The organism is Paraclostridium dentum (genome assembly GCF_048568265.1).
Classification (GTDB): domain Bacteria; phylum Bacillota; class Clostridia; order Peptostreptococcales; family Peptostreptococcaceae; genus Paraclostridium; species Paraclostridium dentum.
The window spans coordinates 1,384,113-1,499,455 of record NZ_CP183813.1; the positions used below are offsets into that span (position 1 = coordinate 1,384,113).

The window sequence follows — 115,343 nt, forward strand, 5'->3', positions numbered from 1 at the left end:
TAAATAAAAAAGAAGTTATTTCTAATAACTTCTTTTTTATTTAAATTGAATAGAAGGTGTTTAAAATTACATCTTTTGTGGTAAATATTACAAGGAACAATAATTATTCTTAAATTTCAATTCTAAAATATAAAAACAATCAAAATACAACTAGAATAATGAGGTGATGTGTATGAAGGAAACTTTTCATATAGGAATTGATGTTGGATCAACTACTGTAAAATTAGTAGTATTAGATAAGCACAACAATATTGTATTTAAAAAATACAAAAGACATTTATCTGATATAAAAAACGCTGTAATAAAAATTCTAGAAGACACTTATAGAAGTATAGGAGATAGTTGCGTTTCTGTAGTTATAACTGGTTCGGGAGGAATGAATTTAGCAAATAACTTAGGTGTAGACTTTGTACAAGAGGTAATAGCAAGCACTAAAGCCGTGGAAGTTTATAATGCAGATACTGACGTAGTTATAGAATTAGGTGGAGAAGATGCAAAGATAGTCTATTTAACTAATGGAATAGAACAAAGAATGAATGGAATTTGCGCAGGAGGAACTGGTTCTTTTATAGATCAAATGGCATCTTTATTAAAGACTGATGCTAGCGGGTTAAATGAACTAGCAAAAGATTATAAAAATATATATAGTATAGCCGCCAGATGTGGAGTATTTGCCAAAACAGATATTCAGCCATTGATAAATGAGGGTGCAAGAAAAGAAGATATAGCAATGAGTATTTTTCATGCAGTAGCAGTACAAACTATAAGTGTTTTAGCCTGTGGAAGAAAAATACAGGGAAAAGTTGCTTTTCTAGGAGGACCGCTATACTTTTTATCCCAACTAAGACAAGCATTTATAGATATGCTAAACTTAGACGAACACGATATTATATTTCCTAAAGATGCTCAACTGTACATAGCTATAGGAGCAGCTCTTTCATATACAAATAATAAAACATTTATGATAAGTGACTTATTATTAAACTTAAAGAACTCAAAAGAAGCTCAAAATACCAATCAAAGTAAATTAAAGCCTTTATTTAAAAACGAAGAAGAATATGAAAAATTCAAAGAAAGACATAGTATGAATATAGTCACTACAAAAGAGTTATCAAATTACTCTGGAGATTGCTTCCTAGGTATTGATGCAGGGTCTACAACAACTAAGGTAGCTCTAATTGATGATGATGGTAATTTATTATATTCCGCATATAAAAGCAATGAAGGAAGCCCTTTAAATTCTACAATAGATATTTTAAATGATATATATATAAACTTACCAAATACAGCTAAAATAGTGAATTCAGCAGTTACAGGATATGGAGAAGCTTTACTAAAACAAGCGTTAAAGATAGATATAGGAGAAATAGAAACGGTAGCGCATTATAAGGGAGCTAAGTTTTTCTCTCCAAATGTAGATTTTATACTTGATATAGGCGGGCAAGATATGAAATGTCTAAAGATAAATAATGGAGTTATCGAAACTATAATATTAAATGAAGCTTGTTCTTCGGGGTGTGGGTCGTTTTTAGAAACTTTTGCGAAATCATTAGAACTTGATATAAAAGAATTTTCTAAAAAAGCTCTATACTCTGAAAATCCAGTTGATTTAGGATCTAGATGTACTGTATTTATGAACTCAAGAGTAAAACAAGCTCAAAAGGAAGGCAATTCGGTAAGTGATATAAGTGCTGGATTATCATATTCAGTTATAAAAAATGCATTATATAAAGTTATAAAAGTAAAATCTAAAGAAGATATTGGACAACACCCTGTTGTTCAAGGAGGAACTTTTTATAACGATGCTGTATTAAGAGTATTTGAAATATTAACGGAACGAGAAGTTGTAAGACCTAATATTGCAGGAATAATGGGTGCATTTGGAGCTAGTATAATTGCAAAAGAAAAATATAAAAAAGGGTACACTACACTATTGTTAGATAGAGACAATATAAATAATATAAAGCTAAGAACTATTACTGCAAGATGTGGAAAATGTTCTAATAATTGTTTACTTACTATAAATAATTTTGGAAATGGAGAAAAGTTTATTTCAGGAAATAGATGTGAAAAAGGATCAGGATTAGAGGTTAATGAAAACAAACATATAAATCTATTTGAATATAAATATAAAAAAATATTTGACTATAAAAGCTTAGAATCTAAAGATGCAAAGCGAAAAACTATTGGTATACCTAGGGTTTTAAATATGTATGAGAATTATCCTTTCTGGCACACTATATTTACAAACTTAGGATTTAGTGTTGTTTTATCAGAAAAATCGTCTAAACAAATTTATGAAAAAGGCATGGATTCAATTGTTTCTGAATCAGTTTGTTATCCAGCAAAACTAGTTCATGGTCATATAAATGATTTAATTGAAAAAGGAGTTAAAACAATTTTTTATCCATGTATAAGACATGAACATAAAGAGTTTGAAAATATAGATAATCATTTTAATTGCCCTGTTGTAATGTCATACTCAGAAGTTATAAAAAATAATATTAGTGAAATACGAGATAAAAATATTATTTTTATTAATCCATTTTTACCAATGAATAATAAAAAAGCATTAAAGAAAAGTCTTTTTGAAGAGTTAAATAAAATTAAACTATATGATAAAGATTTTATAGAAATAAGTAAAGATGAAATAAGTAAAAGTGTAGATCTAGGTTTTAAAGAATATGAAAAATTTAAAAAAGACATACAGAATATGGGTGAAAAAGCATTACGATTAATAGAAAAAAACAATATGAAGGGTATTGTTTTAGCAGGAAGACCGTATCATATTGACCCAGAAATAAATCATGGGATACCAGAACTTATAAATTCTTTAGATATGGCAGTCCTAACAGAGGATAGTATATGCCATTTAGGCAAAATAGATAAATCTTTAAGAGTTGTAGATCAATGGGCATATCATTCAAGATTATATAGAGCTGCAAAATATGTTAGTCATTCAAAAAATTTAGAACTTGTTCAGTTAAATTCTTTTGGTTGTGGTCTTGATTCAGTTACAACTGATCAAGTTCAAGAACTTTTAAATAGTGAGGGTAGAATATACACTTGTATAAAAATTGATGAAGGAAATAATTTAGGAGCTGCTAAAATAAGATTAAGATCATTAAAAGCAGCTATAGAAGAAAGAGATAAAAATAATATAGAAATTATAAAAGTTGAAAAAAAATATAAAAAAGGAAGCTTAGTTAAAGCTATAAAAGAAGATTATAATATTTTAGTTCCTCAAATGTCACCTATACACTTTGATTTAGTAGAACATGGAGTAAGATCATGTGGATATAATATGGTATTATTAAAAGATTATGAAGGTGCTGTAGAAGAAGGAGTGAAATACGTTAATAATGATGCTTGCTATCCAGCGATTATTGTAGTAGGGCAAATTATTAAAGCATTAAAAAGTGGAAAGTATGATTTAAGTAAGACTGCGGTGGCAATAACTCAAACTGGAGGGGTTTGTAGAGCTACTAACTACATTGGTTTCTTAAGAAAAGCTTTAAGTGATGCAGGATATGAAGATGTACCTGTATTATCTTTATCTATAAATGGAGAAGAAAAGAGTAATTTATATAGTGCTTTCTCATTAAGCTTAGTAAATAAAGTTTTAATGGGCGCCATATATGGAGACTTACTTATGAAAGTTTTATATAGAGTTAGACCATATGAAAAAGTAAAGGGAAGTGCTAATAAACTACATGAAAAATACATAAGGATTTGTAAAAAGAGTTTAGAAAGCGGAAGCTTTATTGAATTTAAAGAAAACATATATAATATAGTAAGAGATTTTGATAATTTACCGATAGTACAAGTAGAAAAACCTAAAGTTGGATTAGTTGGAGAGATCTTAGTTAAATTCCATCCATTGGCAAATAATAACATTGTAGATGTATTAGAAACTGAAGGAGCTGAGGTAGTTGTTCCAGAACTTATGAATTTCTTTTTAAGTTGTTGCTTTAACACATATTATAAGGCTGATAACCATTTAGATAAAAAATATAAAAAACTAGGTGGTAAATTTGGTATAGGTGCAATTGAAAAATACCAAAAGCATTATATGAATGCTTTGGAAAGTAGTAAGAGATTTAGTAAGACAAAAGATATTAAAACTCTAGGAAGTATAGCATCTAATGTAATTTCTCTTGGAAATCAAGCTGGGGAAGGCTGGCTTTTAACAGCTGAAATGATGGAACTTATCGAAAGTGGTGTGAAAAATATTATCTGCATGCAACCTTTTGCTTGCTTACCTAATCACATAACTGGAAAAGGAGTAATTAAGGAGTTAAAAAGAATTTACGATGATTCCAATATTGTTCCAATAGACTATGATCCAGGGGCTAGCGAAGTCAATCAGTTAAATAGAATAAAACTGATGCTTTCAACATCATTTAAAAATTTAGAATGTAATAATATCAAAATTGAAACTTTAAAACCTGAAAGTATAGAGTCTGAAAATACAGAAAAAGAAGTATTAGCTTAATAAAAATAAGTAGTTACGGAGTGAAACTAATTTACACCGTTAACTACTTATTTTTATATCATAAAATTTATTTAAATAATTTGTATCTATAAATAATTGATGAGGTTAAATATCCTAAAAACAACCCATTTATAAAAGTTACTACAAATCTACCTATTCCAAAGTTTTTAAATATAAGATAGCTTAAAATAATAATTAAAATTTGTATCGAAATAGCTGTTAAATGATATTGAAATTTATTTGATCTTATATATTTATTACTATACCTTCTTATAGTATAGAAGTAATATAAAATAACAAAAAAACCTAATAATGTGCTACCATGTTGAAGCAATTTGAAAAATGGAACTTGATAACCAAGTATATGTATAGATTCTTTTAATAGACTTATGTTAACAACAAAATAACCTGTTTTATGGGTAAATGCATCCCAGATTATATGTGTTAGCATTCCGACTATACATGAGTATGCAAATACAAAAATATCTTTAGTACTTTTAAAATTAAAATCATAACTTATAAGATATGTATAATAGTTACAGATCTTAGAAGGGAGATTAATTATAAATGGATTTTTTATGAACTTTAATATTAGGTAGTTTAACAAAAAGCATATTGGAAGATTAAGAATTACAAATCCTAATAGTGTATGTCCTAAATTACTGCTTGGATTAAATAATAAAAAATATATAAAATCTGGGGCCATAGAGCCTAGAATCAACCCTAATAAATTAAAATTTTTGTTCTTTGAAAAAATTACTACAGCTGGATGTGCTAATGTAAATGGCATAAAAAATTCTCCTTAAACTTTTATTTCATTTTAATATAATAATATAAATAAATAAAATATGCTATAAATTTTGAATTGTAATATATATTAAAAAGATTAATATAATTTAATTGTGACTATATTTTAAATTTAGAGAGGTATTTTATGAAAGTTTGTAAGGTTTGTAAAAAAGAACTTCCTGAAAACGCTATATTTTGTGATGGATGTGGAAATAAGATAATAGAAACATCTATAAAAAAACAAAACAAAAGACACTCAATGAAAGTTATAGTGTCTATAGCAATTGTAGTTACAGTATGCATATTGGCTATTATAGTAGTATTAATATCAAAAGATAAAATATTATATAACCATTATAAGATAAAAGGAGATAAGGAAGAGTCTATATCAAAGTCAATAGATTACTATGTAGACGCTCTAGAAATAAAATATACAGATGAAATTGTAAGAGATATTAGTGATAAAATAAAAGAAAATGAAAACTTTGAAGAAGAAATTACAAAATTAGAAGGGATACTAAATGAAAAAGATTTAAATAACTTATATGCAAAAATGTACGTGAAAAAAGCAGGAAAAAATTTTAGTGATGGAAATTATGAAACTTCATTTAAATATTTAAAAAAGGCAGAAATATATAATTATGATATATCAAAATTTGAATATTATGAAGATTTAATTGGATTTATAAATAATAATTATAGTGAAAATGACTATCCTGTGTACATGGGATATGGAGAAAGTTATTATATAATACCAGATAGTAGTAGTAGATATTTGACTAAAGAAGAATTATATCAATATGATAAGTCAAGTTTAGGGTTTATTAAAAATGAAATTTTTGCAAGACATGGGTATGTATTTAAAAATGAAGATTATAGAAATTACTTTACAAGTATGCCTTGGTATTTACCAGATTCAAGATTTAAAGGAACTTTAAAAGAGTTGAACCCTGTTGAGAAGCACAATGTAGAACTAATTCAAAGTATAGAATAATATTGAATAAAAAATAGTAGCAACTATAAATAGGTGGCTACTATTTTTTTAACCAAAATTTACCAAATGAAAAAATATATGATTTAAAGTAATATATAATTGATATGATATGTAAAAAGGAAGTAGGAAAAAATATGAAAGAAAATTTAATGGATTTAATATTTAATACGCTGCCTATACCTATATGGATAAAATCAAAAGAAGGAGCATTTCTAGACCTAAACCAAAAATTTAAAGACACATACATAAGTAAAGAAATAAATAAAGAAGATATCATAGGTAAATTCAATAAAGATATATACCCTGTAGAAATAGCTAAAAAGTATGATATGAACTATAAAAAAGTACTAGAAAGCAAACAACCTATGACATTTGAAAATAAGCACAAAAATAAAATAACCAAAGCTTATTTAACCCCTGTACTTGACAAAGATAAAGAAATAATTGCAGTAACTGGTATAATACACGATATATCAGAGTTTAAGCAATATGAAGAAGATAATATATATCAGAAGAAATTAGTTGAAACTATAATAAATAGCATACCAGATATAGTATTTTATAAGGATAAAGAAGGTAAATATGTAGGAGGAAATAATGCTTTTTTTGAAGGGTTTTATGAAAAAGATAAGAGTGATGTTATAGGAAAAACAGATGTAGAACTAAGTGAAGATAAAAACTTAGCAGAATATCTTATAAAAAAAGATAAAGAAGTAATAGAAAGTAAAAAAAATATATATTCCAAATTAAAAATAAGAAATAGTAAAAATGAAGTTACATATTTTGAAAGTATAAAAACACCTGTAATAAATGAAAAAAATGAAGTAGTAGGCGTAGTAGGCGTATCAAGAGACATAACAAAAAGAAAAAAATTAGAAAATATGTTAAGACAAATGAGTTATACAGATAAATTAACGGGACTTTTTAATCGAGCATATTTTGAAGAACAAATAAAGATTTTAAATAATGAAAAATTTTATCCTCTAAGTATGATAATTGGAGATGCAAATGGATTAAAGAAATTAAATGATACAAGAGGCCATTTAGAAGGGGATAAATTGATTATAAAAATTTCAGAAATTTTAAAAAATAGTTGTAATAAAAGTGACCTTATTTTTAGGTGGGGTGGAGATGAATTTGTAATTCTTATGCCAAATACAAATTCTATTTGTGCTCAAAGTACATATAACACTATTTTAGAAAATTGTAAAAAGGCTAGTAACTATTCCATGAAAATAAGTATAGCACTAGGATTTTCAACAAAAGTCGATAATACATTAAGTATAGAAGATTTGATAAAAGAAGCAGAAGATACAATGTATCAAGAAAAGTTGCTATCAAAAGAGAGTAGAAAAAATTATATAATGAAATCTCTACAAAAAACATTAGAAGAAAAGAGCTTAGAAACAAGAGATCATACTAGTAGGACTGTAGAATATGCATACAAAATAGGGAAAAAATTAAACTTAAATAATAAACAAATTAGAGAATTAAAACTATTAGCATATTTACATGATATAGGAAAGATTGGGGTATGTGAAAGCATAATAGAAAAACCTGGACCTCTTACTCAAGAGGAATATGGTTTAATCCAAAATCATAGTGAAAAAGGATTTAGAATAGCTAATTGCACACCTGATTTATCTCATGTAGCTTATGGAATTTTAACTCACCACGAACGATACGATGGAAATGGATATCCACTAGGGTTAAAAGGCGAAGAAATTCCTTTATTATCAAGGATAATATCTGTTGTAGATGCATTTGATGCAATGACAAGTGATAGAGCATATAGAAAAGCAATGTCAAAATCACAAGCAATAGAAGAATTAAGAACAAATTCAGGAACTCAATTTGATTCAAAGATTGTAGATGTTTTTATAGAAGAAATAGAAAGTGATATATAATAAAGAAGCCTTCATTTAAATGAAGGCTTTTTATGATATAATCAATTATATAAAATCTTAAGGAGGAAATTTATGAAAATTATTCATACAAGTGATTGGCATATTGGGAAAATAGTAAATGAATTTTCGATGATTGAAGATCAAAAATACATTTTAAATAGATTAATAGATTTAATAGAAAAAGAAAATCCAGAAGTACTTATAATAGCAGGGGATGTATATGATAGGTCAATTCCACCTGTGGAAGCTGTAGAATTATTAAATGAAACTTTAAGTAATTTAATAATTGATAAAAAAGTAAAAGTATTGGCTATATCAGGAAATCATGATGGTGGAGAAAGACTAAGCTTTGGAAGTCAAATTTTAGAAAAGCATGGATTATATATAGCTGGAAGAGATGATGAACTATACAAGCATGTAGTTGTAAAAGATGGAGAAAAAAATGTGAACTTTTATTTAATTCCATATAAGGACCCTGCATTAACAAGAAAAATTTTAGATGAAAAAGAAATTAGAAGCCATAATGATGCAATGAAATTTGTAGTAGAAAAAATTAAGGAAGATATGAATCAAGAAGAAGTAAATATCCTAGTAGGACATGGATACGTTACTATAAAAAGAGAAGATGCAATAGAATGTATTGAAAATAAATATGAAGTAGTAAACCTTGAAACATCAGAATCTGAAAGACCTCTATCAATAGGAGGAACAGATTTAATAGATGGTAAAATATTTGATGACTTTGATTATGTAGCTTTAGGGCATCTTCATGGAAGACAAAAAATTGGAAGAGAAGAAATGAAGTATTCAGGATCAATTTTAAAGTATTCTTTTTCAGAAGTTAAACAAAAAAAAGGAGTTTACATACTCGATATAAACAAGAAGGATGAAATAGATATAGAGTTTAAATGTTTAAAACCAGTAAGAGATTTAAGAGTTATAAAAGGGAATATAGAAGAGTTAATAGAGGAAGCTAGAGAGGTAGAAGAAGGAAAAGAAGATTATATACAAGCTATATTAACAGATGATGGAGAACTTATAAATCCAATGGAAAAGTTAAGAGCAGTTTATCCAAATACTATGTTAATAACAAGAGAGAGAAAAAGGGAAATTAGCGAAGATAAAACTTCAGCAAAAGGTGAATATAAGAGAAAAAGTAAGCTAGAGCTATTTAAAGAGTTTTATGAAGACTTAGGTAGTGGAGATTATACAGAAGAAAAAGAAGTGGTTTTAATGAATACTATAAATGAAGTTTTAAAAAGTGAGGTGAAATAATGAGACCTATAAAGTTAACCATAAGTGCCTTTGGACCATATGCAGATAAGCAAGTTATAGACTTTGAAGAATTAAATGGTAGAAACATATTTGTGATATCAGGAAAAACAGGAGCAGGTAAAACTACTATATTTGACGCTATAAGCTATGCCCTATACGGAGAGGCTAGCGGAGAGTCAAGAGAGACAGACTCTTTGAGAAGTCATTTTGCAGATGATGATGTAGAAACTTTTGTAGAATTAGAATTTGAATTAAAAGGTGAACGATATATAGTAAATAGAGTTCCAAAGCAAAAAAAGAAAAAATCAAGAGGTGAAGGATTTACAGAAAAGAGCGCAGACGCAACACTTACATTACCAGATGGAAAAGTTATAACTAAAGTTACCAATGTAACAAATAAATTAATTGAGATATTGGGTATAACTAGAGATCAGTTTAAACAAATTGTGATGCTTCCACAAGGTGAATTTAAAAAGTTATTATTAGCAGATTCATTAGAAAGAGAAGGTATTTTTAGAAAAATATTTAACACTTATGATTTTGAAAAAATCCAGATAGATCTTAAAGAAAAAGCTATAAGTTTAAGCAAAAACAGAAATAAAAGTAAGGATGAAATGCAAACTAACTTAAAAAATATAAAAGGTGAGCATGATATATCCATTGGAGAATATGTAGATTTTCCTTTTGTTATAGAAAAATTAAAAGATTTTATATCAAAGGATAGTGAAGCTTATAAATATTTAAATGAAGATGATAAAGATTTATATAATGAACTAGAACTTATAAATAAGGAAAAAGTAAAAATAGAAAACAATAACAATTTATTGAAAGAAAAAGAAAAAATAGATAATAGTTTATTAGATCTTATAAACAAAGAAAAAGAGTTTGAACTAAAAAAGGAAACTATAAATAAATGTAAAAGTGCCAAAGAAGTTAAATACATAGAAGATAAATTAATAGAAAATGAAAATATATTAGAACAAAGAAAAAAATCATATGAAGAAACTCTATTAAATATTGAAAGACTAAATAAAGAAGCTGATATAGCGAAATCAAATTTGAAAATAGAAGAAGCTAAAGAACCTGAAAGGGATGCTCTTAAATTAGAGATAAATAAGTTAGAGAGTATAAAACCTAAAATAGCAGAATTTGATGAATTAAAAAATAGCTTAATCATTAAAAATAAAAGCTTTGATGAAGTCAAATTTAAAATAGAAAATAATAAAAAAAATAACGAAAAATTAAAAAAAGAAAAATTAGAAAATGAAAATAAATTAAAAGAAATAGCTACAGCAGAGACCAAAAAAGTAGAAATAGCAAATGAAATCTCTAATAAGGAAAAAATAATACAAGAGACTAGAGAGTTGTTTAAAATAATAGCAAGTTATGAAAAATCAAAACTTAGTCATTATAACTTAAAAATAGAATATGATTCATTTGAAAAAGTATATAAAAGTATAAAGAAAAATTATAATGATATGGATGAACTTTATAAAAAAGAACAAGCTGGTATACTTGCATGTTCTTTAAAAGAAAACACACCCTGCCCTGTATGTGGATCTAAAAATCATCCAAATCCAGCAGTTATAAGTAAAAACTTAATAGTTCCGACTAAAGAGGAATTGAAAATAGCTAAAGAAAAATTAGAAGAAGCTGAAAAGGAAAATAATTTAAAGATAAATGAATTAACTAAATTAAATACTGACTGTAAAAATTATTTTGAGATTGTAAGTAATAGTTTATTAAAGTTTTCAAAAACTTTAAATATAGATGAAAAATATTCAGTTAACACAGCCGATGTAGTTAAGTTAAAAGGAATTGAATTAAAGGGTAATATTGATGATTTAAATAAAGAACTCATAAAAATAAATGAAAAATTATCATTGAAAAAGAATATAGATGAACAAAATATAACTATAGAAAAGAGTTTAGTAGAAGTTGAAAAAGAACTAAGTACATTAGAAAAAACTGAAAAGATACTATTACCTGAAATAGCTCAAATAAATACAAAAATAGAAGAGTATAAAAAAGAAATTCCTAATGATATTTTAGATATAAAAACTCTAGAGACTTTAATAAATAGAAAAGTAAAAGAGTTAGAAATAAGCTTAAATAACTTAAATAAGTTAAGAGAGTATAATGAAAATATATCAAAACAATTAGAAAGTGAAAGTTCTAAATCTAATGAAATTAAGAGTTCTATGGAAGAATTAAAGACTAATGTAGAAAAGATAAAGTTAGAATTTAATACTTTATTAAAAAACTTAGGATTTAAGGATTTTAACAATTATGAGGAATTTAAAACAAAGATTTATTTAATTGAAGACTTAGAAAAAGAAGTTGAAGATTATTATTTAAATTTAAATTTACTTAAATCTAAAAAAGAAGACATAGTTATTAAAACTAAAGATTTATCTTTTATTGATATAGATAGTATTGATGAAAAGCTAAAGAAACTTCAAGAAGAAAAGAAAGGTTTAGAGCTTAGACTTAGAGAACTTTACTCAGTATTAGAAAACAATAAATCTATACTTAAAAATGTAGAAAGTTTAAATGCTAAGTTTAAAGCTATAGAAGAAGAGTATAAGGTTGTAGGAGAATTAGCTGATTTGGCAAATGGTAAAAAATCTCCATATATATCTTTTGAAAGATACATATTAGCTTCATACTTTGAAGATATAATAGAAGCGGCAAATATAAGACTTGAAAAAATGACAGGTGATAGATTCTCCTTAATAAGAAAGAAAAGTAAGAGCAAAGGAGCGGGGCAAAAAGGTTTAGAACTAGAAATTTACGATAACTATACAGACAGCTCTAGAGATGTTAGCTCATTATCAGGAGGAGAAAGTTTCAAAGCATCTTTATCTTTGGCACTAGGACTTTCAGATGTAGTTCAATCAAATGCAGGAGGAGTATCCCTTGATACTATGTTTGTTGATGAAGGATTTGGAACATTAGATCCGCAATCACTAGATAACGCAATTGATAGTTTACTTGAACTTCAAAGAGGTGGAAGGTTAGTAGGTATAATATCACATGTTGAAGAATTAAAAGAAAGAATAGATGCTAAGTTAGAAGTAGTATCTACAGCAAAAGGAAGTAAAGCTGAATTTAATATATTGTAAAAGATTAAATAATTAAAAATCCAACTCTATTTTAGAGTTGGATTTTTTTACTTTTAAGAAGTTTATATTTTTAACTGTAACATAAATGTCACTTAACGATGATAAATTAACGCTAAGGTCAAAGGATTTAAGATTATAAAAACTAATGGAGGTGGGTTATGGTATTTTCAAATACGTTATTTCTTTACTTATTTCTTCCTATTAATCTTATTCTGTATTATGCAGTTAAGAGCAGAAAATGGAAAAATTTTATTTTGATTATTTTTTCTTTAGCATTTTATGCTTGGGGAGAACCGGTGTGGATATTTCTTTTAATATTTAGTTCTTTAGTAGATTACGGACATGGACTATTTATTGAAAAGTATAGAGGAACTAAGTTAGCTAAAATAGGTTTATTATCATCTATATGTATTAATTTAGGATTATTAATTACTTTTAAATATAGTGCATTTTTATATGAAAATTTAAATACTATATTTAATTTATCGTTAGAAATACCTAAATTTTCATTGCCTATAGGAATTTCTTTTTATACATTTCAAACTTTATCATACACAGTAGATGTATATAAGGGAGAGGTTAAAGCACAGAAAAATTTCTCGAAGTTCTTGATGTATGTATCTCTGTACCATCAATTAGTTGCAGGACCAATAGTTAGATATTCAGATGTAGAAGAAGAAATTGAAAGTAGAGTTACTACTGTAGAAAATTTTAGTAGTGGAATAAGTAGGTTTACTATAGGTCTTGCAAAGAAAGTATTAATTGCAAATGTAGCAGGACAGTTTGTAACTCAATATATGAATTCAGATTTATCTAGTATAACTGTTCTTGAAGCTTGGTTTGGAATTGCAATGTTTACTATACAAATATATTTTGACTTCTCTGGATATTCAGATATGGCTATAGGGCTTGGGAAGATGTTTGGATTTACATACATGGAGAATTTCAACTATCCGTATATATCAAAATCTGCAACTGAATTTTGGAGAAGATGGCATATATCATTAGGGAGTTTCTTTAGAGACTATGTATATATACCATTAGGTGGAAATAGAAAAAACATGATATTTAATTTATTCGTTGTATGGTTTTTAACTGGTATATGGCATGGAGCTAGTTGGAACTTTATACTTTGGGGTCTTTATTTTGGTATATTAGTATATTTAGAAAAAAAGATTTTATTTAGAGTTTTAAACAAAATACCAAAAATATTTTCACATATATATCTGATTGTTGCACTTTTAGTTGGATGGACTTTATTTTACTTTACAGATGTAAATAGAGCTTTTGAATATATAAAGATATTATTTGGATTTACAAATAATGAGCTTACAAATAATGAGCTAAAGTTAGTTTTTACAAACAATATATATTGGATTTTAATAGCTATAGTTGCTAGTACCCCTATATATCCATATCTGAAACAATATATAGGACAAAGTAGAATAAAACCATTTGGACAAGTTGTAGAAGTTCTATTAAATGTAGTTATAATGATTTGTTGTACTTCAATGTTAATAGCAAGCAGCTACAATCCATTTTTATATTTTAGGTTTTAGGAGGTCTTATGAGTCGTAAATTAAAAAGACAAGAGAAACGAAAAAATGAATTAAGTAAAATATTAAGCAAAATAAATATATTTATATTTTTGGCAACCTTGATAATGTTTTCTGTTTTATCAGTAATTATGCCAAAAAAGACAGTATCAGAGATAGAAAAAAGAGAATTAGCAAAATTTCCTAAGTATACAAAAGAATCACTATTCTCTGGAGATTACTTTAAAGGAATTGAAAATTTTTATAATGACACATTTCCATTTAGAGATAAATTTTTACAGATATCTTCGCACATAAATGAATCAAAGGGAATAAGACAAGGTGAAGATGAAATAAAATTATACAAATAGAGAGGTAATAAAATGAATAAAAAAATAAAACCATCAACAAGAAAAATATTAGCAATGTGTTTAGTGCTTATCATTGGTAGTCAAGTTGTAGCGTGCTCAAATAAAGACGCTGAAAATTCTAATGTAGCAGATACTAATTCTGAACAAAAAGTAGATACATCACAAAATAATAAAACTGATAGTAATGCAACTGCTGAAAAATCAGGATCAGTTATTACTATAGGAAATAAGGCCTTTGAGATTTTTAATGAAAATAAAGCTGGAGAAAAAGAATATTCTCAAATTATATCTGAACATAAAAAAGCATTGGGAAAAGATGTACAAGTTTATAATATGGTGGTTCCAACTCATGTTGAATTTGGACTACCTGAAAAATATAAAGATATGTCAAAATCAGAAAAAGATTCTATAGACAGTATATATAAAAATATGGACAAAGATGTAAAGACTGTAGATGCTTATGATAACTTGAAAAAACATAAAGATGAGTATATATACTTTAATACTGATCATCACTGGACTTCATTAGGTGCATACTATGCATATCAATCATTTGCAAAAGAAGCAGGATTTAAACCTGCAGAACTATCTGAGTATGACAAATATACTAAAGAAGGTTTTTTAGGAACATTATATGCACAAACACAAGATAGCAAGATTAAAAGCAATCCAGATAAAGTGGATTATTATAAAATTCCTTGTGATTATAGTGTTTATAGATATGAAAAAGAAAACCCTAATAAACCTCTTAAAACGACTTTATATGCAGATTATGCTAAAGGGTCTAATGCTTACTCAGTTTTCCTACATGGAGATTTCCCAAGAATAGATATAAAAAATAAAGATGCTAAAAATAATAAAAAATTGGTTGTAGTAAAAGAATCTTATGGGAATGCATTTGTTCCATTTTTAATACCTCACTATAAAGAGGTAATAGTTATAGACTCAAGACATTATAAGGATAGCTTAGAAAAATTAGTAAAAGAAAATAATGCAAATGAAGTTTTATTTATAAATAATGCGTTTGCTGCAAACACACAAAAAATAGTTAATACTATAAAAGATTTAAATAAATAATAAAAAAAGGAATGTATTAATACATTCCTTTTTTATTATTTATTATATACTAACGCATATAAATTATTAGTATAGTATTTATTGAAAAATTAGGAGGGATGTTGTGATAAATAAAAATGTAGAAGAATGTGCGAAAATAAGAAAGTCTATTATGATACCTATGACGCTAATATTTATTTTTGTTATTACAATAGGGGTTATTAAACCAAATATGCTGTATAACATTGAAAATAATATAGTAACATGGGCTACTAAAAGCTTTGGATGGTTATTTCAATTATCTGCTGTATTTTTTTTATTTATATGTTTATGGATTATGTTTTCAAAATATGGATCTATAAAATTAGGGGGAAAGGATGCACAACCAACTATGAGCTATTGGAATTGGTTCTGTATATCATTAACGGCGGGTATAGGGACGGGGATATTATTTTGGGGAATAGCAGAGCCCATAACCCATTTTATGAATCCTCCAGAATCTATGGGTATAATTCCAGGAAGTGAGTCTGCAGCTATGTTTGCAATGAATACATCTTTTACACACTGGACGTTTTATCCGTATTCAATGTATGCAATATCAGGAGTATGTATAGCTTTTGCAATATATAATATGAAATTACCATGTAGAGTAAGTTCTGTACTATATCCACTATTCAATAAAAAGGTAAATTATAAACTAGAGTCTTTAATTGATAATATATGTTTGTTTGCTATGGCAGGTGGAGTAGCTGCTATATTGGGAGTTGGAACTATGCAAATTAGCAAAGGATTAAATATAATACTTGGAGTCCCTAATAATAAATTTACGTGGATTATTATTGTGACGATAATAGTTATAACATATATAATATCTAGCATAACTGGAATAGATAAAGGAATCAAATGGATATCAGATAAAAATACAAAGTTATTTATAGGACTTATGGTTTTTATATTTGTATTAGGACCGACTTCATTTATATTATCTCTAGGGACACAATCTTTAGGCAATTTTGCAAGTAATTTCTTGCAAATATCAACTTACTTAAGTCCTATTGATGGATCTGATTGGCCTAGATGGTGGCCTATATATTACTGGGCTATATGGCTAGCATACGCGCCTTTAAATGGAATGTTTTTTGCAATGATAAGTAAAGGAAGAACTATACGAGAATTTATGGTAATGAATTTAATAATACCAGCATTATTTGGTATGATATGGTTTATTATATTTGGAGGAGCGGCTATACACCAAGAGCTTTCATATGGAGATTTATGGTCATCCATACAAAGTTCAGGAATGGAAGTATCACTATTCGCTTTCTTAACAAAATATCCTTTTGTAAAAATACTATCTATATTTTTTATATTGGCTATATTTATTTCAATAGTTACAATGTGCGATTCTGTTACAACAACTATAACAAGACTATCAATAAAATCAGATAAGAATGAAAAAACTAAGACTTCCTATAAAATAAATATATTTTGGGGAGTATTAATGGCTTCTATGGCTATTGTAAACCTAATTTGTGCAGGAGGTAAAATTAGTGGTATAGATGCAACTAAACAAATCGCAACTGTTGCAGGTTTTCCAATATTATTCTTTATGATAGTATTAGCATTTTGCCTAGTAAAAATGTTAGTTAATCACAAGTTATATGATAGGACTGATGAATATAAGGATGAAGCTTATATTGTAAAAACTACAAAGCATGAAGTTGAAGACATAACTACAACAGAAGTAGATGCAATGTCGTGTGGACTTACACGTAATAATTCGATTACAGATAATAATAAAAGTGAGGAGTGTAAATAGTAAAAATGCGGTATATAAAATTATACCGCATTTTTAACTATGATTATTTACTTTCTTTACGTAGTTTTGAAAATTCAGCTACAGCTGTAAATAAAACATCAGTAGATGAATTTATAGCTGTTTCACAAGAATCTTGAATTACACCAACTATAAATCCTACTCCTACAACTTGCATTGCTATGTCATTTGGGATACCAAACAAGCTACATGCAAGAGGTACTAATAAAAGCGAACCTCCAGCTACTCCTGAAGCTCCACAAGCGCTTATAGCAGATAATAAACTAAGTAACAAAGCCATAATAATATTTACTTCTATTCCAAGGGTATGAACTGCTGCAAGTGTTAATATAGAAATTGTAATTGCAGCTCCCCCCATATTAATAGTAGCTCCAAGTGGTATAGAGACTGAATAAGTATCTTTATCTAAATTTAAATCTTTACATAATTGCATATTAACAGGTATATTTGCAGCTGAGCTACGAGTAAAAAATGCTGTAAGTCCACTGTTTTTTAAACATTTAAAAACAAGTGGATAAGGATTCTTACGAATTCCAACAAAGGCTATAAGTGGATTTACTACAAGTGCTATAAAAAGCATACAACCGACTAATAACATAATTAATTGTCCATAGCTAAGTAAGGATTCTATTCCTTGAGTAGATATACTATCAAACACTAGCCCCATAATTCCAAGAGGAGCAAAATTAATTATCCATTTTACTACTTGAGATAGTGCATCAGAGACATTTGAAATCATTGTTTTAGTAGATGAAGAAGCGTTTTTAAGTGCAAGACCTATAATTAAAGCCCAAGATAAAATACCTATATAATTAGCATTATAAAGTGCCATTACAGGATTATCAACAACGTTCATAAGGAGTGCTTTTAAAACATCTATAACTCCACCGGGAGGAGCCATCTTACTAACGCCAGAACCAAGAGTTAGTGTTATAGGGAATAAAAAACTTGCTATAACAGCAACTAACCCTGCTAAAAATGTGCCTAAAAGATAAAGAAATATTATTGATTTCATATTAGTTTGTTGACCTTGCTTGTGTTGACAAATAGCGGATATGACTAAGAAAAACACAAGAATAGGAGCGACTGATTTTAGAGCTCCAACGAATAATGATCCGAAAATAACTATTGGCTTAGCTATATTAGGTATAGTTAATGCTAGCAATATTCCTATAACTAAACCAACTAAAATTCTTTTAACCAAACTAATTTTGTTCCACTTATTAAGTAAATTTCTCATCGTACCTCCTATTTAAAAAATATTTTGATGCTTAAATAATTAATCTAGTTCTAATTAATATTATTAAATAAAAATAAAGTATATGTTTGAATTTTGAGAAAATTAAAAAAATAATAAAAAATTATAAATAAATATATCTATATGATAAACTTATACATACAAAATCAAATATTAATTTATAGGGGAGAGGGATGGAGTTATGGTAGAAACTGCAATAGAGAATAAGGTGGAGTTATTAATACATAATAATGAAAAAATAAAAGAAGTAAAAGGTTCTTGGCAAATGGGAATGATGCAACAAAGTTGTATATTATCATCTACAATAAAAAATGAGAATATAATACCAGATAAAGTTGAAGAAAGTATAGATGTCATTAAAAACAATACAGGAATATTTTCAAACTTTAGAGGACATAGTTTGTTTTATTTATCAAATTTATTATCAAATAAAGAAAACAAAGATGAGTCATTTAACTCAATATTAAATACTTATAATAAGTTAAAAGAAAATAAATTCTTCAATGATACGTATTTACCATTTACAGCTATTATAATAGATGAAAATAAAAACAAGGTGGATATAGATACAGCTATTTATAGAACTAAATATGTATATGACTTTATGAAAAATAATCATCCATTCTTGACATCAAGTGACGATTATTGTAGATCAGCACTTATAGCTATAAACTCAAAAAACTTAGATAGTGACTTAGAATATATGGAAAATTGCTATAAAGTTCTTAACTCAAAAGGATTCTACAAATCCAATAATCTTCAATCACTTTCACATGTAATGGTTTTTGATAAAAATAAAAACGAAGAAAGTTTAAACAAAGTATTAAGAATAAAAAAACTTTTAGAAACTAATAATTGCAAAATAGATGGATACGGATATCCATTAATAGGAGCTATATCATTATTAGAATGTGACGAAGAAGTTTTAGTTAAACAGATAAAAGATGTATCAGATAAGTTAAAAGATGTAAAAGGTTTTGGGAATTGGTCACTAGGTAAGAACAATAGGAATATAATAAGCGCTGCTATTGTTGCTTCTGCATATGCTGATTGTTTCAAAGAAGAAGGTAATTTAGACACAATAACTAATAATATATTTTTAGAAATAATTATAGCTATTGAAATTGCTATTATGGTAGCTATGATAGCGGCAGTAAGTGCAGCTTCATCTGCAAACTAAAATTAATTTAGGGGGAAATATGAAGTTAAATTTATTGGGAATAGATGATCAAATGCAAAAAGAAGTTTTTCAAATTAAACGAGTTTTAGATATAGATTTTGATATAAGTGGAGAAACAGTATATGTATATAAGCTCAATGAAGAAGATGAATTAGATATCGAATTAGAAAAAGGTATTATAAAATATAAAAATAAACATCATTTATTTAGGGCAATAAGTTTGTATGCACAACATGAAGGAGATAAAAAATTAAACATAAAAGAAAAACAAAAAATTAAAGATATAGGCCCCATGATAGATGTATCAAGAAACTGCGTTTATAAAGTTGAAAAATTAAAAGATATAATAGTATACTTATCAATACTAGGTTTTAACCAAATGATGTTATATACAGAAGATACCTATGAAATAGAAAATTTGCCGTATTTTGGATATTTGAGAGGTAAGTATTCTTCTTATGAATTAAAGGAAATAGATGATTTTGCTGACAGTTTAGGGATCGAAGTTATACCATGCATACAGACATTAGCTCATTTAAAACAAACTCTAAAATGGGAATATGCAAAAGATATAAAGGATACAGAGGATGTATTACTTGTAGGAAATAAAAAGACATATGATTTTATAGAAGCCATGATAAAGAGTCTAAGAATGTGCTTTAAAAGCAATAAAATACATATAGGGATGGATGAAGCATTTGATTTAGGTAGAGGTAGATACTTAGATAAAAATGGATACATCCATCACTATAAGATTATGGTAGAACATTTGAAAGAAGTTTGTAGAATATGTAACCTGCATGAATTTAAACCTATGATGTGGGATGATATGTTTTTTAGAACTGGATCACCAAATGGATTTTATTATGATCAAGATGCTGTTATAAGTGAAGAAGTAGTTAATTCTATACCTGAAAACTTGTCATTGGTATACTGGGACTACTATCACAAAGAATCTGATATATACAGAAAGTTTTTTGAAATAAGAAAAGTATTTGATAAAAGGGTAATTTTTGCAGGTGGTATATGGAAATGGTCAGGAATAGTACCATGCTATGATCAAACTTTTAAATCTATGAATGAAGCGATGATAGTTTGTAAAGAAAAAGGAATAGATGAAGTAATTATAACCGCATGGGGAGATGATGGAGACGAAACTCCTATTGATACGATTTTACCGGGATTAATATTATTTTCTCAACATACGTATTCAGACAAAGTAAATATGAAGTGTATAAGTGAAAAATGTAAGTTTATTACTAAATTAAATCTAGAAAATTTCTTTGAGTTTCAGAATCTTGATAAGATAGAAGACGGAGATAGTGAAAATTTAAGATTTGTTAATCCTTCGAAATATTTATTATACCAGGATATTTTATTGGGGGCATTTGATAAACATATAGAGAAACTAGTAAAGGATAAAGGTACAAAATTTTTAGAACTCCATTATAGCAATTTGTCCGAAAAGTTATTAGAAATAGCTGATAAAAATGAAGTATATTATGATATGTACAAATTGTATTCAGACTTAGCTAAAGTTTTATCTATAAAGTCTACGATTGGATTAAAAATAAGAACTTTTTATAAAAACAAAGATAGATATAAGTTAAAACAAATTTGTGAACCAGAGTTGAAAAATTTACTAATTAAAATTGATAATCTTCAAAATTCTTTTAGAAAACTTTGGTATAAAGAGTGCAAAGGGCAAGGATTTGAAGTAATAGATATAAGACTTGGAGGAGTAAAATCTAGGGTTGTATCAACATTATATAGATTAGAAAGTTACATAATAGAAGATATAGATATAATTGAAGAATTAGAAGAGGATCTACTTATGTATAATTGCGTTAACGCTGAAAAATCAAATCAGATAAATTTAAATAGATATAAAGATATAGCAACACAAAATGTTATTAGCTGGTAGAATGTAAAAGGTGATACTTTTCTAGTAAAATAAGTATCACCTTTAATTAAGTTTAATTAAAACCATATTTTGAGATATAAGTTTCTAAGTATCTATTAACTACGAATACTTGAGAGGACTTATATCCAGACTTATAGAGTTCTTCCATAGTCTCTTTTGGAAGATTAAAATTTGTTGCAGAAACACTTAATGTAGGAATATTTATGATTCTCAATGAGTCTTTTTCTTTAAAATAGACATCTTCATTTGTATATAGTGAAGTTTTTACAATGTCTAGTAAGTAATGAATTGGATTTTTAGACTCATGAATTTCTTGATTTGTATCTTCAGATAAGTTAAGACCAATTGTTGGATACTTAGAATTACAGTTTGTATCGAATATCCATATAGGGAAGTTACTAAGCAGTCCTCCATCTACTACAAAGCATGATTTATTATTATACTTTAATTCAATTGGATAAAAATAAAGGGGTATGCTTACGCTCATTCTAACGGCTTTAGATATTTCAAACTCCATAGGATCTAAACCGTAGTCAACTAAATCATCAGGTAAAACTAGTAACTTTTTTCTAGTTACATCTGAAGCTATCATTTTAAGTCTACTTTCTCCGTTAACAGAAACATCTTTAAATTTGGTTTTTCCTTTTTGTTTAAATTTTTCATGTAAAAAATCTTCCAAGTATTTTCCAGAATAAATCCCTTTATGAAATGTAACACTTAATAAATCTCCTGCAAAGGGAATAAATTGAAAAATATTTTTGTCTTTAAACTTGGGATAATCTATATCATATAAAATTTCTTCGATTTCAGATGATGTATATCCAACAGACAATAATGAAGCAACTAAAGCTCCAGCTGAAGTACCAGCTAATCTATCCCACTCATAACCGCTATCTTCTAGACATGCTATAGCACCAACTAATGCTATACCTTTCATTCCTCCACCTTTACATACTAAATTTGCTTTCATATATAAAAACACCACCGCAATTAAAATTTAATACTTTATATAATATGAAAAGTAATAAAAAAAGTTAAAAGCAGATAAAATAGTTCTTATGTTGTTGCAGTATTGTATTTAATGTGATATTATTATATTAGATAAATTAAATATCGCGGGATGGAGCAGTTGGCAGCTCGTTGGGCTCATAACCCAAAGGTCGCAGGTTCGAGTCCTGCTCCCGCAACCAATTATAAGTAATTTCAAACTCTTATATCACTAGGTATAAGAGTTTTTTTAATATACAAAAAAGAATGCGGAGGACAAGATGGTAAGAAAACAGAATATGGAGCAAGGTTTAAAATATAATAAGATACAAAAATTGAATAAAAATTTTATGTATCAAGATTTAAAGAGAAGTAATTGTTACAATAGTGATTTTTCAGGGTCTAATTTTGACTTTACAAGTTTAAGAGGAGCTCATTTCAAATCTTGTAATTTTTATGGATGCACATTTAAAAATGCAGAGTTAATTGGAAGTAACCTAAAAAAGAGTAAGTTAAAAAAAGCTAAATTTGAAAACACTGTGTTTGATTCAGTAAATTTAGAAGGTGTAGACTTTTCAGGAGCTCAATTTAAAAATACTATATTTTTATCTACAGATTTAAGTAAAGCTGTAAATATTAAATTTAACTCATCAGATGTTAAGATATTTGATGAAATGCCTAAATTAGATGTAAGTGAGAAACTTGAAGACTCAATAAAATTAGCTATGCAAAATGAGTTCGTAAAAAAATCTAGAACATTAGATACAAAAGATGGTGAAATAAATAGTATAAGCATAATGATTCTTTTAGAAAACTTTAAAGAAAAACAATTAATTGATGGGCTATTACTAATATCAGAAAAAATGGACAAGGAATTTTGGACATTAAGCTATATAATAAAAACTTTGCAAACATATAAAGATCAAGGTCTTTTATAATAAATAAAATTGTATTAAATTACACTAAGGAGAATACATGATAAAAAGAGAATTTGAAATAAATGATATTGCTTGTATAGCAAAAAATAGAAGACTTAAAGCACATATTGATGGAAGTGAAACAAACACTAAAACTATATCTTTAAAGTCAGGGGATAAAGTTAAGATACTGGACTATTATGAGGTTGAAAAATATGGATATTCATATGAAGCGGAATTTAAGAAAGATGGAACAGTGTATATTATAAGAAAGCATTTAAGCCAATCTGACTTAAAACCTAAAAGTCAATTATAAAAAACATAAGTTTTTATTAAGTAGTTAAATGAAAAAGAGATTACCTTATACAGGGAATCTCTTTTTTGCTTTTATTAAAAATTTAACATTTACTCTAAGTTTTTAATATAGATAGCCGTATATATATAATATAGGAGGGCGGTATATTATGATAAGGCACAAGAATATAAAAAACATAGTTACATGTTTTACTATCGTTATAGGTATTGGTTTTAATACACTCACAAGTTTTGCACAAAGTTCAAACAGTGAAGAAATAGATAACGGTATATCAAATTTAAGTTATAATAAAAATGAAGTATTAGCTAGTAATGGGGACAGTATTGAAAATGTAACTCCAAAAGAAGGATTTAAGACCAATAATAAATTTATTGTAGTTGAAAGAAATAAAAAAACATTAACAACATCTCCAGTAGATATATCTATTATAGATTCTGTAACAGATCGTACATATCCAGGAGCTCTGCAACTTGCAGATGATTCTTTTGTAGAAAATAGACCTAATATTTTAATGTGTAAGAGAAAGCCTATTGATATAAGTATTGATTTACCTGGAATGAAAAAAGAAAATACTACTACTGTTCAAAATCCAACATATTCAAATGTATCAGGGGCCGTTGATGAATTAGTATCTAATTGGAGTGATAAAAACTCTCAGACACATACATTACCTGCTAGAACACAATATACAGAATCTATGGTATACAGCAAATCTCAAATTTCTAATGCACTTAATATTAACGCAAAGTTGCTTGACAATTCACTTGGAATAGATTTCAATGCAATATCAAATGGAGAAAAGAAGGTTATGATTGCAGCATATAAACAAATATTTTACACTGTAAGTGCACAGCTTCCAAATAATCCTTCAGAATTATTTGATGATAATGTAACTTTTAAAGAATTAGTTAGAAAAGGTGTAAGCAATGAAACCCCACCACTTATGGTATCTAACGTATCTTATGGCAGAACTATATATGTAAAACTAGAAACTACATCTAAAAGTAAAGATGTTCAATCTGCTTTTAAAGCATTGATAAAAAATAATAATGTGAGCAACAGTTCTCAATATCAAGATATATATGATAATAGTTCATTTACAGCTGTTGTTTTAGGTGGAGATGCACAAGAACATAATAAAATAATAAGTAAAGACTTTGATGAAATAAGAAATGTTATAAAAAATAATGCTACTTTTAGCTTGAAAAATCCTGCATATCCAATTTCATATACAAGTACTTTCTTAAAAGATAACTCAATTGCTGCAGTACACAATAAGACGGATTATATAGAGACGACAAGCACGGAGTACTCTAAAGGGAAAATTAATTTAGATCACAGTGGAGCATATGTTGCTCAATTTGATGTATCTTGGGATGAAGTATCTTACGATGAAAATGGGAATGAAGTTTTAACTCATAAAATATGGAATGGAAGCAACAATGATAGAACTGCTCATTTTTCAACAGTAATACCATTAGAAGCTAACTCTAAAAATATAAACATTTTAGCTAGAGAATGTACTGGACTAGCTTGGGAATGGTGGAGAACTGTTATAGATGAACATAATGTTCCTTTATCTAAAAATATAAATGTATCTATTTGGGGAACTACGCTTAGCCCAAGAACTAGTATTGAATTTAATTAAAATATAAACAAAAGCCATGATAGTTGATAAAACTAAATGGCTTTTTATATTTCATGGTTTTATAAGGATTTATATAAAATTATATAATTATAAAAGTGAAAAAATTAACGAAAATAATTTGGAAATTTCAATTTCATTAAATATAAATTAATATAATTACCGGTTTAATTCTAAAGGAAATCAAAGATATAATTAAAAATAATATAAATAACATTTTTATAATGGGTAATTATTTTTGAGTTTTTGAAATTATAAATAACGATGTATAAAAATTTAAAGTATTTAGAATTCAAAGGGTTTAAAGTGTTTTAATAATGATTGACGTAAATCTAACAATCTGATACGGTTAAATTGTAGATGGTGAGAAATTTTTTCAGAATCAAAATTTATGTTATTACAGTTCATCATTTTAGACATTTTATATAATTATTAAGCTTAAGTATTAATGTTAAATTAAAAATTATATGAGAGGTGTTAAAATGGAAACATTAAAAACAAGATATATTGATTTGCCTACTATGGCAAAATATTTAAAAAAAGTTGGCCCAGAAAATGTTATGAAACGTCTTGTTCCATATCTAGAAAGTGATTATAGACGTTGGAATGAGTTTCAAAAAATGCCAAGAACTGCACACCATAGCGATATAGGAGTTCTTGAATTAATGCCTATAGGTGACTCAGAAACTTATTCGTTTAAATATGTAAATGGACATCCGGAAAATCCTAAACATAATTATTTAACAGTAATGGGGATAGGACTTTTAGCAGAAGTATCAACTGGATTTCCATTGTTTTTAAGTGAGCTAACATTAACAACTGCTATTCGTACGGCAGCTACCTCAGTAATGGCTGCTAAGTATTTAGCTAAGCCTAATCCAAAAAAAATGGCACTAATAGGAAATGGTTGCCAAAGTGAATTCCAATCGCTTGCATTTCATCACATATTAGGCATAGAAGAAATTTATTGCTATGATGTAGATCCAGAGGCTACTAAAAAATTGATGGAAAATTTAAAAGATGTAAAAAATCTTAAATTAATAAAATGCAATAGTACAAAAGAGGCATGTAAAGGTGTAGACATTATAACAACTGTTACTGCAGATAAGAGGAATGCTATAATTATTACACCAGATATGGTTGAGCCAGGTGTTCATATAAATGGAGTTGGAGGAGATTGCCCAGGTAAAACTGAACTAGATTCAGATGTTCTTAAGATGGGAGCTGTATATGTTGAGTTTGAGCCTCAAAGTCGTATAGAGGGAGAAATTCAGCATATGGATAAAGATTTCAAAGTGACTGAAATTTGGAATATAATTAAAACTGGAAAGCCTATAGATAGAAAGTTTGATGAGATTACTATTTTTGACTCCGTAGGTTTTGCATTAGAAGATTTTTCAATTTTACGATTAATGTATGATATTGATAAAGAAGAAAACATAGGTATTCCACAAATTCTTGTACCAAAACTGGAAAACCCTAAAAACTTATATAGTATGTTAAAATAATGTGATTATTAAAATTTAAAAACTCTAGAGGAACATTCCTTTAGAGTTTTTATTTATTGAATATTTTTGAATTGATATTAACATTAAATAAAATAAAACTTATGTAGCGATTGAGCTACATACTTTTAAATAATAAATATTGCAACTATAGTGGTTACAACTAAACCTGTCGCAACTGGAATCAAATTCCTTTTTGCAAGTTCTAGAGGATTTACGCCACAGATAGCAGCAGCAGAAACTACAGACCAAGGAACCAAACAGCCTCCACCAGTCCATATAGCTCCGATTTGACCAAGTGCAGCTAAAGTACTTACATTAGCATTTATGGCTGTTCCAAATACAGAAGCTGTTGATCCAGCTAAAGCCATTCCTGAAAAACCAGAGCCATCAAGTCCTGTTATAAAGCCTACAATAGTTTCCATAGAACAGACAATATATTTATTTAAAGGAACTATTTGAGATAAATATATACCTGTATCAGAAAGTAATCCTTGAGAACCTGTTGGTAAAACATTACCTAATAATTGGGTTAATGGAGATACTTCTCCCATGTAAAAAAATGCTCCTATAGGAATAATAACTGCAAAGATTTTTATACCGAATAAAAATCCATCGGTAATATTATCACATATTTGTTCAAGGCTTTTTTTGCCATGGTTAATTACGTTAATTATAATTAATAAAAATATAGCAGTCCCTCCGAGTAGTGCAGTTGCATCGCCTCCTTTTAAATCAAAAACGAACATAGCTATAACATCTAATAAAAATAAAATTAAAACTAGAAATGTTGCAATTTTAGCTCTTATATTAAATTGTTTTATTGAAACTTCTTTAACATTGCTTAACTCATCTTCAAACAATCCATTTTTTATATCTCTTTTTAACATATAAAATGATACACCGATAGTAACTATAGCCATAACCCAAAATAAAATCATACCATTATTAATAACATCAGAAACTTCTACACCGGCAGCTCCTGAGGTTATACTAGGTGCACCTTGAATTATAAAATCTGTTGAAAGGGCTAAACCGTGTCCAAATAAATTTAACGATACAGCTACACCAACAGCTGGAAGCCCCGACCTTATAGCTATTGGAAGAAATATTGCTCCAACTAAAGCTACTGCAGGACTAGGCCAAAAAAACCAAGATAAAATTAACATTGTAAATCCTATAATAAAAAAAGCGGTAGTTTCATTTTTAATTACTTTTGAAAAAGGTTTAATCATATATTCTATAGCATAATTATTTTCTAATGATTTAGATAGTGCTACCATAATGGAAATAATCATTATTACAGGTCCTAATTCTACTAGTGATATAATTAATCCATTAAATACAGCACCTATAGATGATGCTATATTGTTTGTATAAAATAATGCTAAGAAAAAAACTCCTAGGATACAAGGTACTATTGTATCCTTTTTCATCATCATAGCAATTAGTATTATTACGATGAAAAAAATATAAATATAGTGTGCACCAGTTAATACCACAGGACGATCTCCTTTCTATGTGATAGTCCATTATATGAAAAAATTTTTATCTTAGTTACTATATATAATGTGAAAAAATAAGTTTGTTTAGTTTGATTTTCTATATAGGCTAGAGTTTGACTTCTTGAGATTTTATAATAAAAATCACTTCAAATATATATAAAAAAATAGGTAAAATATTGAAATTTAATTGAAGATTCTATAAAATTAAACTATAGAAATTAAATCGGGGGGAAATATGTCAAATTATATATATAGAAAGATGATAGAAGATAGCCCTATAGCATATTTACATATAGAAATTATTAAAGATGAAAATAACAAATATATAGGGATGAAAATAAAAGATACGAACAAAGCTTATGAGCGATTTTTTGGTGATGCAAGTGAACAAAAAAGTAATGATTATATAAAAAATACTATGTCAAAAAAAGAAACTGAAGAATGGGAATATATTTTTGAAAAATCAAAAGTAAATGAAAAATATATAAAAGAAATTTATGTAAAAAGTATTAATTCATATTTTAATGTTGAAGTATATAGTACGGAAAATAATGAATATCATATTAGGTTTACTAAAATTAGCAAGCAGCACATGAATTTATCATCAACTTTAAAAAATTCGCCTTTTATAGCATGGATAAAAAATAGAAATGGAGTATATGTAGATGTAAATAAGAAATTTCTAGAGTTTTTTAACAAAACTTATGATGAAGTTATAGGTCATACTGACTATGAATTATTTCCAAAAGATAGTGCAGATGAATTTGCAAGAAAAGATAATATGATTATTAAATACAATAAATTAGAGGTTTTTGAAGAATTTATAGATACAGGTAATAATAAAAATATGTATCTTCAAACTGCTAAATGGCCATACACTGAAGAAAATAATAGTTTACTATTAGGGACAATAGGTATATCAATTGAGATAACAAATAAAATCGAATTATTAAAGAACATAGAAAAAAATGAGAAAACGTTTTTGGAAATAGCAAACAATATTGAAGAAGTAATTGTCATAGCTGATGAAAAAAAGGCTTATTATATAAGTCCGTCTTTTGAAAGAGTATTTGGAACTAAATCTGAAAAGCTATATGATGATATAAATGTTTGGAAAGAAAACTGGGAGAGTTTTGAATCACAAGGAGATGAAAAGTATGATTATAACTATAAAAATCCAATGTTAATAACTTTTAGAGGAATTAACAAAAACAAAGAAGAGAAATGGTTTTGGGTTAGAATTGTATCTTTATTAGATGAGAATGGAAATGTAATGAAAAAAATATGTGTAATAAGTGACATAACTCAAGCTAAAAAAGGGGAGTTAGAAGTTGAAAAATTGAGAATGGACTTCTTAGCTAACATATCACATGAACTTAGGACACCTATAAACTTAATTTTGAGTTCTTTACAAGTTTTAAATTTAAAGATGAACTTACTAGATGAAGATTTATTTAAGTATTTTAGAAGATATCTGAATATAGTAGACCAAAATGGTAAGAGATTACTAAAATTGGTAAACAATTTAATTGATACTACTAGGTTAGAGTCGGGATGCTTTAGCTATAATCCTAAAAATAAAGATATCATTAGTTATGTGGAAAACATATGTTTATCTGTATCTGAATTTGTGAAAAGTAATAATTTATCTATAATATTTGACACAGATACAGAGGAAAAACTTATTGCATTTGACCCAGATAATATGGAAAGGATAATTTTAAATCTAATTTCTAATGCCATAAAATTCAATAGACCTGGTGGAAAAATTGATGTTTTTATAAGTTGTAAAGATGATATAGAAATTAATATAAAAGATTCAGGAATAGGTATTCCTGAAGATAAGATAGATAAAATATTTGAAAGATTTGAACAAGTTAAAAATAATTCGAAAAAAGAAGGTAGTGGTATAGGGCTTAATTTAGTAAAATCTTTAGTTGAAATGAATAATGGTACCATAAAGGTAAAAAGTGACTTAGGAAAAGGCAGTAAATTTACTATAGTATTGCCAAATACTTTAGTAGAAGATTCTTCAAAATATAGTTGTGAAAATAGCGATTATATTAACGATTATATCAACGATTATATTAACAATGAAAATCAAATATCTGTAGAGTTTTCAGATATATGTATATAGTGAAATGATGAAATAGTCTGTATATTTAATATATAGACTATTTTTTTATTTGTTATAATAAAACGTTAATTTACTTGTTAAATAATGGTATAATATACTCGTTGATGTTAAGATTTCTAACAAAGCTAAAATGAATGGAGGAGAATATGAGAGATTCAATAAAGATTTTTAAAAGAGATATGAAAAATCTAATTAAAAATCCAATAGCACTTATAATAGTTATAGGATTGTGCATCATACCATCTTTATATGCTTGGATAAATATTAAAGCATGTTGGAATCCTTATGAAAATACTAGCAATGTACCAATTGCTATAGTTAATAATGATAAGGGAGCAACTTTAGATGGTAAACATCTAAATGTGGGAAATGATGTAATAACTGAGTTAAGAAAAAATAAAAGTATAGGATGGAAATTTGTAAATGAAAAAAAAGCTAATGCAGGAGTGCTTGATGGAACTTATTATGCAATGATAGAGCTACCAAGTGACTTTACAAAAGATTTAACTAGTGTTACAAGTGGAAATCCAACTAAGCCAACTATAATATATAAAGTAGATACAAAATCTAACCCAGTTGCTGGTAAAATTACAGAAGTAGCTGAAGAAACACTTGTTAATCAAATTAATTCAAATTTCATTGCTACAGTAAATAAAACAGTATTTTCAGCTTTAAATATATATGGTAAAGATATTAATGAAAACAAGGACAAGATATTAAAATTAAAAAAAGCTATAATAGAGCTTGATGAGCATATGGATGCTGTTAATTTTGCACTTGAGAGTGTAAATGGAAATTCAGAAAATTTAGCTACATATTTAAAAGATATTCAAAGCACTTTACCACAAGTTACAACAAGTATTGATGCAGTTTATGATTCTAATATGAATGCGAGTAAAAACTTAAGTAATATAAAAAATAATTTAAATGATTCATTAAATGGGGTTAAATCTACTTTAAATCAAGTTAATAATCAAAATAATCAAATAAAAGACATAGTAAATAGATTGAACAATTCAAGTTCTGATTCTAAAGAAATAGTAAGTTCATCTATATCACAATTAGAGAGTCAGCTAAATAATAGTAAATCTCAAATTGATTCTGTTATTAATCTTTTAAATAAATTTAATGATGTAAGAGAAAATGATAAGATAACAGCATTAATTGGGGATTTAAATAAAATAAAAGACTTACTTAATAAACAACAATCAAAATTAGATAATCTTAAAGGTCAATTAAATGGATCAGCGGATTCTATGAAAGATGCAATTGATTCAATAAATGAAACAGCTGGTGAATTATCAAATAGAACTAACAACTCTATAAATTCGTATGATTCACAAGTTAGACCTATCCTAAATAAAACTGCAGATAGCTTAATAACATCAACAAAGGATGCAGCCAATTTAGTTGATAGTTCTAAAGGGTTAGTTAAAGCAACTAATGAAATACTAGGATATGCATCAAAAGGAAGCGATTTAACAGCAGAGATGACAAAAGATTTACAGACGAAGTTAAATCAATTTAAAGATACTATACACTTATTAAGTACTGAACTTAAAAAAGTAAATGATAATGATTTAGATTCAATAATAGCTATACTACAAAGTAAGCCACAGGTTATGGGAGATTATCTGTCAAATCCATTCAACTTAAAATCAGAGCCAATATATCCAATTGAAAATTATGGTTCAGGTATGGCGCCTATATATACAACATTAGCTTTATGGGTTGGAGGATTAGTACTAGCATCATTACTTACAACAGAAGCTGATGAGTTTGTTGGGTTAAGTATAAAGAAAAGATATATTGGTAAGATGATTACTTTTGTATTTTTTGCAATGATACAAGGATTTATAGTAGGGCTTGGAGACAAACTTGTATTAGGAGTTCAAACTGATAGTTTAGGATTGCTTATATTTACCACAGTTTTATCTTCAGCTGTATTTACAATAATACTATATACATTAGTATCATTATTTGGAAATATAGGAAAAGCGATAGGTATAATATTAATGGTTATTCAAATAGCAGGTTCTGGGGGAACATATCCTATCCAGGTAGACCCTTTAATATTTAGAATTCTTCAACCATTTTTCCCATTTACATATACATTAAGCAATTTAAGAGAGGCTATAGCTGGTCCGCTTTTAAGTACTATTATGTTTAATACGTTTGTACTTATATTTATGGCAGGCATTACTATAATGATAGGATATTTCTTAAAAGAAAGACTTAATGAATCTGTTAGAAAATTTGAAAAAGGATTCAAGGAATCTGGATTATCAGAGTAATTTTATAGAGGTGAGGAAATGAAAAAAGTTTTTAAAATATATTTAAGAGATTTAAAGCACATAACAAGTATTCCAGCAGCCTTTATAATAATAGCCGGGCTTTGTTTAATACCTTCACTATATGCATGGGTAAATATACAAGCATGTTGGAATCCATACATAAATACAGGAAATATACCTGTAGCTGTAGTAAATAAAGATGAAGGGGCGTCAGTTAATGGAAAGGTTATAAATGTTGGTGATGAAATTGTTGAGAATCTTAAGAAAGACCACAATATAGGTTGGGAATTTACAGAAGAATGGCAAGGAAATTACCAGTTGAATGAGGGTAAGTATTACGCTTTAATTGAAATACCTAGCGACTTTTCAAAAGATTTAGCGTCGCTTTCAACTAAAGATCCTCAAAAACCAAATATCATTTATAAGGCTAATGAAAAAGTAAATGCAATAGCTACAAAAATTACAGATGTTGCTAAAGATAAATTAGTGGAAGAGGTTAAATCTAACTTTGTAGATACTGTAAATAAAGAAGCATTCAGTTTCCTTACATCACTTGGAGTTAAGTTAGAAGATAACAAACCTCAAATAATTGAGTTAAAAGAAACATTAGATAGTACAGCAAGTAATTTGAAAAAAATTGATAGTTATGTAAAAGAAGCAAGTACACATGCTAATAATTTGAAAAAATATTTAAGAGATACTAAAGGAAATCTTCCTTTAATTACAAAAGAAGTAAATGATTTAAAATCAGTTATAAATAATGGTAAAGATTTAGTTTTAGTTACTCAAAATAATACTAATAATGCTTCTCAAAATTTAAGTAGTAGTATGAGTTCGATAAATAGCATGAACAGCAACTTACAAAATCAAATTAATAATTTGAAAGAATTAAATAATGATGGATCTACTGAAGATTTGGAAAAAGCTATAGAATCAATATTAAACACAATATCATCTATGCAAGGTAATCTTGATAGCCTTATATCAAGCCTTGAAAAAATAGGCAGCGATAAAGTAGATAATGTGATAAGTTCTCTTAAAAAATTAAGTGGAATACTTGATTCAGAAAGTGAAAAACTTGAAAGCATAAAATCACTAATTAAGAATAATGAAGGAAAAGAAAAAATAAATGAGCAATTAGATTCTTTATTAGATTTATCTAATGCATTTAATAGTAAATTAAATTTGATAAGTGGAACATTTAATTCAGATATATCAGGTGTTTTAAATAGTGTAGGAAATTCTATGATTTCTAGTTCAAGTGATATGAACAATGTATTAGACAGTATAAATGTTTTAGTACCTCAGTTAAATGCACTGTCTAATTTTGGAATATCAAGTAGTAATTTAGCTATAAAACAATCTGAAAATATAGCTAAGCAATTAGAAAAATTTGAAAAAGATTTAGATGTACTAATTGAAAAAACTAATATATTAACAGATGAAAATTTAGATAAATTAATTTCTACTCTTGATAAGAATTCAAAAGAAATTGCTTCATTTATAGCATCTCCAGTTAATGTTAAAACAGAAGAACTATATAAAGCTGGAATATTTGGAGTTGCATTAATGCCTTTTTACTCAGTTCTTGCAATATGGGTAGGAGCACTTTTAGCTACATCATTGCTTACTACAGAATGTGAAGAATTAGAAGGGGAACGTACAAATTTAGTTCAAAAACATTTTGGAAAAATGCTTACATTTATTACTGTATCGTTGATACAATCACTAATAATCGCAATAGGGGATATATTTATATTCCAAGCGCCTGTAAGTGTACCTTTATTATTTTTATTTACAATAGTATCATCAATTTTATTTACAACAATGATATTTACTCTAGTATCATTATTTGGTAATATTGGTAAGGCTATTGCAATAGTAATAATGGTATTTCAAATTGCAGGGTCTGGTGGTATATATCCAATACAAACAAATCCTAAAATATTTGAAGTATTACAGCCGTTTTGGCCATTTACTTATGCTATAGATGGATTTAGAGAGGCTATAGCAGGTCCTAGCATGGATGCGGTTTATCATGACTTAATAATGTTAGCTTTATTCTTTATAATATTCTTAGCACTAGTTGTATTTAAGAAGACATTCCACAATGCTACAGAATTTGTAAATGAGAAATTTAAAGAATCAGGATTATAAAACAAAAGGTACCTATCTTAGGTGCCTTTTTTAATTAAAAGAGTTATGGTTACTTTAAAGTTACTTATTACAAACTAATTATTAAATTGATATAATTATTAAAGATATAAATTATGGGAAATTAAAAAAAACAGGAGGTACAATGGATAAATTTAATTTAATAGTAGTTTTCATAGAAGGTATGATATCGTTTTTTTCGCCGTGTATATTGCCAATACTACCTATTTATTTAAGTATGTTATCAAATAGTAGTATAGATAGTTTAAGAAATGATAAAAAAACATTTATACATAGTTTACTTTTTAAAAATACTATATTTTTTACACTTGGAATATCTGTAACATTCTTTATATTAGGATCATCGGTAAATGTACTTAAATCATTTTTAAATACAAATAAAGATTTCATAATGATTTTCGGAGGCATTATAATAATTGTTATGGGTCTATTCTATATGGGAATTATTAAGTCATCTATATTAAATCGAGAAAAAAGATTTAGTATGAAGCCTAAAGAGATGAACCCAATTTCAGCTTTTTTATTAGGATTTACATTTAGTTTTGGATGGACTCCTTGTATAGGCCCAATATTAGCATCTGTACTTGTTATGGCATCAAATTCAAAAGACATATCTACATCAAACTTATTGATTCTAATTTATACAATAGGTTTTATATTACCATTTATAATAGTTTCTATGTTTTATAATAAATTGTTTAAATCAATTGATAATATGAAAAAACATATGGGATTAATAAAAAAAATAGGTGGCCTAATACTTATAATATCTGGACTAATAATGGCTATAAATGGAAGCTTAGAACTGTATAATTCTAGTAGCAATAAAAGTGAAATAAGCCAAAATAATTCAAATATTGAAAATGAAAACAAAGATGATAATAAAATAATGTCAATAGACTTTAATTTATATGATCAATATGGAAAAGAACATAAACTAAGTGAGTACAGAGGAAAAACTGTATTTTTAAATTTTTGGGCAACATGGTGTCCACCTTGTAAGGGTGAAATGCCTCATATAGAAGATTTATATAAAGAATACAATAAAAACCAGGATGAAGTGGTAATTTTAGGAGTTGCATCTCCTAATTTAGGAAATGAAGGATCAGAAGAAGATATTAATGAGTTTTTAAATCAAAATAAATACAATTTCCCTGTGGTAATGGATAAAGATGGGGCTTTAGCTTATCAATATGGAATTAGTGCATTTCCTACAACGTTTATAATAGATAAAGATGGATATGTAACACAATATGTACCAGGGGCGATGGATAAAGAGACTATGGAATCTCTTATAGAAGGAGCAAAGTAAATAAATTTATAAAAAATGACTCGACCAAATTTAGGTTGAGTCATTTTTTATCTTACAGAATTGTAATTTTCATGTAATGTAAATGAATACTAAAAATATTAAAAGTAAGATACCATATTCACATGATTAAAATGAAAGGTTGTGTATATATGGAAATTTTAAAAATTAATAATCTATCTAAAACTTATGAGGGAAAGGTATCTTATCAAGCCTTAAAAAATATAAACTTGTCTATTGAAGAAGGCGAATTTGTTGCTGTAATGGGTCCAAGCGGTAGTGGAAAGTCGACTTTATTAAATGTTATATCTACAATAGATAGACCTACTAAAGGTGAAGTAATATTAAACTCTAAAAAACCGCATGACTTAAAAGGCCAGGATTTAGCAAATTTCAGAAGGAATGAACTTGGGTTTGTATTTCAAAACTTTAACTTATTAGATACTCTAACAATTGGGGAAAACATAGTACTTCCTTTAACACTAGATGGAGTTTCTGTAAACGAGATGAATATTAGATTAAAGGAAATATCGAAAAAATTAGGGATAGAACAGATAATAAACAAAAGAACGTTTGAAGTATCAGGAGGACAAACTCAAAGGGCTGCAATAGCTAGAGGAATAATAAATAAACCATCAATTTTATTAGCCGATGAGCCAACGGGAAACCTAGATTCAAAATCTACAGATGATGTTATGGATTTATTTACAAAGATAAACACAGAAAATAAAATGACTACACTTATGGTAACGCATGAACCTTATACTGCAAGTTTTTGCAACAGAATAATTTTTATAAAAGACGGAGAAATTTACAGAGAACTTAATAAAAAGGGTAATAGAGAAGACTTCTATGAAGAAATATTATCAGTGTTATCTCAAATAGGAGGTGCTAGATAGTGGATTTTAAGAAGTTTGCATATAATAGTGTAATTAGAAATTTTAAATCATATTTAGGGTATTATTTAAGCTCAACTATATCTATAATGATATTTTTTGCATTTGCTGTAAGTTTATTTCACCCAAACGTTGCAAACATTCAAATAGGAAAAGGATCAACTTTATATTTATCGCTTTTAACAACTGAAATTGTTATTAGTATAGTTTCGTTATTATTTATACTTTATTCTTTAGGTACTTTTATAAAAGGAAGATTTAAAGAATTTGGGACATTAAAAATAATAGGAATATCGGATAAACAGTTTAGAAATTTAATATTTTTAGAGGGTACAATAATAGGATTGTTATCTATAGTATCAGGAATAGTATTAGGTCTAGTATTTTCTAAGCCATTTTTATCATTGACAAGTAGTATTTTTGATATCAAAGTAACACAAATGTATGTTCCAGTAAAGGCAATGTTAATAACTATAGTTTTATTTACTATATTATTTAGTATATCAAGTCCTATAACTATGTTTTTAGTAAAAAATAAAACTATTATAGAACTCTTAAATGGAAGCAAAAAACCAAAAATAGAACCTAAAAATTCTAAGTTTTTAGCTGTGTTAAGCATAATTATATTATCGATGGGATACATAGGAACTAGATTTGAAGGTATGGAATATATTATTATTGCATGTGTAATAGTAGGAACATATTTATTCTTTTCACAATTTACTGTATTTGTATTAAATATATTTAAAAAAAATAAAAAGTACTATATGAATAAGACTAATTTATTATGGATAAGTAATTTAGTTTACAAAGTTAAAGATAACTCTAGACTATTATTTTTAAATACTATGTTGTTATCAGGAGCATTGGTTGCAATAAGTGCATTATCCACAGTAGTATCAACTCAATTAGATGAAGCAAAATCTATGTATCCATATATATTAAATCTTACATCATCTGAGAATAATAAGGCTGAAAGTGAACAAATTAAAATTATAGAAGATACCTTACATGAAGATGGATATAAATTTAATAAAACATATTTTAAAATATTAAATATAGGAAACAGTAGACAATATGTAGTAAGCAATTCAGAGTTTAATAGAGTAGGTAAAAAATTAGGAATAGATAATGTGGAATTAAAAGAAAATGAAACATCAATAATACCAAGGTTTGATACAACTAAATATAGAGATGGATTAAAAGAAATAACTAGTCTTAAAGTAGGATCTGAAAATTTAAAAGTAAAAGGAATTGCATCAAATAGAATAACTGATGTGGGAATGATGGATTCTCTTTTAGTAATAAATGATAATATGTATTCTAAATTAGAAAAAGATAAGAATAATGTTACTTTTAATATAATTGGTTATGACTATAATAATTGGGAAAATAGTCATGTGACATCTGATAAAATAGAAGATGGAATTAAAAAGATTTCTAAAAATAATTATAATACAGGGGAGTACTATAATTACTTTACTAATTTGCCAGGTCATTACAATCAAGAGGTTCAATTAAACAAAGCGTTGTTATTTATAGGAACATTTATAGGAATTATATTTTTTATATGTTCTTGTAGTTTCCTATATTTTAGATTCTATACAGATTTAATAACTGATAAAGAAAAATATAAAAATTTATCCAAAATAGGATTATCATATAATGAAATGAAAAAAACACTGAATATAGAAATAGGATCAATGTTCTTTATTCCTTATTTTGTAGGTTTTTTAAATGCAATATTTAGTGTAATAATGTTAAGTTCAGCAAAAGGAATGAATGTTGGAGTTAAAGGATTAGTTGTATCATTTATATTCTTTGCTATATACTTAGTTTATTTTATAGCTTTAAAATCAAAATATATAAAAGAAATAGCAAAGGAAATACCAGGATATTTAGATTAAATATAATGAATATAAAGCCGATTAATATAAAGTGAAATTTATATTAATCGGCTTTTTTATGCTGTATAAAATTAAATATTAAATGAACATGGATTTTTATTGATATAATCATATAGGAAAAATTTTACAAAATATAAAACTTTTTATAAATTAAATTCGTTATATAAGTGGAAGGGGGATGAAAATGGCTCAATCAGATGAAAAATTAATAAAAGAAATCTTAAAAGGAAATGAAAGTGCAATGGAAGTCTTAGTAAAGAGATACTATGATATGGTACATAGTTTTGTATATAGAAATGTAAATGATTACAACATTGCTTATGATATAACCCAAGAATCATTTATAAAAATGATGAAAAACATAGATAAGTATAAGTTAAAAGACGGAAATTTTAAAAGTTGGTTATTAAAAATTGCACTTAATACAACCAAAGATTATTTTAAAAGTAAAATTTACAATCAAAGAAAGAGAAGTGATGATATTAGCAATTATGAAATAGAAGATAAGGCTAATGTAATAGATATATTATCTAAAAAAGAAGAGGCTATTAAAATAAAAGAGGCTTTAAGTAGTTTACCTAAAATTCAAAAAGAAGCTTTAATACTTAAATATTACAATGATTTAAAAATTAAAGAGATAAGTGATATAACTGGAGAAAATGAAAATACAATAAAATCTAGATTGTTTAATGGAGTTAAAAATCTAAAAAAATTACTTGGAGGTGATAATTATGAGCAAAACACCAATGATAAAAGAAAATCTAAGATATGATGATATAGAAAATGAGGATTTTGAAATTTTATTAGATGAAGAATTTTTAGATATAGAAAATTTCTTAAATAGCTATATTGTAAAAGAGGTTAATGAAGAAAACATAGATTTAATTATAGATAAATTAAGAAATTATATGCCACAAAATAAAAATGAAGAAATAATTAAAAATGAAAATATGGATTTATATAGTAAAGTTAGAACTAGTATAGGATTATTAAAAATGCAATTTAAGATATTTAATAAGTTGTACTTAATTGCATCGATAATGCTTGTTTTATGTGGAGTAATTGGAACTATAAAACTTAATTTAAATCCATACTTATGTGCTTACACTGTATCTCCTATACCAATACTTATTGGGCTAGCTGAAATATTGCGAGGAAAAGAAGAAAATATGTGGGAGTTAGAATTAAGCTATAAATATTCATTTAGAGAAATACTGTTTGCAAAGTTAGTAATAATATCTACAACGGCTATAGCTTTAACTTTAGTAACCAGTTTAATATTAACAGGAACTTATTCTGAAATTAGCTTGTTAAAAATAATAAATATATGTTTAATTCCAACTTGCTTTATATCATTAATATCCTTGATATTAGCATCTATTTATAGGGGAATGAACAGTATAGTATTATCTACAAGTATATGGATAGTTGTAAGTAATATGGTAGATAAAAACACTATTAACTACATAGTAAACGTAAAGAATTATAAGTTGTTTTTAGTCCTTATATTGCTATTTGGACTTACAATGGTTGCATCGAAATTATTTTATAAAAAAAGTATAAACTTTATAGATTATAAAAACTTGGATTTTTAGGGGGAAATTAAATGGAATTAGTATTAAAAAATATAAACAAATCATTTAAAGATAAAATAGCAGTAAATGATTTTAATGTGACTTTAAACAATGGTATATACGGTTTATTAGGACCTAATGGAGCAGGAAAAACATCTCTTATGAGAATAATAGCTGATGTTTCAAATGCAACTAGTGGAGAAGTATACTTAAATGGAAAAAGTAAATCTGAGTTAGGGGCAGATTATAGAAGTTTGCTTGGATACTTACCACAAGATGTAGGATTTTACAAAACATTTACAGCACAAAAATTTCTAGAATATGTATCTACTTTAAAAGGTTTGGAAAAAGAATATTCAAAAGTGAAAATAGATGAACTTTTAAGATTTATGAATCTAGAAAAAGATAGAAATAGGAAAATAGGTAAGTTTTCAGGGGGGATGAAGCAAAGATTAGGAATTGCCCAAGCACTTTTAAATGATCCCAAAGTTTTAATATTAGATGAACCAACTGCAGGTCTAGATCCTAATGAAAGAATAAGATTTAAAAATTTAATATCTGAGATATCAAAAGATAAAATAGTAATATTATCTACTCATATAGTTTCAGATGTAGAGTTTATATCAAATGAAATAATTATTATGAAAGATGGTAAATTAGTTGAAAAAGACACTCCAAATGAACTTTTAAAGAGTATTAAAGGGAAAGTACATAGCTTAAGAATAAAGGAAAATATGCTACATAAAATTCAAAATGAATTTAAAGTTTCTAATATAGTAAGGGAGAAAGACCATATTCTAGTTAGAGTTGTAGGCCATGAAAATATACATATAAAAGATGTTGATATAATAGATGAAAATCCTAGTTTGGAAGATTTATTTTTATATTATTTTGATGAAAAGATTAGCTTTTAGGGGGGAATAGTTATGAAGGATTTAATAAAATTTGAATTATATAAGATATTTTCTAAAAAATCAGTTTTAGCATTGATAGTAATATGCATAATATCATCTGTATTACCATCTATAAGTGATTACTTAGACATGAAGGAAAAAGGATTAAAAAGTTATGAAAATATAAAAAAAGTAGGACAAGAATATGAAGGACAAGCTATAACTGAGGAAAAAATGAAATATTTAGAAAAAAATGGTTTACAGATAATGGAAAAAGATAGTAGTGGAGAATATATTACAGATAAAGAGCGAGTATCAGCGTATGGTATATATGATTTTTTTATGGCTGCAAACCCTGAATATATGATAAACGGAAGATTTTATAAATTTGATGATATAAAAAAAGAGATTGCTAAATTAGAAAAAGATGGAGATAAAAATAGTTATGAATATAAAGAATTTAAATATATACATGATTTAATTGAAAAAAAACCAATACCTAAATTTTACTTTAAGTTTGGGTGGAGAAATGCAACAGAATTTAATATAAATCCACTGTGGATGGCTATTTTGATAATTGTATCCATATGTACTATATTTAGTAATGAATATCAAAGTAACACTGCATCAATAATATTTAGTTCAAAAAATGGACAAGGAAGATTAACGCTAGCAAAAGTTATATCGGGTTTATTATTCTCTACAATAATATTTCTGGTTATAAATGGGATACAAGTTGCTATCATGGCTATGCATGGCTTTGATGGATGGAATTTACCATTAGGATTTTTACCTAGTTATGCAAGGACCCCATATATTATGAATATAGGAACATTTTATATGATGGGGTTATTGGTTAGCTATATAGGAGTTGTATTATTTACATTATTGGTTATGTTAGTATCATTAATTAGCAAAAATGATATGATATCCTTTGCAATCAATGTAGTTATATTATTAGGACCTGGATTTTTAGCTAAAATTATGCCTACATATATGTTGACTAAGATTTTTATGGAATTAAACATAGAAAACTTAATAGGACCAATAAGTATGTTTGGAAATATAAGTACATACAACATATTAGGAAATCCTACTCTATATTTAAATGTAATAGTTTCAATTGCGATTGTAAGTATACCTATAGTATTATATCTAATACATAAACTAGGTAAAAGACAAGTTGTGTAAACTTTAATTATAATTAATAATTCCAATTTAAAATATTACATAAGGTAATTATATTTGATATACTTTATGTAATATTTTTTTACGCTTAAGGAGGAAATACAATGGGCATAAATATTAGAAAAGAAAATATAGAAGATAGAGAAGAGATATATAATATAATAAAGGAATCATTTAAAAGTGCAGAACACTCTGATGGAAGTGAACAAGATTTGGTAAATAGACTTAGAAACTCAGATAGTTATATACACGACTTATCACTTGTAGCAACTTGTGATAAAACTATAGTTGGTCATATTATGTTTACTAAAATATCAATAGAAAACAAGGACTTAAATACAGAATCACTTACATTAGCTCCACTTTCGGTATTACCTAAATATCAAAGACAAGGAATAGGTAGTAAGTTAATAAGTGAAGGTTTAAAGATTGCTAAAAACTTAGGATATAAGTCGGTTGTAGTTCTTGGAAGTGAAAAGTACTATCCGAGATTTGGATTTAAAGAAGCTAAAGAATTTGGAGTAAATCCACCATTTGATGTACCAAGCGAAAACTTTATGGTTATAGAGCTTGAACCAAGTTCATTAAAAAATGTAAATGGAGTAGTTAAGTATGCAAAAGAGTTTTTTGAAGCTTAGCAATTAAATAATTTGTAACCAAAATTCTATCTTACAAAAGTGTAACTTAAATGTAATTTATATAGATACTAAAAACTTTATAATTAGTATATTATTATTACATAAAGATAAAGAAAGGTTGCAGATAGTCATGAAAATATTAAAATTTCAAGAATTTAAATATTTTTACAAGCAAAAAGAGAATTTAAGACTAGTATATATAACTATGGCTATACTTTTAGCAGCCATAGCATGTACAAGTACTATACTTTTAGTTGTTAGTAATAAAATAGAAACAAAGAAATCAGATTATCCATTTATATTAAACTATATGTCTTCAAGCTACAATTATATGAATGATGAGCAATTATCATCTATTGAAGATATATTAAATGAATCAGGCTATAAATATCAAAAAACAGATTATAAGTTATTAAATATAAATAACGAAGGTAAGTATGCAATAAAGAACTCAGAATTTAATAAATTAGCAAAACAACTTAATTTAGATACGGTTAACTTAGGAGTAAATGAAACTTTAATTGTACCAAGGTTTGATAATGAAAAATATAAAAATAAAATAAGTAAATTTAAAGATTTTGATATAGGTCTTTATAATTTAAATGTAAAAGGGATTGCTACAGGAAAAATACTTCCAAAAGGTGTTGGAATATGGGTTGTAGTAGTAAATGATAAAATATATTCACAATTAGAAAAAGACTTTGGAAATACTACAGTTAATGTAACTGGATATGATTATAATAACTGGGAAAAAAGTTCTAAAGTAGATGAAACAATACAAAATAAACTAAAAAATGCTTCAATAAACAATTATGAAAAAAGACAAAATTATGATTCATTTTTTAGCTTACCAAAACTTTTTGAAAATAACTCAAGTATTGATAATAAAGCATTTTGCATAGACGTTTTTGTATCTATAGTATTTATGTTAATAAGTATTAGCTTTTTATATTATAATTTCTATAAAAATATGAAAGTAGAAGAAATAAAAGAAGATAAAAATATTGAAATTCCTAAATTATCATTCAATGTATAATAAAAAAAGGTTTAAGTATTAATTTAATACTTAAACCTTTTTTACATAGAATACACTTAGTGCAATTAGAGCTTGAGCACTATAGTAAACTAATAAATTTAAAACTCCAAGAATTTTAGGTGGATTTTTATAAAAATAATCAAAAGCTAATATTAAATCAGATAGTACAAATAACAATGCACCTATTGTAACTATTAAAATATCAAAGCTAAAGCTATTTGATAAATACAAATTTAATGATTGAGCAAACATAAAACTAATAACTATAGCGTAAAAAGCCACATAATTAAACATTCCTTTAAAATCTAATCCTTTTATGGACTTTAAAAATAATAGAGAAATAGATGATAAAATTATTGTGAAAATTATAGTGTATATGCTAAAATCACTAATTGATATAAAACCTACAGAAAAAAATATATGTGCCAAGCTAAAACTTAAAAGACCATATATAAAGTTTTTACTCATAGTAGATTCACTTTCTTTTGCATATATAAGAAAGACATCTCCAAATAATGAAAATATAAGACCTAATAATATAAATATGAAATATGCAAAGTTAGTATTGTTTTCAATGTATCCACTTATAGCAATAAATACAAATAATATACTAGTTATTGTTTTAGATATTCCACGGTAATTTTTATAAGGTTTATATGTAAAATATAATAAGAATGTTAAAGCAATAAACATAAAAAGTAACAATAAGTAAGTCATAAAATCCCTCCCTGGTTAAATTTACCTTTATATAAAACTATAGTATCATACTATGCATTAAACATTAAATAAAAAACAATATAATTAAAATATATAATTTATAATATAAAAATTATATATGTGGTTAAATATGCTTCTTGAAAATAACTTGTTTTTAATGTAATGTATTACTATGTGAAATTTTAACAATAAAATTTAAGGAGATTTAAAAGTGACTTATATAAATGCAAAAAGTAAATATTTAATAAATGTAAAAAATATCAAGGTAAAGCATAAATTTGATACATTAGTAACAAAATCGGTTAATATAACAGAAGATCAAATTGAAGAATGTAAAAAATATGCTGAAAAATATATAGAAGAATCTAATGATTATAAAGTATTAGTACCAGCATCTGTTAAAGATGAAAAAATACAAAAAGAAATTGCAAAACAAATGGTATTTGCAGATAAGATAGGAGAATGTGCAGTTTTAAATTATTTTAAATATAGGGGTCTTAAGCCAGATATCTTAAAAAGTAATAAAATAGGTATAAAAACTTATATAGATAAAGATATTCATAATAGACTTATAATAGATAAAAAAGAAATCGAATCAAAAAATAAAAACCAATATTATATTGGAGCACATCTAAATCTAGAAGTTGAAGATAAAAAACATCCAATTAAAAAATATTTAGTTAAAAATATTTATGATATAAAAAGAGTTCAATTATATGGATATTTAGAAACTAAATTTATAGAGAGTTTAAGGTATGAAGTTGTAAATAAAAAGGATGGGAAGAAAGAATATAAGTTCTATACTAAAAAAGCTTCTAATTATGAAAAGAAAGATAAGTATGCTAATTTTGGGTTTGATTGTAAATGGTATTACTTAGATAGAGTTATGGATATAGAAGGATTAGTAATGAAAATAAAGAAATAGTTTATAAATTTTGACTATAAAAGATTAACTTTAATTAATAAAAGTTAATCTTTTTTTGTAAGTTGAATTATTATTTGATATATGATATTTTAGGAAAAGATTAACAAATTTTCATGGGGGTTAGATATGGATAAAAAACTTAGTAATAAAGCTATTAAATCTTGGATTATAGGAAGAACAATTGGATTAATAATCTTTATATCTATTTACTTAGTGTTAAGATTAGTTCTACCTATACTTGAGATAAATACAGTTAACTATATTCTTGACAACTATATATTATGGATAAACATGATTATATTGATTATTGTTGTTTTAATTGCAATATCCGCATACATAGAACCATTCTTTGAATATAAGCAATGGAGTTATAGGATAAATGAAGAAGAAATATTTTTTACTGAAGGAATATTTTTAAAGAGAAGTGTCACAATTCCAATTGTACGAATTCAAAATATAAACTTATCAGAAGGACCTATAAATAGAAAATTTAATTTAGCTGATGTTAAGATTGGAACTGCAGGTGGAAGCTATAAAATTCCTAATCTTGATAAAGAAGAAGTCGAGAAAATTAGAGAGTTTTTAAAGATTAAAATCAATGAAAATGTTAGAGAGGAGCTTGATGCATAATTATGAATGAAGAACTTAATGACAATAAAACTAATTATGAAAATAAAAGCTTCACAAATGGAAACATAAAAATAAGAAATAATTGGAAGAGTTTAATTTATAAGCTTATAAAAGGGACGATTAGCAATTTTGGACTAGGTGTACTTTTTATAGTATTTCTAAAACAATGGTTTTGGATAGCTGTAGTGTTGTTTGTAGTTTTAGACATTATATTTTCAATAATAGGATGGAAGTATGAGTATATAAGTATAAAAGATAATGAAATACATTATTATAAGGGAATATTTTCAAAGGAAACATTAATAATACCAAAGAAAAGTTTTAAGTCTATGGATATATCACAGAATTTGATAGAAAGATTATTAGCGTATAAAATTGTGAAAATAGAAAGTCCTTCAAAAGATTTTGGTATAGACGATATAAAAATGAGTTTGAATAATAAACAAATTGATATACTAAAATCTTTTTCTCTTAATGATTTGAATAAGGAATGTTTAGGTGATGTAAATGAAGAGTATGTAGTTAATAATATAAAAGACAATGAAGAGTCTAAAGAAATAAAAGAAAAAAAGATAGAAACTAAAAAGTTAGTTATATATGGATTTACAAGTTTTAACTTATTTGTTGCATTGATTTTTATTTTTAATATCTTAGGAAAGCTAGATGATTTTATAAGTTCAGACTACTTATCAAATATTATAGATGGGGCTTTTAAAAATAATTCGAGAGGTATGTCTATTTTATTGATTGTTGCGGGACTTTTAATTTTCTTAATCATACTAAAACTTATTGCAACTGTATATTATGTTGTTAAGTACTATAACTTTACTTTATTAAAAGAGAACAACAACATAAAAATAACTTATGGTTTATTTAGTACAAAAGAGTTTTCATTTAAAGATAATAATATAAAACTTATCAAAATTAAATCAAATCCAATAAGACAATTTTTAAATATATATGAATTAAATTTAATTATTAAAGGTTATACAGGAGAAGGAAATGAGAAAATTATAATGTATCCAATAGGATCTTTAAATGAAATTAATGATATTATAAAAGAATTTATTCCAGAATGGAGCTTTAAAGGAACTGGATATGGGATAGAAAAGGGTAAATTCTCTATTTTAATAAAGCCAGCTTTATTAATTTTTATTACTTCTGTAGTATGTTATTTAATATTAAAAACACAGTGGGTTTGGCTCATTAATTTAACTATTATATTAACTTTGATAAACTCTGCACTGAAAATAAGAAATTTAAACATTAGTGTGGATAATAAAAAAGTGAGAGCTGTAAATGGGGGATTATTTAGAACTATACATATATTAAGAGGAAGAGATATACAAGCTGTTGAATTTAAAACGAATCCTATTCAATCTAAAAACAATGTAGGTAAGATTACTATTGATTATTACAGTGAATCATCAGAAGAAATCAAATTAATGTATATGAATAAAAACTATGTTGAGAAACTAATTGAAGCTTCTAAATGATAATAAAAAAAGGTTGTGAGAAAATCTCACAACCTTTTTTATGGGCTAGCGTATACTTATGTCTGAGCATAAGTTCCCACTGATATTTATTATAATATAAACTATTATTAATGTAAAGATAAAATTTTATTTTAAAAAAATTTTAAAACTGAAAACCTTGGAAAATCTATAGGATATTAATATAAAAAAATTAAAGTAAATAATATCAGATTAAGATAAATAAAAATGGTGTATATACAATATGTAGTACAATGAAAATAGTTTTATTACTATATATTGTATTTAAAATATTTATCTATTTTGCAAAGGTGGGAAAAAATGAAGTATATTAAACTCAACAATGAAGTAATAATCAAAGATAAAAATGGAAAATATCAACTAGAAAAAGATATAGAGGCATTAAATAGTTATTTAGATGAACACATTTATCCAAGAATGAAAAAGTTTAATACATTTGAAGAGCGATTAACTTTTTTATTAGAAAATAGCTATTATTCAAAAGACATAATAGATAAATACTCTATAAAATTTATAAAAGAGACTTATAAGGCGATAGAAAATGAAAATTTCTCGTTTAAATCATATATGAGTGCGAATAAATTTTATCAAAATTATGCACTTAAAAGTAATGATGGAAAAGAAATATTAGAAAACTACAATGATAAAGTTTTAATAGTTGCATTAGCATTAGGAGATGGAAATGAAGACTTAGCTTTAAATTTAGCTATAAAGCTTATAAGACAAGAATTCCAACCAGCTACACCAACATTTTTAAATGCAGGTAGACAAAGAGCTGGAGAAATGGTTTCTTGTTTTTTAATATCAGTAGAAGATAGTACAGAAGGAATATCTTATGCAGTATCTTCATCTAATCACTTATCAAAAATAGGTGGTGGAGTTGCACTAAATTTATCTAGACTTAGAGCTAGCAAGGAACCTATAAAAGATATAGATGGAGCTGCTGGAGGTGTGGTTGGAGTTGCAAAAATGTTAGAACAATCTTTTACATACTTTAATCAAATGGGGGCAAGGCAAGGAGCAGGAGCAGCTTATTTAACAGTTTTTCACCCAGATTTTGAGATGCTAATGGATACTAAAAAAATAAATGCTGATGAAAAAATAAGATTAGCATCATTATCTTTAGGTGCAATTATATCTGATAAATTTATGGAGTTAGCGGAAAAAAATGAAATTGCATATGCTTTTTATCCCCATTCTGTTTACAAAAAATATGGAGTACACTTAGATGAAATATACATGGATGAATGGTATGAAAAGCTGGTTGAAGATAATGACATAATAAAAAAAGAAATAAATCCAAGACAAATGCTAACTAAAATAGCACAGATGCAACAAGAAAGTGGATATCCATATGTAGTATTTATAGATACTGCAAATAAAGAACATGTACTAAAAGATGTAGGCATGATAAAAATGTCAAATTTATGTTGCGAAATATTCCAATATCAGACACCTTCAGATATAAAAGGATATGGAGGTAATAATGTATGGGGTCAAGATATAAGCTGCAATTTAGGGTCTTTAAATATAGCAAATGTCATGGATAATAAAGAGATTGAATCAACAGTGAATACAGCTATAAGAGCGTTATCTTTTGTATCAGACAATACAAGTATAAGTGAAGTCCCAACTATAAAAAATGGAAATAAAGCATCACATGCAATAGGACTTGGGGCGATGAATTTACATGGGTATTTAGTTAGAGAAAATATACTATATACTTCTAAAGAAGCTATAGATTTTTCAAATGTATTTTTTGCTATGATACGATATTATGCTATAAAAGCTTCTATGGAATTTTCTATAGAAAAGAAGACTACATTTGATGGATTTGAAAATTCGGAGTATGCTAAAGGTATTAAAAGTAAAGTTCTTTCAAAGTACTATACAGAATCTTATTTACCTAAAACAGACAAAGTAAAGTCATTATTTGAAGGTATATATATACCAACGACTAAAGACTGGGCTAATCTTTTAGATAAAGTAAAGGAAAATGGAATATATAATGCATATTTAACAGCGATAGCTCCAACACAAAGTATAAGTTATGTACAAAATGCAACTTCAAGTATAATGCCAATTATGGAGCCTGTTGAAGTTAGAACCTATGGAGATTCTACAACTATTTATCCTATGCCATTTTTAACTAATGAAAATATGCTTTATTATCAATCAGCATATAGAATGGATATGAAACATGTAATAGATATTGTATCTACAGTTCAACAGCATGTTGATCAAGGAATATCTACTACACTATTTGTAACAGATGATAAAACAACTAGAGATATAGCTAGATATTATATATATGCATATAAAAAAGGATTGAAAAGTTTATATTACACAAGAACAAAGATGACAAGAGACACAAATGAGTGTTTAATGTGTTCAGTATAGGGGGATTTTATATGACATTTAAGGCAAATGCAATACACAAAGCTGTAAATTGGAATGTTGAAGATGATGGTTTTACACAAGCATTTTGGGATCAAAACGTAAAACAGTTTTGGTTACCAGAAGAAATATCTGTTTCTAAAGATTTAAAAACTTGGGCAGATTTAAGTGAAAGTGAAAAAGAATTATACAAGAAAGTTTTAGCTGGACTTACGTTATTAGATACAAAACAAGGAAATAATGGAGTTCCATCTATGATGAGCTTAACTGATAACCTTCAAAGAAAAGCTGTTTTATCTTTTATGGGAACAATGGAAGAAATTCATGCCAAAAGTTACTCATCTATATTTATGACACTTTTAACCACTCCTCAAATAGAGGAATTGTTTAATTGGATAGAAACAGAACCAACATTACAAAAAAAAGCTGAATTAATATTAGATCAATACGAAAACACTAATGATCAAAGAAGTCTATATTTATCTATGGTAACGAGTGTATTTTTAGAAAGCTTCTTATTCTATTCAGGATTCTTTTACCCGTTATACTTAGCTGGTCAAGGTAAGATGGTTGCAAGTGGAGAAATAATCTCCTTAATACTTAGAGATGAATCTTTACATGGTAAATACATAGGGCTTTTAGCTCAAGAAATATATGATAGTTTTAACGATGAAGATAAACTAGAGTTAAAGAACAATGTGTACACAATATTTAAAAATTTAATGGATAATGAAATAGAGTATACAAAAAAGATTTATAACGAAAGTGGCCTTGTTGAAGAAGTTATAGTCTTCTTACAGTATAATGCTAATAGAGCATTAGAAAATTTAGGGTTTGATAAGTATTATGAGGTAGAAAAAATAAATCCTATAGTTTTAAATGGATTAAGCACTGAAACTAAATCACATGATTTCTTTTCAACTAAAGGTAATGGATATCAAAAAGGAATTTATGAAGAACTAGAGGATGAGGATTTTATTATATAGCAAATAAAAAGATAGGTCTAATAAGATCTATCTTTTTACTTTATATTGCGGAACAATTTTCTATCTGTTATAGTATATATATAACAAATAGAACTTATAAAGGAGGTTGAATTTATGAAAAAAGTAAAGACTTTTTTAGCTATAACATTTATATTAACTTGGGTTATAGCGTTTGGACTTATGATACAAGATGGATATAAAAATCCATATGCTATTGTAATTATAATGGGATGCATGTTTATGCCAGCTATAGGAGTTATATTAACAACGATAATAACAAAAGGTAGTATTAAAGATGTGTGGATTAAACCAAATTTAAAGGGAAATATAAAATATTACTTAATTGCATGGCTTTTACCATTTTTACTTATAATTTTGGGAATTGTAGTATATTACTTAGTATTCCCTGGAAACTTTGATGGAAGTATGAGTACAATGATAAATGCAACAAAAGAACAATTATCTTCAGCAGGGCAGTCAATACCAAGTGACAATCAATTAAGAGCAATGCTATTGACTCAAATTGCTACATCTATTTTTGTAGCACCTATAATAAACTTTATACCATGTTTAGGAGAAGAGCTTGGGTGGAGGGGATATTTACTTCCAAACTTATTAGAAAAATTCACACCACTAAAAGCAACTATCATAAGTGGAGTAATATGGGGAATATGGCATGCTCCTATGATTGCTATGGGACATAACTATGGGCTTGGATATCCTACTGCACCTTGGGGTGGAATATTTGCAATGACAATATTTTGCATATTTGCAGGTTCAATTCTTTCTTATGTAACATTAAAAACTAAAAGCTGTATACCAGCAGTTATATCACATGCTATGATAAATGGATTTGCAGGAACTGGAGTGTTGTTTATGAAAGGGAATATATCTAATCCATTTATAGGTCCTATGCCAATGGGAATTTTAGGAGGAATAGGAATTATATTAGGTGGTTTAGTATGTTATAAAATAATATCAAAAATGAATTCTAAAGATAAATTATATAATTATTAGATAAAGTGTTTTGAAAGTAGTATATCAAATGTTTGATATACTACTTTTTATTTTACAAATAAATATCTATATTCAAGCGGTGTTAAACTAAGATTTCTTTTAAAAGTCTTTGAAAAGTGTGACTGAGAAGAAAAACCAACTAAGTTGCTAATTTCATACACGGAGTAGCTACTTTTTCTTAGTAAATCGCATGCCTTTTTTAATTTATACTCAATTAGATATTGTTGAGGGGTAGTCATCATATGCAATTTAAATATTTTATAAAAGTGGCTTCTATCAATATTTAAAAAATCAGATATATCTGAAACAGAAATATTTTTATTAAAATTATTATCAATAAACTCCAGTGATTTAGATATATAACACTGAGATATGGATTTTTTTTGTAAAGACAAATTTGAATGTTCACTCATAAGTAATGATAGTATTTGGTATAAGTATCCTAGTGCATTAAACAAACTATTTGAATTGCAATTTAAATACACATTTTCAAATAATTTATCGACACTATTATCTTTATTATATTTAAAAATATAATTTTCATCTGAAAAACCACATAAACTAAAAAGCTCCTTTGCTTTAGAACCATTTACACCAATCCAACGATAAACCCAAGGATTTTCATTAGTAGGATAGTAATTGTTATCTGTGTTAGGTGGTATAAAAAAACCATCCCCAGCCTTTAAATGATGTACTTGATCTTTTATAAAAAATAAACCTTCACCTTCAATTATATAATGTATTAAATAGTAATCTATATGTTCGTACTGATAAGGATCTCTAGGCTCACAATATTCAAATCCACATTCAAATATATATAATTCTGAGCTTGGTTTTAAATCTGTTGAAAAAATTCCTATTTTGTTCATAAACAGTCCTTTCCTAAAAATGTTTTCCTAATATGAATTTAAATTAAAATTAGAAGAGTGTCAATTCAAAATGCAACAATAATACAAATTATAGCAACATTAGAACATTGAGACAAAATTCAAAAGTGTGTATTATAAAATTAAATAGGAAAATGATTTCTTAAAGAGAAAACTAGGGGGATAACTAAATGAGTGAAAAAAGAGAGGTAAAGGGTACATGAAACTTTGGGAAAATATAAATATAGATGGCATAAATAGGCTAAATTCAAGAGCACATTTTTTAAGCTTTTCATCTGAAAAATTAGCGCTAATAGGAGAAAAAAAGTATACTCATAACTACAAATGCTTAAACGGAAGTTGGAAATTTTTATTTTTAGATGCTCCTGAGTATTCTCCAGAAGGATTTTATAAAGAAGAATTTAATACAGATAACTGGAATGATATAATAGTTCCTGGAAATTGGCAATTACAAGGATATGGTAAAATGCATTATTCTGATTTATGGTATAACTTCCCTATAAATCCTCCATATGTTCCTACAGAAAATCCAACTGGGATATACAAGAGAAATTTCTTTATAGATGAATCTTGGATAAGTGAAAAAGTAATATTAAAGTTTAATGGAGTTGACTCGGCATATAATGTATGGATAAATGGACAAGAGGTAGGATATAGTAAAGGGGCTAGAATTCAATCAGAATTTGATATAACAGAGTATATAAGATGTGGAAATAATGAATGTTGTGTAAGAGTATACCAATGGAGTGATGGAACTTACTTAGAGGATCAAGATATGTGGTGGCTAAGTGGAATTTTTAGGGATGTAGAACTATACACTGAACCTTTGTTAGGTGTAGAAGATATAACTGTAGTTACAGATTTAGATGAAGATTATAATGATGGGACTTTAAATATTGATTTGAAATTTAGAAAATATGAAAACCAAAAGATTAAATTTGAGTTATTAGATATAAATAAGAAAGTTGTTTTTGAAGAATTAGTAGATATTGATTCAAACTTTAAGTTTTCAAAAAATGTAAAAAGCCCTTTAAAATGGAGTGCAGAAGAACCTAACCTATATACATTGTTAATTAGTGTGTATAAAGACGAAGATATTGTTCAAGTTATACCTCAGAAGGTTGGATTTAGAAAAATTGAAATAAAAGGCGAGACATTTACAGTAAATGGAGTTGCTATAAAGTTTAAAGGTGTAAACAGACATGATTATAATCCTAAAAATGGAAGAGTAGTTGCTAAAGAAGAAATAGAAAAAGATATAATCTTGATGAAGCAACATAATATAAATGCAGTTAGAACAGCTCATTATCCTAATTCACATTATTTATATGACTTATGTGATGAATACGGATTATATGTAATAGATGAAACGGATTTAGAATGTCATGGTTTTGAGCTAACAGGAGACTATGCATGGATAAGTGATGATTCTAATTGGGAGTTAGCTCATGTAAGTAGATTAGAACGCATGATGAATAGAGATAAAAATCATCCATCTATATTAATGTGGTCTTTAGGAAATGAATCTTCATTTGGGTGTAACTTTAAAGCTATGGCTAAAAAATGCAAGGACTTAGATCCAACAAGAATTTTACATTATGAAGGAGATTTTAATGTAAAAGAAGAAGATGGACCTGTATCAGAAGTGTATAGTACAATGTACACTTGGTTAGAAAGAGATAGTAACTTCACAATGGACACTATAATAAACGATATAAAGAAACCTCATATATTATGTGAATATTGCCATGCTATGGGAAATGGGCCAGGAAATTTAAAAGATTACCAAGATTTGTTTTACAAATATGATAAGTTACAAGGTGGATTTATATGGGAGTGGTTCGACCATGGAATACATACAGTAAGTGAAAACGGAGAGGTTTACTATAGATATGGTGGAGATTTTGGAGATGATCCAAGTAATATTAACTTCTGTATAGATGGACTTATAATGCCAGATAGAACAGTTTCACCAGGACTTTTAGAATATAAGAAAGTTATAGAGCCTGCACAGACACTTCCTGTTGATTTAGAAAAAGGATTAATAAAAGTTATAAATAGATATGATTTTAAGAATTTAAATTCATTAGATCTTATTTACAACATAAAGGAAGATGATAAAGTAATCCAAAGTGGAAGAGTATCTATGCCATCTATAGAAGGAAGAAATGATTGTGAAATAAAACTTCCTTATAATTTAGATTTCAAAAAAGTTGATGGAGCCAGTTACTATTTAAATATATCGTATGTATTGAATAAAGATTGTACTTGGGCAAAGTCAGGATATGAGTTAGCTACAGCACAATTTGAACTACCAATAAAAACTGAGAAAGTTAAAATTGATCCAAAAGGCAATCTTGAAGTTATTAAAGAACATTGCAAATTAATAGTTAAAGGAGAAAGTTTCCAAGTAGATTTTGACTTAGTAAAAGGTAATATACTAAATATAACCAAAGATGGATATAAAATACTGGAAGATGGACCTAAATTAAATTTCTGGAGAGCTCCGATAGACAATGATATGTATATTGTAGAAGACTACAAGAAAAAATATTTCATGCACCTAATGCATGAAGTTGTTAGAAATATTGAGTATAGTTTAGATAATAATGTACTTACATTTAAAGTTGAAACTATTAATGGTACTACAAATTCTGCTTGGCACTATAAGTCAAATTATGAATACAAGGTATTTGGAAGTGGAGATATTTTAATTAATGTAAGTGGGGTACCATCTGGAAAAATTGAAATGGCTCCAGATATGTTACCTAGAATAGGTCTTCAGATGAAACTAAATAAGGACTTAGAAAATGTTAAGTATAAAGGGAGAGGACCTGGGGAGTCATATTCAGATACTAAAGAAGCTAATTTATTTGGTATATATGAAAATACAGTTGAAGGGTTATTCACAAATTATGTAAAACCACAAGAAAATGGAAATAGAAGTGACTGTTCTTGGGTTAGTTTAAAAAATGATAGAGGTATGAGTTTGATGGCTATAGCAAAAGATAAGTTTGATTTCAGTGCTTCTTATTATGAAGATACAGATTTAGAGTATGCTAAACATACTGTAGATTTACAAAAAAGAGATTATATAGTATTTAATATAGATTATAAACAAAATGCTGTGGGAACTAACTCATGTGGACAATGGCAGTTAGATAAATATAGATGTAAATTTGAAGAGTTTAATTTAGATTTTAGACTAACTATATTTAATAATAAAGAGATTAGTGAGGTTAATTTAGGAAGAGAAGTTATAATATAAGGTTAATATAAAATATAGTTAATCACTAAGTCTATAGAATATATATAATAAGAACTTAGTGAGTTAACTATATTTTTTTACCATTAACTACAAGTTAATAGATACTACATTTAAATAGGGGGATTTAAAATGAAGGAAAAAGTAACAGCTTTATTTAAAGACATTTTTGGAGAAAGAGAAAACATAAGAGTGTTTTTTTCCCCAGGAAGAGTAAACTTAATAGGAGAACATACCGATTATAATGGAGGTAATGTTTTTCCTTGTGCATTGAGCTTTGGAACTTATGGAGCAATATCTATAAGGAATGATAAAGTTATAAATATGTATTCTAAGAACTTCGATAAATTAGGTATAATAAGTTTTAATATAGATGAATTAAAAAATGAAGACAAAGATGACTGGGCAAATTACCCTAAAGGGGTTTTATATACATTAAAAAAACATGGGTATGAAATAGAGTGTGGATTTGATATGGTAGTATACGGAAATATTCCAAATGGAGCAGGATTATCATCGTCAGCATCTATAGAGTTATTGATGGGGGTTATGGTTAATGATGTACTAGATTTAGGAATAGATAGAATTGACTTAGTTAAATTTTGTCAGGAAGCTGAAAATAAGTTTATAGGAGTAAACTGTGGAATCATGGATCAGTTTGCTATAGGTATGGGAAAATCAGATAGTGCAATTTTACTAGATTGTAATAGTTTAGATTATAAATATTCAAAGTTAGAATTAAATGATAATGTAATAGTAATAGGAAATACAAATAAAAGAAGAGGGCTTGCGGATTCAAAATATAATGAAAGAAGAAATGGATGTGAAAAAGCTTTAAAAGAATTAAAAACAAAGCTCAATATAAATCATTTAGGAGATCTTAGCGAAGAAGAATTTGAAGAGAATAAACACCTAATAAGTAACCCTATAAACAAAAAGAGAGCAAAGCATGCAGTTTATGAAAATCAAAGGACATTAAAGGCTGTAGAAGCACTAAAAAACGATGATATACATACATTTGGAAAGCTTATGGTAGAATCACATGATTCACTTAAAAATGATTATGAAGTAACGGGAAAGGAATTAGACACTTTGGTTGAACTTGCATTAGAACATAAAGCAACTATAGGCTCAAGAATGACAGGGGCAGGTTTTGGAGGATGCACTGTATCTATTGTAAAAAAAGAATTGAAGGATTGTTTTATAAGCGAAGTTTCAAGACGTTACAAAGAAATAATAGGATATGAAGCTGATTTTTATGAAGCTGAAATAGGAAATGGAACTAAAGAACTGTTATAGGGGGGCATTATGAGTATATATATGGAATTTGAAAGGCTTATAAAATATGGATTAAAACACAATCTTTTTAAATATGAAGATATTTGCTATATAAGAAATTCTCTTATTGAATTATTTGAATTAGATGAATATATTTTAGAAAATGATGTAAGTTATACTTCTAATCTAGAAGATATAATTAATAATTTATTAAATTATGCTTATGACATGGGTATATTAGAATCTAATATATCAGTATATAGAGATTTATTAGATACAAAAATAATGAGTTTACTTATACCAAGACCATCTGAAGTTATACGAGAATTTAATATTAGGTATAAGGAAGATAGGGTAAGTGCTACAAATTATTTATACAATTTAAGCAAAGCGTGTGATTATGTTAGAACTAATAGGATTAAAGAAAATATAACTTGGAAAACAAACACTGAGTATGGAGATATAGATATAACTATAAATTTGTCTAAGCCCGAAAAAGATCCTAAAGCAATAGCTAAAGCTAAGTTTTTGAAAGAATCATCTTATCCAATGTGTCTGTTATGCAAAGAAAATGTAGGTTATAAAGGTAGATTAAATCATCCTGCAAGACAAAATTTAAGGACCGTACCTATAAATTTATGTAATAAAAAATATCACTTACAGTATTCTCCTTATTCATATTATAATGAACACTGTATAATTTTTTCAGATAAACATGAAGCTATGCAAATAAATAAGAGTACCTTTGATAAAAACTTAGATTTTGTAGACCAATTTCCTCATTATTTTATAGGATCTAATGCAGACTTGCCTATTGTAGGAGGCTCGATATTAAGTCATGATCATTATCAAGGAGGGCGATACAACTTTGCTATGGAAAATGCTAAAGTTATTAGTGAGTTTTGTATAGATGGATATGAGGATGTTAAAGTATCGATTGTAAAGTGGCCGCTATCTGTACTTAGACTTTGCTCTGATGATAAATATAAAATAAGTGAACTGGCAAACTACATACTAAATCATTGGAAAACTTATTCTGATGAATATGTTGATATATATTCTCATACGGGAATAACTTGTCACAATACAATAACGCCTATTATTAGAAAAAAAGATGATTCATACGAAATAGATTTAGTTTTAAGAAATAATAAAACAAGTGAGCTTCATCCAGACGGTATATTTCATCCGCATAAAGAATTACATAACATAAAGAAAGAAAACATAGGTCTTATAGAAGTTTTAGGATTAGCTGTATTACCATCTAGATTAAAAGATGAACTAAAAATAATAAAAGACTACCTATTAAATGAAAAGGATGAAAAATTTATAATTCAAAAAGTGCCTATCCATATAAATTGGATTAAGTATTTAAAATCTAAATACTCAATATTTGAAGAAAGTACTATAGATAAAATTTTAAAATATGAAGTAGGAATAGTATTCAAACGTGTATTAGAAGATTGTGGGGTATTTAAACATAATAAAACTGGAGAAGAAGCTAGAGGTAGATATATAGAGAGTTTAAAAAGATATGTGGGAGTAAAAAATGAAATATAGTAAAAAAATCGTAGGTAAAATAGGTAATGAAGACATAATAGCTCATAACATTTTATATGAAAATGGATTTGAATTTGAAATACTAAATTTAGGTGGGATAATAACTAAGATAATAACTCCAGATAAAGACAATAATTTAGAAAATATTGTAGTTGGGTATAACAGTATAGATAGTTATAAGGCAAATCCTTCTTATATGGGAGCTATAATAGGAAGAACTTCAGGAAGAATAAATGAAGGAATAATTAAAATTGAAAATAAAGAATATAAATTATTTAAAAATTACGGCGAAAACCAAGGTCATGGAGGAAAATTTGGATTTGATAAAAAAATTTATGAAGTAGAAAGTATAGAAGCGGGGAATAGTATAACTTTAAAGTTAAAAGCTTTTAGCAAAGATATGGAGGAAAACTATCCTGGAAATTTAGATGTTGAAGTCAGTTTTAAACTAAGTGAAAATTTTCATATAAAACAAATATATAAAGCATATACAGATAAAACTACTTTAGTTAATATGACAAATCACACTTATTTTAATCTAAGTGGCAACTTAAAAGAATCTATTACTAAGCAGTGTATGAAAGTAGACAGCAACTACATACTAGAATTGGATAAAAATTGTATTCCTACAGGTAAATATATAAATGTAGAGAAAACTCCTTTTGATTTTAGATATTTAAAGTGTATAGGCCAAGATATCGATGATAAAAAAGATAAGCAGATACTAGTTGGTTTCGGTTATGACCATGTATTTATGCTTAATAAAGGTTATATACACTTAGAAGATAATATGTCTAAACGAGCTATGGATATAACTACAAATCAAGACTGTGTAGTTATATATAGCATGAACTTTACTGATGAATTAACTTTATATAATAATAAAACAAAACAAAGAAGATATGGAATCTGTTTTGAAACACAGGCTCCTCCAATAGGACATAATATGTGTTTTTTAGAAAATTCAATTATTAATAAAGGAAGTATATACAATCAGGTTACAGAGTATAAATTCTATAATATTAATGATTAAACAGTGTATCATAAAGAAAAATAAAAAATAAAAAATGATTAAGTGTCTATTATAAGTGGTGAAAATGCTACAGTAATAGACGTTTTTTTTGCTTATTTAATTTGTGAAAACATTTTCAAAATGATATACAAATAAAAATATGTTGCATTAATTGGATATAGTGTGATATATTAATAAAAAAGGATAACCGGTAACCCTAAAAGCAGTACACTATACTAAAATTTTGGGAGGGGATTTATGTGGTAACAATTAAGGATATAGCAGAGTTAGCAGGGGTATCAAAAACTACAGTATCAAAAGTGTTAAACAATAAAGATGAAAAAATAAGCGATACTACACGAAAAAAAATTTTAGATATAGTAAAAGAAAAGAACTATAGACCTAATAAAATGGCTCAAAGTTTAGTAACAAAGAAAACTAAAACTATAGGAATTATTATTCCAGATATAAGAAACCCATTTTTTACAGATATAGTTAGGGGCGCAGAAGACAAGGCTGTTAAAGAAGGATATAATATTATCCTTTGCAACACAGATGAAAATGTAGAAAAAGAAATAAAAGCATTCAATACATTAGCAGATAAAATGGTAGATGGAATTATATTTGCTCCATCTTCTAAAATAGATTTAAATTCAAAAGAGTATAACTTATCTACTAAACCAATCGTTTTAGTAGATAAAAAACTAGATATTAAAAACTTAAAAGGTATCGTAAGTTTAGATAATGAAGAAGGAACTTATTTAGAAATAAATCACCTAGTAGGAAATAATCATAAAAAAATACTTTATTTAAGTGGACCTTTAAAAAATGAAATTGCGAGAGATAGATTAAAAGGTTATAAAAAAGCTTTAAAAGAAGCAAATATTGAATATGATGAAAAATTAGTATTACAAGGTGAATATTCTTTAGATTGGGGATATGAAATAATCCAAAGTTTAAAAGATATAAACTTTACTGCTATATGTGCAGCTAATGATTTAATAGCAATAGGAGCTATCAAAGCTTTAAAAGAAAGAAATATACATATACCAAAAGACATAAGCGTGGTTGGATTTGATGATATTCAAACTTCAAGTATAATTGAACCGCAACTTACAACTATAAATCAGAATTCATATGATATGGGATATGAATCAGCTAATATATTAATAAAAAATTTAGAAAAAAAAGAAGTTAATGATATAGAAAAAATGATTTTTAAGCCAGAACTTATAATAAGAAGTTCTACATCTCAAAAACTTTAGAGGAGGACGATTATGAAAAAAATATGTGTAATAGGTAGTTTAAACATGGACTTAGTAGTGAATGTTGATAACATGCCTAAAAAAGGACAAACATTAATAGGAAGCGACTTTAAGGAAGTACCAGGTGGAAAAGGTGCAAATCAAGCTGTAGCAATGGCAAGACTTGGTGGAGATGTAACTATGATTGGTAAAGTTGGGACAGATAGCTTTGGACAAACTTTAATAGATGCATTAAAAAATGATAATGTAAATACAACTTACGTACATAAAGAAGATGGTCCGACTGGAGTTGCGATGATAACTGTTGATAAAAATGCAGAAAATTCAATAGTAGTAGCACCAGGAGCAAACTTTAAAGTAAAAGAAAATGATATCGATAAGAATATTGATGCTATAAAAAATAGTGATATAGTAGTAGTTCAACTTGAAACACCACTTGAAACTATAAAATATGCACTAAAATCAGCTAAAGATTTAGGTAAATATACAATTTTAAATCCAGCACCTGCTGTTAAATTAGAAGACTCAATAATCAAGAATGTAGATTTACTTACACCTAATGAAACAGAGTTAGAGATTTTAAGTGGAGTAAGCATAAATTGTGAAGATGATATATTAAAAGCTGCTCAAACTATGATTGAAAAAGGTGTTGAAGAATTAATTGTAACATTAGGATCTAAAGGAAGTTTATATATAAATAAAGAAACATCTATGTTCAAAAAGTCATATAAAGTAGACGCGGTAGATACTACAGCCGCAGGCGATAGTTATACTGGAGCTTTATCGGTAGCTTTCTCAAAAGGAGAAAATATAGAGGTTGCTATGGATTTTGCATCAAGAGTGGGAGCTTTATGTGTTACTAAAGAAGGTGCACAAAGTTCACTACCAACTCTAGAAGAAGTTGAAAGATTTAGGGGGTAAGTATATGAAAAAAGGTAAATTATTAAATAGTGAGATTTCATCTGTGATATCTCAAATGGGACATACAGACAGTTTAACTATAGGAGATTGCGGATTACCTATCCCTAAAGATATAAAAAGAATAGACTTAGCTCTTAAATATGGAGTTCCAAGTTTTTTAGATACATTAGATACAGTACTTGAAGAATTATGTGTAGAAGAAATAATAATAGCTGAAGAAATAAAAGAAGCAGCAGAACAAATGTATAAAGAGATATTAAATAGATTTGAAAATGTAAAAGTTACAATGGTAAAACATGAAGAGTTTAAAGTTATGACAAAGGATTCTCATGCTGTAATAAGAACTGGAGAATGTACTCCATACTCAAATATAATTTTAAAATCTGGCGTTGTATTTTAGTAAAACTTTGTAAATTGAAAGGAGCACCTATATGAAAAGTCCAATTTTGCAGATGAAAAATATAGTTAAAGAGTTCCCAGGAGTTAAAGCATTAGATGGAGTTAACTTAGAACTTTATCCAGGTAAGGTAATGGCTTTAATGGGGGAAAATGGTGCAGGTAAATCAACACTTATGAAGGTATTAAGTGGTGTTTATAAAAAAGATGGTGGACAAATATTCTACAATGGAAATTTAGAGGATATAAAAGGACCAAAAGATGCACAAGAAAAAGGTATAGCAATAATACATCAAGAGTTAAACTTAATACAAGATTTAACTATAGGTGAAAATATATTCTTAGGAAGAGAACCTAAAAAAGGATTTAAAATAGACTTTAAAAAGCTTTATGAAGAATCTGATAAATATTTAAATAAACTAAATATAAAAACTAGTTCAAAAGAATTAGTTGGTAATTTAAGTTTAGGACAACAACAAATGGTAGAAATAGCTAAAGCTTTGTCTTTAGATGCAAAAATAATTATAATGGATGAACCAACAGATGCTCTTACAGATAAAGAAACTGAAAGTCTGTTTAAAGTAATAGAAGATTTAAAAAACGAAGGAAAAGCAATAGTATATATATCTCATAGATTGAAAGAAATATTTGAAATATGTGATTACATAACAGTTCTAAGAGACGGTAAATATGTAGGTAGTGAAGAAATCTGCAATTTAGACGAAGACAAAATGATAGAAATGATGGTTGGAAGAAAACTTACAGATCAATTTCCAAGATATGAAGTTGAAAAAGGAAATATTGTATTAGATGTAAAAAATCTTTCAAATAGATATATAGATAATGTATCTTTTAATGTTAGAAGTGGAGAAATTATAGGGATTGCAGGTCTTATGGGAGCGGGAAGAACAGAACTTGCAAAAACTATATATGGACACATAAGAAAAGAAAGCGGACAAGTTATTGTAAATGGTAAAGATGTAACTAATAAGTCGGCAAAAGATGGATTAAAAAATAAAATAGCATATGTATCTGAGGATAGAAAAGGAGATGGTTTAATTCTTTCACTATCTGTTAGAGAAAATATGACAATATCATCTTTAAATAGTTTATCTAGCATGTTTAGATTAAATAAAACTAAAGAAAATGAACAAGTAAAAGACTATATTAAAAAAATGAATATAAAAACTCCAACTGAAGAACAAATAATTAAAAACTTAAGTGGAGGAAATCAACAAAAGGTTGCAATAGCTAAGGCTCTAATGACAGACCCTGATGTACTTATACTTGATGAACCAACTCGTGGAGTTGACGTTGGTGCAAAAAAAGAAATATATGATCTTATAAATAAATTTAAAAGTCAAGGGAAAGCAGTAATAATGATATCTTCTGAAATGCCAGAAATACTTGGGCTAAGCGATAGAATATTAGTTTTAAGTCAAGGTAGATTAACTGGAGAGCTAGATATTAAAGATGCAACTCAAGAAAGTATATTAAAATATGCAGTTACAGTGAAGGAGGCTTAATTATGCAAGCTAAAGTGAGTCAAGAAAATAAACAAATGGATTTAAAAAGTATATTAATAAAGTACAAATCATTAGTTGGATTATTATTATTAATAGTTGTAGTTTCAATACTAAGTCCATCATTTCTAAGTAGTAGAAATATATTGAATATACTTAGACAAACATCTGTAAATGCTATAATTGCAGCAGGTATGACGTTTGTAATTTTAACAGGAGGAATTGATCTTTCTGTAGGATCTGTGCTTGCTTTAAGTGGGGCTTTTGCAGCATCTCTTTTAGCATCAGGTCAAAGTATAGTAGTTGCAGTTATAGCAGCTATAGTATGTGGAGCAGCAGTAGGATTTTTAAATGGATTTGTAATATCTAAAGGAAAATTACAACCATTTATAGCAACACTTGCAACAATGACAATACTTAGAGGTGTAACATTAGTATTTACAGATGGAAAACCTATTACTCTAGGAAGTAATGGTTTAGCAATGGCATTTGGAAAAATCGGTGGAGGAACAGTATTTGGAATACCATCACCAGTTATCATAACTATATTAGTATTTGTAGCATGTTATTATATATTAAACCACACTAAAATGGGTAGATATACATATGCATTAGGTGGAAATGAAGAAGCAACTAAGTTATCAGGACTTAACACAGATAAAATAAAAATATGGGTATACACTATAAGTGGTATATTATCAGCAATAGCAGGTATTATAATAACTTCGAGATTATACTCAGCTCAACCTACAGCAGGTACAGGGTATGAACTAGATGCAATAGCAGCAGTTGTACTTGGAGGAACAAAGCTTACTGGAGGAAAGGGTAAAATAAGTGGAACGATAATAGGTGCACTTATAATAGGTGTTTTAAGTAATGCTCTTAACATATTAGATGTATCATCTTATTATCAAATGATGGTTAAAGGTATAGTTATATTAATAGCTGTACTATTAGATAGAAAAAGTAACTAAGAAAGGAAGATAGGAATGAAAAAATTTCTTTCAATAATGATGACTATAGTTTTATCAAGTTTTATGTTGGTAGGATGTAGCCAAAAAGAAGACGGAACTAAAAAAATAGGACTTATAGTATCAACACTAAATAATCCTTTCTTTGTAGATTTAAAAAAAGGTGTTGAAAAAGAAGCAAAAAAACTTGGGTATGAAGTTGTAGTATTAGATTCTCAAAATGACCCGGCAAAAGAAGTATCTAATATGGAAGATATAACTGTTAAAAATGTAGATTTAGTATTACTAAATCCTGTTGATTCAGATTCAGCAGTAGCGTCAGTTATGATTGCCAATAATGCAGATTTACCAGTTATGACTGTAGATAGAATTGCAAATGGTGGTAAAGTGGCATCTCATATTGCATCAGATAACATAGCTGGTGGAGATATGGCTGCTAAGTTTTTAATTGATAAATTAGGTAATAAAGGAAACATTGTTGAACTTGAAGGTATAGCTGGATCATCAGCAACAAGAGATAGAGGTAAAGGATTTGAAGATGGAATAAAAGGAAGTAACTTAAAAATTGTATCAAAACAATCGGCAGATTTTGATAGAACAAAGGGACTTACTGTTATGGAAAACATCATTCAATCTCAAGGAAAAATAGATGCAGTATTTGCACAAAATGATGAAATGGCTTTAGGAGCATCAAAAGCACTTGCAGATGCAAATATGAAAGATGTTTTAGTTGTAGGTTTTGATGCAACAGATGATGCTGTAGATGCAGTTAAAAAAGGCGATATGGCAGCAACAGTAGCTCAACAACCAATACTTATAGGTGAAACAGCAGTAAAAGAGGCTAATAAATATTTACAAGGCGAAAAGGTAAAAGATTTCGTACCTGTTAAATTACAGTTAGTAACAAAATAAAAAAATACTAAGATGATTTTATCATCTTAGTATTTTTTTTATTCCTTCTTACATTGAGGTTTTTGTTATGCTATAATACTAAATGAATTAGTAACTTATAAAATTGGAGGTAAGACTATGAAGCATAAAATTATAAAAAAACAAAATATAAGTAGTAATTGCGTAGTTTGTGGAGTTGATAATGATTTAAGTCTTAAAGCTAATTTTTATGAGCTAGATAATAATGAATTATTAGCAATATGTGATACTAAAGAGTGGCACCAAAGTTATCCTGGAAGAATGCATGGTGGTATGTCTGCTGCAATATTAGATGAAACTATAGGTAGAGCTATAACTATGTTAGATGGAGAAGTTTGGGGAGTTACTGTTTCTCTAGAATTAAAGTATAAAAAGCCTGTCCCAACAGATTGCACTATAAAAGTAGTTGGAAGAATAACTAGAGACACTAGAAAGTTATTTGAAGGAACTGGAGAAATAATATTACCGAATGGTGAAGTGGCTGTAACTGCAAAAGGAAAATATATGAAGTTACCGGTAAGTAGAATTATAGAAGATGAAGATGATTTAGTCAGAGAATGGTTAGAGGCAGAAAATGAGGAAGACATGGAATACATAGAATTATAAAAATTATACTTAAATTTATTTATGAAATGGAGTATTAAAAAATAAGTAGCTAAGGATTAGATTATAAGTTTTATTGATTTTGTAATCTAAATAAAAATTATAGTCTAATCCTATGAGACTTGTTACTTTAATACTCCTTTTTGGTATCTATTTCCAAGATATAACAGCGTCTTTTCTAGGTACAGTTCTTTGATACTTCACACTAGGGTAGCCAATTATCATACAGTTAACTATATGATGATTTTCAGAAAGACCTAAAAATCTCATGATTTCTTTATTTTCTTGAGCGGCTTTTATAAAAAATCCACTAAAGAATGTTCCAAGGCCTAAGGCATTAGTCATAAGTTCCATATTAGAAGATGCTAAAGATGCATTAACAGGTGAGTCAGAAACTACTAGAATTACTGCTGGAGCATTAAAGAATAAACCATCTCTTCCAGTAGGATTTGCTTTATAAGCATTGTACATATTAATCCACATCTTTGCATATCTTTCAAAAGGTTTTGTCTCATCATTTAAATTTTCCAATAAAGTTGTTCCTAAATTGTATAAGCTATCAAAGGCCAATTCTTTTAATTTCTCTATATTATCTTTTACAACTACATAAGAAACATTTTGAGAGTTGGTAGAAGTTTGAGTGAATCGTCCTGCTTCTATAATTTTATTTATTTTTTCAATTTCAACGTCTTGTTTCTTGAAATGTCTAACACTTCTTCTAAATTTTATGAAATTAAGTAAATTATCTTCATTTATACTAAAACTATCTTTATCATAATTTAAAACTTCGTCCATGTTATAATCATCTGTTGATACTGCATTTTTAGGACAGATTGCTATGCAATGTCCACATTTAAAACAACTAACATTTTTAATTTGAGCTTTGCCATCAACAAGTTCTATATCATTAACAATACAATCTTTTACGCAAAGGCTACACCCTATACATAAATCCTTATCTACTTTCATCATAATTAATACCTCCTAAAAAATAAAAGTTTTGACTAATCAATAAATAAAATTTATAATTCTATATGACTATCAAGTATGTTTGAATTTGATTTATACTGATTATACCATCATAAAAATATTTATGTCTAATTCAAATTTTTCATATAACTATAACTTTTAGTTATAAAAAGGAGTGTATTATGAATTTACAACAATTAGAGTATTTTAAGGTTATAGCTGAAACAGAAAATTTCACAAAGGCTTCGAAAGAACTTTCAGTAACTCAACCAGCGCTAAGCAAGGCTATTTCCAAATTAGAAGAAGAGTTGAAAGTTTCACTTTTTGAGAAAAAGGGTAGAAATATAAAGCTTACAGAATATGGAGAAGTATTTTTAACATACTCTAATAAAGCTTTGATTGAGATAGAAAATGGAATTAAAACTATCGGTAACATGCTTACTGAAAAAAATGAAACTATATTTATATCATCTACACCAAGAATAGGAGGATATTTTATGCATCTTATAATAAGTGATTTTTTAAATGAATATCCAAATGTAAAGTTTCAATTTAACCAGCAGTCAGCTCAAGAAGTTATAAATGATTTAAGTATAGGAAATATTGATATAGGATTTTACGATAGTAAAGATATAGATGAAAATAAATCTGAGATTGAATCTATACCTGTCAAAAAACAAGATTATGTTTTAATAGTACCCAAAAAACATAAATTTGCAAGTAGAAACGAAATATCTTTAAAAGAATTAAAAAATGAATCTTTTATAGCATTTTGTGAGAATAGTAAAGAAAAACTTATGTCATATACTGAAATATTGGGATATGTACCTAAAATTTCAATTCAGCCAGATGGTGCAAATATTGGAAGTGCAGTAGAGGGGCTAGTATCTATGGGAGCTGGAATTTCTATAGTGCCAAACACACCTATGATTAATAGCAATACTTTATCAATTATAAATATAAAGGAAGACATAAAAGAGAGAACTATATATATGGGGATTTCAAAAAAGTCTAAAATGAGCAAAGTAGCTACGAAGTTTAAAGAATATGTAATTAGTTCAGCTAATATTAAATAGATTTAAAGAATTAAATAATGGGGAGATGAGCATTTTGAAGTTAAATAAAAAATGCGTAAGTATTATAATTATAGTATTTGTATGTATGTTTTTTATACTAGGATATATGGCTGTGGATTTTTTTAAAGTAGAACACTATAGTAAGATAAATAATATTGTAGATGATAACTTAGGATTATTAAAATATAAGGTAAGTAAAGAAGAAAAAAGTGAAGTTGAAAAGCTAATATCTATAGGCAATTACTTAACTTTTAAAAGGATTGAAAGAAATAAAATTCAACCTAGTTTTTTAGAAAGTTCAATATACAGTTTGGTAGATAATAAATTAAATGAATATACAATAAAGTATTTATTAAATGGTTACGAATATGAAAACTATGAACCTGATAATTCAGATGGGATTCAAAAAGATAAAACTTTAAATAAATTAAAGGGAACTTTAAGTGAAAGTGATTATAAAACTTTAAAACAGTTAATAGAAGATTACAATCAAGGTGATTATGAATCTATAGATAAAATGCAGGATATTTTATCTATATACAATAAAAAGAATGCAGATATAATTGTTATGTATTTAACTGAAAATAGTTCTTTAGATTTGAAGGCATCTTTTGATATAACTAAAAATTTGAATTTAAATTATCGATATATAAAAGGATTAACTTCAAAATATTTAGATGATAAAGAAAAAAAAGAATATGAAAGTATATGGGAAAAAATAAAGTATATTCTGCCTAACAAAGGATTGAAAAATTTTGAGGAACTTTATCTTACAACTGATGGAAAACTTAATGAGTTAGCTTCAGTTAAAGTAAATAATAATAGTGGAAGCAGATGGATAATGAATATAGATCCAGAGGATGTTGTATTTAAAAATAAATTATTTTATGAAACAATATTACATGAATACTTTCACTATATGACTCTAAATGATAAACAAGTAAAATATACAGAGAACTATAATATGAAAAATTACTGCGAAGAAGGATTAGTATCTAATAAAAATTCGTACATAAATGATTTTTACAATGAGTTTTGGAAAGATATATTAGAAGATAGAAATATAAATAAAGAAAATTTATACTTCTATGATAGGCATAAAAATAGTTTTGTTGATGAATATGCATCAACAGATCCGAGTGAAGATATAGCTGAAACATTTAGTTATTTTGTACTTAATGATAAGCCTAAAGGAAATAGTATTAAGGATCAAAAAATAAACTTTTTCTATAAATATAAAGATTTAGTAGAGTTAAGAAATCAATTAAGAAGCAAAATAAATACAATTTGATATTATAAAAATTAAATTAAAATAAAATTTATGGTTTATATTTTTTGTTTAATGAAATCATATTAATGTGTATTAATAATGTGATTAGCATAGGAGGAAAACAAATGAAAAATAAAGTTGTAATCATTGGAACTGGAATGGTAGGCATGAGCTATGCTTATTCAATGGTAAATCAAGGAACTTGTGAAGAATTAGTTCTAATTGATATAGATAAAGATAGAGCTCAAGGTGAGGCTATGGACTTAAATCATGGGCTTAACTTTGGAGATAGAATAATGAAAATATATGCAGGTGATTATAAAGATTGCTCTGATGCATATATAATATGCATTACGGCTGGTGCGATACAAAATGAAGGAGAAACTAGATTAGATTTATTAAATAAAAATACTAAAATAATGAAAAATATAATAGGTAATATAAAAGAATCTGGATTTAATGGCATATTATTGATTGCAACAAATCCAGTTGATATAATGACATATGTTGCTTGTGAATTATCAGGTTATGAAAAAGGGAAAGTTATTGGGTCAGGAACCACACTAGACTCATCTAGACTTAGATATATGTTAAGTGAAAAACTAGATGTTAACTCTAAAAATATACATGCTTATGTAATGGGAGAACATGGAGACTCTCAATTTGTTGCATGGAGTTATGCATTACAAGGAGTTCAACCTATATATCAAATAGCATCTAAACACAGTAATCTAACTTTTGATGATCTTGATAAAATAGAAGATGAAGTTAGAAATGTTGCCTATGAGATAATAAAAAGAAAGAAATCGACGTACTATGGAATTGGAATGGCTTTAACAGCTATAACAAAAGCTATATTAGAAAATGAAAATAGCATTTTGACGGTATCATCGTATTTAAGAGGAGAGTATGGTCATAATGATGTATATATAGCTGTGCCTAGTGTAGTAAATAAAAATGGAGTTGAAAGAGTTATAGAACTAGCATTAGACAAAGAAGAAAAATCAAAGTTTGATAAATCCATATGTATAATGAAGGAAAATATTAATAAAATAGACTTTGAATAATTAGATTACTTATTAAATAGAAAAAAGAAATTGAAGGAGTATGATGTTGCATACTTCTTTTTTTATTTGAATTAAAAAAGAATAAAAAAAATTTAAAAAAAGGTAGAATTCTAACTATCTTCTGCATATATTAAAGTATAATGAAATATAAAAAAAAAAAAATGCAAATAAGGAGAGATATGAAAAAATGTTAGAATTCAGCGAAATGGTGTATTTTGGATATGAAGAAGAGTTAAATTATGACTATTCACCAGATTATAAAACAGAGTAAAATGAAATAAAAAATAACTTTATTTTAAAAAAATAAAAAATATGATTTGAAATTTTGGAAAAATTCAAAAAATATATTGCAAACCAAATATTGGATATGATAGAATTAACTTAACAAGTTGCAAAAATTAAAAATAAGGAGGTAAGCTATATGGAAAATGTAGTTGTGTTAGATCACTTTGGATATGAAATGGAAATCGATTATGATTATTCACCAGATTATGAGGTTGAGTAACAAAAAAGTCTTTTAAAATTTTAGGAGGACAAAAGAGGTGCATACCACGAGTTTGAATACGTAAAAAGAGCTATCACTCATTTTTTAGATAGCTCTTTTTTATTTTATATATATTATAAATTTGAATTGTAAATATAATTTAAAAAAGTAAATTTACTTATGAAAGTTAACACTTTACTATAATGCATAATTTTAGTAATATAGTACTAGAAAGTTATAGAAAGTTAATAATAAAGTTATTACTACTAATAAATTATTAATTAAATTAAGGAGCAACAATATTATGAATTTTAACAATCAGTATGCAAAAATAATAGGTGTAAGTGAAGATGGGATAAAAAATCTTGAATACATAGTGAACTATAAAAATAATAAAGAAATATTAGATACAGAAAAAATATCTATAAATCAAGATATAGATAAAGATTATGCAGCTAAAATTTTAGATGAAATTGAAATAGTTTTTATTACGTATAATTCAAAAGAACAAAGAACATGTGATATAGTAAAAGCTATAAATTATATGGCGAAAGAAAGAAGAATTGTATCTATTGGAATTGATGTTAATCAAGATGAAAAGAAGGTTGAATTTGATTTCAATGCAGAGTTTGTAATGAGAGATAATAACTCTACTTTAATATGTGAGTTAATTGATATGATGGTAGAATCTGTTTCAGAAGAATGTACTATAAATATAGATTTAACAGATTTAAAAGAAATTTTATCAAAAGAAAAAGGGTTAGCTCATGGATTTGTAGAAAGTGATAATTCAACAAGTAAAGAAGAATTAGTAGACATGCTATTTGATACTATAATAAAAACTAATGATGAATTAACAAAGAAAAAAGGAATAGTATTTATAAGTCTTGGAAATGAATATTGTAAAATTGAAGAAGTTTTATCTATATTAAATGAAGTGTTAGAAAATATTCAAGGTAAAATTGATGGAAAATGCGACTTAATATTCACACTTGCTTTAAATGAAAATTTAAATGATAAGATTAGAATGGGAATATTATATAACTAATAAATAAAAAATATAAGTTTTATCAACTTAAATTTATTTTAAATTTAGGAAGTAAAACTTATATTTTTTTATTTATAATATATCTGATTTCAAATAATATTATCTGAAATCAGATATATTATTATCTATAGTGATAAACTGAAGTATGCTATGTAAAGGAAGTTTTTTGCTCTCTATTCCCATTCCAAGTTGTTCAAAAGAATGCATAGCAGACATACTGTATGTTTTTAAAATTCCTTCTTCTAATTCATCTAAATGTTTGTATATATATACCTTCATATCATCTATAGACTTTAAAGATTCGATTTCATCACCACGTAAAACATGTTTGAATATTTCAAAGCCTTCACCTTTAGCACCCCATAAGAAGATTCTAAAAGTAACTAAAGATCTTTCTAAATATAAACCGCAACTAATTGAATTCATATGATTTATATCTTCATATAAATGTTGATTGAAATCTATAAAACCACTAGGCATTATTTCAAAAACTTTATCATCAATGTAATCTAAATCGCTTTTAGATAATTTTTCATGGAAATCTACATATCCATTACTTGATATTAATACATTAGCAAACTTGCTTTCTTGTAAAAATACTTTCTCGCTAGTTAAAAATTCTTTTTTCATGACTTTCTCCTTTGTTGTTATAATTTACTATGATATTTTAACATATTAAAAAAATATTTCAAAATCAAATACTAAAATAGTGATTCAACATCATTTTCATCATAGCTAACCCAATCACTCATACTTCCTATATAAGTTTTAGCATTATAAGATAATTCATCTAGCAAAGCATAATTTATACAGGCTTCTATGCAGGATCCGCAATAAGTTATAATTTCTTTATTTTTTAAAATAGAAAAATTTCTATCAATAATATTTAAATCTTTAATGAAACCATTGTCATCTATATTATTATGCCAAGGTATATTAATTGCGTTAGGTATGTGACCAGGCTTTTTATAAAGTGGTTCAATTTCTCCAGTATATCTACTATTATCCCTACAATCCACTAAAACTATGTCAGTTTCTTTAATTGATTCTCGTACATAATGTATATCACATATCATACTTGTATCAGGTGATAAGTTAAAAGTTTGGGGAGTCAATAATGAAGGTATTTCATTTGTAATAGGAAGATTATTATCTTTCCATGCTTTAAAACCTCCATTTAGTATATATACATTTTTATATCCCATATATTTTAACTGAACAAAAGCGCGTGGGGAACTATATAATTTTTCGTCGTAAACTACTATTGTAGAGTTTTGATTAATTCCAAATGAAGATAATTTGCTTTTCAAAATATTGTTGTCTGGAAGAGGTCTAGCTCCACCGTGTAATTGAGGAGAACCACAAATATCTTTATTTATATCAAGAAAAAAAGCATTTGGAATATGGGATTCTTTATAGAAATTATACCCTGAAGATTCATTAAACAAATCGAATCTACAATCTATTAAAAAGAGAGAAGTAGGGTCTTTGAAATTAACTATAAAAGAACAATCAACGAAATTTTTCATGAACACACCTCCAAGTTTTTTATTATTTAATAATAACATTTAATTGGTAAAAAATGTAGTTGTTAAATAGGTTATGAATATAATTACCTAGTAGGAATAGATAGGAAATAAATATTAATAAAATATATAAACAAGTTATAACTTTAAATAAATTTGATATTGATATAGTAAAAGAAAATATAAGAGCTATATCAATATCAAATTAAATATAATGACCGATTAAGAAGTCAAGATAAAGGAGCTATTATTGATTGTATATTTTATAATATGTCTAAAGAAATGGATTAGGTGTAAATTGGAATGATCGAAACTCAAAACCACCTTTAGCAACATGGGCAGTGTATAAGATATATGGGGAATCTGAGGATTTAGACTTTCTAAAATAGATGTATCCTAAATTAGTAGATTATCATAATTAGTGGTACAAAATTAGAGATTTTAATAAAAATGGAATAGCTGAATATGGGGCTATGGTAGATAAATGCAATATTTTAGATGAAGATATAATAATGCCAGCTGCTTGGGAAAGTGGAATGGATAATGCAATTAGATTTGATAATGATAACGTGGATATAAAAGTTTATAAAAATATCACAAATGATATCATAAATGGGTATTCTCTTAATCAAGAGTCTGTTGATTTAAATTCCTTTTTATATAAAGAAAAGATTCTTTTATCTAAAATTGCATTAAGGATAGTGAAAAATATGAAGAAGAAGCAAACTATGTAAAGAAATATATAAATAAGAATATGTATGATATTAAAACTGGATATTATTATGATTTGCAAATTAACCAGGATAAATATAAACTATTAGTGAATAGAGACAAAGGAACGGAAGGATTTATATCTTTATGGGCAAATATATCAACCAAAGAACAAGCTAAAGCAGTTAGAGATAATGTACAATTCCTACGGTTAGCAAAGATAACCCAAAGTATGATCCAAATAGCTACTGGAGAGGACCTATATGGTTAGACCAAGCTTTATTTTTAATAGAAGGTCTTAGAAATTATGGATATTATGAATATGCTAAGTTAATTGCATATAAACTATTCAACAATGCAAAAGGATTAACTGAGTCGTATCCAATAAGAGAAAACTACAATCCAGAAACAGGAGAGGGATTACACACTACTAACTTTAGTTGGTCTGCTGCTGCTTACTATTTAATATATACCGAAGTATTATAAACATTAAAGGAGATTTATATGAAGTTAAAAGATAAAGTACAATCTTTACCTGAAACACCAGGCGTATATTTTATGAAAGATAAAAACAAAAATATAATGTATGTAGGAAAATCGAAAGCTTTAAAAAATAGGGTATCTCAATATTTTTTACCATCATATAATCCATCAAAAAAAATTACAAGAATGATTAAATTTATAGATGACATAGAAACAATAGAAACTGATACGGAACTAGATGCGTTGGTATTAGAATGTAAACTTATAAAAAAACTACAACCTATGTACAATACACTTTTAAAAAATGATAAAAAATATGCGTATTTAAAAATAAGCACCAACGAAGATTACCCATGTTTGGAATGTGTTCCAGATAATGATTGTGCTGGATTATATTTTGGACCATATACATCAATTCAAAAATTAGAAAACATAGTAGAAGTTTTGAGCAAATACTTTAAATTAAGAATATGTAAAGGTAGTAATAAATTAAAAGGGTGTATAAATAGTGATTTAGGATTTTGTATGGCACCATGTAAAATCAAAAACAATAAAGAGTATAGTTATTCTATAAATAAATTGATAGATACGCTTAATGGCGTAAATTTAGACTTAATAAATGATTTAAATAAAAAAATAATAGAATCAGTGAATACGTTGGATTTTGAAAGAGCGTCAAAGTACAAAGAAAACTTAGATTGTATAGAACTTATTTTAAGTAGAAGTGAAGTTATAAATTATATGAAATCAGAAAAGGTAATAATAACATCTATAGATATTGATTACACTAGAAAAAAAGTGTATATAATTAAGGGAAAAGATATAATGTACTCAAAAGTAGTAAAAAAAGATTTTAATAACGAAAGTTTAAAAGAGCATTTCTACAAAGATTTTGAAGAAAATTCTTATTTTGAAAAAAATAAAAATTGTATAGAAAAAGAAGATTTAGACATGGCTAGTACAATATATAATTACTTAAAAAGTAAATCCAAACTAGATTTTATTTAGACACTTTGGTATAATAAAATGGTTTCAGTATAATTTTAAAAAAATAGATTATCGAAACTATTTTATGGGTATAAATTAAATATTTAAAATATAATAAAAAATACTATATATAGCCCTCTTTAAAAATAAGTATAAATCAACTAATTTTAAAGAGGGTGTTTTAGATAATAATATCTTATAAAGGAGACGCTATGCAAAGAATAGAATTATTAGCACCAGCAGGTGATTTAGAAAGATTAAAAACAGCATTTATATATGGAGCGGATGCCGTTTATATAGGTGGTGAAATATTTGGAATGAGATCTGCTGCTAAGAACTTCAATAAAGAAGATATGGCAGAAGGTGTTAAATTTGCGCATGAAAGAGGCAAGCAAGTATTTGTTACTGTAAATATAATACCTAGGAATGAAGAGTTTGAACAGTTAGAAGCTTACTTAAAAGAACTTGAAGAAATAGGTGTAGATGCAGTTATAGTAAGTGACCCAGGAGTATTTAGCGTAGTTAAAAAAGTTGTGCCAAATATGGAAATACATATAAGTACTCAAGCTAGTACAACTAATGCTGCATCAGCTACATTTTGGTATAATCAAGGAGCAAAAAGGGTTGTTATGGCAAGAGAGTTATCTTTTGAAGAAATAAAAGAGATAAGAGACAATTCTCCAGAAGGTATGGATATAGAAGCATTTATACATGGCGCTATGTGCATGTCTTATTCAGGAAAATGTGTAATAAGTAACTATACAACAGGTAGAGATGCTAATAGAGGAGCTTGTGCACAATCTTGTAGATGGAAGTACACACTGGTTGAGGAACAAGAAAATGGAGACTATGAAAAAGTTTTAGATGATGTAGATGCAGAATTTTTCTTTAATACAAAAGATATGTGTATGATAAACTATATTCCACAAATTATAGAAAGTGGAATAAATAGTTTTAAAATAGAGGGAAGAATGAAAACTGCATATTATGTAGCAACTACAGTTAGAGCTTATAGAATGGCTATAGATGAGTATATAAAAGATCCTGAAAATTGGGAGTTTAATCCGATGTGGTTAGAAGAACTTAAAAAAGGAAGTCATAGACATTTTAGTGAAGGGTTCTACTTAGGAAAAACATCTACTAGAGATCAAAACTATGAATCTGCATCGTATGTAAGAAACTATGATTTTATAGGTGTAGTTAGAGGACATGAAGACGAAAGTGGACTAGTTATAGTTGAACAAAGAAATAGAATGTTTGTAGGAGACGAAATAGAAATAATAGGACCATATAAAGAAACAATGTATGGCAAAATTTTAGAAATGTACAATGAAGAAAATGAACCTATCGAATCTGCTCCACATGCAAAACAAATAGTAAAAATGAAATTAGACATACCGGTTGAAGAACATTATATGTTAAGAAAGCCAATAATAACTATAAATGTATTATAATAATAAAACCAGAAGTTATATTTAGCTTCTGGTTTTTTATTATTATCATATATAAACGTATTGAAAAATAAAAAAATTAATAATAATATAGATATATACAAACCTAAGGGGGCAAAAAATTATGAGTATAGCAATTATGAAAAATAATCAATCAATAACTTTAAGAGAATCCACAAAGGAAGATGCACAAAGTATTATAAAGTTTTATAATACTGTCGGAGCTGAAACTACATATTTATCATTTGGAGGAGATGAATACAATGTAAGTTTAGAACAGCAAGAAGCTATGATTGAATCAACTAATTCATCTGATAATAACTTTATGATACTTGCTTTAGCAGATGATAAAATAATAGGTATAGGGACAATATCATCAAATCAAAAGAAAAAAGGTAAGCATGTAGGTATATTAGGAATAGTAATAACTGAAAAATATTGTGATTTAGGACTTGGGAAAATAATGATGGATTGTTTAATAGACTGGTGTAGAGATAATAAAATAACTACAAAGATATCACTTTCAGTAAGAGAAGATAATCCAAGAGCTATAGCTCTGTATAAAAAATGTGGATTTGAAGTAGAAGGTATATTAAAAAATGAAACTTATATAGATGGAGAATTCTTTAATATAGTTTGTATGGGGATGATTTTGTAATTTAAATTAATTAAATAAATTAAGTAATATAAATAGTCCCCCTCCTATATATTAGTACTATAGTTCTAATATATAGGAGGGGGTTAAAATTACTAAAAACATAAAAGAGATAGTTTTGTTATCTGGGGCATTTTTATCAGTATGTATAGGATCAGGTTTTGCCACAGGTCAAGAAATACTACAATTTTTTTCATCTCAAGGGAGTAAGAGTATATTATCAGGAATTGTATGCATGATTATTATGATGTATTGTGGATCAAAGTTATTTATAATAGGAAAATCAAAAAATTTAAAATATAGTAATGATATATTTTTATATTTATTTGGCGAGAAATTAGGCCATGTATTTAAAATAATAATACCAGTATTTTCACTTTGTAGCTTTGTAGTTATGGTTGCAGGAGCAGGAGCTGCGATGAATCAATACTATGGAATAGACAAAAATCTAGGCGGATTATTACTTGCAATTATAACTATGATATCTGTTATATTAGGTATGAACAAAGTAATAGATATATTAGGGAGTATAGGTCCAATAATTGCAATAGTTGCAATAGCTGTAAGCTTAAAAACTATAAATATAAACTATGAAAATTTATATAACATAGATTATATAGTGAATAACTTAGAAATGACAAAAGCTATTGATAGTTGGCCTATAGCAGCTTTTGTATATAGTGGACTGAATATAATCTTTGCAACACCATTTCTAGTAGGAGCAGGAAAAACTGTACATAATATAAAGAACTGTAAATATGCAGGTATTATAGGTGGGTTAATACTTATATTATCTGCTATGTTTATAAATATAGCTCTTTTATCAGATATTCAAAACACATATAATCAAGAAATTCCAACTTTATATATGGCAAAACAGATATCTCCATTAGTAGGAAGTGTTTTTTCTGTAATACTTATAGCGGGTATATATACTACAGCAGCTCCACTTCTTTGGAATGTATGTAGCAGTTGTTATTTAGAAAAATCAAAAGGGTTTAACATAATGGCTATACTTTGTACTATATTAGGTATAGTGGGAGGGATGCTTCCTTTTTCATATCTTGTAAGTTTTATGTACCCTATATCAGGGACTATAGGAGTTTTAATAATTATATCTTTAATTTTTAGAAAGTGTTAACACTTTCTTTTTTTATTTTTAATATAAAATTACGAAATACAAATAAATATATAATGTTTAGTTTAAATATGGAAGAGTTTGAAAATATATGTTAATATTTAAACTAAAGGGGGTGGTGGAGATAGATATTGTCGACTTGATTTTCATGGGGATACCAGAGGGATTAGTGTTTTTTACATCTCTGAGTTTAATAGTAGAAAAAGGGATAAAAAAGATACAAATACTTTATATGACACTGATATATTGTATTTTATGTTATTTTATAAAAAATAATTTTCCGAAGGGTATAAGTACGATTATTGTTATTGCAATGATAATTACAATTATGCAGATTTTTTCAAAGGTAAAATTTATAAGGTGTGTAGTAGCTACTATAATCACAGCATCAACATTATTTTGCTTGGAGATAATATCTGTAACATTTATAAACGTTATAGGTGTTAATTTGGATTATGTTTTAAATAATCAAATTTTAAAAATTTTAATATACTATATACCTATATCTATTATGTTTATGCTTATAAATATGTTTAAGTATAAAAAATTTATTAAGGAAATAGATAGCACTAGTAAATCATACAAAAGTAAAAAAATAGAAGGACTAATATTTTATATAAGTACGTGTATAATTACAGTTGTTGGAATCGTTGTATTTATTGTATATGAAAATAAAAATTTAAAATATGAGGTTTCACAATTTTTAACGCTATTTCTAATGTCAGGGTTTGTTTTAATACTTTCAGGAATGTTATTAGTACTTATAAATTATAATAAAAGAAAAGCTTTAAATGAAATCCAACAAAATCTTATGCAAAATAACTTAAAGCAAATGGAAGATACTGTTGATGCCTTGAGAATGCAAAGACATGATTACATGAATCATTTACAAGTTATATTAATGCAAGTATCCAGCGGGAAAAATGAAGATGCTAGAAAATACATACTTGGGTTATCAGAGGATGCAAGTAGTGGATTAAGTTGTTTTTGTACAGGAAGTTCATATATGGATGCAATTTTAAATACTAAAAAGAGAAGAGCTTTAAGGTATGATATACAATTAACTGCATGTATAGATAGTTTATTAGAGGGAATAGAACTATCAGATTCTGAGCTTAGCTCAGTAATTTTAAATATAATAGATAATGCTATAGATGAATTGAAAAAATATGACAAAGAATATAAGTACATACATGTTGATATATATAGTGATGTAGACCATCATAATATTTCTATAAAAAACAATGGTAGTAAGATAAAAGATATAAAAAAAATATTTGAACTAGGATACTCATCAAAAGGTAAAAATAGAGGATTTGGATTGTACTCAATTAAAAAATTACTAGAATCTCACAAGTGTAATATTGAGGTATATAGCGATGATATGGAAACTGAATTTAGTATTCAAATACCTATAATGCAAAGAGCGTAAAACGCTCTTTTTTTTTATTTAATCTAAGCATTTAATTTTAGTTTAAACAAATTTGTGAATTAAACATACTTTATTATAGAGGCTATTACTTAGGAGGTTTTATATGGATAATAATATTGAATGCAAAATTAATAATTCTTGTGTAGGAGAATACCTTTTAAAAAAAGAAACAGAATTTTTAAAATATGAAATTACTTATCCTAAGATTTTGATTTATCCTAAATATATTTACCATAATGACTATAATAAAGACATAATCAAAAATATAAATACAATAATTTATAATGATATTATTAAATTTAGAGATAGTTTAGAAGATCAATCATTAAAATATAGTCAAATTTATAAAAATGGAGATGTTAAGTTTAAATATGAAGGTTATTCAAGTTTTGATGTAACTTATGATAAAAATAATTTGATAAGCATACCTGTTGAATTTTATGAGTTTACAGGTGGAGCACATGGAATGACTTACTTAGAATCTTATAATTATGATTTAAATACAGGCAAACAAGTTTTATTAAATAATTTATTTAATAAAGATGTAGATTATAAAAAAATTATAAACTATTATATAGAAAGTTATATTAAAAAAAACAAAGAACTATTTTTTGAAGGAAATGAAGGATTTAAAGGTATAAAAGATAATCAAGAATTTTATATGACTGATGATAACTTGGTAGTATATTTTGAAATTTATGAGATAGCTCCATATTATGTTTCAATTCCTAAATTTAATATTCCTCTGAAAGAAATTGAGGAGTATTTAAACCTTAAATATATATGCATACAATAAAATAAAAAAAGTAACACTAATCATAATTATATAAAAAGGAGTAGTTTTATGTTTAGTGTTGCACCAATTGAATATGTAGGGTATTTAGCTTCTGTATTTATAGTAATTTCACTAATGATGACATCTATAGTGCAACTTAGAGTGATAAACTCTATAGGATGTATTTTATTTGTCATATATGGTGTAAGTGTAAATGCATATCCAGTGGCTATATCAAATTTTCTTATTGTTCTTATTAATTTATATAATTTATATAAGTTATCTAGGAAAAACAATTGATAAAACAAAATGACTTATAATTTAAAATTATAGGTCATTTTATTTTGAAATTATAAAATACAAATAGAAACAAAAATATATTCATTTCATATATTAGAAATAGAACTTATCATAAAAAATATGTAGGGGGTTTTAGAGTGAATGATAATAATATACACTTGATGTATTTTAAGTATTTATATAAAAAGGGACTTATAAGTAAAACTACTTATGAAAAAGCAAAAAGGGATTTAAATGATAAGAGAAATAAATTAGTAACTATAAAATCAACTTTTAATGAAAATTATGTGTCTGTAAATGGAGAGGATGATAGGTTGATAGCTAATAAGGAAGATAGTCAATTATCAGATAGATTTATTTTACAAGATATAGATAATGGTAATGTTTTAATTCAAACTCAAGAAGGATATTATATTAAAATAGATTCTAAAAATGATTTTTTATTTGCATCGCTTCAAGAAAAGGAAAATGCAACAATATTTACTTTAATGCCTATAAATGATAAAGAGGTAGCATTAAAATCAGATGGTGGATACTATGTAAAAGTAGAAACTAATGGGTATTTAGTAGCTAACGATTTAATTCAAAACGAAAGAACGTCTTTTAAAATCAAAGAAGTAACTAAAATAGAGTACACTGATATAGTAATGATTTCTGTATCAGAAGAAAGGTTTGTTACCGCAATAGATGGTGGTGGATCATACTTATCTGCAACTGAGTTTAATCAAACTGCTAATGAGGAATTTAATATTTTACAATTTTTAGATGGTAATGCTATTATACAAACTCCAAAAGGATATTATGTAAGGATAGGAGAAGGAGGCTTATTAATAGCTGATACGAAAAAAATGGAAGAAGCTTCATTATTTAGAGGAGAAAATATAGGGGATCTTTCTAAAGTTTTAAAAACGATAGATGGAAATATTGTAAGAGTTAGGGATACAGATAAATACTTAGTTGCAGATTCAAAAGAAATAACAGAAAGTAGTAAATTCAATATTTATAAATCTGTTAGACCTGGTAATTAGATAAATTTTAGAATTATTCATATTAAGTTCATATTAAATTCATAAAAGTGCATTATTATTTAAATATAGGATATACCTCCCAAATAAGTAATAATACAACCCTAAAAACAAAAACATTAACCCTAAAAAAAATAGATGCATAATGCATCTATTTTTTTAGGGTTAAAATTGTATGGGTACAAATGACGAAAACTTTAAAATTTTACAAAAATTGTATCGTTATTATCTTTTATAATATACAATCAAAACATACACTTAAATCAAAAGGGGGATGTTTTGATTATGAATAATAAAATAGTATATACACCAGGGCCTACTAACATAAGGGAAAATGTAAGACAAGCTAGATCTAAAAAAACTACAAATCCAGATATTGATTTAAAATTTGTTGAATTTTATAAAGAGACTTGCGACACTTTAGCTAATATTATAAAAACAAAAAATGATGTGTACTTATTATGTGGAGAAGGAATACTTGGACTTGAAGCAGCCTGCGCTTCTTTAATTGAAAAAGGAGATAGAGTACTAGTTATAGATAATGGGATATTTGGTAATGGGTTTAAAGATTTCGTTAGTATGTACGGTGGAGAGGCGGTTCTTTTTAGCCAAGATCATAGAAACAGTATAAATACAGATGAACTTGAAAAATTTTTAGAATACGATAATGATTTTAAATTTGCAACAATAGTACATTGTGATACTCCAACCGGTGTTTTGAATGATTTGAGCACAATATGTCCACTTCTTAAAAAACATAATATACTTACAGTTGTAGATTCCGTAGCAGCAATGTTTGGAGAAAAGCTTTTAGTTGATGAATGGAAAATAGATATTATTCTTGGGGGATCACAAAAAGCTTTGTCGGCTCAACCAGGATTAACGATAGTAAGTTTGAGTGAAGAAGCTAAAAAGTCTATAAAAAATAGAAAAACAAATATAATTGGATTTTATTGTAACTTAAGCATATGGGATAACTATTATGAAAATAAAAATTTTCCATATACAATGCCTATAAGCGACATATTAAGTTTAAGAAAAGCTGTGGATAATATAATTGAAGATGAGCTTGAAAATGTTATAACTAGGCATGAAAAAATATCTAAAGCAACTCGAAGAGCATTATCAGAATACGGGTTAAAATTATTTCTTGAGTCAGGATTTTCTAACACTGTAACAGCTATAGAAATACCAAAAGAAATAGGGGCACTAAATCTGGTGAATTATATTTTAAATACATATAACGTAGTCATAGGGACTTCATTAGGAGAATATAAAAATTCTTTATTAAGATTGGGGCATATGGGTGAAAATGCAAGGCTAGAAAATATAATATATATATTAAATATTTTAGATAAAAGCTTAACCAATTTAGGATTTAAAGGAAATGGATGTTTGGTAAATTTATTTAATAAATACTATGAATAAAAGGAGAATTTGTATGCAATCTGTAACTACTAAAAATAAACAAAAATTCACAACAAAAGATATAGTTGAAACATCTTTACTTATAGCTTTAGTATTTATAGCAACTAGGTTTATTAACATAAGGCTTCCTATAGCATCGAATGGAGGATTAGTACATTTAGGGAATACTATGCTATTTATATCAGCAATAGTGTTTGGAAATAAAAAAGGGGCATGTGCAGGAGCATTTGGAATGGCTTTATTTGACTTATTGTCAGAATGGGCTATATGGGCACCATTTACATTTATTATACGAGGAGTAATGGGATATATAATTGGGAGTATAGCATGGTCTAAAAACAAGCAAGGTAATAGCTTAATAACAAATATAATAGCAATAAGCATTTCTGGAGTGTGGATGGTAATAGGATACTATATAACAGAATTCATATTATATGGAAATTATATTCAACCGATAGGGTCTATACCAGGAAATATAACTCAGGTAGTTGTTGGAATGATAATTGGAATTCCTATATCTAAAGTTTTAAAAAGATATATTAAATAGTAATAAAAAGATTATATCGAAATGATATAGTCTTTTTTAGTTATATTAAAATTGTAAGATATACCAATAAATGGTATAATTTTAGTGAAGTAGGAAATCGATATTAAAGTTGTTGTTATAAGGGAGAAGTGGTACATTGGATTTAAAAAAATCGTATAAATTTAATGGTAATAATATAGGGTGTTTATTAATACACGGGTTTACAAGTACACCAGCAGAAATGTATCCTTTAGCTAAAGTCTTAAACGATAAAGGTTATACAGTAAATTCTATTCTTTTAAGTGGTCATGGTACAACTCATGATGAATTACTAAAAGTATCTTATATAGATTGGTACAATGATGTTGAAAGTGCATATGAAGAATTGTTATTTGAATGTGAAAAAGTGATTGTAATTGGACATTCTATGGGAGGACTTTTAGCACTTATTTTAGCATCTAATTATCATATTGATAAATTAATATTATTAGCATGCGCTATTAAGCCTAATAATAGATTAGTTAAATATACAGGGGTATTAAAATATTTTAAAAAATATACTGGTTGGGATACATCTAATTCAAAAAGACCTGATGATTGTGATAAATATAGATTGAATTATAATGTTTTTCCATTACATGCAGTTCACCAATTGCATCTTGCATCAAGAGCAGCGAGTAGTTGCTTAAGAAATATAGATTCAGATACATTAATTCTTCAAGACAAAAACGACTCTCAAGTTAAAAAAGAGGGTGCATATGCATTATATAATGGGATACATAGTAACTATAAAAAATTATACTGGATTGATGATGCAACTCATAGTCTAACCTTAGGACCTAAAAAAGAAGAAGTTTTTAAGCAGATAATAGATTTTATAGAAATTAAAAATGATGAAATTTTTAACATATAAAAAAGAGTACTATACTAAAGTTACTTTTAGCATAGTACTCTTTTTATTTTAATGAAATTAATTTGATAAAATTTAAATTAAAAATTTAATTTTATCAAATTATAATTTTAAATATGATATAATAAAAAGATGTTCAAAAAATGAGAGGTGAGAAAATTGCAACTTAAAGAATTAATAGACATGGTAAGAGAAAGTACACAAAAATCGATGTGGGCGAGGGGATATACTTATTATAAAAAAGGAATTGTAGATCAAGTGACACCTCAAACAAAAAATGGAGTTTTAACAATTGATGGAATAATAGGTGCAGATTTCTCAAATGAAATACATTATACGACACTTGAAATAGATTTGAAGAAAAAAGAAATTATAAGTGCAAGATGTAATTGTATAGACTTTGTAAATAATGAAAATGAAAATAAGAATTTTATATGCAAACACAATATAGCTGCTTTTCTTGTTTATATAGATATGTTACAAAGAAAAATAAAACAACAAAAAATAGATAGAAAGAAAAAAGAAGAAGAACTAGATCCATCAACTCAAATTATAAAAATAGCAAATGAAAAACTATCACAAAATAGAAAAGTAAATTTGGAAATGACTTTAACAAAGCAAAACTCTAACATAGGAAATTACTACCAAGTAAGTTTTAAAATAGGAATAGATAAGATGTATGTATTAAAAAGCATTCCTGAATTTATATATTCTAGAAGAGAACGTATATCTATAAAATATGGTAAAGACTTTGAGTATAACCCTGTGTCTGATTATTTTTCTATAGAGGATGAGTCTATTATAAATTTTGTAGAAGAATATATAAATATAGATCAAACTTTATACAAAGATTCTAAAGTAGATATAAGTCTTATAGATGGAAAATACTTAAATATATTGGAAAGTGGATTAAAAAACTTTTTGAGAAATATAAGAAATAAAGAAATAATATTTAATTATGATGATAAAGTATATAAAACATATATAAAAAATAATGACATAGATATATCTTTTCATATAAATGAAGATGGGAATAAGCTTGTACTAAGCTCTAATAGTAAAGATATATCACTTTTAAATGCTAAAGGTGATGTCGTATTGTTAGACAGTGAAATATATCTTATATCAGACAAGCAATGTTATAATTATGTTCCATTTCATAATTTATTTACTAAAAATGGTAGTATAACATTTAAGAAAGATGTTTCAGATAGCCTATTCAATGGAGTACTTCCTGTATTAAAAAGAGCTTCTAAGAACATATCTTTTGATGAAAGTTTAGAAAGTCAAATACGTAATAATTTAGATGTTAAATTTTACTTCGATAAAATGAAAAATAATATTTCTTGTTTTATAGATTATGTATATACTGATGAAACTGAAAATAAGAAAAATGGATATGTTATTAGAAACTTTAAAAAAGAAAATGAAATAGAGGATACTGTATGTTCTTATGGATTTGAAAGATCTGGGGATAAATTATTGTGTAAGTTATCACCTGATGAATTATACGAATTTTTTAAAGAAAAGATTTTTGATTTAAATAATATTGGTGAAATTTATTATTCAGATAAATTAAAAAAAGTAAAAGTGTATAAAGGCAGTGATATAAAAGCTAACTTTAACTTAAATAAACAAAATTACTTAGAATTTACATTTAATATAGATGATATAGAAAAACATGAAATAGAAAATATACTAGAAGCATTAAGAAATAAACGTAAATATTATAAGTTAGGAAATGGAAGCTATATAAATCTTGAAGAAGATCAAATGGTTAAATTCCTTGAATTAGTGGATGATATAAAGGATAGGCAAATTTCCACAGATAGTGATGAACAAATTGATGAAGATAGTAATGAGGTTTCATATAGCTTAGGAAGTGCAAGTTCTATATACTTGAAAAACCTAATAGATGAAAATGAAATTTCTTTTATCAGTGGAATGGATAAAATAGATGAGATATCAACCAGCTTTGAAACTATAAATAATATGGACGTTTTAGTACCTAAAGAGTTAAATGCAAGTCTTAGAGAATATCAAATTCAAGGGTTTAAATGGTTTAAAACTTTAAGTCATCTACAATTTGGAGGAATACTAGCAGATGAAATGGGATTAGGTAAAACTATACAGACTATAGCTTTTTTACTTTCACAAAAAAATAAAAAAAGCATTGTAGTTGCACCTACATCACTTATATATAACTGGAAGAATGAATTTGAAACTTTTGCACCAAATTTAAATATATTGGTTTTACATGGTAGCAAATCAGAGCGTAAAGAAATGTTGAAAAACATAGATGAAAATGATGTCATATTGACAACGTATACTATTTTAAAGAATGATTTTAGTGAATTAGAAAATATAGAGTTTGATTACTGTATAATAGATGAAGCTCAAAATATAAAAAATCCATATTCTCAAAATTCTGAAGCTGTAAAACAAGTAAAAGCTTCTGTTAGATTTGCGCTTACAGGAACTCCGATTGAAAATAATTTATTAGAATTGTGGTCTATATTTGATTTTATTATGCCTGGATATTTATATTCTAAAAATAAATTCCAAGAGAAGTTTTTAAAAACTACTGATAATATAGTAGAACTTAAAAAACAAATACAGCCATTTATGTTACGAAGACTAAAGAAGGAAGTTTTATCTCAACTTCCTGATAAAATTGAAACTAATTTCTTTGTTGAGATGACAGAAGATCAAAAGAAAGTATATAAAACATATGTAGATGATATAAAAGAGAAAATGAAAGATGCAGATTTTAATAAAGATAAGATAACTATCTTATCATACCTAACAACACTAAGACAACTTTGCTTAGATCCATCTATAAAAATAGATAATTACAATGGGGAAAGTGGTAAAATTAATGTTTTAAATGAAATAGTTAGTGAGAATATTGAAAATAATCACAAAATATTAATTTTTTCTCAATTTACATCTGTATTAAAAAATATAGGAAAAGAACTTGAAAATGAAAATATAAATTATTTTTATTTAGATGGTCAAACTAATCCGAAACAACGTGTTGAATTAGTTGATGAATTTAATAAGAGTGAAGATGTAAGAGTATTTTTAATATCATTAAAAGCAGGAGGAACAGGATTAAATCTTACGTCTGCAGATGTAGTTATACATTTTGATCCTTGGTGGAATCCAGCTATAGAGAGTCAGGCAACAGATAGAGCTCATAGATACGGTCAAAAAAATGTTGTTGAAGTTATAAAACTTATTTCTAAAGGAAGTATTGAGGAAAACATAATAAAACTACAAGAAGACAAGAAGGAGCTTATACAAAAAATTATAAGTGAAGACTTAAAAAATGAGAGTTTTATAAAGATGTTATCTAAAGAAGAGCTAATTAATCTAATTACTAATTAAATGAATATTTTAAATATTTATTTGGTAAAACGCTTGTAATTGATAAATATATATGATATTATTAACACAAATAGTAAAGAAGTACTGAAAGATTGTGCTTTAATTTTTAGGAGGATTCCATAATGAAACAAGGAACAGTAAAATGGTTTAACAATGAAAAAGGATTTGGATTTATATCTGTAGAAGGTGGAGATGACGTATTCGTACATTTCTCAGCTATACAAAAAGATGGATTTAAATCATTAGAAGAAGGTCAAGCTGTTAACTTTGAAATAGTTGAAGGTGCTAGAGGACCTCAAGCTGCTAATGTTACTTTAGCATAATTTATATATAATATAGTATATAACACTCCTTAAGTATGCTTATGCATACTTAAGGAGTTTTCTTGTTTTAAGAAAAAAGTTTTACAATAATAAGTATTTTAAAGGAGAAGATAGATGAATATAAAACCTTTAGATGTACTATCTAAATATTACGGATATCCAAAATTTAGAAAAGGTCAAGAAGATATAATAAATGAAATTATAAAAGGAAATGATATTCTAGCGATCATGCCAACTGGAGGAGGAAAATCCATATGTTATCAAATACCATCTCTTATTTTAAATGGTCTAACGATAGTTATATCTCCTCTTATATCTCTAATGAAAGACCAAGTGGATTCGTTAAAGACAATGGGAATAGATGCAACTTTTATAAATAGTTCTTTATCTACAATGGAACTTTCAAATATAATAAAAAATATAGATGATGATAAATATAAAATTATATATATAGCACCAGAGAGATTAGATTCATATGAATTTTCAAATTTAATAAAATCTAAAGAAATAAGCCAAATAGCCATAGATGAAGCTCACTGCGTATCTCAGTGGGGGCATGATTTTAGAACTAGCTACAGAAAAATATCTCAATTCATAAATAACTTAGAAAAAAGGCCTATAATTACTGCATTTACAGCGACAGCATCAGTGGAAGTAAGAAACGATATTATAAACTTATTAGAACTTAATAATCCTAAATTATTTATAACTGGTTTTGACAGAGAAAATTTAACTATAACTATAGAAAAAGCTTCAAATAAAAATAAATATCTATTAGAGTATATTAATAATCATAAATCTGAAAGTGGAATTATATATGCGGCAACCAGAAAAGAAGTAGATAAGATATATGAAGGATTAAATAAAAGAGGGTACAATGTATCTAGGTATCATGCAGGACTTGGAGCTGAAGAAAGAAAATTAAATCAAGAAAGTTTTATAAAAGATGATGTAAGTGTTATGGTTGCTACCAATGCATTTGGAATGGGAATAGACAAACCTAATATACGATACGTGATACATTATAACATGCCACAGAGTATAGAAAATTACTATCAAGAAATTGGTAGAGCTGGTAGAGATGGTGAAAAAAGTGAATGTGTACTTTTATTTACGCCTGGAGATGTACATATACAAAAATATTTAATTGAAATTGGTACAGAAAACCCAAATAGAAAAAACATTCAATATAAAAAATTAAGGGATATGTCAGATTTAGTATATAGTAATGATTGTTATAGAAAAAGTATTATAAATTACTTTGGAGAAGATTTTAAAGAGGAATGTGGAAACTGTAGTAATTGTTTAGATGATGGAAGCTTAGTTGACAAAACTTTAGATGCTCAAAAGGTTATTTCATGTATAGCTAGAATGAAAAGAAGTTTTGGAATAACTATGATTATAGATGTGCTTAGAGGATCTAAAAACAAAAAAGTATTACAATTTGGATTTGATGAATTATCTACTTACGGAATAATGAAACATTACCCATCGGATGATTTAAAAACTTTTATAAATACACTTATATCTCATGGTTTTATAGATTCTATAGACGGAACTTATCCAACTATAAAATTAAATGAAAATTCTATGAAAATCATAAAAGGAGATATTAAAGTAGAGTTCAAAGAAAGTAAAGTATCTAAAAACTTAGAAGTATCAAATGAACTGTATGATATACTTAAGCAAATTAGATATAATATATCAAAAGAAGAAAATATAGCTCCTTATATGATATTTGGAGATGGAACTTTAAAAGTTATGTCTAGTAAATACCCGATAACAAAAGAAAGTATGCTAAAAACTCCAGGTGTCGGAAATATAAAATATGAGAAATATGGAGAAATATTTAAAAGTGCAATAATCAAATATGTTGAAGAAAATAATATAAAAATACAGGGTGACTTTATAAGCTCACAAGAGGAAAAACTTGACTTTATAGATATTAAAACAGATAAAGAACTTTATGAAAAATTATATATAAAAAGAAGTGAACTTGCTAAAAATGAAGGGGTATTGCCAACTATGATAATATCTAAAAATTCATTAAAAGAAATTAGTGGAAGGTACCCATCAAATGAAGAGCAACTAAATGATATAAGTGGGTTTGGTCCTGTAAAAGTAAAAAAATATGGACATGTATTTTTAGACATAGTTAATAAGTACACAAAAGAAAATAATATATCTGAAATTTGGAAAGAAAAAAACAGATTGAAAGTTATAATAGATGGAGATAGTCGAACTAATGAAGAAATAGCATTAGATATGCTAAGAGAAAGTAAAGCATTGGAAGACATATCCAATGAAATAGAGGTATCTATTTCTACTATATTAGGTTATGTAACAGATATGATAAAGAATGGATCTGAAATAGATTTCAAGGTGAATTTAGAAAAATATTATACTGAAGAAGATGAAGAACATATATTAAAAATGTGTGAAGAAGAAGGAATAGACAAGATTAGTCTTATAAAGAAAAAATTGCCTGACAATATAAAATATGAATCTATAAGAGCTGTAATATTAAAAAAATATTATAACCTTATGTAAAACAAAAAAGAAATGTTAAAAAATTAAATTTTAACATTTCTTTTTTGTTTTTATTGTAAAAATACTTGACTTTGTATCGAAAATCATATACAGTATATTGTATACAATATGTAAAACACGAAAGGGGATTTTAATTATGTTAAAAAAATTATCAGAAGTATTCAATGGGTTTTCAAAGCAAATACTTGCTTTAGAGAGAATAAACAGTCAAAGATGTGTAGGTAAGGATTTAGATACTACAAAAACTATATTTGAAAATAAAAGATAATACTATAAAATAATCATAGTATTTTAAAATTTTAAAGGGATATAAGATTATATTAATATAATCTTATATCCCTTTTATAATTAAACTCTTACAATGTCTTTGTTTTTGTATGAGTATACAAAGTCTATAACCTTTCCACTTACGCTGACCGCAATTAAAGATACAGCTATTTGAGAAAATGATAAATATATTAATGATAAACCTAATATAAAAAAGTCACTTATCATATAAACTTTACCAATTTTTAAAGATGTAGTCTTAGAAATTACTAATGCTAAAGCATCGTCTCCACCAGCTGCACCTCCTGCTCTAACAACTAAACCAGATCCTAAACCAACAAAAACACCGGCAATTATACTTCCCAGTATTAAGTTATCGAATTTAGGTATAACTGGACCTATGCTTTCAAAAAAGCTAAATGATAAAGAGAAGCTAATAGTTGCTATTAACGAATACTTAATAAATTTTTTACCAAAAAACTTGTATCCTACTAATAGTAGAGCACAGTCTATGATAAGATTTGCTAATGAAAGTCTAATGTTAAATAAGTTTTTTAACAGTAGTAAAAATCCTAACACTCCACCTTCAGTAATGTTGTTTTGAAAATTAAAATTATAAACTCCAAATGATAGTATAATAGAACCTATCAGTACTAGTAGAATTTGTTCTACAGATCGCCGCCTGGCCATAATATCCCTTCCTTTTTCTTGTATTTAATAATATTATATATAATAAATACAAATTTGTATACAGCAAAAAAGCAAACTAAATATTATACGAAAAAAAAAAGAATTTTGCAATGATTTTTGTTAAGTTTTTTTTGCTTTTTAAAAAATGCAAATGCAAACAAGTAATTTCAATAGGTTTAGCTACATATAAAAAATAAAAAATTTATATTAATTGTTATTAAGTTTAGTGTTTCTAATCTTTAGTTCATATTAATTTTTGTTTTATTTAGTAAAACTAAACTAACAATACCTATTTTTATATTTATTTTTAAAAATAATTGACATTATTAGGCTTTATGATATAATCATTAACAATATAAAAATTCACTTTGTATAATCCCAATAATATGGTTTGGGAGTTTCTACCAGGTTCCAAAAAAATCCTGATTACAAAGAAAATGCTTAATGTATTTTCTTTGTAATTAGGATTTTTTTGCATTTTTATAGATTTAATATATAAAATAAATAATAAAAACAAATATATATAAAGGGAGATAGATATATGAATTTTGAAAAATTACCAAAAATAGAATTACATTGTCATTTAGATGGGAGCGTAAGGCCGAGAACTATAATAGAATTAGCTAATATGAAGAATATAGATATACCGTCAAAAAATATCGAAGAAATAAAAAATATGATGGTTGCACCTAAGGACTGTAAGTCATTAGATGAATATTTAAAAAGATTTGAATTGCCAGGACTTATAATGCAAGATGAAGATAGTTTAGAAAGAATTGCTTTTGAACTTATGGAGGATGCATCAAAAGAAAACATAGTTTATATAGAAATAAGATTTGCTCCTTTGCTTCATGTAAATAAAGGTTTAACTGTAAACCAAGTTATAGAAAGTGTTTTAAAAGGGATAAAAAGAGCTGAATTAATTTATGATATAAAAGGAAATTTAATATTATCATGTATGAGAACTATGAGTGTTGAAAGTAGTTATGATGTAATAGAATCTGGGAAAGAATATTTAAATAATGGAGTTGTTGCCGTTGATTTATGTTCAAGTGAAAATGAACAGTTTTGCGAGAAATTTGAAAAGCCTATTACTTTAGCTAGAAGCTATGGATATAGAGTAACTATACATGCTGGTGAGACTGGAATAGGAGAAAATGTATATGATGCTATAACACTTTTAAAAGCTGAAAGAATAGGTCATGGAGTGTTTATAAAAGATTGTGAAAAAGCTTATACTCTTGTTAAAGAAAATAATATTACTTTAGAAATGTGCCCTACAAGTAACTTACAAACTAAAGCTATAAAAAACATAGAAAATTATCCGTTAAATAATTTCCATAAAGATGGAATAAAAGTATCTTTAAATACTGACAATAGAACAGTTTCAGATATTGATTTAACTAATGAATATAACATAATATTTAATAACTTTGAAATGAGTGAAGATGACTATAAAACAATTTATCTAAATAGTGTTGAAGCTTCTTTTGCAGATGAAAATACAAAAAATAAATTAAGAAATTATATAAAATAATATATCAAAAAATAAAAGTATTGCTAAAAACTAGCAATACTTTTATTTTTTGATATATAATATAATGTGATATTATATTATAGGAGTGAAAGGTGGTTGATCTTATAAATAATATAAATAATATAAAAAGCAATGTCCAAAATAATGTTATTTATAAAAAAGTAAACATAAATGACGTTAATTCAAGAGCTGCAGCTATGTCTTATTACCTATTGCTTTCTATATTTCCTTTTTTGATATTTATGATAAACTTATTAAGTTATATACCGATAATTCATATTAATAAGTTTTTAAATTCATTTAATGATTTGATTCCCAATAGTGCATTTGCTATGATTGAATCTATAATAAACTCTGCAATAAGTGATAAAAGTATAAGCTTAACTGTATTCAGTTTTATCTTTACTTTATGGAGTTCATCTCGTGCAGTTAGAGTATTTATAAAGGGCATAAACAAATCATATAATTTAAAGGAAACTAGATCTTTTTTCAAACTAATACTTATATCATTTTATTTTACAGTAGAACTCATAGTACTAATAATTTCATCAATGGTATTTTTATTATATGGAGAAAAGGTTGGATATATAATATTTAAATTTTTAGGTCTTAGTAAACTGTTTATGCCAACATGGAATTTATTTAGATACTCTTTTGTAATAGCAATAACTATATGGATAGTTAGTTCTTTATTTAGGTATGGGCCTAATAAAAAGATAAATTTAATAGAGGCAATGCCAGGGGCTATTTTATCTATATTTGGATGGATATTAGTTTCAGTTGTATTTTCTTTTTATACAAATAACTTTTCAAATTATCAAGTTATATATGGAAGTATAGGAGGTATTATAGCTCTTCTTACTTGGTTTTATTTAAGTAGTTGGATTATGTTATTAGGGTGTGAAATAAATGCTCTTATATACTATAGGGGTAAAAATTTTAATAGAAGGGATATATAAATATGGACAAAAATTTACATTGGGTTTGTGAGAAACAAATTGAAAGAACTATTAAGGCGCTAGAAAGTAACAATATGAATGGATACCTAGTAAAATCTAAAGAAGATTTAATAAAAAAAATAGACGAGTTAGTAGAAGAGAACTCTTTAGTTGCATGTGGAGGTTCACAAACTTTATTCGAAACAGGAGTAATAGATTATTTAAGAAAAGGAAGATATGATTTTCTTGACAGATATAAAGAGGGCCTTAAGCCTCAGGACATGAAAGACATATATAGAAAATCATTTTTTGCAGATGCATATTTTACAAGCACGAATGCTATAACAGAAAATGGAGAACTTTACAATGTTGATGGAAATGGAAATAGAGTAGCAGCAATGCTATATGGTCCAGACAAAGTTATTGTTATATGTGGAAAAAATAAAATTGTTAAAGATGTAGATGCTGCTATAGAAAGAAATGAACAGTTTTCTGCTCCTGCGAATGCTAAAAGATTAGATACTAAAACACCTTGCAAATCTTCAGGTTATTGCATGGACTGTAAAAGTAGCGATAGAATATGCTGTGAATATACTTTGATAAAAAGACAAAGATATCAAGGAAGAATACATGTTATTTTTATAGATGAGAATTTTGGATATTAATAATTATAGAAAACTAAATATTTAAACAAGAAGCCATATTAAAGCCCTTGAATCAGGATTGATATGGCTTTTTTGTTTAATTTTAACTATAGGAATATTATGTAATCAAATAAGAGACAATAAGTAAATAATAGTCTTCTATGGAGGTATTTATATGATAATAAAAAACTTTTTATATGCTTATCAAATAAAAAATATTCAGGGTATACAACCTAATAAAGAATAAGGAAAAAACCATATTCTAATGGGATATATAAATTTTAAAGAAGAAGTTTATGTAACTAAAAATCAGTTACATAAAAGGAAGATAAACAATAAAAACTTATTTGATAGCATATTGAGGCATAAGAATTTACCTGAAACATATAATCCTTGTAAACAGTACAGTTTTAAAGTTTTTAATGAAGAAATATTTGGAAAACAAGGAATTTTAGATGAAGATAAATTTTCTACAATAGAAAACAAAGATATTATATGTACAAAGTTTATCGGATGTACATTCAGAAACTTAAATTTTAAAGAATGTAGATTTGTGGGTTGCATATTTGAAAATTGTAAATTTGAAGATGGAGGAGTGAGTTTTGAAAATTGTAGTTTTTTTAAAGAAGAAAGCCAAAGTAAGCCATCTTTAAATAAATATGATAATTTTTCATCTCATTTTATAAATTGTAATATCTATGCAAAATTTTTAAACTGCATATTGTCTTTTTCTGTTTTTGAAAAATGTAACTTAAAAACAACTAACTTTGAACAAAGTGCACTAGATAATATTATAATTATAGATAGTTATTTGGATATGATAATTTTTGCTGATTGTGACTTATGTGGGGCCAAAACTATTTCAACATATATTAAAGATTTAGAATTCAGAGATAAATTCCAAACCAAACTAGATGAAAAAAGCTTCTTTGATAAATTACCTATTAAGTTTAAAACTAGAGACGAATATGAAGGTCTTTATATGACATATGAAACCTTAGCTGATAAGTTTAAAGAAAACTCCTTAAACAATAACTTTGGAGAGTACTATTACCTATGTAAAAGCACTCAAAGAAAGTCTTTAAAAATAATACCTAAGTTAGAATCCTATTTATACTGGCTAACTTGTGGATACGGAGAAAGACCTGAATTTGCAATATATTCATCGTTAGTTATTATACTCATATTTTCAATATTGTATTTGTTTTTAGGAGTAGAAGTAGATGATAAAACAATTATTTATAATATGAGCACTATTAAAACTCTATCTATGTCGAAGGTATTAAAAGATCTAAATGAAACATTAAGTTTAAGTATTGGTTCTTTCGGAGGAGTAGGAACAATAAATTGTAAGCCTACAGAAGTTAGTTATATATTAACAAATCTAGAAGTCTTAGTAGGTGTTGTAATGATGGGATTAGGCATAGGAACTTTAACTAGAAAAGTTGTTAGATAAAATTCAAAATTAATGAAGATTTAGAAAATACTGAAAAAACAGTTGATTATTTACAATAACATATATATAATTTACTTAATATAAAAGTGAATTAAAAAGGTAGAGGCGCGGTACTTATGAGTACTAGTAATGAGTTAAGCACGTAGATTTACTAGGAAAGGAATTATCGCCGAAGTTTATAACTAATGCTTTAAGGTTATATGCTGGGGATGTATAGAATATGTACATCACTGTCACAAATTATATTTGTGTTGAGCTATCATTTAAGGAAAAAATATTATGTATATTTTGCATAGTATAAAAAGCCTTGAGTGTATACTCAAGGCTTTTTCTTATTTAAAGCCCTAAGTACTTATTACCCTTTGAATTCACTAAAGTTAAATTTAGGGAGGATTTTTATGAGAAACAAAAAATATGTTGTAGCTTTATTAACTTTAGTTTTAATAATTTTAGTAACACCAATTTCATTTGCTCAAGAAACAGACATAGCATTTCAAAATGCAAATAAATTTAAATTCTTAACTTTAATTCCACCGATAGTATCTATACTTTTAGCTTTTATTACTAAAAATGTTGTAATATCACTATTTATAGGTATTTTATCTGGTAGCTTTTTACTTAGCTTAAATAGTACTAATTTAGTTTTAGCTTTACCTCAAGGATTCATAGATTTTATATATAGAGCTCTTAATTCACTTGCTGATCCTTGGAATGCAGGTATAATACTCCAAGTTCTAGCTATTGGAGGAGTTATTCATCTAGTAGCAAAAATGGGAGGAGCTAAAGCAATAGCAATAAGTTTAGCTGATAAAGCTAAAAGTTCCAAAGGAACTCAAATTATAACATGGTTTTTAGGACTTTTAGTATTCTTTGATGATTATGCAAACTCATTAATAGTAGGGCCTATTATGAGACCAGTAAGTGATAAAATGAACATTTCAAGAGAAAGGCTTGCTTTTATAATTGATGCAACAGCTGCACCTATTGCAGGACTTGCAATAATATCTACATGGATAGGATTAGAAGTTGGACTTATAAATGATGCATTTTCAGGTATTGGCCTAAATAATGATGCTTTTGGGATATTTTTACAAACTATTCCTTATAGATTTTATAATATATTAATTTTAGCATTTGTAATTATAACTATTGTTTTAGCAAAGGATTTTGGTCCTATGAGAAAAGCTGAGATTAAAGCTAAACAATCTCATTTTAATAACTTAGATACAAAACATAACGATTCAATTCAATCAGAGTTAGAACCTAAAGATGGAGTGAAGTTGAGTGTATGGAATGCTATTATACCTATTGGAACTCTTATAGTTACATCATTAATATTTTTCTATTACAGTGGTTATACATCAATAGTTAATGGTGATAATATTGAACTTCAAAATTTAATGCTTAAATCACCATTGTCATTTTTAGCTATAAAAGAATCTTTTAGTTCAGCCGATGCATCTGTAGCACTATTTCAATCATCTATTATTTCAAGTATAGTTGCTATTTTAATGGCTGTTTCGAAAAAAATATTTAAAGTATCCGAAGCTATAGAAATTTGGATAGATGGGATGAAAAGCTTATTAATGACAGCTGTCATATTAATACTAGCATGGTCTTTAAGTTCAGTAATAAAAGATTTGGGTACAGCTAAATTTTTAGTTACATTACTATCAGGGTCTATGCCAGCATTTTTACTACCTAGTGTAATATTTATACTAGGATCAATAATATCTTTTTCAACAGGTACGGCTTATGGAACTATGGGTATACTAATGCCTCTTGCAATTCCTCTTGCGCACTCTATAAATCCAGATATATCATTTATAGTGATATCTACAAGTGCAGTACTTACAGGAGCTATATTTGGTGATCACTGCTCTCCTATATCAGATACAACAATACTATCATCTATGGGAGCTGCATGTAACCACATTGACCATGTAAAAACACAAATGCCCTATGCGTTATTTGTAGCAAGTATAACTGTATTATTTGGGTATATTCCTGCAGGTTTAGGAGTATCAATATATATAGTTATTCCTATTTCGATAATAGCTATTTTCATAGGAGTACAACTATTTGGGAAAAAAGCAGATGAATATGAGGTTTGCGAAGTAAAAGAAACTTTAATCTAAAAAATTAATAATATAATAAAAAACTATCTGAAAAGTTAAATTTGATGGATTCTATTTTGTCTAATTAAACTCAAAGGATAGTTTTTTTGTTTGTATTGATAGGTATATACATCAATTAAGATAATAAACTATACTAAGGGGGGAGTTTATGAAATTTACAGATATTTTAAAAGACGTTTTTTCAAGTGTAAGAAAGATGATAGCGATATGTCTAACTATTGTATTTTGCTACTTAAGTATAATAGGAAGTATAAAACCATCTGAATTTATGCCTATCTTTAGTATGGTTGTAGGATATTACTTTGGAAAATCTACAGCTTTAGAAATGCCAAATCAAAAGAAAGATTAATTTTGAATTAGATTTAGTTATCATCTCAAATAGTGTATAATGACTATAAGAAACAGGAGGAGATGATATGAAAAACTACATAAAATTTGAAAATGTAAAAAAGACCTATACTATGGGTGAAGTTGAAATAAATGCATTAGATGGTGTGAATTTTTCAATTGATAAAGGTGAGCTCGTAATAATTGTAGGTGCTAGTGGAGCAGGAAAAAGCACCATATTAAATATATTAGGAGGTATGGATTCTTCAACCGATGGAGTTGTAGTTGTTGATTCGAAAAATATAAGTAATTATAACGATAAAGAATTAACTAAATACAGAAGACATGATATCGGATTTGTATTCCAATTTTATAATTTAGTTCAAAACTTAACTGCGATAGAAAATGTAGAATTAGCTACTCAAATTTGTAAAAACCCTTTAAACCCTAAGCAAGTTATAGAATCAGTAGGACTTAGCCATAGAAAACATAATTTTCCATCACAATTATCTGGAGGAGAACAACAAAGGGTAGCTATAGCTAGAGCTCTTGCTAAGAATCCGAAACTACTTTTATGTGATGAGCCAACTGGTGCTCTAGATTATAATACTGGTAAATCAATTCTTAAAGTGCTTCAAGATACAAATAAAACACTTGGTGTTACTGTAGTTATAATTACACACAACATGGCAATTGCTCCTATGGGTGATAAAGTAATTACTGTAAGAAATGGCAAAGTTTATAAAGTAGAAAAAAATGAAGCGCCTATTCCTATAGAAAGGATAGAGTGGTAAATATGAGAAATCCTTTATTTAAAGATACTTTTAGGGAGATAAAAAAATCTAAAGGTAGATTTTTATCTGTTTTTGCAATAATAACTTTAGGGGTTTCTTTTTTTACGGGAATAAAAGTTGCATCTCCTGTAATGGAAGTTACAGCAGACAAGTATTATGACCAAAATAATTTAATGGACTTGACTGTAGTTTCAAATTTAGGATTAACAGATAAAGATATTAATTCAATTTCTAAGATAGATGGAATTTCTAATGTGTATCCTACATATTCAAAAGAAGTTTTAACTAGTATAGGTACAAATCAATTAGTTTTAAAAGTCCATGGATTGCCAGAAAAAAGCAATAGTGATTATATAAATAAAATAAAAATAACTGAAGGTAGATATCCTAAATCAGAGGAAGAGTGCTTAATTGAGGACTCTAAGGATATACCATTAGGAAGTACCATCAAAATTTATGGAGATAACAATGAAGATTTAAGTACTACTCTAAAACACAATGAATATAAAGTTGTTGGTAAAGTAGAAACACCATATTATATAGCAAAAGCAAAAGGTAGCAGTACTATAGGTAGTGGAACTTTGAATAGCTTTATAATGGTTTTAAATAATGAATTCAAACTAACTAACTACACAGAAAGTTATATAACTGTAGATGGAGCAAAAGATTTAAATTCTTACTCAAAAGAATATGAAGATAAAGTACAAAATATAGAAGATAAATTAGTTGATCTTGGAAAAGACCGAGCTAGCTTAAGATATAAAGAAATAATTAATGATGCTAATGAAAAATTATCTGAAGGTAAATCAAAGTTACAAAAAGAAAAAACTAATGCTTATAATGAACTTGACAAAGCTAAAACTAAAATTGAAAACTCCAGGTCTAAAATAGAAAATAGTGAACAGGACCTTGATAAAAAAGAAAACCAAGTTAAAAGTGAAATATCTTCTGCAGAGAAGTCAATAAGTTTAGCTTCTGAAAAATTAAGTTTAAGTGAAATTGAACTTAATAAACAAATAAATGTTTTTAATACAAGCAAAGATTCTGCCCAGCAAGAAATAAACAAAGCTAAGGATAAGCTAAAAGAACAAGAAGATGAAGTTGGTAAGTTAAAGGAGTATATAGCTAGTATAGAACAAGTTTTATCTAATGAATACTTAGATGAAGAAAAAAGAAAAGAACTTGAATTTATTTTAGAAAAAAGCAAACAAAAGCTTGAAGTATCTGAAATAGCTTTATCACAGGCAAGAGAAGAGATAATAAAACAAGAACAAGTTTTTAACGACACTCAAAATAAATTGTTATTAGCTAAAACGGATATAGAAAAAAATAAAGAATTAATAAATAGTCAAAGAAGTAATCTTGATGTAAAGAAAAAAGAAGCTGAATCGGAATTTAAAAATGCTAGATACAAACTTGCACAAGGTAAAAATGAACTTGAAAAAGGACAAGCTACATATTTAAAAAATAAAAAAGAAGTAGAATCTAAGTTACAAAAAGCTCAGGATGAAATTGATCGAGAAGAGAAAAAAATTAAAGATATAAAAAATGGTAAGTGGTATATTTTAGATAGAAATACTAACTATGGATTTGTTGATTATAAAAACTCTGCTAATAGTATAGAATCTATTTCTAAAATATTCCCTGTATTTTTCTTTTCGCTAGCAGCCTTAATTTGTTTAACTACTATGACTAGAATGGTTGATGAACAAAGAATAAATATTGGTACTATGAAAGCTTTAGGATATGGTACTAGATCTATAATGTTAAAATATATACTATATTCATTGTTAGCAAGTGTTCTAGGAAGCGCCTTAGGAAATTTAATAGGACTTACTGTATTTCCTTCAGTTATATATAATGCATATGCCAGTATGACATACACACTTCCTAAAGTTAGTCTAGTTTTTAGTGTAAGATTAATTATATTATCTACATTAATAGCAGTTTTAACAACTACATTAGCTTCAATATATTCTTGCTATAAAGAGCTAAAAGAAGTTCCGTCTATACTTATGAGACCTAAGTCCCCTAAGGAAGGAAAAAGGATATTACTTGAAAGAATAAGTTTTATTTGGAATAGATTAAATTTCACACAAAAGGTAACTTGTAGAAACATATTTAGATACAAAAAAAGATTTTTTATGACTGTAATAGGAATATCTGGATGTAGTGCTCTTTTACTAACTGGATTTGGAATAAAAGACTCTATATCGTCTATAGTAGATAATCAATATGGTCAGATAATTAAGTATAACTTGACTTTAAACTATGGTAAAGCTGTTGATAAGAATTCTAAAACTAAAGAAGAAAAAGTCATAGATAGTGATGACCGAATAAATAATTATTTAAATATAAAAAATAAGAGTTATAAGGTTATCAGTAATTCTGTAGAAAAGGATGTAAATATTGTAGTCCCTGAGAATATTAATGATATAAATAAATTTATAAACTTAAAAAATAGGGTAAGTAATAAAAAGTATACTTTAAATAATAACGGTGTTTTAATAACTGAAAAATTAGCTAAATTATTAAAAGTTAAAGATGGAGATTCAATAGTATTAAAAAATGAAGATAATAAAGAGTTTAAAGTAAAAGTTTCTGGTATAGTAGAAAACTATGTAGGCCATTATTTATATATGAGTCCTCAATTGTATAAAAGTACTTTCAATGAAAATATTAAATTTAATGAGGTACTAATTAATACAAAAGATGGAATTTCACAAGATAAACTAGGTAAAGATATGATGAACTTAGATAACATAAATTCAGCTACATTCAACACAAGTGCAAAAAGTTCTTTTTCTGATATGATAACTAATTTAAATAGTGTGGTTATACTTATAATAGTATCTGCAGGAGCTTTAGCATTTATTGTTTTATATAATCTTACAAATGTTAATATAAGTGAGAGAATAAGAGAAATAGCAACTATAAAAGTCTTAGGATTTTATGATAATGAAGTATCTTCCTATGTGTTTAGAGAAAATATAATTTTAACTGTAATAGGAACAATTCTAGGCCTAATTTTAGGTGTATTTTTACATAGATTTATAATGACGACTGCTGAACTTGAATTTGTTATGTTTGGAAGAGATATAAAACCTATTAGTTTTATACTATCTGGTATGCTTACATTTATATTTGCTACATTAGTAAATATTTGTATGTATTTTAAACTAAAAAAAGTAAAAATGGTTGAATCTTTAAAATCTGTAGACTAATATATGAGGGATGATGACATGATTTATGATAATATTGTAAAAGCTACTTTTGTAAAACGACCAAATAGATTTATAGCACATTGTATTGTAGATGGAAAAGAAGAAATTGTTCATGTAAAAAATACAGGTAAGTGTAAAGAACTTTTAATTGAAGGTTGTACTGTATATTTACAAGAACATGATAACCCCAAGAGAAAAACTAAGTATTCACTTATAAGTGTTGTAAAAGGAAATAGACTAATCAATATGGATTCGCAAGTTCCGAATAAAATAGCCTATGAAGCTTTAATAAATAAAAAAATAATTCTTCCTGGGCTAGATGAAGAATTATTAACTATAAAACCTGAAAAAACATATAAGTCATCTAGATTTGATATATATATAGAAACAAAAACTAAAAAAGCTTTTGTTGAGGTAAAAGGAGTTACTTTAGAAGAAAATGGTGTGGTTTTATTTCCCGATGCTAAAACTGAACGAGGAGTCAAACATGTAGGAGAGCTTATAGAAGCATCTAAAGATGGATATGTAAGCTATATATTATTTGTTGTACAAATGGATAATGTAAAGTATTTTACACCTAATATTAAAATGCATCAAGAATTTGGAGATATGTTAAAAAAAGCAAGTTTAAGTGGAGTTAACATAATTTCATACGATTGCAATGTAAGTGAAAATTCTATAACTATAAACGAAGAGGTTAAAGTAATATTATAAGATTTAAAAATAGTGTAATTTAATAAATTACACTATTTTTTTATAAAATTTTGAATATTAGCTTTATATTTAAGGAATATATATTGTACTGTGAAAGTATAATATTGTAATTATACATTTTTAAATTAAGGGGGAGCATATGAGTACACAGTTAGATATGTTTAAAAAATTAACAGAAGCTAAAGGAATTCCAGGATTTGAAAAAGAGGTTAGAAATTTGATTAAAGGATATATATCTGAATATGTAGATGAAGTAACTACAGACAATTTAGGAAGTTTAATTTGCAAGAAAATGGGGAATGAAGATGGACCTAAAGTTATGCTAGCAGGGCATATGGATGAAATAGGTTTTTTAGTGACAAATATAGATGATAATGGATTTATAACTTTTCAAACACTAGGCGGGTGGAGTGGAAAGGTTATGAATAGCCAAAAGGTTATAATAACAACATCAACTGGAAATGAATATACAGGAATAATAAACTCAATAAATACCAAAGATGTTAAAACCTCTATAGATAAAGAAAATATGTTTATAGATATAGGGGTTGAATCAAAAGATGAAGTTGAAAAGTTAGGAATAAAACAAGGAGATATGATAACTCCATATTTTAAGTTTGAGCAAATGGCAAATCCTAAATATCTACTTGCTAAAGCTTGGGATGATAGAGTTGGATGTGCTCTATTTATAGATATATTAAAAAGTTTAAAAAATGAAGATCATAAAAACATAGTATACGCAGTAGGCACTGTTCAAGAAGAAGTTGGATGTAGAGGAGCTAAAACTAGCTCTAATGTAGTAAATCCTGATATTGGATTTTCACTAGATGTAAGTATTGCCAATGACACTGTAGGATGCGACACGAAGTTAGGAGATGGTAAGCTTGGAAGCGGACCTCAAATACATATATTTGATGGAGGTTTAGTAGGTCATGTAGGTCTTAAAAACTATTTAATTAATTTATCTGAAGAACTTAATATTTCATATCAGATAAATGCACTTCCATTTGGAGGCACTGATGCTAGCCAGATGCACTTGGCTCATAATGGAGCTCCTTGTATAAGTATTGGTATTCCTACAAGATATATCCATTCTCATGCTAGTATAATTCATAAGGATGATTACGATAATACAGTTAAACTTATATCTGAATTTATCAAGCGTTTAAACAATGATGAGTATAAAAAAATATTAGATATATAATTTAAAATTCACAATTACTATTAAGTTTATATTACTCATAGTAATTGTGAATTTTTTTGCTATTCAACCATATAAGTACACTGTATAGATGCCTTTTCAAACCCATAGACTTCAATAAGTTTTTGATGAAGTATAAACACGTCTTTTCCGAATTCACGAACTATTGCATCACATGTTTTCCTAAATTCTTCGCAAGTTACAGATGATTCATTTATGGTTAACATATACCCTAAGTCTTTTTGAATTACGACATAAACATTAGATGGCATATAAATTTACCCCTTTCCATATGAAATTTAATTATTTTAACTTATGTCTATTCTCTTTTTCATAAGATATTCAATTAAATATCCCATTATGATAACTCCTGGAATATCAATTATTAATCTAAGTATAGTAAACTTATATCCCAACGCTCCAATTTCAAATAATAATGTTGAAAATTTAGTAACACACCAAGCATTAAGAAAAATTATTATATTAGAAAATTTAACTCCCTTTTTGATAAGCACAGCTGTAAATGGAAACGCTGCATACATGGGTCCAGCAGAAAAAAATGCTATTAAAAAAGAAATAAATATACCTTTAATACCAGAGCTATCACCCATATATTTTATAAAAATTTTTTTAGGAACCCAAATATCTAAAAGACTTAATATAACCATTACTGGAGGAAGGATAGATAGCATTTGGATTAAACTGGAAGTTGTAATATTAAAAATTTTATATCCTATATTTATATTATATAAACATATTAAAATACAAATAAATGAACTTATAAAAAAATATTTATATCTTTTTATTACTAATGTTAAAGTACTCATACTAATACTCCTCCTATGAAAGCTGCTACTAAAAATGCAAATAAGAAAGCTATAAAATTCCTGTAGAATGCAGCTTTTTTGCCAATATATTTAGATTCTAGTGAGAATGTTAAGATTCCAACCATTGTAGATGTTGATATGAAAGCCGCTACTTGAGAGTAACCCGCTCCGCTTTTTAATAATATATCTCCAGTAGAGAAAGCTACAAATGTAGGCATCGTAGTTATAGAGCCTAAAAAAGATGCTATAGATACTCCCAAAACACTTGAATTTGGACCTATAAACTTAGAAATAGAAACAGGATTAATAATAGCTAGAATTATAGCGATTATGATAACTATACAAAGAAATTGGGGCATAATATTTTCAAAGGATTTAGCTGCATTTATATAAGCATTCTTGGTTTTTTCCCTATCTTTAAAAAAAGAAATAAATGTTATCAATATGCATAAACCATACATAATAAAAGATGTCACAAAAATCCCCCCTAACATTAATTTATAATATGAAGAAAATATGTTAATCGTAACCTGGTAATTAAAGTAATAAAATATATAAATTATAAAATTGGTAATAACTAATAGAGATAAGCTTTGTTTAAGGAGGAATTAGTTATTCTATGAATAAGCAAAAACGATTAGTCATCCCACATACATTTACAATAATATTTTTACTAATAGTTTTTATGGCTATTTTAACTTGGATTATACCAAGTGGTCAATTTCAGCGTAAAGAGATAGATAATAGGTTGGTGGTAATTCCAAATACCTATGAATATGTTAAGGAAAACCCTCAAAACATTGATGATATATTTAGAGCTCCAATAGATGGTTTTGTAGATGCTGCAGAGATTGTAGGATTTGTTTTATTAGTTGGAGGATCATTTGGAATAGTTAATAAAACTGGAGCTATAGAAGCTGGTATTAATGCTGTTGTGAAAAAACTAAGAGGAAATGAAATTATAATAATACCTATATCTATGATATTGTTTAGCTTAGGAGGTACAGTATTTGGAATGGCAGAAGAAACATTACCATTTTATATGATATTTGTACCTCTAATGTTAACTATTGGATATGATTCACTTACTGCTGTAGCTACTGTATTTTTAGGAGCTATGACAGGTAATATAGCATCAACTATAAATCCTTTTTCAGTTGGTATAGCTCAGGCATTAGCGCAAATAACACCTGGATCGGGTATCGGTTTTAGATTTTTAATATATATAATTTTGATAACAATTTCTATTATATTTGTAATTTTTTACGCTAGAAAAATAAAGAAAAATCCAAAAAAATCTATAGTTTATAATCTAGATTTGGAAACTAAAAAACATATTCAAATGGAGAGTTCTAATATAAAAGACTTTACACCTAAAGAAATAGGAGTATTAATTATATTTGCAGTTGGAATGACAATGATGATATTTGGAGTTTTAAAACTTGGATGGTATATATCTGAAATTGCTATGATCTTTATCGCTATTGGAGTTTTATCTGGTATTATAGGAGGACTTAATCAAGAGACTATTGCTATTTCATTTATAGAGGGAGCTAAGGATTTAGTATCAGCAGCCCTTGCAATAGCATTAGCACGTGGAATAGTTATAATTGCCCAAAATGGATTTATAATAGATACTATGTTGAATTCAGCAGCAGGATACCTACAAAACTTACCAAAAGTAGTTTTTGTTAACTTAACGTTGTTTCTAGAAGCAGCATTAGCATTTTTAATTCCATCATCATCTGGACTAGCTTCTCTTACAATACCTGTTTTAGCACCGCTATCTGATTTAGTTGGAGTATCGATTCAACTAATAGTTACCGCTTATCAATTTGGTGTAGGACTTACAAATGTTATAACTCCTACATCTGGAGTTTTAATGGGAGCACTAGCTCTTGCAAATATACCTTATTCTAAGTGGTTAAGATTTGTAATGCCACTAATTATAACACTATTTATTTCATGTATGATATTTTTAACAATAGGACAAATTATAGGAATTAAATAAAATATACTTGCAAAGTATCAAGTTCATTTGTTATAATATTACTACCGTTAAATAATAATAATTTGTTTTGAGGGGCTCTTATCTATTTTAAATAGATAAGGGCTTCTTCTATTTGTGTAGATTTTTTATTTGTATAATTATGTAAAATTATTATAATATATGGGAGTATGTATTGTATAATAGTATTAACATATTAAAGGGGGGTAGGAAGTAGTGGATAAGCTTATTATAGTTAGAGGTGCTGGAGATATAGCAACTGGAGTTATACATAAACTTAGTAGATGTGGATTTAATGTTTTAGCATTAGAAGTAAAAGATCCTTTGTCTATAAGAAGAAAAGTATGTTTTAGTGAAGCTATTTACGATGGTGAAGTGTGTATAGATGGAGTTATTTGTAAATTTGTAAGTAACGAAGATGACTTAAAAAAAGCTTTTTTATCAAAAAAAGTTTGTGTAACTATTGATCCTGAGGGTATCTTAATTAATAAATTAAAACCAAAAGTTGTAATAGATGCTATAATTGCAAAAAAAAATTTAGGTACAAATAAAGATATGGCTCCTATTACAATTGGATTAGGGCCTGGATTTGAAGCTGGATATGATGTTGACTTTGTAATAGAAACAATGAGAGGTCACGATTTAGGAAGAATAATAACTAAAGGTTATGCAACTGAAAATACAGGTATTCCAGGAAATATTAATGGCTTCAGTAAGGAAAGAGTAATTTATTCAACTGAAGATGGTATTATAAAAAACATTTGTGATATAGGAGATTTAGTTTATAAAAGTCAAGTTATTGCTAAAATAGAAAATGGTAAAAACTCAGTTGATGTGTTAGCCACTATGGATGGTATTATAAGAGGTATTATAAGGAATAACAGTAAAATTAAAAAAAATCTTAAAATTGCCGATATAGACCCTAGAAAAAGTGAACTTAAAAATTGCGAAACTATATCTGATAAAGCTAGATGCATAGCTGGAGGAGTTTTAGAGGCTATCCTTATGAATTGGAGTGATCTATAGATGAATGAATATATTTTGAAAAAAGTGTATGAAGATTTAGAATTAGGTAATAGAGTGTGTTTTGTAACTCTTACAGATGTCAAAGGCTCAAGCCCTGGTAAACAAGGCGCTGTAATGGCTGTATTTAAAGATGATTCTGTAATAGGAACTATAGGTGGCGGAATACTAGAAAATGTTGTTATAAATAAATGTAGGGAATGTATTAAAACAGGAGAAGATTTCAACTTTGATTATTCACTTACAGAGGAATCACTAGAAACTACTATGAAATGCGGAGGATATGTAAAAGGTTATATAAAGGTATTTAAACCAAAGCCAAAATTATTAATCATTGGGGGAGGGCACATAGGTCATTCTTTATATAATATATCAAAAGGATTAGATTTTTATTCTATTATAGTAGATGATAGACATGAATTTGCAAATGAAGAGAGATTTCCAGATGCAGAAAAAGTTTACTCAGGTGATATAAGTGAAATTTTAAACAAAATTAACATTGATGACAATACATATATAGTAATTGCCACTAGAGGTTATGAAAAAGATATAGAAGCTTTAAGAGAGGTTATAAATTCCAACGCAGCTTATATAGGTATGATAGGCAGTCGTAAAAAATGGAAAGCTTTAAAAGAGGAATTAATAAGTGAAGGTGTAGAGAAAAAATTATTAGAATCTATATATGCACCTATAGGAATTAATATATCTTCAAGTAGTGTTTCAGAAATAGCTTTTGGAATTATGGCAGAGGTATTACTAGTTAAAAATAATGGTGATCTTTCACATAGAAAAGATAAAAGGTAGTTTGGTTTTATAAAGAGGTGTTGTAATTATGATAGATAGATATAAAAGAGATATTCATAAACTTGTTATATCTTTAGGTAAAGATTTTATTTTAAATATTGATAGTTTAAAATTTGTAGTTAAAGAATTAATTAATTTGGGAATAGATGATATTGAATTTGAGCTAAATGATAATATAGATTCAATTAGCTTATGCCACATAATTAATTATATTAATAGTGAATGTAATGTTAACCATATAGGAATAGTTACAGATGGATTTGGAATATATAGTAAAATTAGTGAGCTTAAATCGTATGGACTTACAAATATAAGTGTTAGACTAGAATCCTTAAAGCAATATAAATATAAAAAGTTAAATCATAATATAAATATAAATGAAGTATTAGATCTTATTAATAAATGCATAAGCTTTAAACTAAATACAAAAATAATTTGCACTCTTATAAATGATTTTAACACTGATGAAGTTTTTGATTTTATTAACTTAACAAAATATTTGCCAGTAGAGGTTTCTTTTTCTGAACTTGTTCCAAATCCTAACTGTATGAACTTCTTTAACAAAGGATATATAAATGTTAAAGAAGTTTTAGAAAGCATAAAAGAGATACATAAATTAAATTATGTAAATGGAAGAATGGATTATTATAAGTTAGATGATTCAAAAGGTGTAATAAGTAGAGACACTCATAATGACAAGTGTAGTATATGCTTAAAGTGTAATGAAATATTTTTAGATGAAAATGGATATATAAAAACTTGTATAAACTCTAATATAATTGTAGATACAAAACCTTATATAAATAAACCATTAATGTTTAAAGAAATAATAAAGCAATCTATATATGAAAAACCAAAAAATGATTAAATATAAAAAAGCTATATCTATTTAGATATAGCTTTTTTATATTTAAAATTAAAGTTTAAAATTGACTCTATCATATCTTCTCTAATACTCTCTCCTAAATCAATAGTTTTGATTTTAGGGTTTTCTATATGATCATAAACAGGGTCTAAAAATTCAACTTCTACATTGGTAGATTTAATCTTACCTACTGGTTCATATCCATGGTAAGTTTCTTTTGAATTTTTTATAACAATCGGTACAATTGGACATTTAGCTTTATATGCTATTTTTAATGCCCCACTTTTAAATTCTGATATTATAGAATGATCATCTTTTACCCAAGTTAAATCTCCTTCAGGAAAGATTGCCATGCTTTGGCCGTTTATTATATTATTAGAAGCTTCTATAATACTTTTTAAACCTTGTCTATTGTCGTGTCTATTTATATATACACATTTTATTATAGCGGCCCATTTAGAAACTATAGGTATGTTTTTCCATACTGGTTCATCAGCTATTACACAACCTACAGGTCTATTTACACTAGATATTAATATATAACTATCTAGCATACTGGAATGATTAACAACAAATAGCACAGGTTCTTCTGGAATTTTTTCCTCGCCAATTATACGAACATCTATATTAACTAATTTTAAAGAATTTTTAGCTTGTTTTTGTAAAAAAGAAAATTTATTTTCCATTTTGAATTTATCAGGAAACTTTGAAAACTTCTTTAATTTAAAAATAGATAATAAGAAACCTATAATTTGAAAGGTTGCAAATTTAATGTAATTAAACAATTTGATATATCTCCTCTTCATGCATGTTAAAATATTTAATTTAGATTAATTCAATACTAGAAAGATTTTATCATAAAATGAAATTTAATTAAAGAGGAATATGAAATGATAATTAGACAATTAATTTAATAAAAAAAGAACTATTTCAATATAGTTCTTTTTTTATTATGTATATTATGCAGTTTGATCTTCCTTGTTATCTTGTCCATGTCTGTTGTATTTTTTATTATACACTACTATTAGAAGTACAGATGCTAGGACATAAATAACAGCTGTTATGTAATAAGCTTTTGAATATCCACCTGGTATTTTAAATAAGAATAATTTTGTAAATTGACCTGCTATTATAGATGTAATACCTCCTGCTACAAATATAAGTGAGTTATATGCAGGTCTAGAGTTTTTTGAAACAAACTCCATTGGGAGAGAGTTCATTATAGGATTTGCACAGTTCATAAATCCTGATCTAAAGAATAGACCAGCTCCAACTGCTAAAACCATTCCAGAACCAAACACTGTACCATTTGCTATAACCAACATAAATGGTATAGATAAAAGTGCTAATCCACCTAAAGCAATAACATTTCCTAGTTTTTTTACAACCCATGGTGATATTAATAAGAATAAAACCATTGCAAAGTATTGATAAGATACAAGTTGAGAAGTTGTAGCTCTTGATATACCTAGTTCATTATTTAAGAATACTGAGAAGTAAGGGCAAATTAATGATGCTCCAAATCTTATCATAGCATAGTATACAAGCCATAGTACAACATACTTGTTTTTAAATATTGACCAATCAAAAGATTTTTTCTCTTTAGTTTCTTCGCAGTAGTCTTCTTTTTTCTCTTTTATAAATAAAAGAGGTATAAGTGAAAGTGCTGCGATTACAACAAACATAAGTAATACATCTCTTTGAGCTAATATAAATTCATGTAATTGATGAGAAGTCATTCCTTTAATGTTTTCAGTTATTGCACTTGCTTGAGAGTTAGAGATTTTTAATCTACTTGCAAATCTAGATACTGCAATAGTTCCTCCAAACCAAGTTGCCAATACCATACCTATAACATTTATATACAATGCTCTAGAAAAAACTTTAGTTCTTTCTTTCTCAGTAGTATAAGCTGTAAGATAAGGTGGTAACACAACATCAAATAATGCAACACCTACAAGTATTGCTAGTGTAGCAACAGGGTAAATAAAGCTTACATCCACAAATGATATAGCTATTAATGCAGCTATAGTCATTATAGGCCCTGTAATTATAAGCTTTTTGTATCCAAGCTTTGGTGCTAAAATTAAAATTGCGGCACATACGAAATTACTCATCCCCATAAAAGAGGAGAAAGAACTTGCTGTAGAGATATTAACTTGCTGTAAAAAAGTTACTAAGACGTCAAAAGCAACTCCACTCATAAGTCCCATAAAGGCATAGCTGACAATAAAGGCCCAGCTATTAAAGTTAAATCTTTTTAGTTCTTTTTGATCCATAAAATACCATCCCATTTCATATAAAATTTTTATTAGGAATAACTCTCTTAGGAAAACATTTCCTAGTCAAGATAATTGTATATTATATTGGGAAAATTTCAATATATTTGGAAATTTATGGAATATATTGTAAATTCTATAAATTCGCTAAAATAGTTAGATTTCATACTTAAAATTCAAAATTTAAGAATTAACATTATATGTGTATAGATTAAATTTTAAAGCACTTATACAAATATGAATTTATGTTACAAACATATTAAATATCTTTAAAACTTTAATATATTTTTCAAAAAACTTTATTTTAAACTGAATTTAATTTTCAAAATTTTATCTACAACGTAAACATTTAGTTATACACTTTATTTTAATTTCTTTTATTAAAATAATCTCAATTTAAATAAAGTTAATATATTTCTTCGAATAATAGCATATTATTAAAGTAATTAGATATAATTCAATACTTAGGTGGTTAAAAATATGTATCAAGGGGGAATTATAAGGTGAGAAATAAAGCTGTAAATTTAATGGATGATAGGATTTTTAAAGTTAAAATACTATCTAGCGGTGGAGATAATATAAATTTAAAATTTCCTGTTGAGTTTGTGAAAAGAATGG

94 protein-coding genes, 1 tRNA gene, 1 pseudogene and 2 riboswitches (1 of these 98 only partly in view) are annotated in these 115,343 nt (G+C 26.7%); of the genes and pseudogenes, 81 read left to right on the forward strand and 15 right to left on the reverse strand.

Annotated elements, in window-relative coordinates; genetic code table 11:
- Positions 1-172: 172 nt before the first annotated feature.
- Positions 173-4,495 carry an acyl-CoA dehydratase activase-related protein gene (locus tag ACN6I1_RS06170; protein WP_419743123.1) on the forward strand — a complete coding sequence of 1,441 codons (4,323 nt, stop codon included), beginning with the start codon at positions 173-175 and terminating at the stop codon, positions 4,493-4,495.
- A gap of 67 nt (positions 4,496-4,562) precedes the next feature.
- On the opposite strand, the gene ACN6I1_RS06175 is transcribed toward ACN6I1_RS06170, so the two are convergent.
- Complete coding sequence (locus ACN6I1_RS06175; protein WP_419743124.1) at positions 4,563-5,285, reverse strand: DUF4184 family protein; 723 nt, start codon at positions 5,283-5,285, stop codon at positions 4,563-4,565.
- A gap of 144 nt (positions 5,286-5,429) precedes the next feature.
- On the opposite strand from ACN6I1_RS06175, the gene ACN6I1_RS06180 reads away from it, so the two are divergent.
- The 7 genes and pseudogenes from ACN6I1_RS06180 to ACN6I1_RS06210 all read left to right on the forward strand — a co-directional run bounded on the left by ACN6I1_RS06180 (position 5,430) and on the right by ACN6I1_RS06210 (position 17,366).
- On the forward strand, positions 5,430-6,278 hold the full coding sequence (locus tag ACN6I1_RS06180) for a YARHG domain-containing protein (RefSeq protein ID WP_419743125.1): 849 nt from the start codon (positions 5,430-5,432) through the stop codon (positions 6,276-6,278).
- 134 nt (positions 6,279-6,412) lie between these two features.
- The gene (locus ACN6I1_RS06185; RefSeq protein WP_419743126.1) at positions 6,413-8,185 is read left to right on the forward strand and encodes an HD domain-containing phosphohydrolase; all 1,773 of its coding nucleotides are present in this window, start codon (positions 6,413-6,415) and stop codon (positions 8,183-8,185) included.
- A gap of 72 nt (positions 8,186-8,257) precedes the next feature.
- Positions 8,258-9,460: an exonuclease SbcCD subunit D gene (locus ACN6I1_RS06190; RefSeq protein WP_419743127.1), complete on the forward strand. Its 1,203-nt coding sequence runs from the start codon at positions 8,258-8,260 to the stop codon at positions 9,458-9,460.
- On the forward strand, positions 9,460-12,585 hold the full coding sequence (locus ACN6I1_RS06195; RefSeq protein WP_419743128.1) for an AAA family ATPase: 3,126 nt from the start codon (positions 9,460-9,462) through the stop codon (positions 12,583-12,585). Before ACN6I1_RS06190 ends, ACN6I1_RS06195 begins: the two co-directional genes overlap by 1 nt.
- A 296-nt stretch (positions 12,586-12,881) precedes the next feature.
- Positions 12,882-14,144, forward strand: a complete 1,263-nt coding sequence (locus tag ACN6I1_RS06200) for an MBOAT family O-acyltransferase (protein ID WP_419743129.1) — start codon at positions 12,882-12,884, stop codon at positions 14,142-14,144.
- Positions 14,145-14,272: 128 nt separating this feature from the next.
- Positions 14,273-15,568, forward strand: a pseudogene (locus ACN6I1_RS06205) (DHHW family protein).
- A gap of 103 nt (positions 15,569-15,671) precedes the next feature.
- The gene (locus ACN6I1_RS06210; RefSeq protein ID WP_419743130.1) at positions 15,672-17,366 is read left to right on the forward strand and encodes a BCCT family transporter; all 1,695 of its coding nucleotides are present in this window, start codon (positions 15,672-15,674) and stop codon (positions 17,364-17,366) included.
- 43 nt (positions 17,367-17,409) lie between these two features.
- Here ACN6I1_RS06210 and sstT read toward each other — a convergent pair whose 3' ends face one another.
- A complete protein-coding gene (sstT, locus tag ACN6I1_RS06215; RefSeq protein ID WP_419743131.1) occupies positions 17,410-18,624 on the reverse strand; it encodes a serine/threonine transporter SstT in 1,215 nt (404 codons plus the stop codon).
- 199 nt (positions 18,625-18,823) lie between these two features.
- On the opposite strand from sstT, the gene ACN6I1_RS06220 reads away from it, so the two are divergent.
- On the forward strand, positions 18,824-19,822 hold the full coding sequence (locus ACN6I1_RS06220) for a DUF4003 family protein (RefSeq protein WP_419743132.1): 999 nt from the start codon (positions 18,824-18,826) through the stop codon (positions 19,820-19,822).
- Positions 19,823-19,841: 19 nt separating this feature from the next.
- Positions 19,842-21,746, forward strand: coding sequence for a beta-N-acetylhexosaminidase (locus ACN6I1_RS06225; protein WP_419743133.1), 1,905 nt, complete (start codon positions 19,842-19,844; stop codon positions 21,744-21,746).
- Between the two features lie 52 nt (positions 21,747-21,798).
- Here ACN6I1_RS06225 and ACN6I1_RS06230 read toward each other — a convergent pair whose 3' ends face one another.
- Positions 21,799-22,716 (reverse strand): patatin-like phospholipase family protein, encoded by a 918-nt coding sequence (locus tag ACN6I1_RS06230; RefSeq protein ID WP_419743134.1) that lies wholly within the window; start codon positions 22,714-22,716, stop codon positions 21,799-21,801.
- A gap of 144 nt (positions 22,717-22,860) precedes the next feature.
- Between ACN6I1_RS06230 and ACN6I1_RS06235 the strand changes: the two genes are divergently transcribed.
- The 5 genes from ACN6I1_RS06235 (at position 22,861) to ACN6I1_RS06255 (ending at position 27,119) form a co-directional block, all read left to right on the forward strand.
- Positions 22,861-22,936: transfer RNA gene (locus tag ACN6I1_RS06235), tRNA-Met, on the forward strand.
- A gap of 78 nt (positions 22,937-23,014) precedes the next feature.
- Entirely contained in the window at positions 23,015-23,671 is a 657-nt protein-coding gene (locus tag ACN6I1_RS06240) for a pentapeptide repeat-containing protein (protein WP_021429378.1), read from the forward strand.
- 37 nt (positions 23,672-23,708) lie between these two features.
- The gene (locus ACN6I1_RS06245) at positions 23,709-23,966 is read left to right on the forward strand and encodes a hypothetical protein (RefSeq protein WP_021429386.1); all 258 of its coding nucleotides are present in this window, start codon (positions 23,709-23,711) and stop codon (positions 23,964-23,966) included.
- Positions 23,967-24,114: 148 nt separating this feature from the next.
- Positions 24,115-25,614 carry a thiol-activated cytolysin family protein gene (locus ACN6I1_RS06250; RefSeq protein WP_419743135.1) on the forward strand — a complete coding sequence of 500 codons (1,500 nt, stop codon included), beginning with the start codon at positions 24,115-24,117 and terminating at the stop codon, positions 25,612-25,614.
- Positions 25,615-26,093: 479 nt separating this feature from the next.
- Positions 26,094-27,119 (forward strand): ornithine cyclodeaminase, encoded by a 1,026-nt coding sequence (locus ACN6I1_RS06255; protein ID WP_419743136.1) that lies wholly within the window; start codon positions 26,094-26,096, stop codon positions 27,117-27,119.
- Positions 27,120-27,244: 125 nt separating this feature from the next.
- Here the strand turns inward: ACN6I1_RS06255 and ACN6I1_RS06260 are convergent, their stop codons facing one another.
- Positions 27,245-28,618: a hypothetical protein gene (locus ACN6I1_RS06260; protein ID WP_419743137.1), complete on the reverse strand. Its 1,374-nt coding sequence runs from the start codon at positions 28,616-28,618 to the stop codon at positions 27,245-27,247.
- 238 nt (positions 28,619-28,856) lie between these two features.
- On the opposite strand from ACN6I1_RS06260, the gene ACN6I1_RS06265 reads away from it, so the two are divergent.
- From ACN6I1_RS06265 to ACN6I1_RS06320, 12 genes are all read left to right on the forward strand, one after another.
- Positions 28,857-30,758 (forward strand): PAS domain-containing sensor histidine kinase, encoded by a 1,902-nt coding sequence (locus ACN6I1_RS06265; RefSeq protein ID WP_419743138.1) that lies wholly within the window; start codon positions 28,857-28,859, stop codon positions 30,756-30,758.
- Positions 30,759-30,904: 146 nt separating this feature from the next.
- A complete protein-coding gene (locus ACN6I1_RS06270) occupies positions 30,905-33,052 on the forward strand; it encodes a YhgE/Pip family protein (RefSeq protein ID WP_419743139.1) in 2,148 nt (715 codons plus the stop codon).
- Between the two features lie 18 nt (positions 33,053-33,070).
- Positions 33,071-35,209, forward strand: coding sequence for a YhgE/Pip family protein (locus ACN6I1_RS06275; RefSeq protein WP_419743140.1), 2,139 nt, complete (start codon positions 33,071-33,073; stop codon positions 35,207-35,209).
- Between the two features lie 142 nt (positions 35,210-35,351).
- Positions 35,352-36,539, forward strand: coding sequence for a cytochrome c biogenesis protein CcdA (locus ACN6I1_RS06280; RefSeq protein ID WP_419743141.1), 1,188 nt, complete (start codon positions 35,352-35,354; stop codon positions 36,537-36,539).
- Positions 36,540-36,688: 149 nt separating this feature from the next.
- Entirely contained in the window at positions 36,689-37,435 is a 747-nt protein-coding gene (locus ACN6I1_RS06285; RefSeq protein WP_419743142.1) for an ABC transporter ATP-binding protein, read from the forward strand.
- Positions 37,435-39,339, forward strand: coding sequence for an FtsX-like permease family protein (locus ACN6I1_RS06290; RefSeq protein ID WP_419743143.1), 1,905 nt, complete (start codon positions 37,435-37,437; stop codon positions 39,337-39,339). The genes ACN6I1_RS06285 and ACN6I1_RS06290 overlap by 1 nt, the downstream gene beginning before the upstream one ends.
- A gap of 184 nt (positions 39,340-39,523) precedes the next feature.
- On the forward strand, positions 39,524-40,111 hold the full coding sequence (locus tag ACN6I1_RS06295; RefSeq protein ID WP_025161955.1) for an RNA polymerase sigma factor: 588 nt from the start codon (positions 39,524-39,526) through the stop codon (positions 40,109-40,111).
- Positions 40,071-40,934 (forward strand): hypothetical protein, encoded by an 864-nt coding sequence (locus tag ACN6I1_RS06300; protein WP_419743144.1) that lies wholly within the window; start codon positions 40,071-40,073, stop codon positions 40,932-40,934. Before ACN6I1_RS06295 ends, ACN6I1_RS06300 begins: the two co-directional genes overlap by 41 nt.
- Positions 40,935-40,945: 11 nt before the next feature.
- Complete coding sequence (locus tag ACN6I1_RS06305) at positions 40,946-41,827, forward strand: ABC transporter ATP-binding protein (protein ID WP_419743145.1); 882 nt, start codon at positions 40,946-40,948, stop codon at positions 41,825-41,827.
- A gap of 12 nt (positions 41,828-41,839) precedes the next feature.
- On the forward strand, positions 41,840-42,997 hold the full coding sequence (locus tag ACN6I1_RS06310) for a hypothetical protein (RefSeq protein ID WP_419743146.1): 1,158 nt from the start codon (positions 41,840-41,842) through the stop codon (positions 42,995-42,997).
- Positions 42,998-43,098: 101 nt separating this feature from the next.
- Positions 43,099-43,632 (forward strand): GNAT family N-acetyltransferase, encoded by a 534-nt coding sequence (locus ACN6I1_RS06315; RefSeq protein ID WP_419743147.1) that lies wholly within the window; start codon positions 43,099-43,101, stop codon positions 43,630-43,632.
- A gap of 130 nt (positions 43,633-43,762) precedes the next feature.
- On the forward strand, positions 43,763-44,668 hold the full coding sequence (locus ACN6I1_RS06320) for a hypothetical protein (RefSeq protein ID WP_419743148.1): 906 nt from the start codon (positions 43,763-43,765) through the stop codon (positions 44,666-44,668).
- A 30-nt stretch (positions 44,669-44,698) separates the two neighbouring features.
- On the opposite strand, the gene ACN6I1_RS06325 is transcribed toward ACN6I1_RS06320, so the two are convergent.
- Positions 44,699-45,385: a lysoplasmalogenase family protein gene (locus ACN6I1_RS06325; RefSeq protein ID WP_419743149.1), complete on the reverse strand. Its 687-nt coding sequence runs from the start codon at positions 45,383-45,385 to the stop codon at positions 44,699-44,701.
- Between the two features lie 211 nt (positions 45,386-45,596).
- Here ACN6I1_RS06325 and ACN6I1_RS06330 point away from each other — a divergent pair, with 211 nt between their 5' ends.
- From ACN6I1_RS06330 to ACN6I1_RS06355, 6 genes are all read left to right on the forward strand, one after another.
- Complete coding sequence (locus ACN6I1_RS06330; protein WP_419743150.1) at positions 45,597-46,310, forward strand: hypothetical protein; 714 nt, start codon at positions 45,597-45,599, stop codon at positions 46,308-46,310.
- Between the two features lie 126 nt (positions 46,311-46,436).
- Positions 46,437-46,940: a PH domain-containing protein gene (locus ACN6I1_RS06335; protein WP_142730089.1), complete on the forward strand. Its 504-nt coding sequence runs from the start codon at positions 46,437-46,439 to the stop codon at positions 46,938-46,940.
- A 2-nt stretch (positions 46,941-46,942) separates the two neighbouring features.
- Entirely contained in the window at positions 46,943-48,436 is a 1,494-nt protein-coding gene (locus tag ACN6I1_RS06340; protein WP_419743151.1) for a PH domain-containing protein, read from the forward strand.
- A gap of 318 nt (positions 48,437-48,754) precedes the next feature.
- Complete coding sequence (gene nrdE / locus ACN6I1_RS06345; RefSeq protein WP_419743152.1) at positions 48,755-50,854, forward strand: class 1b ribonucleoside-diphosphate reductase subunit alpha; 2,100 nt, start codon at positions 48,755-48,757, stop codon at positions 50,852-50,854.
- A gap of 11 nt (positions 50,855-50,865) precedes the next feature.
- Entirely contained in the window at positions 50,866-51,837 is a 972-nt protein-coding gene (nrdF, locus tag ACN6I1_RS06350; protein WP_419743153.1) for a class 1b ribonucleoside-diphosphate reductase subunit beta, read from the forward strand.
- 114 nt (positions 51,838-51,951) lie between these two features.
- Entirely contained in the window at positions 51,952-52,854 is a 903-nt protein-coding gene (locus ACN6I1_RS06355) for a CPBP family intramembrane glutamic endopeptidase (protein WP_419743154.1), read from the forward strand.
- A 47-nt stretch (positions 52,855-52,901) separates the two neighbouring features.
- Here ACN6I1_RS06355 and ACN6I1_RS06360 read toward each other — a convergent pair whose 3' ends face one another.
- Entirely contained in the window at positions 52,902-53,723 is an 822-nt protein-coding gene (locus ACN6I1_RS06360; RefSeq protein ID WP_419743155.1) for an AraC family transcriptional regulator, read from the reverse strand.
- A gap of 217 nt (positions 53,724-53,940) precedes the next feature.
- On the opposite strand from ACN6I1_RS06360, the gene ebgA reads away from it, so the two are divergent.
- The 11 genes from ebgA (at position 53,941) to ACN6I1_RS06415 (ending at position 67,468) form a co-directional block, all read left to right on the forward strand.
- Complete coding sequence (ebgA, locus tag ACN6I1_RS06365; RefSeq protein WP_419743156.1) at positions 53,941-57,009, forward strand: beta-galactosidase subunit alpha; 3,069 nt, start codon at positions 53,941-53,943, stop codon at positions 57,007-57,009.
- 129 nt (positions 57,010-57,138) lie between these two features.
- Positions 57,139-58,305 (forward strand): galactokinase, encoded by a 1,167-nt coding sequence (locus ACN6I1_RS06370; protein WP_419743157.1) that lies wholly within the window; start codon positions 57,139-57,141, stop codon positions 58,303-58,305.
- A 9-nt stretch (positions 58,306-58,314) separates the two neighbouring features.
- The gene (locus ACN6I1_RS06375) at positions 58,315-59,844 is read left to right on the forward strand and encodes a UDP-glucose--hexose-1-phosphate uridylyltransferase (protein ID WP_419743158.1); all 1,530 of its coding nucleotides are present in this window, start codon (positions 58,315-58,317) and stop codon (positions 59,842-59,844) included.
- On the forward strand, positions 59,834-60,877 hold the full coding sequence (locus tag ACN6I1_RS06380) for an aldose epimerase family protein (protein ID WP_419743159.1): 1,044 nt from the start codon (positions 59,834-59,836) through the stop codon (positions 60,875-60,877). The genes ACN6I1_RS06375 and ACN6I1_RS06380 overlap by 11 nt, the downstream gene beginning before the upstream one ends.
- 239 nt (positions 60,878-61,116) lie before the next feature.
- Complete coding sequence (locus tag ACN6I1_RS06385) at positions 61,117-62,121, forward strand: LacI family DNA-binding transcriptional regulator (RefSeq protein WP_021430547.1); 1,005 nt, start codon at positions 61,117-61,119, stop codon at positions 62,119-62,121.
- Between the two features lie 12 nt (positions 62,122-62,133).
- Entirely contained in the window at positions 62,134-63,042 is a 909-nt protein-coding gene (gene rbsK, locus ACN6I1_RS06390) for a ribokinase (protein ID WP_419743160.1), read from the forward strand.
- A 4-nt stretch (positions 63,043-63,046) separates the two neighbouring features.
- Entirely contained in the window at positions 63,047-63,442 is a 396-nt protein-coding gene (gene rbsD, locus ACN6I1_RS06395) for a D-ribose pyranase (protein ID WP_419743161.1), read from the forward strand.
- Positions 63,443-63,473: 31 nt separating this feature from the next.
- Entirely contained in the window at positions 63,474-64,964 is a 1,491-nt protein-coding gene (rbsA, locus tag ACN6I1_RS06400; RefSeq protein ID WP_419743162.1) for a ribose ABC transporter ATP-binding protein RbsA, read from the forward strand.
- Between the two features lie 2 nt (positions 64,965-64,966).
- Positions 64,967-65,935 carry a ribose ABC transporter permease gene (gene rbsC / locus ACN6I1_RS06405; protein WP_021430551.1) on the forward strand — a complete coding sequence of 323 codons (969 nt, stop codon included), beginning with the start codon at positions 64,967-64,969 and terminating at the stop codon, positions 65,933-65,935.
- A gap of 15 nt (positions 65,936-65,950) precedes the next feature.
- Positions 65,951-66,844 carry a ribose ABC transporter substrate-binding protein RbsB gene (gene rbsB, locus ACN6I1_RS06410; RefSeq protein ID WP_021432808.1) on the forward strand — a complete coding sequence of 298 codons (894 nt, stop codon included), beginning with the start codon at positions 65,951-65,953 and terminating at the stop codon, positions 66,842-66,844.
- A 117-nt stretch (positions 66,845-66,961) separates the two neighbouring features.
- A complete protein-coding gene (locus ACN6I1_RS06415; RefSeq protein WP_419743163.1) occupies positions 66,962-67,468 on the forward strand; it encodes a PaaI family thioesterase in 507 nt (168 codons plus the stop codon).
- Between the two features lie 147 nt (positions 67,469-67,615).
- Here ACN6I1_RS06415 and ACN6I1_RS06420 read toward each other — a convergent pair whose 3' ends face one another.
- The gene (locus tag ACN6I1_RS06420; protein WP_419743164.1) at positions 67,616-68,437 is read right to left on the reverse strand and encodes a nitroreductase family protein; all 822 of its coding nucleotides are present in this window, start codon (positions 68,435-68,437) and stop codon (positions 67,616-67,618) included.
- Between the two features lie 179 nt (positions 68,438-68,616).
- Between ACN6I1_RS06420 and ACN6I1_RS06425 the strand changes: the two genes are divergently transcribed.
- The 4 genes from ACN6I1_RS06425 to ACN6I1_RS06440 all read left to right on the forward strand — a co-directional run bounded on the left by ACN6I1_RS06425 (position 68,617) and on the right by ACN6I1_RS06440 (position 73,379).
- Positions 68,617-69,510, forward strand: a complete 894-nt coding sequence (locus tag ACN6I1_RS06425) for a LysR family transcriptional regulator (RefSeq protein WP_419743165.1) — start codon at positions 68,617-68,619, stop codon at positions 69,508-69,510.
- Between the two features lie 34 nt (positions 69,511-69,544).
- Complete coding sequence (locus tag ACN6I1_RS06430) at positions 69,545-70,801, forward strand: hypothetical protein (RefSeq protein ID WP_419743166.1); 1,257 nt, start codon at positions 69,545-69,547, stop codon at positions 70,799-70,801.
- Positions 70,802-70,905: 104 nt separating this feature from the next.
- Positions 70,906-71,847, forward strand: coding sequence for an L-lactate dehydrogenase (locus ACN6I1_RS06435; protein WP_085281740.1), 942 nt, complete (start codon positions 70,906-70,908; stop codon positions 71,845-71,847).
- Positions 71,848-72,635: 788 nt separating this feature from the next.
- Positions 72,636-73,379: a hypothetical protein gene (locus ACN6I1_RS06440; protein WP_220797378.1), complete on the forward strand. Its 744-nt coding sequence runs from the start codon at positions 72,636-72,638 to the stop codon at positions 73,377-73,379.
- A gap of 99 nt (positions 73,380-73,478) precedes the next feature.
- Here ACN6I1_RS06440 and ACN6I1_RS06445 read toward each other — a convergent pair whose 3' ends face one another.
- Positions 73,479-74,009: a hypothetical protein gene (locus ACN6I1_RS06445; protein ID WP_419743167.1), complete on the reverse strand. Its 531-nt coding sequence runs from the start codon at positions 74,007-74,009 to the stop codon at positions 73,479-73,481.
- A gap of 71 nt (positions 74,010-74,080) precedes the next feature.
- A complete protein-coding gene (locus ACN6I1_RS06450) occupies positions 74,081-74,908 on the reverse strand; it encodes a sulfurtransferase (protein WP_419743168.1) in 828 nt (275 codons plus the stop codon).
- Between the two features lie 470 nt (positions 74,909-75,378).
- On the opposite strand from ACN6I1_RS06450, the gene ACN6I1_RS06455 reads away from it, so the two are divergent.
- The 18 genes from ACN6I1_RS06455 to ACN6I1_RS06540 all read left to right on the forward strand — a co-directional run bounded on the left by ACN6I1_RS06455 (position 75,379) and on the right by ACN6I1_RS06540 (position 93,257).
- Positions 75,379-75,639, forward strand: a complete 261-nt coding sequence (locus ACN6I1_RS06455; protein ID WP_419743169.1) for a hypothetical protein — start codon at positions 75,379-75,381, stop codon at positions 75,637-75,639.
- A gap of 20 nt (positions 75,640-75,659) precedes the next feature.
- On the forward strand, positions 75,660-75,887 hold the full coding sequence (locus ACN6I1_RS06460; RefSeq protein WP_419743170.1) for a hypothetical protein: 228 nt from the start codon (positions 75,660-75,662) through the stop codon (positions 75,885-75,887).
- The gene (locus tag ACN6I1_RS06465) at positions 75,878-76,102 is read left to right on the forward strand and encodes an MGH1-like glycoside hydrolase domain-containing protein (protein ID WP_419743295.1); all 225 of its coding nucleotides are present in this window, start codon (positions 75,878-75,880) and stop codon (positions 76,100-76,102) included. Before ACN6I1_RS06460 ends, ACN6I1_RS06465 begins: the two co-directional genes overlap by 10 nt.
- An 18-nt stretch (positions 76,103-76,120) precedes the next feature.
- Positions 76,121-77,107, forward strand: a complete 987-nt coding sequence (locus ACN6I1_RS06470; protein ID WP_419743171.1) for a GIY-YIG nuclease family protein — start codon at positions 76,121-76,123, stop codon at positions 77,105-77,107.
- A gap of 191 nt (positions 77,108-77,298) precedes the next feature.
- Positions 77,299-78,540: a peptidase U32 family protein gene (locus ACN6I1_RS06475; RefSeq protein WP_419743172.1), complete on the forward strand. Its 1,242-nt coding sequence runs from the start codon at positions 77,299-77,301 to the stop codon at positions 78,538-78,540.
- Between the two features lie 121 nt (positions 78,541-78,661).
- Positions 78,662-79,195 carry an N-acetyltransferase family protein gene (locus ACN6I1_RS06480; protein WP_419743173.1) on the forward strand — a complete coding sequence of 178 codons (534 nt, stop codon included), beginning with the start codon at positions 78,662-78,664 and terminating at the stop codon, positions 79,193-79,195.
- A gap of 115 nt (positions 79,196-79,310) precedes the next feature.
- Positions 79,311-80,333 (forward strand): hypothetical protein, encoded by a 1,023-nt coding sequence (locus ACN6I1_RS06485; protein ID WP_419743174.1) that lies wholly within the window; start codon positions 79,311-79,313, stop codon positions 80,331-80,333.
- A 115-nt stretch (positions 80,334-80,448) separates the two neighbouring features.
- The gene (locus ACN6I1_RS06490; RefSeq protein WP_419743175.1) at positions 80,449-81,762 is read left to right on the forward strand and encodes a sensor histidine kinase; all 1,314 of its coding nucleotides are present in this window, start codon (positions 80,449-80,451) and stop codon (positions 81,760-81,762) included.
- Between the two features lie 103 nt (positions 81,763-81,865).
- Positions 81,866-82,558: a DUF3298 and DUF4163 domain-containing protein gene (locus tag ACN6I1_RS06495; RefSeq protein WP_419743176.1), complete on the forward strand. Its 693-nt coding sequence runs from the start codon at positions 81,866-81,868 to the stop codon at positions 82,556-82,558.
- Between the two features lie 48 nt (positions 82,559-82,606).
- A complete protein-coding gene (locus ACN6I1_RS06500; protein ID WP_419743177.1) occupies positions 82,607-82,837 on the forward strand; it encodes a lactate dehydrogenase in 231 nt (76 codons plus the stop codon).
- 137 nt (positions 82,838-82,974) lie between these two features.
- The gene (locus ACN6I1_RS06505) at positions 82,975-83,865 is read left to right on the forward strand and encodes a fascin domain-containing protein (RefSeq protein ID WP_419743178.1); all 891 of its coding nucleotides are present in this window, start codon (positions 82,975-82,977) and stop codon (positions 83,863-83,865) included.
- 282 nt (positions 83,866-84,147) lie between these two features.
- On the forward strand, positions 84,148-85,290 hold the full coding sequence (locus tag ACN6I1_RS06510) for a pyridoxal-phosphate-dependent aminotransferase family protein (protein ID WP_419743179.1): 1,143 nt from the start codon (positions 84,148-84,150) through the stop codon (positions 85,288-85,290).
- Positions 85,291-85,303: 13 nt separating this feature from the next.
- On the forward strand, positions 85,304-85,837 hold the full coding sequence (locus ACN6I1_RS06515) for an ECF transporter S component (RefSeq protein WP_419743180.1): 534 nt from the start codon (positions 85,304-85,306) through the stop codon (positions 85,835-85,837).
- A gap of 136 nt (positions 85,838-85,973) precedes the next feature.
- On the forward strand, positions 85,974-86,729 hold the full coding sequence (locus ACN6I1_RS06520; RefSeq protein ID WP_419743181.1) for an alpha/beta hydrolase: 756 nt from the start codon (positions 85,974-85,976) through the stop codon (positions 86,727-86,729).
- A gap of 156 nt (positions 86,730-86,885) precedes the next feature.
- Positions 86,886-90,116, forward strand: coding sequence for an SNF2-related protein (locus ACN6I1_RS06525; RefSeq protein WP_419743182.1), 3,231 nt, complete (start codon positions 86,886-86,888; stop codon positions 90,114-90,116).
- A gap of 122 nt (positions 90,117-90,238) precedes the next feature.
- Positions 90,239-90,439 carry a cold-shock protein CspD gene (gene cspD / locus ACN6I1_RS06530; RefSeq protein WP_021430592.1) on the forward strand — a complete coding sequence of 67 codons (201 nt, stop codon included), beginning with the start codon at positions 90,239-90,241 and terminating at the stop codon, positions 90,437-90,439.
- 114 nt (positions 90,440-90,553) lie between these two features.
- Entirely contained in the window at positions 90,554-92,989 is a 2,436-nt protein-coding gene (gene recQ, locus ACN6I1_RS06535) for a DNA helicase RecQ (protein ID WP_419743183.1), read from the forward strand.
- Positions 92,990-93,125: 136 nt separating this feature from the next.
- Positions 93,126-93,257: a hypothetical protein gene (locus ACN6I1_RS06540; RefSeq protein ID WP_021430567.1), complete on the forward strand. Its 132-nt coding sequence runs from the start codon at positions 93,126-93,128 to the stop codon at positions 93,255-93,257.
- 80 nt (positions 93,258-93,337) lie between these two features.
- On the opposite strand, the gene ACN6I1_RS06545 is transcribed toward ACN6I1_RS06540, so the two are convergent.
- Positions 93,338-93,946, reverse strand: coding sequence for a YitT family protein (locus tag ACN6I1_RS06545; protein ID WP_021432832.1), 609 nt, complete (start codon positions 93,944-93,946; stop codon positions 93,338-93,340).
- A 348-nt stretch (positions 93,947-94,294) separates the two neighbouring features.
- A riboswitch (purine riboswitch) is annotated at positions 94,295-94,395 on the forward strand.
- A gap of 92 nt (positions 94,396-94,487) precedes the next feature.
- Here ACN6I1_RS06545 and add point away from each other — a divergent pair.
- The 10 genes from add (at position 94,488) to ACN6I1_RS06595 (ending at position 106,922) form a co-directional block, all read left to right on the forward strand.
- Positions 94,488-95,483 carry an adenosine deaminase gene (gene add, locus ACN6I1_RS06550; protein WP_419743184.1) on the forward strand — a complete coding sequence of 332 codons (996 nt, stop codon included), beginning with the start codon at positions 94,488-94,490 and terminating at the stop codon, positions 95,481-95,483.
- A 92-nt stretch (positions 95,484-95,575) separates the two neighbouring features.
- On the forward strand, positions 95,576-96,442 hold the full coding sequence (locus tag ACN6I1_RS06555) for a YihY/virulence factor BrkB family protein (RefSeq protein WP_021432834.1): 867 nt from the start codon (positions 95,576-95,578) through the stop codon (positions 96,440-96,442).
- A gap of 2 nt (positions 96,443-96,444) precedes the next feature.
- Positions 96,445-97,086, forward strand: a complete 642-nt coding sequence (locus ACN6I1_RS06560) for a lactate utilization protein (protein WP_419743185.1) — start codon at positions 96,445-96,447, stop codon at positions 97,084-97,086.
- A gap of 244 nt (positions 97,087-97,330) precedes the next feature.
- Positions 97,331-98,521, forward strand: a complete 1,191-nt coding sequence (locus tag ACN6I1_RS06565) for a pentapeptide repeat-containing protein (protein ID WP_419743186.1) — start codon at positions 97,331-97,333, stop codon at positions 98,519-98,521.
- Positions 98,522-98,613: 92 nt separating this feature from the next.
- Positions 98,614-98,788: riboswitch (Lysine riboswitch) on the forward strand.
- Positions 98,789-98,919: 131 nt separating this feature from the next.
- Positions 98,920-100,659, forward strand: a complete 1,740-nt coding sequence (locus ACN6I1_RS06570; protein ID WP_419743187.1) for a Na+/H+ antiporter NhaC family protein — start codon at positions 98,920-98,922, stop codon at positions 100,657-100,659.
- Positions 100,660-100,807: 148 nt separating this feature from the next.
- On the forward strand, positions 100,808-101,008 hold the full coding sequence (locus ACN6I1_RS06575; RefSeq protein WP_021430992.1) for a hypothetical protein: 201 nt from the start codon (positions 100,808-100,810) through the stop codon (positions 101,006-101,008).
- A 67-nt stretch (positions 101,009-101,075) separates the two neighbouring features.
- Entirely contained in the window at positions 101,076-101,780 is a 705-nt protein-coding gene (locus ACN6I1_RS06580) for an ABC transporter ATP-binding protein (RefSeq protein ID WP_419743188.1), read from the forward strand.
- Between the two features lie 2 nt (positions 101,781-101,782).
- The gene (locus tag ACN6I1_RS06585) at positions 101,783-105,004 is read left to right on the forward strand and encodes an FtsX-like permease family protein (RefSeq protein ID WP_419743189.1); all 3,222 of its coding nucleotides are present in this window, start codon (positions 101,783-101,785) and stop codon (positions 105,002-105,004) included.
- A gap of 18 nt (positions 105,005-105,022) precedes the next feature.
- Positions 105,023-105,718 (forward strand): DNA/RNA nuclease SfsA, encoded by a 696-nt coding sequence (gene sfsA / locus ACN6I1_RS06590; protein ID WP_419743190.1) that lies wholly within the window; start codon positions 105,023-105,025, stop codon positions 105,716-105,718.
- A gap of 139 nt (positions 105,719-105,857) precedes the next feature.
- Positions 105,858-106,922, forward strand: a complete 1,065-nt coding sequence (locus ACN6I1_RS06595) for a M42 family metallopeptidase (protein WP_419743191.1) — start codon at positions 105,858-105,860, stop codon at positions 106,920-106,922.
- Between the two features lie 59 nt (positions 106,923-106,981).
- On the opposite strand, the gene ACN6I1_RS06600 is transcribed toward ACN6I1_RS06595, so the two are convergent.
- Genes ACN6I1_RS06600 through ACN6I1_RS06610 form a run of 3 tightly spaced genes read right to left on the reverse strand, consistent with a single transcriptional unit; the run spans position 106,982 to position 108,222 of the window.
- Entirely contained in the window at positions 106,982-107,191 is a 210-nt protein-coding gene (locus ACN6I1_RS06600; protein ID WP_195946273.1) for a hypothetical protein, read from the reverse strand.
- Positions 107,192-107,227: 36 nt separating this feature from the next.
- Positions 107,228-107,746, reverse strand: coding sequence for a permease (locus ACN6I1_RS06605; protein WP_419743192.1), 519 nt, complete (start codon positions 107,744-107,746; stop codon positions 107,228-107,230).
- The gene (locus tag ACN6I1_RS06610) at positions 107,743-108,222 is read right to left on the reverse strand and encodes a permease (RefSeq protein ID WP_419743193.1); all 480 of its coding nucleotides are present in this window, start codon (positions 108,220-108,222) and stop codon (positions 107,743-107,745) included. The genes ACN6I1_RS06605 and ACN6I1_RS06610 overlap by 4 nt, the downstream gene beginning before the upstream one ends.
- Positions 108,223-108,365: 143 nt before the next feature.
- Here ACN6I1_RS06610 and ACN6I1_RS06615 point away from each other — a divergent pair, with 143 nt between their 5' ends.
- The 4 genes from ACN6I1_RS06615 to ACN6I1_RS06630 all read left to right on the forward strand — a co-directional run bounded on the left by ACN6I1_RS06615 (position 108,366) and on the right by ACN6I1_RS06630 (position 112,449).
- Positions 108,366-109,757, forward strand: coding sequence for a YfcC family protein (locus ACN6I1_RS06615; RefSeq protein ID WP_419743194.1), 1,392 nt, complete (start codon positions 108,366-108,368; stop codon positions 109,755-109,757).
- Positions 109,758-109,970: 213 nt separating this feature from the next.
- A complete protein-coding gene (gene yqeB / locus ACN6I1_RS06620) occupies positions 109,971-110,780 on the forward strand; it encodes a selenium-dependent molybdenum cofactor biosynthesis protein YqeB (protein ID WP_419743195.1) in 810 nt (269 codons plus the stop codon).
- Complete coding sequence (locus tag ACN6I1_RS06625; protein ID WP_419743196.1) at positions 110,781-111,581, forward strand: XdhC family protein; 801 nt, start codon at positions 110,781-110,783, stop codon at positions 111,579-111,581.
- 28 nt (positions 111,582-111,609) lie between these two features.
- Positions 111,610-112,449 carry a radical SAM protein gene (locus ACN6I1_RS06630; protein ID WP_419743197.1) on the forward strand — a complete coding sequence of 280 codons (840 nt, stop codon included), beginning with the start codon at positions 111,610-111,612 and terminating at the stop codon, positions 112,447-112,449.
- 17 nt (positions 112,450-112,466) lie between these two features.
- Here the strand turns inward: ACN6I1_RS06630 and ACN6I1_RS06635 are convergent, their stop codons facing one another.
- Both ACN6I1_RS06635 and ACN6I1_RS06640 read right to left on the reverse strand, forming a co-directional pair.
- Positions 112,467-113,231 carry a lysophospholipid acyltransferase family protein gene (locus tag ACN6I1_RS06635; protein WP_419743198.1) on the reverse strand — a complete coding sequence of 255 codons (765 nt, stop codon included), beginning with the start codon at positions 113,229-113,231 and terminating at the stop codon, positions 112,467-112,469.
- Between the two features lie 174 nt (positions 113,232-113,405).
- A complete protein-coding gene (locus ACN6I1_RS06640) occupies positions 113,406-114,725 on the reverse strand; it encodes an MFS transporter (protein ID WP_419743199.1) in 1,320 nt (439 codons plus the stop codon).
- 503 nt (positions 114,726-115,228) lie between these two features.
- Between ACN6I1_RS06640 and ACN6I1_RS06645 the strand changes: the two genes are divergently transcribed.
- Positions 115,229-115,343, forward strand: the beginning of a protein-coding gene (locus ACN6I1_RS06645; RefSeq protein ID WP_419743200.1) for a hypothetical protein. It continues 161 nt past the right edge of the window; only the first 115 of its 276 coding nucleotides appear in the window; its start codon is at positions 115,229-115,231; the stop codon falls past the right edge of the window.

What these genes read in the sequence shown, in the direction of transcription:
- ACN6I1_RS06170 (WP_419743123.1), top strand. Translation starts at nt 173, where the DNA reads ATGAAGGAAACTTTTCATATAGGAATTGATGTTGGATCAACTACTGTA.
- ACN6I1_RS06175 (WP_419743124.1), bottom strand. Translation starts at nt 5,285, where the DNA reads ATGCCATTTACATTAGCACATCCAGCTGTAGTAATTTTTTCAAAGAAC.
- ACN6I1_RS06180 (WP_419743125.1), top strand. Translation starts at nt 5,430, where the DNA reads ATGAAAGTTTGTAAGGTTTGTAAAAAAGAACTTCCTGAAAACGCTATA.
- ACN6I1_RS06185 (WP_419743126.1), top strand. Translation starts at nt 6,413, where the DNA reads ATGAAAGAAAATTTAATGGATTTAATATTTAATACGCTGCCTATACCT.
- ACN6I1_RS06190 (WP_419743127.1), top strand. Translation starts at nt 8,258, where the DNA reads ATGAAAATTATTCATACAAGTGATTGGCATATTGGGAAAATAGTAAAT.
- ACN6I1_RS06195 (WP_419743128.1), top strand. Translation starts at nt 9,460, where the DNA reads ATGAGACCTATAAAGTTAACCATAAGTGCCTTTGGACCATATGCAGAT.
- sstT (WP_419743131.1), bottom strand. Translation starts at nt 18,624, where the DNA reads ATGAGAAATTTACTTAATAAGTGGAACAAAATTAGTTTGGTTAAAAGA.
- ACN6I1_RS06220 (WP_419743132.1), top strand. Translation starts at nt 18,824, where the DNA reads ATGGTAGAAACTGCAATAGAGAATAAGGTGGAGTTATTAATACATAAT.
- ACN6I1_RS06225 (WP_419743133.1), top strand. Translation starts at nt 19,842, where the DNA reads ATGAAGTTAAATTTATTGGGAATAGATGATCAAATGCAAAAAGAAGTT.
- ACN6I1_RS06230 (WP_419743134.1), bottom strand. Translation starts at nt 22,716, where the DNA reads ATGAAAGCAAATTTAGTATGTAAAGGTGGAGGAATGAAAGGTATAGCA.
- ACN6I1_RS06240 (WP_021429378.1), top strand. Translation starts at nt 23,015, where the DNA reads ATGGTAAGAAAACAGAATATGGAGCAAGGTTTAAAATATAATAAGATA.
- ACN6I1_RS06245 (WP_021429386.1), top strand. Translation starts at nt 23,709, where the DNA reads ATGATAAAAAGAGAATTTGAAATAAATGATATTGCTTGTATAGCAAAA.
- ACN6I1_RS06250 (WP_419743135.1), top strand. Translation starts at nt 24,115, where the DNA reads ATGATAAGGCACAAGAATATAAAAAACATAGTTACATGTTTTACTATC.
- ACN6I1_RS06255 (WP_419743136.1), top strand. Translation starts at nt 26,094, where the DNA reads ATGGAAACATTAAAAACAAGATATATTGATTTGCCTACTATGGCAAAA.
- ACN6I1_RS06265 (WP_419743138.1), top strand. Translation starts at nt 28,857, where the DNA reads ATGTCAAATTATATATATAGAAAGATGATAGAAGATAGCCCTATAGCA.
- ACN6I1_RS06270 (WP_419743139.1), top strand. Translation starts at nt 30,905, where the DNA reads ATGAGAGATTCAATAAAGATTTTTAAAAGAGATATGAAAAATCTAATT.
- ACN6I1_RS06275 (WP_419743140.1), top strand. Translation starts at nt 33,071, where the DNA reads ATGAAAAAAGTTTTTAAAATATATTTAAGAGATTTAAAGCACATAACA.
- ACN6I1_RS06280 (WP_419743141.1), top strand. Translation starts at nt 35,352, where the DNA reads ATGGATAAATTTAATTTAATAGTAGTTTTCATAGAAGGTATGATATCG.
- ACN6I1_RS06285 (WP_419743142.1), top strand. Translation starts at nt 36,689, where the DNA reads ATGGAAATTTTAAAAATTAATAATCTATCTAAAACTTATGAGGGAAAG.
- ACN6I1_RS06295 (WP_025161955.1), top strand. Translation starts at nt 39,524, where the DNA reads ATGGCTCAATCAGATGAAAAATTAATAAAAGAAATCTTAAAAGGAAAT.
- ACN6I1_RS06300 (WP_419743144.1), top strand. Translation starts at nt 40,071, where the DNA reads ATGAGCAAAACACCAATGATAAAAGAAAATCTAAGATATGATGATATA.
- ACN6I1_RS06305 (WP_419743145.1), top strand. Translation starts at nt 40,946, where the DNA reads ATGGAATTAGTATTAAAAAATATAAACAAATCATTTAAAGATAAAATA.
- ACN6I1_RS06310 (WP_419743146.1), top strand. Translation starts at nt 41,840, where the DNA reads ATGAAGGATTTAATAAAATTTGAATTATATAAGATATTTTCTAAAAAA.
- ACN6I1_RS06315 (WP_419743147.1), top strand. Translation starts at nt 43,099, where the DNA reads ATGGGCATAAATATTAGAAAAGAAAATATAGAAGATAGAGAAGAGATA.
- ACN6I1_RS06320 (WP_419743148.1), top strand. Translation starts at nt 43,763, where the DNA reads ATGAAAATATTAAAATTTCAAGAATTTAAATATTTTTACAAGCAAAAA.
- ACN6I1_RS06325 (WP_419743149.1), bottom strand. Translation starts at nt 45,385, where the DNA reads ATGACTTACTTATTGTTACTTTTTATGTTTATTGCTTTAACATTCTTA.
- ACN6I1_RS06335 (WP_142730089.1), top strand. Translation starts at nt 46,437, where the DNA reads ATGGATAAAAAACTTAGTAATAAAGCTATTAAATCTTGGATTATAGGA.
- ACN6I1_RS06340 (WP_419743151.1), top strand. Translation starts at nt 46,943, where the DNA reads ATGAATGAAGAACTTAATGACAATAAAACTAATTATGAAAATAAAAGC.
- nrdE (WP_419743152.1), top strand. Translation starts at nt 48,755, where the DNA reads ATGAAGTATATTAAACTCAACAATGAAGTAATAATCAAAGATAAAAAT.
- nrdF (WP_419743153.1), top strand. Translation starts at nt 50,866, where the DNA reads ATGACATTTAAGGCAAATGCAATACACAAAGCTGTAAATTGGAATGTT.
- ACN6I1_RS06355 (WP_419743154.1), top strand. Translation starts at nt 51,952, where the DNA reads ATGAAAAAAGTAAAGACTTTTTTAGCTATAACATTTATATTAACTTGG.
- ACN6I1_RS06360 (WP_419743155.1), bottom strand. Translation starts at nt 53,723, where the DNA reads ATGAACAAAATAGGAATTTTTTCAACAGATTTAAAACCAAGCTCAGAA.
- ebgA (WP_419743156.1), top strand. Translation starts at nt 53,941, where the DNA reads ATGAAACTTTGGGAAAATATAAATATAGATGGCATAAATAGGCTAAAT.
- ACN6I1_RS06370 (WP_419743157.1), top strand. Translation starts at nt 57,139, where the DNA reads ATGAAGGAAAAAGTAACAGCTTTATTTAAAGACATTTTTGGAGAAAGA.
- ACN6I1_RS06375 (WP_419743158.1), top strand. Translation starts at nt 58,315, where the DNA reads ATGAGTATATATATGGAATTTGAAAGGCTTATAAAATATGGATTAAAA.
- ACN6I1_RS06380 (WP_419743159.1), top strand. Translation starts at nt 59,834, where the DNA reads ATGAAATATAGTAAAAAAATCGTAGGTAAAATAGGTAATGAAGACATA.
- rbsK (WP_419743160.1), top strand. Translation starts at nt 62,134, where the DNA reads ATGAAAAAAATATGTGTAATAGGTAGTTTAAACATGGACTTAGTAGTG.
- rbsD (WP_419743161.1), top strand. Translation starts at nt 63,047, where the DNA reads ATGAAAAAAGGTAAATTATTAAATAGTGAGATTTCATCTGTGATATCT.
- rbsA (WP_419743162.1), top strand. Translation starts at nt 63,474, where the DNA reads ATGAAAAGTCCAATTTTGCAGATGAAAAATATAGTTAAAGAGTTCCCA.
- rbsC (WP_021430551.1), top strand. Translation starts at nt 64,967, where the DNA reads ATGCAAGCTAAAGTGAGTCAAGAAAATAAACAAATGGATTTAAAAAGT.
- rbsB (WP_021432808.1), top strand. Translation starts at nt 65,951, where the DNA reads ATGAAAAAATTTCTTTCAATAATGATGACTATAGTTTTATCAAGTTTT.
- ACN6I1_RS06415 (WP_419743163.1), top strand. Translation starts at nt 66,962, where the DNA reads ATGAAGCATAAAATTATAAAAAAACAAAATATAAGTAGTAATTGCGTA.
- ACN6I1_RS06420 (WP_419743164.1), bottom strand. Translation starts at nt 68,437, where the DNA reads ATGATGAAAGTAGATAAGGATTTATGTATAGGGTGTAGCCTTTGCGTA.
- ACN6I1_RS06425 (WP_419743165.1), top strand. Translation starts at nt 68,617, where the DNA reads ATGAATTTACAACAATTAGAGTATTTTAAGGTTATAGCTGAAACAGAA.
- ACN6I1_RS06435 (WP_085281740.1), top strand. Translation starts at nt 70,906, where the DNA reads ATGAAAAATAAAGTTGTAATCATTGGAACTGGAATGGTAGGCATGAGC.
- ACN6I1_RS06440 (WP_220797378.1), top strand. Translation starts at nt 72,636, where the DNA reads ATGAATTTTAACAATCAGTATGCAAAAATAATAGGTGTAAGTGAAGAT.
- ACN6I1_RS06445 (WP_419743167.1), bottom strand. Translation starts at nt 74,009, where the DNA reads ATGAAAAAAGAATTTTTAACTAGCGAGAAAGTATTTTTACAAGAAAGC.
- ACN6I1_RS06450 (WP_419743168.1), bottom strand. Translation starts at nt 74,908, where the DNA reads ATGAAAAATTTCGTTGATTGTTCTTTTATAGTTAATTTCAAAGACCCT.
- ACN6I1_RS06455 (WP_419743169.1), top strand. Translation starts at nt 75,379, where the DNA reads ATGGTAGATAAATGCAATATTTTAGATGAAGATATAATAATGCCAGCT.
- ACN6I1_RS06460 (WP_419743170.1), top strand. Translation starts at nt 75,660, where the DNA reads ATGTATGATATTAAAACTGGATATTATTATGATTTGCAAATTAACCAG.
- ACN6I1_RS06470 (WP_419743171.1), top strand. Translation starts at nt 76,121, where the DNA reads ATGAAGTTAAAAGATAAAGTACAATCTTTACCTGAAACACCAGGCGTA.
- ACN6I1_RS06475 (WP_419743172.1), top strand. Translation starts at nt 77,299, where the DNA reads ATGCAAAGAATAGAATTATTAGCACCAGCAGGTGATTTAGAAAGATTA.
- ACN6I1_RS06480 (WP_419743173.1), top strand. Translation starts at nt 78,662, where the DNA reads ATGAGTATAGCAATTATGAAAAATAATCAATCAATAACTTTAAGAGAA.
- ACN6I1_RS06495 (WP_419743176.1), top strand. Translation starts at nt 81,866, where the DNA reads ATGGATAATAATATTGAATGCAAAATTAATAATTCTTGTGTAGGAGAA.
- ACN6I1_RS06500 (WP_419743177.1), top strand. Translation starts at nt 82,607, where the DNA reads ATGTTTAGTGTTGCACCAATTGAATATGTAGGGTATTTAGCTTCTGTA.
- ACN6I1_RS06510 (WP_419743179.1), top strand. Translation starts at nt 84,148, where the DNA reads ATGAATAATAAAATAGTATATACACCAGGGCCTACTAACATAAGGGAA.
- ACN6I1_RS06515 (WP_419743180.1), top strand. Translation starts at nt 85,304, where the DNA reads ATGCAATCTGTAACTACTAAAAATAAACAAAAATTCACAACAAAAGAT.
- cspD (WP_021430592.1), top strand. Translation starts at nt 90,239, where the DNA reads ATGAAACAAGGAACAGTAAAATGGTTTAACAATGAAAAAGGATTTGGA.
- recQ (WP_419743183.1), top strand. Translation starts at nt 90,554, where the DNA reads ATGAATATAAAACCTTTAGATGTACTATCTAAATATTACGGATATCCA.
- ACN6I1_RS06540 (WP_021430567.1), top strand. Translation starts at nt 93,126, where the DNA reads ATGTTAAAAAAATTATCAGAAGTATTCAATGGGTTTTCAAAGCAAATA.
- ACN6I1_RS06545 (WP_021432832.1), bottom strand. Translation starts at nt 93,946, where the DNA reads ATGGCCAGGCGGCGATCTGTAGAACAAATTCTACTAGTACTGATAGGT.
- add (WP_419743184.1), top strand. Translation starts at nt 94,488, where the DNA reads ATGAATTTTGAAAAATTACCAAAAATAGAATTACATTGTCATTTAGAT.
- ACN6I1_RS06560 (WP_419743185.1), top strand. Translation starts at nt 96,445, where the DNA reads ATGGACAAAAATTTACATTGGGTTTGTGAGAAACAAATTGAAAGAACT.
- ACN6I1_RS06565 (WP_419743186.1), top strand. Translation starts at nt 97,331, where the DNA reads ATGGGATATATAAATTTTAAAGAAGAAGTTTATGTAACTAAAAATCAG.
- ACN6I1_RS06570 (WP_419743187.1), top strand. Translation starts at nt 98,920, where the DNA reads ATGAGAAACAAAAAATATGTTGTAGCTTTATTAACTTTAGTTTTAATA.
- ACN6I1_RS06575 (WP_021430992.1), top strand. Translation starts at nt 100,808, where the DNA reads ATGAAATTTACAGATATTTTAAAAGACGTTTTTTCAAGTGTAAGAAAG.
- ACN6I1_RS06580 (WP_419743188.1), top strand. Translation starts at nt 101,076, where the DNA reads ATGAAAAACTACATAAAATTTGAAAATGTAAAAAAGACCTATACTATG.
- ACN6I1_RS06585 (WP_419743189.1), top strand. Translation starts at nt 101,783, where the DNA reads ATGAGAAATCCTTTATTTAAAGATACTTTTAGGGAGATAAAAAAATCT.
- sfsA (WP_419743190.1), top strand. Translation starts at nt 105,023, where the DNA reads ATGATTTATGATAATATTGTAAAAGCTACTTTTGTAAAACGACCAAAT.
- ACN6I1_RS06595 (WP_419743191.1), top strand. Translation starts at nt 105,858, where the DNA reads ATGAGTACACAGTTAGATATGTTTAAAAAATTAACAGAAGCTAAAGGA.
- ACN6I1_RS06600 (WP_195946273.1), bottom strand. Translation starts at nt 107,191, where the DNA reads ATGCCATCTAATGTTTATGTCGTAATTCAAAAAGACTTAGGGTATATG.
- ACN6I1_RS06605 (WP_419743192.1), bottom strand. Translation starts at nt 107,746, where the DNA reads ATGAGTACTTTAACATTAGTAATAAAAAGATATAAATATTTTTTTATA.
- ACN6I1_RS06615 (WP_419743194.1), top strand. Translation starts at nt 108,366, where the DNA reads ATGAATAAGCAAAAACGATTAGTCATCCCACATACATTTACAATAATA.
- ACN6I1_RS06625 (WP_419743196.1), top strand. Translation starts at nt 110,781, where the DNA reads ATGAATGAATATATTTTGAAAAAAGTGTATGAAGATTTAGAATTAGGT.
- ACN6I1_RS06630 (WP_419743197.1), top strand. Translation starts at nt 111,610, where the DNA reads ATGATAGATAGATATAAAAGAGATATTCATAAACTTGTTATATCTTTA.
- ACN6I1_RS06640 (WP_419743199.1), bottom strand. Translation starts at nt 114,725, where the DNA reads ATGGATCAAAAAGAACTAAAAAGATTTAACTTTAATAGCTGGGCCTTT.